108 protein-coding genes and 1 other RNA gene (2 of these 109 only partly in view) are annotated in these 112772 nt (G+C 61.0%); 66 read left to right on the top strand and 43 right to left on the bottom strand.

Features of this window, described 5'->3' with window-relative positions; translation table 11 throughout:
- A protein-coding gene (locus tag P3M64_RS08485) for a DNA recombination protein RmuC (RefSeq protein WP_165886215.1) crosses the window boundary here: on the top strand, positions 1-145 show its final stretch. Its footprint begins 1010 nt before the window's first position; the window shows 145 of its 1155 coding nt (coding positions 1011-1155); its start codon lies off the left edge, out of view; it ends in the stop codon at positions 143-145.
- 17 nt (positions 146-162) lie between these two features.
- Entirely contained in the window at positions 163-612 is a 450-nt protein-coding gene (locus tag P3M64_RS08480) for a cytochrome c (RefSeq protein WP_132937745.1), read from the top strand.
- Between the two features lie 103 nt (positions 613-715).
- Here the strand turns inward: P3M64_RS08480 and recR are convergent, their stop codons facing one another.
- Positions 716-1309 carry a recombination mediator RecR gene (gene recR / locus P3M64_RS08475; protein WP_132937746.1) on the bottom strand — a complete coding sequence of 198 codons (594 nt, stop codon included), beginning with the start codon at positions 1307-1309 and terminating at the stop codon, positions 716-718.
- Between the two features lie 55 nt (positions 1310-1364).
- Positions 1365-1688 carry a YbaB/EbfC family nucleoid-associated protein gene (locus P3M64_RS08470; protein ID WP_132937747.1) on the bottom strand — a complete coding sequence of 108 codons (324 nt, stop codon included), beginning with the start codon at positions 1686-1688 and terminating at the stop codon, positions 1365-1367.
- A 98-nt stretch (positions 1689-1786) separates the two neighbouring features.
- On the opposite strand from P3M64_RS08470, the gene P3M64_RS08465 reads away from it, so the two are divergent.
- A complete protein-coding gene (locus P3M64_RS08465) occupies positions 1787-2620 on the top strand; it encodes a 3'-5' exonuclease (RefSeq protein WP_132937748.1) in 834 nt (277 codons plus the stop codon).
- Positions 2621-2699: 79 nt separating this feature from the next.
- Here the strand turns inward: P3M64_RS08465 and P3M64_RS08460 are convergent, their stop codons facing one another.
- The 4 genes from P3M64_RS08460 to P3M64_RS08445 form a co-directional block, all read right to left on the bottom strand.
- Positions 2700-3350: a glutathione S-transferase family protein gene (locus P3M64_RS08460; protein ID WP_132937749.1), complete on the bottom strand. Its 651-nt coding sequence runs from the start codon at positions 3348-3350 to the stop codon at positions 2700-2702.
- Positions 3351-3384: 34 nt separating this feature from the next.
- A complete protein-coding gene (locus tag P3M64_RS08455; protein WP_132937750.1) occupies positions 3385-5307 on the bottom strand; it encodes a DNA polymerase III subunit gamma/tau in 1923 nt (640 codons plus the stop codon).
- Positions 5308-5423: 116 nt separating this feature from the next.
- Positions 5424-5514, bottom strand: an RNA gene (ffs, locus tag P3M64_RS08450) — signal recognition particle sRNA small type.
- Positions 5515-5598: 84 nt separating this feature from the next.
- Complete coding sequence (locus tag P3M64_RS08445; protein WP_132937751.1) at positions 5599-6108, bottom strand: cupredoxin domain-containing protein; 510 nt, start codon at positions 6106-6108, stop codon at positions 5599-5601.
- Between the two features lie 256 nt (positions 6109-6364).
- On the opposite strand from P3M64_RS08445, the gene nudC reads away from it, so the two are divergent.
- Positions 6365-7321 carry an NAD(+) diphosphatase gene (gene nudC / locus P3M64_RS08440; protein ID WP_132937752.1) on the top strand — a complete coding sequence of 319 codons (957 nt, stop codon included), beginning with the start codon at positions 6365-6367 and terminating at the stop codon, positions 7319-7321.
- A 21-nt stretch (positions 7322-7342) separates the two neighbouring features.
- On the opposite strand, the gene P3M64_RS08435 is transcribed toward nudC, so the two are convergent.
- Both P3M64_RS08435 and P3M64_RS08430 read right to left on the bottom strand, forming a co-directional pair.
- Positions 7343-8215 (bottom strand): prephenate dehydratase, encoded by an 873-nt coding sequence (locus tag P3M64_RS08435; RefSeq protein ID WP_132937753.1) that lies wholly within the window; start codon positions 8213-8215, stop codon positions 7343-7345.
- A gap of 11 nt (positions 8216-8226) precedes the next feature.
- Positions 8227-8931, bottom strand: coding sequence for a 3-deoxy-manno-octulosonate cytidylyltransferase (locus P3M64_RS08430; RefSeq protein ID WP_243644690.1), 705 nt, complete (start codon positions 8929-8931; stop codon positions 8227-8229).
- A 329-nt stretch (positions 8932-9260) separates the two neighbouring features.
- On the opposite strand from P3M64_RS08430, the gene P3M64_RS08425 reads away from it, so the two are divergent.
- The 9 genes from P3M64_RS08425 to P3M64_RS08385 all read left to right on the top strand — a co-directional run bounded on the left by P3M64_RS08425 (position 9261) and on the right by P3M64_RS08385 (position 19605).
- Positions 9261-9887, top strand: a complete 627-nt coding sequence (locus P3M64_RS08425) for a c-type cytochrome (RefSeq protein ID WP_132937755.1) — start codon at positions 9261-9263, stop codon at positions 9885-9887.
- A gap of 15 nt (positions 9888-9902) precedes the next feature.
- Positions 9903-10709, top strand: coding sequence for a histidinol-phosphatase (gene hisN, locus P3M64_RS08420; RefSeq protein ID WP_132937756.1), 807 nt, complete (start codon positions 9903-9905; stop codon positions 10707-10709).
- Positions 10706-12010: a diguanylate cyclase domain-containing protein gene (locus tag P3M64_RS08415; RefSeq protein WP_132937757.1), complete on the top strand. Its 1305-nt coding sequence runs from the start codon at positions 10706-10708 to the stop codon at positions 12008-12010. Before hisN ends, P3M64_RS08415 begins: the two co-directional genes overlap by 4 nt.
- Before the next feature lie 207 nt (positions 12011-12217).
- The gene (locus P3M64_RS08410) at positions 12218-14116 is read left to right on the top strand and encodes an extracellular solute-binding protein (protein WP_243644674.1); all 1899 of its coding nucleotides are present in this window, start codon (positions 12218-12220) and stop codon (positions 14114-14116) included.
- A gap of 5 nt (positions 14117-14121) precedes the next feature.
- Positions 14122-15243, top strand: a complete 1122-nt coding sequence (locus P3M64_RS08405) for a microcin C ABC transporter permease YejB (protein ID WP_132937758.1) — start codon at positions 14122-14124, stop codon at positions 15241-15243.
- A gap of 32 nt (positions 15244-15275) precedes the next feature.
- Positions 15276-16352, top strand: coding sequence for an ABC transporter permease (locus P3M64_RS08400; RefSeq protein WP_132937926.1), 1077 nt, complete (start codon positions 15276-15278; stop codon positions 16350-16352).
- 13 nt (positions 16353-16365) lie between these two features.
- Complete coding sequence (locus P3M64_RS08395; protein ID WP_132937759.1) at positions 16366-17982, top strand: ABC transporter ATP-binding protein; 1617 nt, start codon at positions 16366-16368, stop codon at positions 17980-17982.
- 36 nt (positions 17983-18018) lie between these two features.
- Positions 18019-18621, top strand: a complete 603-nt coding sequence (locus tag P3M64_RS08390) for a gamma carbonic anhydrase family protein (RefSeq protein WP_132937760.1) — start codon at positions 18019-18021, stop codon at positions 18619-18621.
- Positions 18622-18672: 51 nt separating this feature from the next.
- Positions 18673-19605: a 2-hydroxyacid dehydrogenase gene (locus tag P3M64_RS08385; protein WP_132937761.1), complete on the top strand. Its 933-nt coding sequence runs from the start codon at positions 18673-18675 to the stop codon at positions 19603-19605.
- A gap of 18 nt (positions 19606-19623) precedes the next feature.
- On the opposite strand, the gene ddpX is transcribed toward P3M64_RS08385, so the two are convergent.
- A complete protein-coding gene (gene ddpX / locus P3M64_RS08380) occupies positions 19624-20184 on the bottom strand; it encodes a D-alanyl-D-alanine dipeptidase (RefSeq protein ID WP_132937762.1) in 561 nt (186 codons plus the stop codon).
- A 148-nt stretch (positions 20185-20332) separates the two neighbouring features.
- On the opposite strand from ddpX, the gene P3M64_RS08375 reads away from it, so the two are divergent.
- Positions 20333-20902, top strand: coding sequence for a GNAT family N-acetyltransferase (locus P3M64_RS08375; RefSeq protein WP_207893082.1), 570 nt, complete (start codon positions 20333-20335; stop codon positions 20900-20902).
- On the opposite strand, the gene P3M64_RS08370 is transcribed toward P3M64_RS08375, so the two are convergent.
- Positions 20889-21155: a sulfurtransferase TusA family protein gene (locus P3M64_RS08370; RefSeq protein ID WP_132937763.1), complete on the bottom strand. Its 267-nt coding sequence runs from the start codon at positions 21153-21155 to the stop codon at positions 20889-20891. The genes P3M64_RS08375 and P3M64_RS08370 overlap by 14 nt on opposite strands.
- 131 nt (positions 21156-21286) lie before the next feature.
- Between P3M64_RS08370 and P3M64_RS08365 the strand changes: the two genes are divergently transcribed.
- From P3M64_RS08365 to P3M64_RS08255, 23 genes are all read left to right on the top strand, one after another.
- Positions 21287-21706 carry a MucR family transcriptional regulator gene (locus tag P3M64_RS08365; protein ID WP_132937764.1) on the top strand — a complete coding sequence of 140 codons (420 nt, stop codon included), beginning with the start codon at positions 21287-21289 and terminating at the stop codon, positions 21704-21706.
- 372 nt (positions 21707-22078) lie between these two features.
- Positions 22079-22465, top strand: a complete 387-nt coding sequence (locus tag P3M64_RS08360) for a Fur family transcriptional regulator (RefSeq protein WP_243644675.1) — start codon at positions 22079-22081, stop codon at positions 22463-22465.
- A gap of 454 nt (positions 22466-22919) precedes the next feature.
- The gene (gene miaB / locus P3M64_RS08355) at positions 22920-24308 is read left to right on the top strand and encodes a tRNA (N6-isopentenyl adenosine(37)-C2)-methylthiotransferase MiaB (RefSeq protein WP_132937765.1); all 1389 of its coding nucleotides are present in this window, start codon (positions 22920-22922) and stop codon (positions 24306-24308) included.
- Complete coding sequence (locus P3M64_RS08350; protein WP_407702151.1) at positions 24305-25372, top strand: PhoH family protein; 1068 nt, start codon at positions 24305-24307, stop codon at positions 25370-25372. The genes miaB and P3M64_RS08350 overlap by 4 nt, the downstream gene beginning before the upstream one ends.
- Positions 25296-25961, top strand: coding sequence for an rRNA maturation RNase YbeY (gene ybeY, locus P3M64_RS08345; RefSeq protein WP_276157012.1), 666 nt, complete (start codon positions 25296-25298; stop codon positions 25959-25961). Before P3M64_RS08350 ends, ybeY begins: the two co-directional genes overlap by 77 nt.
- Before the next feature lie 8 nt (positions 25962-25969).
- The gene (locus tag P3M64_RS08340) at positions 25970-27001 is read left to right on the top strand and encodes a hemolysin family protein (protein WP_132937766.1); all 1032 of its coding nucleotides are present in this window, start codon (positions 25970-25972) and stop codon (positions 26999-27001) included.
- Between the two features lie 28 nt (positions 27002-27029).
- Complete coding sequence (lnt, locus tag P3M64_RS08335) at positions 27030-28601, top strand: apolipoprotein N-acyltransferase (RefSeq protein ID WP_276157011.1); 1572 nt, start codon at positions 27030-27032, stop codon at positions 28599-28601.
- 202 nt (positions 28602-28803) lie between these two features.
- The gene (locus tag P3M64_RS08330; protein ID WP_132937931.1) at positions 28804-29274 is read left to right on the top strand and encodes a helix-turn-helix domain-containing protein; all 471 of its coding nucleotides are present in this window, start codon (positions 28804-28806) and stop codon (positions 29272-29274) included.
- Positions 29275-29635: 361 nt separating this feature from the next.
- Positions 29636-30826, top strand: a complete 1191-nt coding sequence (metK, locus tag P3M64_RS08325) for a methionine adenosyltransferase (protein ID WP_132937768.1) — start codon at positions 29636-29638, stop codon at positions 30824-30826.
- A 38-nt stretch (positions 30827-30864) separates the two neighbouring features.
- Complete coding sequence (gene trmB, locus P3M64_RS08320) at positions 30865-31605, top strand: tRNA (guanosine(46)-N7)-methyltransferase TrmB (RefSeq protein WP_132937769.1); 741 nt, start codon at positions 30865-30867, stop codon at positions 31603-31605.
- Between the two features lie 224 nt (positions 31606-31829).
- Complete coding sequence (rimP, locus tag P3M64_RS08315; protein WP_132937770.1) at positions 31830-32318, top strand: ribosome maturation factor RimP; 489 nt, start codon at positions 31830-31832, stop codon at positions 32316-32318.
- A 5-nt stretch (positions 32319-32323) separates the two neighbouring features.
- Positions 32324-33889, top strand: coding sequence for a transcription termination factor NusA (gene nusA / locus P3M64_RS08310; protein ID WP_132937771.1), 1566 nt, complete (start codon positions 32324-32326; stop codon positions 33887-33889).
- A gap of 18 nt (positions 33890-33907) precedes the next feature.
- Positions 33908-34528: an RNA-binding protein gene (locus P3M64_RS08305; RefSeq protein WP_132937772.1), complete on the top strand. Its 621-nt coding sequence runs from the start codon at positions 33908-33910 to the stop codon at positions 34526-34528.
- Positions 34529-34580: 52 nt separating this feature from the next.
- A complete protein-coding gene (gene infB, locus P3M64_RS08300; RefSeq protein ID WP_132937773.1) occupies positions 34581-37223 on the top strand; it encodes a translation initiation factor IF-2 in 2643 nt (880 codons plus the stop codon).
- 24 nt (positions 37224-37247) lie between these two features.
- Entirely contained in the window at positions 37248-37706 is a 459-nt protein-coding gene (gene rbfA, locus P3M64_RS08295; RefSeq protein WP_132937774.1) for a 30S ribosome-binding factor RbfA, read from the top strand.
- Entirely contained in the window at positions 37696-38619 is a 924-nt protein-coding gene (gene truB, locus P3M64_RS08290; protein WP_132937775.1) for a tRNA pseudouridine(55) synthase TruB, read from the top strand. The genes rbfA and truB overlap by 11 nt, the downstream gene beginning before the upstream one ends.
- Before the next feature lie 15 nt (positions 38620-38634).
- Complete coding sequence (gene rpsO, locus P3M64_RS08285; protein WP_132937776.1) at positions 38635-38904, top strand: 30S ribosomal protein S15; 270 nt, start codon at positions 38635-38637, stop codon at positions 38902-38904.
- Positions 38905-39095: 191 nt separating this feature from the next.
- The gene (pnp, locus tag P3M64_RS08280; protein ID WP_132937777.1) at positions 39096-41231 is read left to right on the top strand and encodes a polyribonucleotide nucleotidyltransferase; all 2136 of its coding nucleotides are present in this window, start codon (positions 39096-39098) and stop codon (positions 41229-41231) included.
- A gap of 111 nt (positions 41232-41342) precedes the next feature.
- Positions 41343-42740, top strand: coding sequence for an NAD(P)H-dependent flavin oxidoreductase (locus P3M64_RS08275; RefSeq protein WP_132937778.1), 1398 nt, complete (start codon positions 41343-41345; stop codon positions 42738-42740).
- A gap of 117 nt (positions 42741-42857) precedes the next feature.
- Positions 42858-43265 carry an iron response transcriptional regulator IrrA gene (irrA, locus tag P3M64_RS08270; protein WP_132937779.1) on the top strand — a complete coding sequence of 136 codons (408 nt, stop codon included), beginning with the start codon at positions 42858-42860 and terminating at the stop codon, positions 43263-43265.
- Positions 43266-43420: 155 nt separating this feature from the next.
- Positions 43421-43840: a rubrerythrin family protein gene (locus P3M64_RS08265; RefSeq protein ID WP_207893083.1), complete on the top strand. Its 420-nt coding sequence runs from the start codon at positions 43421-43423 to the stop codon at positions 43838-43840.
- Positions 43841-44062: 222 nt separating this feature from the next.
- Positions 44063-45403 carry a heterodisulfide reductase-related iron-sulfur binding cluster gene (locus tag P3M64_RS08260; protein ID WP_132937780.1) on the top strand — a complete coding sequence of 447 codons (1341 nt, stop codon included), beginning with the start codon at positions 44063-44065 and terminating at the stop codon, positions 45401-45403.
- Between the two features lie 11 nt (positions 45404-45414).
- On the top strand, positions 45415-46008 hold the full coding sequence (locus tag P3M64_RS08255; protein ID WP_132937781.1) for a DUF3501 family protein: 594 nt from the start codon (positions 45415-45417) through the stop codon (positions 46006-46008).
- Between the two features lie 245 nt (positions 46009-46253).
- On the opposite strand, the gene P3M64_RS08250 is transcribed toward P3M64_RS08255, so the two are convergent.
- From P3M64_RS08250 to P3M64_RS08210, 9 genes are all read right to left on the bottom strand, one after another.
- Positions 46254-47087 (bottom strand): class I SAM-dependent methyltransferase, encoded by an 834-nt coding sequence (locus tag P3M64_RS08250; protein WP_132937782.1) that lies wholly within the window; start codon positions 47085-47087, stop codon positions 46254-46256.
- A 500-nt stretch (positions 47088-47587) separates the two neighbouring features.
- Positions 47588-47923, bottom strand: coding sequence for a Grx4 family monothiol glutaredoxin (gene grxD, locus P3M64_RS08245; RefSeq protein ID WP_132937783.1), 336 nt, complete (start codon positions 47921-47923; stop codon positions 47588-47590).
- Between the two features lie 53 nt (positions 47924-47976).
- Positions 47977-48219, bottom strand: coding sequence for a BolA family protein (locus P3M64_RS08240; RefSeq protein WP_132937784.1), 243 nt, complete (start codon positions 48217-48219; stop codon positions 47977-47979).
- A gap of 29 nt (positions 48220-48248) precedes the next feature.
- On the bottom strand, positions 48249-50453 hold the full coding sequence (gene purL / locus P3M64_RS08235; RefSeq protein ID WP_243644678.1) for a phosphoribosylformylglycinamidine synthase subunit PurL: 2205 nt from the start codon (positions 50451-50453) through the stop codon (positions 48249-48251).
- On the bottom strand, positions 50450-51142 hold the full coding sequence (purQ, locus tag P3M64_RS08230) for a phosphoribosylformylglycinamidine synthase subunit PurQ (protein WP_132937785.1): 693 nt from the start codon (positions 51140-51142) through the stop codon (positions 50450-50452). Before purQ ends, purL begins: the two co-directional genes overlap by 4 nt.
- A 4-nt stretch (positions 51143-51146) precedes the next feature.
- Positions 51147-51389 carry a phosphoribosylformylglycinamidine synthase subunit PurS gene (purS, locus tag P3M64_RS08225; RefSeq protein ID WP_132937786.1) on the bottom strand — a complete coding sequence of 81 codons (243 nt, stop codon included), beginning with the start codon at positions 51387-51389 and terminating at the stop codon, positions 51147-51149.
- 28 nt (positions 51390-51417) lie between these two features.
- Entirely contained in the window at positions 51418-52182 is a 765-nt protein-coding gene (gene purC / locus P3M64_RS08220; protein WP_132937787.1) for a phosphoribosylaminoimidazolesuccinocarboxamide synthase, read from the bottom strand.
- Positions 52183-52369: 187 nt separating this feature from the next.
- Complete coding sequence (locus P3M64_RS08215) at positions 52370-54316, bottom strand: ATP-binding protein (RefSeq protein ID WP_132937788.1); 1947 nt, start codon at positions 54314-54316, stop codon at positions 52370-52372.
- A 174-nt stretch (positions 54317-54490) separates the two neighbouring features.
- Positions 54491-55249: an NRDE family protein gene (locus P3M64_RS08210; protein WP_132937789.1), complete on the bottom strand. Its 759-nt coding sequence runs from the start codon at positions 55247-55249 to the stop codon at positions 54491-54493.
- 217 nt (positions 55250-55466) lie between these two features.
- Between P3M64_RS08210 and P3M64_RS08205 the strand changes: the two genes are divergently transcribed.
- The gene (locus P3M64_RS08205; protein WP_132937790.1) at positions 55467-55790 is read left to right on the top strand and encodes a DUF1476 domain-containing protein; all 324 of its coding nucleotides are present in this window, start codon (positions 55467-55469) and stop codon (positions 55788-55790) included.
- Between the two features lie 81 nt (positions 55791-55871).
- On the opposite strand, the gene purB is transcribed toward P3M64_RS08205, so the two are convergent.
- Positions 55872-57263, bottom strand: coding sequence for an adenylosuccinate lyase (gene purB / locus P3M64_RS08200; RefSeq protein ID WP_132937791.1), 1392 nt, complete (start codon positions 57261-57263; stop codon positions 55872-55874).
- Between the two features lie 194 nt (positions 57264-57457).
- On the opposite strand from purB, the gene P3M64_RS08195 reads away from it, so the two are divergent.
- Entirely contained in the window at positions 57458-57907 is a 450-nt protein-coding gene (locus P3M64_RS08195) for a MerR family transcriptional regulator (protein WP_132937792.1), read from the top strand.
- Here P3M64_RS08195 and P3M64_RS08190 read toward each other — a convergent pair.
- From P3M64_RS08190 to P3M64_RS08155, 8 genes are all read right to left on the bottom strand, one after another.
- Positions 57875-59143 carry an MFS transporter gene (locus tag P3M64_RS08190; RefSeq protein ID WP_132937793.1) on the bottom strand — a complete coding sequence of 423 codons (1269 nt, stop codon included), beginning with the start codon at positions 59141-59143 and terminating at the stop codon, positions 57875-57877. The genes P3M64_RS08195 and P3M64_RS08190 overlap by 33 nt on opposite strands.
- A gap of 81 nt (positions 59144-59224) precedes the next feature.
- Complete coding sequence (locus P3M64_RS08185; RefSeq protein WP_132937794.1) at positions 59225-59755, bottom strand: 6-carboxytetrahydropterin synthase; 531 nt, start codon at positions 59753-59755, stop codon at positions 59225-59227.
- Between the two features lie 2 nt (positions 59756-59757).
- Positions 59758-60405, bottom strand: a complete 648-nt coding sequence (gene queE, locus P3M64_RS08180) for a 7-carboxy-7-deazaguanine synthase (protein WP_132937795.1) — start codon at positions 60403-60405, stop codon at positions 59758-59760.
- Between the two features lie 6 nt (positions 60406-60411).
- Entirely contained in the window at positions 60412-61119 is a 708-nt protein-coding gene (gene queC / locus P3M64_RS08175; protein WP_132937796.1) for a 7-cyano-7-deazaguanine synthase QueC, read from the bottom strand.
- A gap of 54 nt (positions 61120-61173) precedes the next feature.
- On the bottom strand, positions 61174-61854 hold the full coding sequence (gene radC, locus P3M64_RS08170; RefSeq protein WP_132937797.1) for a RadC family protein: 681 nt from the start codon (positions 61852-61854) through the stop codon (positions 61174-61176).
- 19 nt (positions 61855-61873) lie between these two features.
- Positions 61874-62692: a type I methionyl aminopeptidase gene (map, locus tag P3M64_RS08165; RefSeq protein WP_132937798.1), complete on the bottom strand. Its 819-nt coding sequence runs from the start codon at positions 62690-62692 to the stop codon at positions 61874-61876.
- Positions 62693-62745: 53 nt separating this feature from the next.
- Positions 62746-63456 (bottom strand): DNA/RNA nuclease SfsA, encoded by a 711-nt coding sequence (gene sfsA, locus P3M64_RS08160; protein WP_132937799.1) that lies wholly within the window; start codon positions 63454-63456, stop codon positions 62746-62748.
- On the bottom strand, positions 63453-64415 hold the full coding sequence (locus P3M64_RS08155) for a methyltransferase domain-containing protein (RefSeq protein WP_132937800.1): 963 nt from the start codon (positions 64413-64415) through the stop codon (positions 63453-63455). Before P3M64_RS08155 ends, sfsA begins: the two co-directional genes overlap by 4 nt.
- A gap of 27 nt (positions 64416-64442) precedes the next feature.
- Between P3M64_RS08155 and P3M64_RS08150 the strand changes: the two genes are divergently transcribed.
- The 3 genes from P3M64_RS08150 to P3M64_RS08140 all read left to right on the top strand — a co-directional run bounded on the left by P3M64_RS08150 (position 64443) and on the right by P3M64_RS08140 (position 66521).
- Positions 64443-65252 carry a ComF family protein gene (locus tag P3M64_RS08150; protein ID WP_322111127.1) on the top strand — a complete coding sequence of 270 codons (810 nt, stop codon included), beginning with the start codon at positions 64443-64445 and terminating at the stop codon, positions 65250-65252.
- 155 nt (positions 65253-65407) lie between these two features.
- Positions 65408-65668: a glutaredoxin 3 gene (gene grxC / locus P3M64_RS08145; RefSeq protein WP_132937801.1), complete on the top strand. Its 261-nt coding sequence runs from the start codon at positions 65408-65410 to the stop codon at positions 65666-65668.
- 40 nt (positions 65669-65708) lie between these two features.
- A complete protein-coding gene (locus P3M64_RS08140; protein ID WP_132937802.1) occupies positions 65709-66521 on the top strand; it encodes a carbon-nitrogen hydrolase family protein in 813 nt (270 codons plus the stop codon).
- A 20-nt stretch (positions 66522-66541) separates the two neighbouring features.
- Here the strand turns inward: P3M64_RS08140 and P3M64_RS08135 are convergent, their stop codons facing one another.
- The gene (locus P3M64_RS08135; protein WP_132937803.1) at positions 66542-67177 is read right to left on the bottom strand and encodes a class I SAM-dependent methyltransferase; all 636 of its coding nucleotides are present in this window, start codon (positions 67175-67177) and stop codon (positions 66542-66544) included.
- A 204-nt stretch (positions 67178-67381) separates the two neighbouring features.
- On the opposite strand from P3M64_RS08135, the gene P3M64_RS08130 reads away from it, so the two are divergent.
- Positions 67382-67813, top strand: a complete 432-nt coding sequence (locus tag P3M64_RS08130) for a DUF1178 family protein (RefSeq protein ID WP_132937804.1) — start codon at positions 67382-67384, stop codon at positions 67811-67813.
- Between the two features lie 121 nt (positions 67814-67934).
- On the opposite strand, the gene ubiG is transcribed toward P3M64_RS08130, so the two are convergent.
- The gene (gene ubiG, locus P3M64_RS08125) at positions 67935-68732 is read right to left on the bottom strand and encodes a bifunctional 2-polyprenyl-6-hydroxyphenol methylase/3-demethylubiquinol 3-O-methyltransferase UbiG (protein ID WP_132937805.1); all 798 of its coding nucleotides are present in this window, start codon (positions 68730-68732) and stop codon (positions 67935-67937) included.
- Between the two features lie 335 nt (positions 68733-69067).
- Between ubiG and P3M64_RS08120 the strand changes: the two genes are divergently transcribed.
- From P3M64_RS08120 to P3M64_RS08070, 11 genes are all read left to right on the top strand, one after another.
- Positions 69068-70294: an aspartate kinase gene (locus P3M64_RS08120; RefSeq protein WP_132937806.1), complete on the top strand. Its 1227-nt coding sequence runs from the start codon at positions 69068-69070 to the stop codon at positions 70292-70294.
- Positions 70294-71349: an NAD(P)H-dependent flavin oxidoreductase gene (locus P3M64_RS08115; RefSeq protein WP_132937807.1), complete on the top strand. Its 1056-nt coding sequence runs from the start codon at positions 70294-70296 to the stop codon at positions 71347-71349. The genes P3M64_RS08120 and P3M64_RS08115 overlap by 1 nt, the downstream gene beginning before the upstream one ends.
- Before the next feature lie 24 nt (positions 71350-71373).
- The gene (gene ptsP / locus P3M64_RS08110) at positions 71374-73656 is read left to right on the top strand and encodes a phosphoenolpyruvate--protein phosphotransferase (RefSeq protein ID WP_132937808.1); all 2283 of its coding nucleotides are present in this window, start codon (positions 71374-71376) and stop codon (positions 73654-73656) included.
- Between the two features lie 102 nt (positions 73657-73758).
- Positions 73759-74886 (top strand): helix-turn-helix domain-containing protein, encoded by a 1128-nt coding sequence (locus P3M64_RS08105; protein WP_276157010.1) that lies wholly within the window; start codon positions 73759-73761, stop codon positions 74884-74886.
- On the top strand, positions 74883-75167 hold the full coding sequence (locus tag P3M64_RS08100) for a DUF4115 domain-containing protein (protein ID WP_132937810.1): 285 nt from the start codon (positions 74883-74885) through the stop codon (positions 75165-75167). Before P3M64_RS08105 ends, P3M64_RS08100 begins: the two co-directional genes overlap by 4 nt.
- 192 nt (positions 75168-75359) lie before the next feature.
- Positions 75360-76628: a flavodoxin-dependent (E)-4-hydroxy-3-methylbut-2-enyl-diphosphate synthase gene (gene ispG, locus P3M64_RS08095; RefSeq protein WP_132937811.1), complete on the top strand. Its 1269-nt coding sequence runs from the start codon at positions 75360-75362 to the stop codon at positions 76626-76628.
- A gap of 36 nt (positions 76629-76664) precedes the next feature.
- Positions 76665-77909, top strand: coding sequence for a histidine--tRNA ligase (gene hisS, locus P3M64_RS08090; RefSeq protein WP_132937812.1), 1245 nt, complete (start codon positions 76665-76667; stop codon positions 77907-77909).
- Between the two features lie 7 nt (positions 77910-77916).
- Positions 77917-79236 (top strand): glutamyl-tRNA reductase, encoded by a 1320-nt coding sequence (gene hemA, locus P3M64_RS08085; protein WP_132937813.1) that lies wholly within the window; start codon positions 77917-77919, stop codon positions 79234-79236.
- A 26-nt stretch (positions 79237-79262) separates the two neighbouring features.
- A complete protein-coding gene (gene prfA / locus P3M64_RS08080; RefSeq protein ID WP_132937814.1) occupies positions 79263-80339 on the top strand; it encodes a peptide chain release factor 1 in 1077 nt (358 codons plus the stop codon).
- Entirely contained in the window at positions 80336-81241 is a 906-nt protein-coding gene (gene prmC, locus P3M64_RS08075; RefSeq protein ID WP_132937815.1) for a peptide chain release factor N(5)-glutamine methyltransferase, read from the top strand. Before prfA ends, prmC begins: the two co-directional genes overlap by 4 nt.
- A 246-nt stretch (positions 81242-81487) precedes the next feature.
- Complete coding sequence (locus P3M64_RS08070) at positions 81488-82165, top strand: DUF4167 domain-containing protein (RefSeq protein ID WP_132937816.1); 678 nt, start codon at positions 81488-81490, stop codon at positions 82163-82165.
- A 45-nt stretch (positions 82166-82210) separates the two neighbouring features.
- On the opposite strand, the gene P3M64_RS08065 is transcribed toward P3M64_RS08070, so the two are convergent.
- Positions 82211-82978, bottom strand: a complete 768-nt coding sequence (locus P3M64_RS08065) for an MOSC domain-containing protein (RefSeq protein WP_132937817.1) — start codon at positions 82976-82978, stop codon at positions 82211-82213.
- Positions 82979-83163: 185 nt separating this feature from the next.
- On the opposite strand from P3M64_RS08065, the gene clpB reads away from it, so the two are divergent.
- On the top strand, positions 83164-85755 hold the full coding sequence (gene clpB / locus P3M64_RS08060; protein ID WP_132937818.1) for an ATP-dependent chaperone ClpB: 2592 nt from the start codon (positions 83164-83166) through the stop codon (positions 85753-85755).
- A gap of 147 nt (positions 85756-85902) precedes the next feature.
- On the opposite strand, the gene P3M64_RS08055 is transcribed toward clpB, so the two are convergent.
- Complete coding sequence (locus P3M64_RS08055; protein ID WP_243644679.1) at positions 85903-87585, bottom strand: methyl-accepting chemotaxis protein; 1683 nt, start codon at positions 87583-87585, stop codon at positions 85903-85905.
- Positions 87586-87846: 261 nt separating this feature from the next.
- Between P3M64_RS08055 and P3M64_RS08050 the strand changes: the two genes are divergently transcribed.
- Positions 87847-90813, top strand: a complete 2967-nt coding sequence (locus P3M64_RS08050) for a bifunctional diguanylate cyclase/phosphodiesterase (RefSeq protein ID WP_132937819.1) — start codon at positions 87847-87849, stop codon at positions 90811-90813.
- An 11-nt stretch (positions 90814-90824) separates the two neighbouring features.
- On the opposite strand, the gene P3M64_RS08045 is transcribed toward P3M64_RS08050, so the two are convergent.
- On the bottom strand, positions 90825-91334 hold the full coding sequence (locus P3M64_RS08045) for an SH3 domain-containing protein (protein WP_132937820.1): 510 nt from the start codon (positions 91332-91334) through the stop codon (positions 90825-90827).
- 268 nt (positions 91335-91602) lie between these two features.
- Between P3M64_RS08045 and P3M64_RS08040 the strand changes: the two genes are divergently transcribed.
- Positions 91603-92589 (top strand): 2-hydroxyacid dehydrogenase, encoded by a 987-nt coding sequence (locus P3M64_RS08040; RefSeq protein WP_132937821.1) that lies wholly within the window; start codon positions 91603-91605, stop codon positions 92587-92589.
- A gap of 58 nt (positions 92590-92647) precedes the next feature.
- Here P3M64_RS08040 and P3M64_RS08035 read toward each other — a convergent pair whose 3' ends face one another.
- The 8 genes from P3M64_RS08035 to ubiE form a co-directional block, all read right to left on the bottom strand.
- Positions 92648-93088, bottom strand: coding sequence for a DsrE/DsrF/DrsH-like family protein (locus P3M64_RS08035; protein ID WP_132937822.1), 441 nt, complete (start codon positions 93086-93088; stop codon positions 92648-92650).
- Positions 93089-93167: 79 nt separating this feature from the next.
- Entirely contained in the window at positions 93168-93992 is an 825-nt protein-coding gene (locus P3M64_RS08030; protein WP_132937823.1) for a HesA/MoeB/ThiF family protein, read from the bottom strand.
- Between the two features lie 78 nt (positions 93993-94070).
- Positions 94071-95072 (bottom strand): cysteine synthase A, encoded by a 1002-nt coding sequence (gene cysK, locus P3M64_RS08025; protein ID WP_132937824.1) that lies wholly within the window; start codon positions 95070-95072, stop codon positions 94071-94073.
- Positions 95073-95341: 269 nt separating this feature from the next.
- Positions 95342-95797, bottom strand: coding sequence for an RrF2 family transcriptional regulator (locus tag P3M64_RS08020; RefSeq protein ID WP_132937825.1), 456 nt, complete (start codon positions 95795-95797; stop codon positions 95342-95344).
- Positions 95798-95831: 34 nt separating this feature from the next.
- Complete coding sequence (gene dut / locus P3M64_RS08015; RefSeq protein WP_132937826.1) at positions 95832-96299, bottom strand: dUTP diphosphatase; 468 nt, start codon at positions 96297-96299, stop codon at positions 95832-95834.
- 7 nt (positions 96300-96306) lie between these two features.
- Positions 96307-97554 carry a bifunctional phosphopantothenoylcysteine decarboxylase/phosphopantothenate--cysteine ligase CoaBC gene (gene coaBC, locus P3M64_RS08010; protein WP_243644680.1) on the bottom strand — a complete coding sequence of 416 codons (1248 nt, stop codon included), beginning with the start codon at positions 97552-97554 and terminating at the stop codon, positions 96307-96309.
- A gap of 101 nt (positions 97555-97655) precedes the next feature.
- Positions 97656-99200: a 2-polyprenylphenol 6-hydroxylase gene (ubiB, locus tag P3M64_RS08005; RefSeq protein WP_132937828.1), complete on the bottom strand. Its 1545-nt coding sequence runs from the start codon at positions 99198-99200 to the stop codon at positions 97656-97658.
- A 99-nt stretch (positions 99201-99299) separates the two neighbouring features.
- On the bottom strand, positions 99300-100091 hold the full coding sequence (ubiE, locus tag P3M64_RS08000) for a bifunctional demethylmenaquinone methyltransferase/2-methoxy-6-polyprenyl-1,4-benzoquinol methylase UbiE (protein ID WP_132937829.1): 792 nt from the start codon (positions 100089-100091) through the stop codon (positions 99300-99302).
- A 45-nt stretch (positions 100092-100136) separates the two neighbouring features.
- Here ubiE and mutM point away from each other — a divergent pair, with 45 nt between their 5' ends.
- The 8 genes from mutM to gyrB all read left to right on the top strand — a co-directional run bounded on the left by mutM (position 100137) and on the right by gyrB (position 110304).
- On the top strand, positions 100137-100985 hold the full coding sequence (gene mutM / locus P3M64_RS07995) for a bifunctional DNA-formamidopyrimidine glycosylase/DNA-(apurinic or apyrimidinic site) lyase (RefSeq protein WP_132937830.1): 849 nt from the start codon (positions 100137-100139) through the stop codon (positions 100983-100985).
- Positions 100986-101091: 106 nt separating this feature from the next.
- Complete coding sequence (locus P3M64_RS07990; RefSeq protein WP_132937831.1) at positions 101092-101505, top strand: hypothetical protein; 414 nt, start codon at positions 101092-101094, stop codon at positions 101503-101505.
- Between the two features lie 43 nt (positions 101506-101548).
- Positions 101549-102325 (top strand): enoyl-CoA hydratase, encoded by a 777-nt coding sequence (locus P3M64_RS07985; RefSeq protein ID WP_132937832.1) that lies wholly within the window; start codon positions 101549-101551, stop codon positions 102323-102325.
- Between the two features lie 143 nt (positions 102326-102468).
- A complete protein-coding gene (rpsT, locus tag P3M64_RS07980) occupies positions 102469-102735 on the top strand; it encodes a 30S ribosomal protein S20 (protein WP_132937833.1) in 267 nt (88 codons plus the stop codon).
- 772 nt (positions 102736-103507) lie between these two features.
- Positions 103508-105019, top strand: a complete 1512-nt coding sequence (dnaA, locus tag P3M64_RS07975; RefSeq protein WP_132937834.1) for a chromosomal replication initiator protein DnaA — start codon at positions 103508-103510, stop codon at positions 105017-105019.
- A gap of 238 nt (positions 105020-105257) precedes the next feature.
- Entirely contained in the window at positions 105258-106376 is a 1119-nt protein-coding gene (gene dnaN / locus P3M64_RS07970) for a DNA polymerase III subunit beta (RefSeq protein ID WP_132937835.1), read from the top strand.
- A gap of 83 nt (positions 106377-106459) precedes the next feature.
- Entirely contained in the window at positions 106460-107809 is a 1350-nt protein-coding gene (gene recF / locus P3M64_RS07965; RefSeq protein ID WP_243644681.1) for a DNA replication/repair protein RecF, read from the top strand.
- Between the two features lie 17 nt (positions 107810-107826).
- Positions 107827-110304 (top strand): DNA topoisomerase (ATP-hydrolyzing) subunit B, encoded by a 2478-nt coding sequence (gyrB, locus tag P3M64_RS07960; RefSeq protein ID WP_132937836.1) that lies wholly within the window; start codon positions 107827-107829, stop codon positions 110302-110304.
- 349 nt (positions 110305-110653) lie between these two features.
- Here gyrB and P3M64_RS07955 read toward each other — a convergent pair whose 3' ends face one another.
- Positions 110654-111787, bottom strand: coding sequence for a GGDEF domain-containing protein (locus P3M64_RS07955; RefSeq protein WP_132937837.1), 1134 nt, complete (start codon positions 111785-111787; stop codon positions 110654-110656).
- Entirely contained in the window at positions 111784-112191 is a 408-nt protein-coding gene (locus tag P3M64_RS07950; RefSeq protein ID WP_165886209.1) for an oxidoreductase, read from the bottom strand. Before P3M64_RS07950 ends, P3M64_RS07955 begins: the two co-directional genes overlap by 4 nt.
- Before the next feature lie 442 nt (positions 112192-112633).
- On the opposite strand from P3M64_RS07950, the gene P3M64_RS07945 reads away from it, so the two are divergent.
- Positions 112634-112772, top strand: partial view of a transglycosylase domain-containing protein gene (locus P3M64_RS07945; protein WP_165886210.1) — the beginning only. Its footprint extends 1736 nt past the window's final position; only the first 139 of its 1875 coding nucleotides appear in the window; its start codon is at positions 112634-112636; the stop codon falls past the right edge of the window.

Genomic DNA, 112772 nt, shown 5'->3' with positions numbered 1-112772 from the left:
CACCGAGGACATCCGCGAGATCCGGATTTCCACCGACAAGGTGACCCGGCGTTCGGAGAATATCGAGGCGATCGAGCTTGGCGAGGATGGCGCGCCGCCGGCTCTGGCGCCGCTTGGCGTTCGCGAGGTTTCTTCTTCGGATTAAAAATAGTCGGGGTGAAGATGAATAAGCCGGAGAAAAACGACCGAATACCGTTGGCCCCGCCCCGCCAACGCTCGCCGGTGCGCATTTTCATCGCCATGGGGGTGCTTTCTTTCGCCGCGGTCTGGGGATTGTATTACGCCCACCGCGCCACCCCGCTAACGACCCGGGCGGCGGTCCCGCATTTGACCCCCGAGGGGCGGCGCGGGCAGCGGCTCTTCAATGAAAAATGCGCCTCTTGCCATGGTCCGAACGGCACCGGAAGTCGCGCCGGGCCGCCCCTGATCCATCCCATGTACCGTCTCGGCCATCCCGGCGGGGACGGTATTCGCCGGGCGATCGTTCAAGGCGTCGCCCCCCATCATTGGAATTTTGGCGCAATGCCGGCGCAACCGGACCTCGGCGCTCAAAATATCGGCGCGATCATCGCCTTCATTCAGGAAATGCAACGCGCCAATCATCTGTATTAGGCTCGGCCCTGGCGGTTGCGCGCGACCGTTTCCACCCTCTATCGTTCGCGCCATCCATCGTCGTCGATGGCGTGGGGGGAGGCACTTGGTCGTAGTGGGTGGGTCATAGTGGGTGGCGCGCCTTGAGCGCCGCCGACAACGTGCCCTCGTCGAGATAATCCAGTTCGCCGCCGACGGGCACGCCGTGGGCCAGCCCGGAAATACGCACGGCGCACGGGCTCAGGGTTTGGGCGATATAATGCGCCGTGGTCTGGCCATCGACGGTGGCGTTGGTGGCTAGGATGACCTCCTTGGTTTCGGGGTCCCGCGCCCGGCGCACCAATCCGGCGATGTCGAGGTCCTCGGGGCCGACGCCGTCGAGGGCGGAAAGCGTGCCGCCGAGGACGTGATAGGTGCCGGAAAAGCCGGAAATACGCTCCATCGCCCACAGGTCGGCGACATCCTCGACGACGCAAATCACCGAACGGTCGCGCTTGGGGCCGCTGCAGATGATACAGGGGTCATGGGTGTCCAGGTTGTGGCAAATCGAACAGGTCCGAATATTTTGCGCCACCGCGCCCAACGCGCGCGCCAGCGGGGTCATTACCGATTCGCGGCGCTTGATCAGATAAAACGCCGCCCTGCGCGCCGAGCGCGGGCCCAGGCCGGGAATTTTCGCCAGCAACGCCACCAGGGCGTCGATCTCGCTCACACTCATGGTCCGATGTCGCTTGCAGTTAAAGTCAGCGGTTTTTTCTTTATAATGAAAAAGCTTAGAACGGCATCTTAAAGCCCGGCGGCAGCGGTAATCCGCCGGTCACGTCGGCCATCATTTCCTGTTTGTAGGCGTCGATCTTGGTTTTGGCGTCGGTGTAGGCGGCGCGGATCAGGTCTTCCAGGATTTCGCCCTCATCGGGGTTCAGCAGGCTGGGGTCGATCTTCAGCGCTCTCATATCGCCGCGCCCGTTCAGCGTGATGCGCACCATCGCGCCGCCGGAGAGCCCCTCGGTCTGGTGCTCGTCGAGTTTTTCCTGCATTTCGGTCATGCGGGTTTGCAGTTGTTGGGCCTGTTTCATCATCTGGCCAAGGTTTTTCATGGGGGGTCCTTAATTTTTGGTGTCTGTGTCGCGGTGGCGGTGTCCTCGGTGGCGCATCGCGCTTGTGAAATCATGTCCAGTGTATACCATGGACCATCATGCACCATCAAAGCCTGTTCGTCTTCGACATCGAAACCGTCCCCGACACCGACGCCGTGCCCAACCTGACCGGGTTCGCCGAAGCCGACGTCGTCGCGCGCCGCGCCGAGTTGGAGCGCTATCACCTGGAGATCACTCAGGGAAAAAACGCCTTCGCGCGCCAGCCTTTTCACAAGGTGGTGGCGATCAGCTTTCTTCACGCCGAGATCGAACGGGCGGGCGAGCGCGAGGTCTATTACCTCAAGGAGCTGCGTTCCGGCGGCGCCGAGGCGTCGTCGGAAAAGGACCTGATCAAAGGCTTCTTCGGCTTCATCGACCGTCATCGTCCCCGTTTGGTCAGTTTTAACGGCCGCGGGTTCGATATTCCGGTGCTTAAATATCGCGCTATGAAGCACGGCGTGTCGGCCCATACCTTCGCTACTTTGGGCGACAAATGGGCCAGTTACGGCGCGCGCTACGCCACCGATTGGCATTGCGACCTGCTTGAGGTGATGTCCGATTTCGGCGCTTCGGCGCGCATCAGGCTGAACGAGGCCGCCGCCGTGATGGGCTTTCCCGGCAAGATCGGCGTTGACGGGGCGATGGTCGCGCCGATGTACGACGAGGGACGGCTCGGCGAAATTCGCGATTACTGCGAAAGCGACGTTCTCAACACCTATTTGGTCTATCTGCGCCAGCGCCTGTTCACCGGCGCCATCGACGCCGACGGCTACAACCGGGCGGTCGCCGACATTATCGCCCTGATCGAGGCCGAGGGCGAAGCGCGCCCACACCTGGGCGAATTCATGGCCGCCTGGGGCGTGGCGTCCGGCGACCGCTTCTTGCTCGACTAGGGTCGGGACCTCTTCATCTGATGCGTCTGGCAGAGATGAAGAGGGCCCGACCCTAAGCACGCATATCGGAGGAATAACCTCAATAAAACGGTGCGGGAACGCCTTCCGTGGCGATCGCGCGCTCCACGGCGGGTCGCGCCAAGGTGCGCGCCACGCTGGCTCCGAGGTAGGGCAAATCGCGCGGCGGCGCGGCGAGGTTGCGTCCCCAGCGGGTCAACATCAGTAGGTAATAATCGGCCAGAGAAAATTGCGCGCCAAGCAGGTAATCGCGTCTCTCCAGATGGCTATCGACGATGGCGAACATGTCGGTTAGACGTTTTTCCGCCGCCATCTTGACCGCGGGCACGCCGTCGGGGTCGGTGGTGTAGCGGTCGGGATAGGCGTAGGTGAGCACGCCTTCCTGAATGGTGTTGGTGAGGAAGATCAGCCATTGGTACAGGTGGGCGCGCTCGGGCGTGCCCAACGCCGGGGCGAGGTTGGCTTCGGGATGGGCGTCGGCGAGGTGTAGACAGATCGCCGCCGCCTCGAAAATCACCAGATCGCCTCCAGGGGCGTCGTGGTCGATCAGAGTCGGGATCCGCCCGCACGGATTGAGTTTTAGATACGCCGCGCCCTTGTGCTCGTTGGTTTCGCGCGCGAGGCGGCGCAATTGAAATTCGGCGCCGATGTCCTCAAGCATGAAATGCGGGGCCATACTGGCGTTTCCGGGGTAAAAATAAAGCGTATACATCGCGTTATACTCTGTTTTTAAGGCATTGAATGGTCTAAATAATATTTTCGTCGGGATCGGACATGTCCCCGGACACATCCCCGGAGGGAGGGGCGTCAACGGGGATGATTTTGCGCACCGCGCCGACGCTGGCCCCGGGAAAAGCCTCGATCACCGCGCGCACCAGAGGGTGGTTGGCGGCCGCGGCTTTTTCGTGGGCCTGTTTGGCGTCTTGCTGCTGTTTTAGCGTGGGTTGACCGGCTTCGCGCGACACCGTCACCACCCAGCGTCTGCGGGTGGCGTCGTTGAGGAACTTATTCAATTTGTGGGGCAGGTCTTCGTCGGCGTACTCACCGGGATGGAACTCGATCCGGCCCGGTTCGAAGCGTACCAAGTGAACGTTCGAGACAAGGTTGGCGTGCAGGATCATTTCGCTCTTGGTTTCGGTCAATTCGACCACCGCCTGGTAGGTTAGTGGATCGGGGAGGTCCAGTTCGGACATCGACTGAGGGTCGGTGTGCGACCGAGGCGCGCGCGCCACCCCACCGCCGACGGCGTGGCGCGCCCCCGGAGTGCGCGGCGTCGAACCGATGGAGGCGTCCACGGCGCCGGGCGCCGAATCGGAATCGGTGCGCGCGACGGGTGTGGCGGGTGTATCGGGTTTCGAGTCGGAGGCCGGGGCTGCGGGCTGCGGGGCACTGTCGAGACGGCGCAGGACATCGGCGGGGCTGGGCAGATTGGCGCTGTGGGCGAGGCGGACCAGGACCATTTCCAACGCCTGCATCGGCGATGGGGCTTGGCGGCTTTCGCCCAGGCCCTTCAGCAACATTTGCCATGCCCGTGCGAGGGAGGCCATGCTCAGACCCGCGGCTAACGCCTTGCCGCGCGTGCGTTCGGCCTCGGGGACGGAGACGCCCTCGGCGGCTTGCGGCGTGACCTTGATGCGCGTCAACCAGTGGGTAAGATCGAGCATGTCTTCGAGAATCTGAAGCGGGTCGGCGCCCGAGACATACTGCCCGGCGACATCGTTTAGCGCGCCTGCGATATCGCCTTTCATCACCGCCTCGAAAAGATCGAAGGTCGCCGTGCGGTCGGCCAGACCGAGCATGTCGCGAACCTGATCCTCGCCAACCTCGCCGCCGGTGTGCGCGATCGCCTGATCGAGCAGGGACAAGCCGTCGCGCACCGATCCATCGGCGGCGCGGGCGATCAGGTGCAGCGCCTCGGGACTGACGGAGGCGCCCTCGCTGGTGACGATCTTCTGAAAATGCGTGCTTAGGGTTTCGATGTCGATGCGGCGCAGGTCGAAGCGCTGACAGCGCGACAACACGGTGACCGGAACCTTGCGAATTTCGGTGGTGGCGAAAATAAATTTAACGTGTTCGGGGGGCTCTTCCAGGGTTTTCAGAAGGGCGTTGAAGGCGCTTTTCGACAGCATGTGCACTTCATCGATGATGTAGACCTTGTAGCGCGCGACGACCGGGCGGTAGCGCACGCCTTCGATCAATTCGCGGATGTCATCGACACCGGTGCGCGACGCCGCGTCCATCTCCATCACATCGACATGGCGGTCCTCGGCGATGGCGCGGCAATTTTCGCAGACCCCGCATGGCGCGATGGTGGCCCCACCCGCGCCGTCGGGTCCGACGCAGTTCAGGGCGCGGGCGATGATCCGCGCCGTCGTCGTTTTACCGACGCCGCGCACCCCGGTGAGAACGAAGGCATGGGCGAGGCGTCCCGCCGCAATGGCGTTGGACAAGGTGCGCACCATCGCCTGCTGTCCGATCAGGCCGTCAAAATCCGTCGGTCGGTATTTGCGGGCGAGGACGCGATATGCCTCGTTGGTCTTGGGGGCATCCTTGGGGGGGACGTCCGGGGGGGTGTCCTTGAGGGCGTCCGCCTGCGTGTCGGGAGGGTGCGCATCGGCGTCTAGATGTGGGGTGGTGGCGGAATGATCGGTGTTTTGTGGATCGCTCATGACCTGCCCGGAAAGAAAAAACGGTAAGGCGACGACGCCCGGCACCCCGACCCCGACGTATCCGCCCGACCGCTCGCGACCGTTTCGGCGCGGCGAAACCGGCGACGTCGGTAACGGAAGGCTGGCGAGCGACCCGAACGGAAACTCGTTGCGGCTGCTTCCTTCCGGACCTGACCGGATTGGCGAGGCGTTCGTCCGCCGCCAACCTTCCTGGGCGGCACTATACCAATCCCGGGATCGAACCGAAAGCCTTTAAAAGGAGGAAAAACGGACACGAACAATACGCCGCGATCATGGCTCCAAAAGATAGGCCGGCGGCTCGTCGATGACGACGGTCCCGCTTGGGATTAGGCCGCCCAAGAGGGCGAAGGCGTTGTCGTAATACGTGTATCGCCCGTCATGGGCGGCGATGAAGCGCCAGGTGACGGTTTGCCCCGCCTTCAAGGTGACGGTATTGACGCAGTCCCGACCCGTCTTCCCGCCGCCGGGACGCAAGGTGTCGGTGAGCACGGCGCGGGCGAAGCCCGGCGCGGAAAAATAATGCGTTTGCGTATCGCCGTTGACCAGACTGAGGACGTAGGGGCGGCCTTGCACGAAATGCTGAACCATTGGCGTATATTCACCTTGGCGGACCCGGATGCGGATATGTTCGGCCTGTTTCCAGTTGACCTTGCCAAGCGCCCCGGAGCTGTCGGTCGGGCACGCCGCGCTCAACGCCCGTACGGAATCGGGCACTGCGGAACAGGCCGCGAGCAACGCGCCCGCCGCGATCATAACCGCTATGGAACAACGCGAGAACATGAAGGTGGGGTCTTTCCTACCAAAAAATATCGGCGCTTGGGCCGGAAAAAACGATCGTGGCGAATCACGACGAATGACGAATAACGCGGGTCAACCAAAGCGGGTTGTCGGCGACAAAATTAGCAGGTGACGGACGGGCGACCAAGGCAAAACTTTGACAGCGTTCGGCGATCGTGGTTGGCTGCTTGAGAATCTGCGTTTAAGGCGCATTTTCATTTTTCCTTGAGGGATACTCCTCCAGAATGCGGGGTTGCCGATGTCGATGTCATCGAGGCGGGCTTCATTTTCTACCCACGGCGTCGCCTATGGTGGTGGGACGTTGGATCGCGCCGTGTTGCAAAGGCGTGACGCGGCGTGGCTTGACGAACGTTTGCATCGACGCGACACGCGCGTCATCGCGGTGTGGCGCGGGCTGCACCTGATCCGCGACGTCAACGGCGTTTCGCCCAGTGCGGTCATGTTGACGGGGGCGCACGCTCGTGGCCTGCTGCGTATCGCCGATACCCTCGCCCTGCTGGGGGTCAAGGACGACACCGCATATTTTTGCGTGGACGTATCCTCCAAGGAGGCTCTGGAGTTGACCCCGTTGATGGGACAGGCGCGCTTTCAAGAGTTGCGCGAGGTGGGTGTGGCGCTGGACCCTTTCGAGGCGAATCTGCTCGCCCATGGGCGGGCGTTGATGCATTGGCACCGGATGCAGTCCTATTGTTCGCTGTGCGCCCAGCGCACCGAAAGCATCCACGGCGGGGCCGCACGGCGCTGCGTCAATCTCGACTGCGGCCATGAATTTTATCCCCGTCTCGATCCGGCGGTAATTGTTTTGGTGACTCGCTCGGGTCCGGAAGGCGGGGCGTGTCTGCTGGCGCGCCAGTCGCCTTGGCCCAAGGGCATGTACGCCGTTCTCGCCGGCTTCGTCGAGCCGGGGGAAACCCTGGAAGACGCGGTTCGCCGCGAGGTCGCGGAAGAAACGTCGGTGCGCGTCGGCGCCGTCGCCTATCACAGCTCGCAGCCGTGGCCGTTTCCGGGTTCGGTGATGATCGGCTTTCGCGCCGAGGCGCAAAGCGTGGGCATCACCCTCAACGACGGCGAGTTGGAGGACGCACGCTGGTGTACCCGGGCGCAAATTCGCCGGTTCCCCGAGCGCGGCCTTTTCCTGCCCCGCCCCGACAGCTTGGCCCACCTGTTGATCGACCAATGGATGGCCGAGGGCTGACGGCGAGGTTGCACGGGGGCGTCAGTTTGAGTTGTTTTGGGTCTCCCGGAAAGGCGCGGCGGGATAAACGCCGAGGATCGCCATCTCGTGGGTGAAGAAATCCAATTCCTCGAACGCCAGACGCATGGATTTTTCCTCGGGGTGGCCCTCGACCTCGGCATAAAATTGCGCCGCTTGGAAGCTGCCGCCGACCAGATAGCTTTCCAGTTTGGTCATGTTGACCCCGTTGGTGGCGAAGCCGCCCAGCGCCTTGTATAGGGCGGCGGGCACGCTTTTAACGCGAAACACGAAACTGGTTACCGCCGGGCCGCCCGCGGCATCGGGAATTTGCGCCTCACGAGCCATGATCAAGAATCGCGTGGTGTTGTGCTTGGCGTCCTCGATATTGGCGCGCAACACGTCGAGGCCGTAAATCTCCCCGGCGAGTTTGGCCGAGATCGCGCCCTGGCTCTTGTCGCCGCGCTGGGCGATCATCTCCGCCGCGCCCGCGGTGTCGGCATGGACCACGGGGCTGACGCCCAAGGCGCGAATCGTACGGCGACATTGGTTGAGGGCGTGAACATGGCTATGGACGTGAGTCAGCTCGTCGATCGTCGCACCGGGAACGCCGAGCAGATAATGGTCGATGCGCTGAAAATGCTCGGCGATGATATGCAGGCCGGAATTGGGCAGCAAGTGGTGAATATCGGCGACGCGCCCGGCGACGGTGTTTTCGATCGGGATCATCGCCAGGCGCGCCCGATGGGCGTGGACCGCGGCGATGGTGTCCTCGAAGGTGGCGCACGGCAGGGTGTTCATATCGGGATGGACGCTTCGGCAGGCAAGGTCGGAATTGGCCCCCGGCGCGCCTTGAAAAGCGATGGTGTTGGCGGCGGTGGTTTGGGCGTCGGCCATTGGGCGGCTTCCTATTTTGTGTCGAGCATACGTCGGGCGCGTTCTAGGTCGGCGGGAGTATCGACACCGAGGGGAACCGTGTCAACGCGTACCGCCTCGATCCGCATGCCGGCCTCAAGCGCCCTGAGCTGTTCGAGTTTCTCGCGGGCTTCCAGAATTCCCGGTGGCAGGGCGACGAACCGCTCAAGGGCTTCGGTGCGGAAACCGTACAATCCGATGTGATGGTAAAGTGGGCCGGGGCCCGTCGGAATGCGGGCGCGGGAAAAATACAGCGCCCGCCCGCCGCGCCCGCCCGCCGGGATGGCGACGACGGCCTTGACCACGTTGGGGTTGTCCGCTTCATCGGGGTCACGGATTTCGGCGATCAGGGTGGCGATATCGACGCCGTCCTCGCCCAATGGGTCGAACACGGCGCGTACCGTCGCCCGTTCGACCGTCGGCAGGTCGCCCTGAACGTTGATCACCGCGTCATGGCGGCGCTCCGGATCGATCGCGCGCAACGCTTCGTAAATTCGATCCGATCCCGAGGCGTGGTCGGCGCGGGTCATCACCGCCGTCGCGCCGCAGGCGCGCGCCGCCCGGTAGACGGCGTCCTCGCAACAGGCGACCACGACGGGCCCGACATCGGCTTCGCGGGCGCGCTCGACCACGTGGGCGACCATGGGGCGACCGTGAATATCGGCCAAGGGTTTTCCCGGCAATCGGGTCGAGGCCATTCGAGCGGGAATGATGACGATGGGATTTTTTGGACGGCGCAAGGTGATGCCCCTTTGAAAACGAGGAACCAAGACATCATATCCCACCCTAGGAGGCAAGCGTTGATATGGAGCTCCAGCACAAATTATTGCGAAAATCTGCGGTTCTCTATAGAGTTCGCATAGGGGCGGTGGCGGATTTTTTTATAGGCGTGCGGGGGCGACGAAATACAACTTTTACCGTCACAAGGCGCTCGGGGGTTCAAGAATGACGGGATGTTGCCGCCGCGCCCGGACGGTTAAGTCGTTAGGGCTTATCCCCCAATGATGTATAGGGCGGGGTTACGATCATGAAAATTATGACGAATGTTGTCGCGGCGCTGGCGTTGACGGCTCTTGTTTTCGTTCTTGCCAATTTTTTCGGCGATATCGCGATACCACCCCAAGGGCCGGTTGTGGGCGTATCGACGGTCGAAAAAACGAGCACGCCGCCGACCGATAAACCGGCGGTCGATAAGCCGGCGGCCGAGAAGACGCCGACGGTCGATACCGCTTCCGAGGCGGCCTCTCAACCCTCCACGCCTCCCGCCTCCACGCCTCCCGCCTCCGCGACGCCGCCAACCCAGGCGGGTTCCACGCCGGCGCTTGGCGCGACGGCGCTGGTCGCGGGCGATCCGGTGCGGGGAAAGAAGATTTTTCGCAAATGTATCGGGTGTCATTCTTTCGCCAAGGGAGACAGGGTGCGTACCGGCCCCAATTTGTGGGGAATCGTCGGACGCAAGAAGGCCTCGGCGGAGGGCTTCAAGTATTCCCTAGCCTTTAAGGCCCTTACCGGCGTATGGACACCCGAAGATATCGACGCCCTGATCACCAACCCGCGCGTCTTCGCCAGCGGCACGAAAATGACCTTCGCCGGCCTGAAAAATTCGCAAGACCGGGCCGATGTAATCGCTTTCTTATCGACACTCAAGGACTAAGGATAAGGTTTTTCGATGCTCGAACTTGCCCCCTACGTCGCCCTGGCCGAGCGTCTGGCCGAAGTTTCCCAGCCGATCGCCCTCAGCTATTTTAGGGGGGCGTTCGCCATCGACACCAAGGACGACGCCTCGCCGGTAACCGTCGCCGACCGACAGTGCGAGCAGGCGATGCGCGCGTTGATTAACGAAACCTTTCCCGATCATGGCATTCTCGGCGAGGAATTCGGAAACGAGAACGTGGACGCCGAGTTCGTCTGGGTGCTCGACCCGATCGACGGCACGCATTCCTTCGTCACCGGAAAACCTTTGTTCGGCACCCTGATCGCGTTGACCCGGCATGGCGTTCCGGTGCTCGGGGTGATCAATATGCCGGCCTTGAACGAGCGCTGGGTCGGCGTGTCGGGACGCAAGACCACTTTCAACGGGCGGGATGTGACGAGCCGAGCCCTCACCAACCTTGCCGACGCTTGGCTTTATGCGACGACGCCCGATATGTTCGCCGGTCCCGACGCCGCCGCCTTCCGCGCGCTTAGCGCGGGCTGTCGGCGCACCGGCTACGGCGCCGATTGTTACGCCTACGGCCTGCTTGCCAACGGCACCGTGGACGTCGTTTGCGAGGCGATGTTGCAGCCTTACGATTATTGCGCTCTGGTCCCGGTTATCGATGGGGCGGGCGGGCGCGTCACCGATTGGTCGGGAAGCCCGCTGACGATCGCCTCCGATGGGCGGGTTCTGGCCGCGGGAGACGCCCGTATCCACGAAATTGGACTGTCGGTCCTTGCCGCCCATGCGGCGCATAAAAAAAACAAGGTGGCGTTTTGAAAGAAGACACCCCCTATCAGGGGAAACTGCTGGACATTATCAGCAACATGGTTTGCGTGTGCTCTGGCGAGACGATCGCGTGGATCAATCCCGCGGGCGTTAAGATGCTCGGGGCGGGTAGCCCGGATGCGGTTGTCGGCATGTCGTTCAGCGCTTTGGTGAGTTCCGACTTCGCGGATTTGATCGCCCTTGGTCTGGACGCTTTCGCCGAGGAGGACGCCGGGGTGCCGTTGAAATTAATTCCGCTGAGCGGACCGCATATCGACGTGCAGATGCGGGTGACCCGCATTGAGGGAATCGCCGACGGCACCTTTGTCGTCGAATGCCGGGACATTACGGAATTTATTCGTTCCGCTGAACAGGCGCGACAGCGCCAACAACGGCTGTCGGGCATTTTGGACGCGATGGCCGAAACCGTGATCGTGATCGATCAGGACGGAACGATTACTTCGTTCAATCCGGCGGCGGAAAATATGTTCGGCTATAGCGCCCTTGAGGCGGTGGGCAAAAACGTTGGGCTTTTGATGCCCGCGCAGCACGCCGCGCAGCACGACGGCTATCTTGCGCGCTATATCGAGACCGGAGAAAAAAAAGCCATCGGGAAGGTTCGGGAACTGGAAGGGCAGCGCAAGGACGGGAGCATTTTTCCGATCGAAATCGCGATTTCGGTGTTGCATGAAGGGGGGCGGCGCGTCTTTACCGGCATTATCCGCGATATCACCGAACGCAAGCGTGCCGAGGCTCAAATTCGCCACCTTGCCCATCACGACCCCTTGACCGGCTTGCCCAACCGAAATCTTTTTCAAGAACGCCTGGAGCGTGCGATAAGTCGGGCCGAACGGGCGGGAAATTTTGCCGTTTTGATGTTTGTCGATCTCGACAAGTTCAAGCCGATCAACGATTCCTTGGGACACGAGGCGGGGGACATCGTGCTCAAGGGGGTTGGCGAGCGGCTCGGCAATTGCGTGCGTTCGTCCGATACCGTGGCCAGGATCGGCGGCGATGAATTCGTGCTGATTCTTGAGGCGATGGACGACTGGAGCAACGCCGCCCCGATCGCGCAAAAAATTATTGATTGTCTGGTCGAACCGTTCCAGGTGCCGGGAACGCAGTGCGCCGTCGGGGCGAGCATCGGCGTCAGCGTTTATCCGGTTGACGCCGACACCCCCGAGGGCCTGATCAAGGCGGCCGACGAGGTGATGTACCGGGTCAAGGCGGAGGGTCGCAATAATTTCAAGTTTTACACCGACCCCAGCTCGGCGGTAGCCGTGGGTAAGGCTTCGTCCAGGGCGAAGACCTGACGCGGAGATACGGAGAAACGATGCCGGCGCGAGAGCGGGACAGGACGCCGTGGATTTTGTCGCCATATTTTTTCCATCATCAATGCATAGCGTTGGCGAGGCTTTGTCCCAAAGTTCGCCCGTGAGGGCATCTGAACCTTGATCTAAGGGCGGACTGGCCCCACTATTGCCGGGCGCAACCAAGCGCCCCCCAGGAGATTTTGTCCCATGCCCTTGCGATCGCGCCTATCGTTTCCGACACGCGTCGCCGTCATGACGGCGGTTCTGATGTGCGCCGCCTGGGCGTTTTCTCGCGTCGGGTTCGCAGGTGGGACGCAATCGCCGTCCGCCGCGAAGGTCTCCGCGACCGTCGCCCCGCGCCATGCCCTGGCGATGTTCGGCGCCCCCAAGTATCCCGCCGGATTCGCCCATTTCGATTACGCCGACCCCAAGGCGGTCAAGGGCGGGAGCGTTCGCCTCGCCGCGATCGGCACCTTCGACAACCTCAATCCTTTCATCCTCAACGGCGTCGCCGCCGCCGGGGCGGGGCTGCCGTTCGAAACCTTGACCGTGAGTTCCGAGGACGAGCCGTTCTCCGTCTATGGCCTGCTCGCCGAAAGCATGCAGGTCCCGAAGGACCGCTCCTGGGTGGCGTTCACCCTGCGCAAGGAGGCGCGCTGGCAAGACGGCGCGCCGGTCACGACGGACGACGTTATCTTCAGCCTCAATATCCTGCGCACCAAGGGCCATCCCTTTTACCGCTCGTATTTCGCGCGCATCGACAAGGCGGTAAAGATCGGCCCGCGTACGGTGAAGTTTATTTTCAAGCCGGGATCGAACCGCGAATTGCCCCTGATCGCGGGCCAGTTGCCGATTTTGCCCAAGCATTATTGGCAGGGTCGTGATTTTTCCAAGACCACGCTGGAGGCGCCGTTGGGGTCGGGTCCGTACCGGGTCGCATCGGTCGATCCGGGGCGCTCGGTCACCTATGCGCGGGTGAAGAATTATTGGGGCGCGAAGCTGGGCGTCAACGTGGGGCAGAACAATTTCGGCGCCATGCGTTACGATTATTACCGCGACGCCACGGTGGCGTTGGAAGCCTTCAAGGCGGGCGATTACGATTTTCGCCAGGAAAACATCTCGAAAAACTGGGCCACCGCCTATACCGGCCCCGCCGTCGCCAAGGGTCTGATCCGGCGTGCTTCGATCGCCAATGAGCAGCCGACCGGAATGCAGGGGTACGTTTTCAACATTCGCCGTCCCTTGTTCAAGGATCGGCGGGTGCGTGAGGCGTTGACTTACGCCTTCGATTTCGAATGGACCAACAAAAATCTTTTCTATGGTCAATATACGCGTACGGAAAGTTATTTTTCCAATTCCGAACTGGCCTCCAGCGGGCTGCCCAAGGGGCGTGAATTGGCGATTTTGGAGCGCTACCGCGGCAAGATCCCGGACGCGGTCTTCACCCGTCCATTTCATGCTCCGCGTAGCGACGGCACCGGATTTAACCGCAAGAACCTGCGCATCGCCGCCAAACTTTTGCAACAGGCGGGCTGGTCGGTCAAAAACGGCGTGCTGACGAACGAGAAAACCAACCAGCCGTTTCGTTTCGAAATCCTGATCTCGCAACCGGCGTGGGAACGCATCACGCTGCCGTTCATCAAAAACCTCAAGGTCCTGGGCATCGACGCTCGGCTGCGCGTCGTCGATAGCGCCCAGTACATCAAGCGCAGCGAAAGTTTCGATTATGACATGATCGTCGATGTCTTCGGCGAAAGCCTGTCGCCGGGCAACGAACAGCGCGACTTTTGGGGCTCGCAATCGGCCGATCGACGCGGCGGGCGCAACACCATCGGCATCAAAAATCCGGTGATCGATGATTTGGTCAATCTCGTCGTTTCGGCGAAAACCCGCCGGCAGCTGCTTGATCGCACGCACGCCCTGGACCGGGTCTTGCTTTGGGAATATTACGTCATTCCTCACTGGCATTCGCAGGCTTTTCACGTGGCGTACTGGAATAAATTTTCCCGGCCCAAGGTTTCACCTAAGTATGGGTTGTGTTTTTCGTGCTGGTGGGTCGATCCGCAAAAGGCCGCTCACCTAAAAGCCCTGAAGAAGGCGTTGTAACGTTCATGCTCGCCTATATTATCCGCCGCCTCGCTTTGATGGTGCCGACCCTACTCGGCATCATGGTGATTAATTTCGCCGTGGCGCAGGTCGCCCCCGGCGGTCCGGTCGAGCAAATGATCGCCAAGATAAAAGGCGAGACGGTCTCGGCGACGGCCCGTTTCGCTTCCGGCTCCGGCGGCGAAACGCAAGGCGGCGCGTCCGCCGGCAAGGTGAAAGGCGGCGCGTCCGCTCAAGACACGGTTAAATACCGCGGCGCGCAAGGACTGGACCCCGGGGTGCTCAGGGAAATCGAGGTCCGCCTGGGCTTCGACAAGCCGCCTCTCGAACGCTTTTGGCTAATGATGAAAAGTTATCTGACCTTCGATTTCGGCAAGAGCTTCTATTCCGATCGCACGGTGTCGTCGCTGTTGCTGTCCAAAATGCCGGTTTCGATCTCGCTCGGGCTATGGACGACGTTGCTGGTCTATATGATCTCGATCCCGTTGGGTATCGCCAAGGCGGTGCGCGACGGGAACCGTTTTGACGTCTGGACTTCGGTGGTGATTATCGTCGGCTACGCGATTCCGGGGTTTTTATTCGCCATTTTGCTTGTCGTTTTATTTGCCGGAGGAAGCTTCCTCGACTGGTTCCCACTGCGTGGATTGACCTCGCCGAATTGGGCGCAACTCGATTGGCCGGCGCGTATCGCCGATTATTTCTGGCATATCACGCTGCCGATCCTGTCGATGGTGATCGGCGGTTTCGCGGGCCTGACCATGCTGACGAAAAATTCGTTCATGGCCGAGATCGACAAGCAATACGTGGTTACCGCCCGCGCCAAGGGCTTGACCGAGAGGCGCGTCCTTTACGGCCATGTTTTCCGTAACGCCATGCTGTTGGTGATCGCCGGGTTTCCCGGGGCGTTCATCGGCATTTTGTTCACCGGGGCGATGTTGACGGAAATTATCTTTTCCCTCGACGGCCTGGGATTGTTGGGCTTTGAGGCCATCGTCAACCGTGATTACCCGGTGATGTTCGCCAGCTTGTATCTGTTCACCCTGCTTGGGCTTTTGCTCAATTTGGTCAGCGATTTGACCTATCATATGATCGACCCGCGCATCGATTTTGAAAGCCGGGGAAGCTGATGGCGGCGTCGGGCGACAATATGACGCCGGAAATGGGGCTGCAAACGGCGCCGGAAACGGTGCGCCCGCCACGCCTTTTCGGGATCAAGGTGTCGCCCCTGACGGCGCGCAAATGGGCGAATTTTCGCGCCAACAAACGGGGCTATTGGTCGCTGTGGATTTTCCTTATCCTATTTTTCGTTTCGCTGTTCGCCGACGTCCTCGCCAATGACAAGCCATTATTGGTGCGCTACGACGGGGCGTTCTATTTTCCCATCGTCACCGCCTATCCGGAAACCGCCTTTGGCGGCTTCTTTCAGACCGAGGCCGATTACCGCGACCCGGAAGTGCAATCGCTGATCGACGCCAAGGGATGGATGATTTGGCCGCCGATCCGTTATAGCTACGACACCATCAACTACGCCCTGACCCAGCCCGCCCCGGCCCCGCCGAGCGCGGCCAACTGGCTGGGCACCGACGATCAGGGCCGCGACGTGCTGGCGCGCCTGATTTACGGTTTTCGCATTTCGATTTTGTTTGGCTTGACGTTGACCGCCCTCAGTTCCGTGATCGGGATCGCCGCCGGGGCGGTGCAGGGATTTTACGGCGGCCTGGTCGACCTTTTGTTTCAGCGCTTCATCGAAATTTGGTCGGGTCTGCCGATGATGATGTTGCTGATTATCCTGGCCAGCGTCGTCGAACCCAATTTCTGGTGGCTGCTGGGAATCATGCTGCTGTCGTCGTGGATGGGGCTGGTCGGCGTGGTGCGCGCCGAATTCTTGCGCGCGCGCAATTTCGATTATGTGCGCGCCGCGCGCGCCCTTGGGGTGTCCGGTCCGCGGATTATGTTCCGCCACATCCTGCCCAACGCCATGGTGGCGACGATCACCTTCCTGCCGTTTATCCTCAGCGGCGCGATCACCACCCTGACCGCGCTCGATTTTCTCGGCTTCGGTCTGCCGCCGGGCTCGCCGTCGCTTGGCGAACTGCTCAACCAGGGCAAGGCCAATCTACAGGCCCCCTGGCTGGGGATATCCGCCTTTATCGTGATCGCCCTGCAATTGACGCTGCTGGTGTTTATCGGCGAGGCCGTCCGCGACGCCTTCGATCCCAGAAAGGACGCGTCATGAGAAAGGACCCCGCATGACGGCCCTGCTTGAGGTGGAGAACCTGCATGTCTCGTTCGGCCGCGGCGCGCAGGAAGTGCGCGCGGTCAAGGGCGTCTCGTTTCAAATTGAACGCGGCGAAACGTTGGCCCTGGTCGGCGAATCGGGGTCGGGAAAATCGGTCAGCGCGCTGTCCTTAATGCAATTGTTGCCTTATCCCCCGGCGCACCACCCTGACGGTTCGGTCCGCTTCAAGGATGAGGAGCTGATCGGCGCGCCGCCCGCCCGCCTGCGCGCGCTCAGGGGCAATCAGGTGGCGATGATCTTCCAGGAACCGCTCAACAGCCTCAATCCCCTGCACAATATCGAAAAGCAGATCAGCGAGGTCCTGCTGGTGCACAAGATGATGAGCGTCCGCGACGCCCGCAAGCGGGTGATCGAACTGTTGCACATGGTCGGCCTGCCCGAGGCCGAGGGACGGCTCAAATCGTTGCCTCATGAATTTTCCGGCGGCCAGCAGCAACGGATCATGATCGCCATGGCGCTGGCCAACGAGCCCGATCTTCTGATCGCCGACGAACCGACGACGGCGCTCGATGTCACCGTGCAGGCCCAGATATTGGCGTTATTAGAGGAGTTGCGCGATAAACTGTCGATGGCGCTGTTGCTCATTACCCACGATCTGGGGATCGTGCGCCATGTCGCCGATCGGGTCTGCGTGATGACCGACGGGCGCATTGTCGAACAGGGGGACACGGCGCAAATTTTCACCGCGCCGCAACACGATTATACGAGGCATCTCTTGGCCTCCGAACCTAAGGGCCGTCCCGGGTCTGCCGATCCCGCGGCCCCCGAAATCGTCAGCGGGCGCGCCGTCAAGGTCTGGTTTCCGATCAAAAGCGGCGTTTTTCGCCGCACCACCGATCATGTTAAGGCGGTGGACGGTATCGATCTGACCCTGCGTGAGGGGCAAACCCTGGGCGTGGTTGGCGAATCGGGGTCGGGGAAATCGACTCTGGCGCGCGCGCTTATCCGACTCGAACACGCGCAGGGCGCGGTGACGTTTGCCGGTGTCGATGTCTTGGGCGCGGATAAAAAAACGCTACGTACCCTGCGCAAGGATATTCAGATGGTGTTCCAGGACCCTTACGGGGCGCTCAACCCGCGCCTGCCGATCGAGCGCATCGTCGGTGAGGGACTACAGGTCCACGCCCCCGAGCTGTCCGCCGCCGCGCGCCGCCGCCGAGTCGTTCAGGCGATGGAGGAGGTCGGCCTCGATCCGGCGTGGCTGGTGCGCTACCCCCACGAATTTTCCGGCGGTCAGCGCCAGCGTATCGCGATCGCCCGCGCCCTTGTGCTCAAGCCGCGCTGCCTTATTTTAGACGAACCGACCAGCGCCTTGGACATGTCGGTCCAGGCGCAGATCGTCGATCTTCTGCGTGACCTGCAAGAACGCCATCGCCTGTCATACCTTTTCATCAGCCACGACCTTAAAGTGGTGCGCGCCCTGGCCCATGATATCCTCGTCATGCGCCGGGGCCGGGTGGTCGAGGCGGGCAGCGCCGACGCCGTCTTCGCCGCCCCCAAGGAGGCCTATACTCAAACCCTGATGACCGCCGCGTTCGAGATGGGCGGTGAACCGGGGGGCCAGTGAACCGGGGGGTTCGCCCCAACCCACGAGGAGATTGCGATGCTGATCGAACACCTAGGCTACAGCCCAAACATAGACCCCACGGCGCGCATCGCCCCCACGGCGGTGATCTGCGGCGACGTCACCGTCGGGCCGCGCTGCTCGATCGGTTTCGGTGCGGTGCTGACGGCGGAAAGCGGGCCGGTCGTCATCGGCGCCGATGGCGTGATCATGGAAAACGCCGTGATCCGGGGGGTGCGGAACTTTCCCGTGCGCATTGGCGATAACGTGCTGATCGGGCCGCACGCGCACGTCAGCGGCGCGCAAATCGCCGCCCGCGTTTTCATCGCCACCGGGGCCAGTGTCTTCAATGGCGCGCGCATCGGCGCGGACGCCGAAATTCGCATCAATGCCGTCGTTCACGTCAACACCCGGATCGCGCCGGGGGATCACGTTCCGATCGGCTGGGTCGCGTTGGGCGATCCGGCGCAAATCTTGCCCCCCGGCGACGCCGAGGCGATCTGGGCGGCGCAGGAACCGCTTGATTTTCCGCGCACGGTGTTCGACATTTCCCGCCCGCCGCCGGGGCAAAGCGCGATGGAGGCGATGACCGCCCGCTACGCCCGGGCCCTGGGCAAGCACAAAGACGACACCGTTTTATGAAGGCGGCGCTTTCCGGGGCAACGGGGGGCGGAGACCGCAAAGGGAAACACCATGAACCTGCTTTATATCAGCCCCGAAAAGCCCGACATTTGGCGCGACGAAATCGCCCGTCAGATGCCGGACGCCGATTTTCGCGTCTGGCCGGACGAAATCGGCGATCCCGCCGAAATCGATGTAATTTTGTGTTGGCGACCGCCCGCGGACGCGCTGCGCGGCTACCCCAACGCCAAGTTGATTTATAACCTGGGCGCGGGAATCGACGCCCTGATGAGCGATCCCACGGCGCCCCGGGATATTCCGGTGGTGCGTCTGATCGACCCCCTGCTGACGGCGGGGATGACCGAATACATGGTTTATTGGACGCTGCATTTTCACCGCAACTTCCAGCGCTACGCCGCGCAGCAAAAGGACCATGTCTGGCGTTCCCTGCCCGCCGCCAGTACGGCGGGTCGCCGGGTCGGCGTCCTGGGCCTCGGAGAGCTGGGGGCCGCCGCCGCGCGCGCCCTGGTGCGCCTGGGCTTTGGCGCGGTCGCCGGGTGGAGTCGCACGCCCAAGACCATCGATGGCGTCGAGAGTTTTTCCGGGGCGGGCGACCTGAAGAATTTTCTCGGGCGTACGGAAATTTTATTATGCCTGCTCCCGTTGACGGACGAGACCCGGGGGATCGTCAACCGCGACACGCTCGCGGCGTTGCCCCGGGGGGCGTGCCTGATCAATGCCGCGCGCGGCGCGCATGTCGTTGACGAAGACCTGTTGGCGGCCTTGGACGGCGGGCATATCGCGGGGGCCGCCCTGGACGTGTTCAATGCCGAGCCGTTGCCCGCGGACCATCCCTATTGGCGTCACCCCCGGGTTTACGTCACGCCGCACAACGCCAGCCTGTCGATCCCCGAGGCGGCGGTCGGCGAAATCAAGTCCAATCTCGCGCGGCTGAGCGCCGGGGAGCCGTTGCTGGGGCGGGTCGATTTCGATCGTGGGTATTGACGGCGCCGGGTGTCGCCGTCACGGGCGCATCATCGACAGCGGCAGGATATCGTCGCTGAGCACCGGGTAACTCCGGCTGTCGAAGAGTTGGTAGTGCCACCATTCATTGCGATAAAAATCCCAGCCGGCGGTGGTCATCAGACCCATTAGAAGGAGCCGGTTTTTCTGCGCCTCGGGGGAAATGTCCATGTTACCGTGGTGCGAACGGGGGCTGAAGGCGTCGAAATCGGTGCCCATGTCGAGGGGGCGCCCGTCGTCGAGCAACGTCAGGTCGATGGCGACGCCCCGCGAATGGGGCGAACCGCGCCGGGGGTCGGCGATAAAGTCGGGATCGGGGGTGTGCTCCCAAAGCTTCCATTGCGCCTCGCTGGGGCGGAAGGCGTCGAAGATGCGTAGCCGCAGACCCTGCGCGGCGGCCAATTCGACGGTCTGACGCAGGCGGGCCTCGGCGTCTTTGTGCAGCCAACATGCGGCGCGGGCGTAAACCGGTGCGTGGGTAAAATTGGCTGTCGTCGCATAGGCGATGGCGATGTCAACGTCATGGTGTTGGGTGGAAATTTCGATCAGGGGAAGGGTCATGGTGCGAGCGTATCCAAGTTGGCGCTTTATTGGAGGGACAAAGGGCAGTATAACCACGCCGCCCGCGGGAGGAAGTCCCTTTCCGTCGTCGCGCCGACGGGGGCAAGCGTGACCGCCGCAGGCCGGCGATGGTGGAGTCTGGACATTCGTGAGAGATCTATTGTGTTCGATACCCAAGGAACGGAACGCCATTGTCGTGATTCCGGCCGGATTCGCGCATGGCGAAGTGATGGCCGCGGTGCACGGCGCCGCATTCGATCGACCGTGGGATGCGCCATGGTCAAGCGCCGCGATCACGGACCTGCTGGTCAGTCCCGGCGTATACGGTTTTGTCGCCCAAATTCAGGTTTCGAGCAAGCCCGCCGAGGTCCTCCAAGCGCCCGAGGCCACCCCGGTGGGCATGATCTTGTCCCGGATGGTGGCCCAGGAGGCGGAGATTTTGACCATTGCCGTGACGCCTTCGGCGCGTTGGCGCGGTGTTGGCGCGGCTTTGCTGGAGGCAAGTATAAAACAAGCAAAAAAACACGGTATAATTGAAATATTTTTAGAAGTTTCTGAAGTTAATGTGGTCGCGCAGAGGCTGTACCATGGCGCGGGTTTTTTAGATTGTGGAAAACGTCCAGGATATTATCGGCATTCCGAGGGCGCTCATGATGCTGTCGTGATGCGCCGCAGTCTTGATGGAAGCGATAAAAAAACACCTATTACGTGCGTTTAATGCGTAAAAGATACGCCCCGAGAGCGTCGTGGCCCGGCTTTTCCGGCTCTAGGGAAAGGACAGTGTGACCGTGGTCGGTTACCGAGCGGGGAACATTTTTTAGAGGCTCTTCGCCACGTAGGCGAATCAGAGCAATTTCCCCGGGAGACATTTTTTCCAAGAGAAGTTTTGTCCGAACAAAAGTCATCGGACACATTTCATTTGTAATATCCAGGAAAACGTCTTCGTTTTTTTCTTTTTCTCTGGTCTTCATGGTCTGATCTTCTTGCAAATTTCACTTGTCCGTGTAATAAACTATACAGTATAAATTTCTTATGGGGCTTGCCTGGTCTTTAATAAAGGTCGCCCCTAATAACCGATAGAATGCATGGGAACGTGCGCGCAATGAACGATAATCATAACGCCAATGAATTGCTTGAGTTGACAACCGAAATCGTCGCCGCTCATGTCAGTAATAATTCTGTTGATGTTAGCGACCTTCCACAACTGATTCAGGAAATATTTGGGACTTTGTCGTCCCTTGGGGGGCAAATACAACCATTGGAAAAGCCCCGTCCTGCAGTTTCCGTGAAGAAATCCGTATACCCTGATTACATCGTTTGTCTTGAAGATGGCAAGAAGTTAAAGATGCTCAAGCGCCATTTAAAGACGGCCTACGACATGACGCCGGAAGATTATCGCGAGCGTTGGAATCTGCCCGTCGACTATCCCATGGTTGCGCCTAACTATGCCAAACATCGCAGCGCCCTGGCGAAAAAAATTGGCCTTGGCACCAAGCCTCGCGGCAAGGCGCGCGCCAAATAACGCGGTTTTCCGCTCCATCATTTGAGTGTGTGTCCTCGTGGATCGCTCCACCTTGTGCGGGGCGTCTGCGTGTGGCGTTCCGCGTGGAATTAGGGGCGTTCCGACCGCGCCGCGCCGCGATGGGGCGGGGCCGTTTTTTGCCGTAGGGGCGTTGAGGGTATTTTCGTATTCTCCTCGGGGGTGTAAGGTGGCCGCGACGGCTTGCACGGGAGACCCCCGGGATACCCCCCGGAAAACCCCATCGCGTACGGGAGACCCCATTGCGTTCGGTCGGTCCGTCTTTATGCGCACGGCTCTCTTTATGGAAAAATCATGATGCCTTCAACGGAAAAAAATATATCGCGAATCGAAGCGCTTTGCATCGAAAGAAATATGAAAATGACCGACCAGCGCAGGGTTATCGCGCGGGTTTTGTCCGACGCCAAGGATCATCCCGACGTGGAAGAGGTATACAATCGCTCTACGCTGATCGACCCCAACATCTCAATTGCGACGGTGTACCGCACGGTGCGTATGTTCGAAGAAGCGGGGATATTGGATAAGCACGACTTTGGCGACGGTCGTTCTCGTTACGAAGAGGCCACCGAGGAACACCACGATCACCTGATCGATATTCAATCGGGACGCGTGATCGAGTTCTTGAACGATGAATTGGAGGCCCTAAAGGACAAGATCGCTCACGAGCATGGGTTCACCCTGGTGGGGCATCGTCTTGAACTGTACGGCGTCCCGGCCCAAGACGCCCAAGATAAAGACTAGCGGTTTGAGTTTAACATTTGAGTCCGATGCAATTGGACACAAATGTGTGAAGAAATCAAACTGCAACAAAAAGATAGATAGTGGTCGGCCCGATGGTTCGCGGGAGCGAAACGTCGGAGTCGGTCCACTAGGTCCTAGCCCTAAGCTTTCCCTCCCGCCGCCTCGCCGGGTACAGGAGTGGCGGCGCGAAGATGCGCTCCGCTTCGGGCGGAGGGGTGGCGCCGAAACCGATCTTTATGCGTCCTCGCGCGGCGACTTTTCTTGACTTGCAAGGCCGCAGTGCTAGGTTTCAGCTGGAATCCGGGATTTTCGCCGCAATAGTGAGCTCGCCATGACCTTGAGACAAGCGCAAGATCGACATGAGACGCGCGTAAGATAAGGCTCCGCGCGTTGGCGGATTTGGTTTTCCAGGATCGGTTTTTCAAATTTTTAAATGAACGGGAACGAACGCCCCTTGGCGAAAAAACTGTATATTCGCACCTTCGGGTGCCAGATGAACGTATACGATTCGGCGCGCATGGCGGATGTGCTGGCTCCCTTGGGGTATGTCCCCGTTGATCAGCCCGACGACGCCGACATGGTGATTTTGAATACTTGCCATATCCGCGAAAAGGCGGCGGAGAAAGTATTTTCCGATCTGGGGCGCCTGCGCGCGTTCAAACAGCGCAAGGCGAGCGAGGGTGGAACGATGGTGCTCGCCGTCGCCGGGTGCGTAGCCCAGGCCGAAGGCGCCGAGATCGTGCGCCGCGCGCCCTATGTGGACATGGTGTTCGGGCCGCAGGCTTATCACCGTCTGCCGGAAATGGTCGCCCGCGCCGCCCGTGCAGGCGGCGCGGTGCTTGATACCGATTTCCCCGAGGAGAGTAAATTCGACCACATGGTCGCACCCGAACGCCCGGCGACGCCCGGCGCGGACGCCAGCAGCGCCTTTTTGACCATTCAGGAAGGCTGCGACAAATTCTGCACTTACTGTGTCGTGCCTTATACCCGAGGCGCGGAATATTCCCGCCCCGTCGCCGACGTTTTGGCCGAGGCGCGACGCCTGTGCGCCCGAGGGGCGCGGGAAATCACCTTATTGGGGCAAAACGTCAACTGTTATCACGGTCGCGCCGTCGATGGTCGGGAATGGGGATTGGGGCGGTTGGTCCGCGAACTGGCCGAGATCGAGGGGCTGTCGCGCATTCGCTACACCACGTCATATCCCGCCGACGTCGATGATGACCTGATCGCGGCCCATCGCGACGTTCCCCAATTGATGCCCTATCTGCATCTGCCGGTACAGTCCGGGTCGGATCGGATATTAAAGGCGATGAACCGCCGCCACGGCGCCGACGCCTATCGTGCGCTGGTCGAAAAATTGCGTGCGGCACGCCCCGATCTGGCGTTGTCGAGCGATTTTATCGTTGGCTTTCCCGGAGAAAGTGATCGTGATTTCGAAGATACGTATCGTTTGGTCGAAGAGATCGGCTTCGTGCAGGCCTATTCGTTCAAGTACAGCCCCCGTCCAGGCACCCCCGCCGCCGATATGGCGATGCAAGTCGAAGAGCCAGTCAAAGGCGCCCGCCTGACCCGGTTGCAGGATCTGCTTAACGCGCAACAGCGCCGTTTCAACGCCGATTGCGTGGGCCGTCGGATGGATATTTTGTTCGACCGTTTGGGCAAACGCGCGGGACAGCTCGCCGGGCGCAGCCCCTATATGCAACCGGTCATCGTCGATGCTTCGAAGAGCCTGCTGGGCGGGGTCGCCGCGGTGCGCATTACCGACGGTCACGCCAACTCCCTGGGCGGCCTTTTGGTCGAGGACGAAGACCGGGACGGGGTCCGGAAAAAGGTGTGCGCGTGAGCCGTTCCGTGAAAACATCCACCACCCCGCGCAGCCCGGCGTCGGCGCAGGCGGTTTATCGCCGGACGTTCGAGGACAACACCCTCGCGGTGCAGCTTTTCGGGGCGCACAACGCCCATCTGGCTCGGGTCGAAGAGGCGTTGGGCGTGCATGTCGAAAACCGCGGCAATACGCTTTCGGTCAGAGGTTCGGAGGACGCCATCGCCCGGGCGGCGAAGGTTTTCGAAGGGTTGTACCGGCGTCTGGAGCGGGGTAAGTCCATCGATTCCGACGATGTCGATGCCGCCGTGCGTCTTTCCGTTCCCGGCGGTGGCGTCGGCGATTTGAATATCGAGGTGCGCACCAAAAAACGCCACATCACGCCGCGTTCGCCGACCCAGGCCGATTACCTGCGCGCGATCGACGCCAACGAACTGGTTTTCGGATTGGGTCCGGCGGGAACCGGGAAGACCTATCTGGCGGTCGCCAAGGCGGTGGAGCGGCTGGTCGGCGGCGAGGTCGATCGCATCATCCTGTCGCGCCCGGCGGTCGAAGCCGGCGAGCAGCTCGGCTTCTTGCCCGGAGACATGCGCGAGAAGGTCGATCCTTACCTGCGTCCGTTATACGACGCCCTGTACGATATGCTGCCCGCCGAGCAGGTCGTCAAACGCCTGGAGAACGGCGAGATCGAGGTCGCCCCCCTGGCCTTCATGCGCGGGCGAACGCTGGCCAACGCCTTCGTTATCCTGGATGAGGCGCAAAATACCTCGGCCGTGCAAATGAAGATGTTCTTGACCCGTTTGGGGGAAAACGCGCGCATGGTGATTACCGGCGATTTGTCTCAGGTCGATTTGCCGCGCGGGGTGCGTTCCGGGTTGCGTGACGCCTGCGACACCCTGGATGGGGTGGCGGGCGTCGGCTTCGCCCATTTCACCGCCGCCGACGTCGTGCGTCATCCTTTGGTGACGCGCATCGTCAACGCTTATGACGCCGCCGAGGAGAAACGTCATGCCGGCGCGCGCTATGCCCATGAAGAGCCTGAAAAGGAGCGGCCTCGGGGCCGACGTAACGGTGCCGACGGATAACGTGTATTTAACCTCGCCGCCCGCAAGCCACGTCGAAGACGGCGCCGCCGAACTTGAGGTGGATGTCGTCGTGCGCGCCGGGGACTGGGAGCGCGAACCGGCGGATTGGTCCGCTCTCGCCGATGCGGCCTTGTCGGCGGCGTTTTCGATCGCTCTCAAGGACAAAGCCGCCGTGGCGATCGAGGGTGATGGGGCGGGATGGGGCGACGCCCCGCCGAGGCAGGGCGAAGTCTGCGTAGTGTTGAACGACGACGACGGCGTTCGCGCCTTGAACCGGCAGTGGCGCGCAAAGGACCGCCCCACCAACGTGTTGTCTTTCCCCGCCATGGGCGACGCCGTTCCCTCGGATGCAATGCCGTGGTTGTTGGGCGATATCGTTCTCGCCCTGGAGACGGTGGTCCGCGAGGCGCGCGAACAGGGCAAAACGGTTGAGGCGCATTTTAGTCATCTCTTGGTTCATGGTATGCTGCATCTGTTGGGTTTCGATCATGAAACGCCACGTCAAGCGGCCCGGATGGAGCCGCTTGAAGTCGCTATTTTAGCGACTTTGGGCATTGCCGACCCTTATCCGCAATGCGATGAAGGATAGATGAGGAGATGACCGACACGCCCCCCGACACTCCGACACCCCCCGACACTTCGGCGTCCCCCGACACTCCGACGCCCCCCAACACTTTGGCGTCCCCCGACACTTTGGCGTCCACGACCTCGAATGCCCAGGCCTCGCCGACCGATGGCCCGTCTTCTGCGTCTGGAGGACGTTCGGGGTTATGGCGGCGCTTGATTTCCCTGTTCGCGCCGGCGCGCGGCGATGGCGAACACGGCGTGCGTGAAACCCTGGAAGAATTGATCGATCGCCACGAAGACAGCGCTCAGCCGATGGGGGATGACGAACGGGCCTTGTTCTCCAACATCCTGCAAGCCCGGGGTCTCGATGTCGAGGACGTGATGATTCCCCGCGCCGATATCGTCGCCATCGAGTCGGAGGCCCGCGTGCATGATGTTATTGCGGCGGTCGCCCGGCATGGTCATTCGCGTTATCCGGTCTATCGGGCGAATTTGGACGATGTTATCGGGATGGTCCACATTAAGGACGTGTTGACTCGTGGCGGCGACGGGTGCGCCGACGAGGATGCGGCCATCGGCGATCTGTTGCGCAAGGTTTTGTTCGTTGCGCCGTCGATGCAGGTGTTGGAACTGTTGCTGGAAATGCGGGTCAAACGCTGCCATTTGGCGTTGGTGGTGGATGAATATGGCGGCATCGACGGTTTGGTGACGATCGAGGATCTTGTCGAGGTGATCGTCGGAGAAATAGAAGACGAGCACGATCGCGAGGAGGCGCCGCCCCTGCTCAAGCGCGCCGACGGCGCCATCGACGCCAGCGCGCGGGTGGATATCGAAGCCCTTGAGGAAGCCATCGGCCCGTTTGTCGATGAGGATGAGCGCGAGGATTTCGACACCCTCGGCGGTTTGGTCTTTTCTTTGGCGGGTCGCGTGCCGATTCGGGGCGAAATTTTGCGTCATCGCGCCGGGGTGGAATTCGAAATTCTCGATGCCGATCCGCGGCGGATTAAACGGGTTAAGGTCTCGCTGGCGCAGGGCGTCGATCGGGACCGCGAGGCGTCGTGATCGGGGCGAAGCGGATATGTCGCGCGGGATGGGCGCAATGAGCCTGGTCGGGGTGCGTGCGTGGTTCGTCGGTCTGCCGCCCTGGCGGCGGCGGTTGGCTCTGGTCGTTTGCGGAGCGGCGGGGGCGCTGGCGATGCCGCCGCTTTATCTTTTCCCCCTGCTGATCGTGGCGTTCGTCGGGTTGTTCTGGGCGCTTGACGCCGCGCCCGGGGTCCGCCGGGCGTTCGCCGTTGGGTGGTGGTGGGGGGTCGGACATTATGCCGTCGGCCTGTATTGGATTTCGGCCGCGCTGTTGGTCGATCCGCAAAAATTCGCCTGGTTAATACCGTTTGCGGTTGTTGGATTTTCCGTCGGCATGGCTTTGTTTCCGGCGATGGTGGGGCTTTGCGCCCGGCTCTGGCGTCCGACCGGCCCGGCCGCCCAGTTGATCTGGATGGCGGCGCTTTGGGGCGCTTTCGAGTGGGTGCGCAGTTGGGCGTTCACCGGCTTTCCGTGGAATCTGATCGGGACTATATGGGCCTTTTCCGACGCCATGATTCAGCCTGCGGCATGGATCGGTACTTATGGCCTGGGCATGATCACTGTCCTGGCGGCGACGGCGCCCGCCATTTATGGTTTTTCCCGCCGGCGGCGAGCCGACCGGACGGTGGCGTTCGTCGCTTGGCTGGGGTTGGCGGCGTTGGGCCTGGCCGGATGGCTGCGGCTGGATTTGGCGCATATCCGCTTTTTCGATGGCGTGCACTTACGTCTGGTGCAGCCCAATATCCCCCAACGCTTGAAATGGGTGAGGGGACTGCGCAACGGTCACGTCCTCGAACAGGTGGCCATGAGCCGACGCCCCCCGCCGCCGGGGACGCCGCCGCCGACGGCGGTGATCTGGGCGGAAACGGCGGTGCCTTATTTTCTGGACGGCGATCCCGTGGTGCGGGCGGAGGTCGCGCGCGCCGCCCCGCCCGGCGGGGTCCTGATTACCGGCGCCGTGCGCACCGCGATCGGCAAGGACGGCAAGCGCCGGGTCTGGAACAGCCTTGAGGCGATCGATCGGGCCGGACGCATCGTGGCGACCTACGATAAGACGCATTTGGTGCCCTTCGGAGAATATGTGCCCTTTCGTGGGATATTGCCGATTGAAAAAATTACCGCGGGTCAGGAAGATTTTTCTGCGGGGACTGGGCTGCGCACCCTGCGCATGTCCGGTATTCCCCCTGTAGGACCCTTGATCTGTTACGAGGTGATTTTCCCCGACCGTGTGACCGACCCCACAGACAGGCCGGCATGGCTGTTGAATATTACCAACGATTCGTGGTACGGGCGCACCAGCGGTCCCTATCAGCACTTGGTCAGCGCGCGTATGCGCGCGGTCGAGGAAGGGCTGGCGATGGTGCGTGTCGCCAATACGGGAATCTCCGCGATTATCGACCCTTACGGCAGAGTGCGCCATCATTTGGCGTTGGGGCGCGCAGGCGTCATCGACGGTCGACTGCCGCGAGGGGTCGGTGCGGTCCCGCTATACGCGCGCTACGGTAACGCCGTGGTGTTGGCGATTTTCCTTGCCATGGTGGGGGTTAGCGGCGTGTTATCGAGGCGCGTGAAAGTTTAACGTGTACTTCCGAAATGATGGGTTCCGCGCGCACTCGCATATCATTGTATGATTTTTCTCGCTTGACCTGAGGGATATGACTGGTTATTCAGCCCCCACAACCCCACATGTCTAGCAAGTCAGCGTTAAGACAAAGTTGTAAATATGTTGCATCCCCCCCTGCAACTAAGAAATGAAAGAAAAGCAAAAGATGAATGCACCCATGTTGGCGTCCAGCGCCTCAGCACAAGACAATACGGGCCCCCAGGCTCGCCCCGTCGGCGTCCCCCGCCCCGTTGACGTTCACGTCGGCGCGCGATTGCGCCAGCGCCGCACCTTGATCGGCATGAGCCAGGAGAAGCTGGGCGAAGCGGTTGGCCTGACCTTTCAGCAAATTCAGAAATATGAACGCGGCGCCAATCGCATCGGCGCTTCGCGTCTGTTCGAACTGTCGCAGATTCTCGACGTTCCGGTGTCGTACTTCTTCGAGGATATGTCGAACGAGGTGAAAAAAGCCGCCGTCAATGGTCAGCGCACGTTGCCCGAAACCTCCGAGGCGAGCGAGAGCGATCCTTTGATGCGCCGCGAAACCCTGGAATTGGTGCGCGCCTACTACCGTATCGAAGACCCTAAGGTGCGCAAGCGCCTGTTTGAATTGGCGAAGGCCATCGCCAACGGCGAACAGATGGACTGAACCGTTCGAACGTCGGCGCGCGTCCATGGGCGATGCGCACGATCAAAGTTCCAAGGAGGCGGCTTTTAAGGTCGCCTCTTTTTTTGCGATAATTTTAGTGACGACGCGCACCAATTTTAGTGACGGCGCGCGCCGTGGAATTGACCGTCACGGCGGGCGAAATGCAAAGGTAGGCGATGCAAAAAATTCTTGACCTTCGCGTTAAACCTTGCAACAACAGCCTGCGCCGTCATTTTGGTCGGCGTCGTGGATGGATTTGGACCGCTTGCCACCACGTTAAACATGGCGCTAAGTGGGCGAGACGTCGATCCCGACGATAAAGCCCTGGTCCGTTTGTTTTTCAATCTGATCGGAGGGCCTTATGGCGAGAGCCGACTATCTGTTTACCAGCGAATCCGTTTCCGAGGGACACCCGGATAAAGTTTGCGATAAAATTTCCGACGCCATCCTCGACGCCTTTTTAGCGGGCGATCCGGTGTCTCGCGTGGCGTGCGAGACTTTGGTGACCACCAACAAGATTGTCCTCGCCGGCGAGGTGCGTGGGCCTGAACCCTTGGTGAGCGCATCCGGCGTCGTCAACGTTGCCGAGATCGCGCAGATCGCACGCGGGGTGGTTAAGGAAATCGGCTATGAACAGGACGGTTTCCATTGGCGCGATTGCGATGTGGAAGTCCTCCTTCACGGCCAGTCGCCGGATATCGCCATGGGCGTGGACGCCAGCGGCAACAAGGACGAAGGCGCGGGCGATCAGGGGATCATGTTCGGTTACGCCTGCACCGAAACCGACGTGCTGATGCCGGCGCCGATCCATTATTCCCACGCCATATTGCGCACCATGGCCGAAGCGCGCCGCGGCGGAACCGAGCCTGGTTTGCGCCCCGACAGCAAGAGCCAAGTGACGTTGCGTTACCACAACGGCAAGCCGGTTGGCGCCGCCTCGGTGGTGGTTTCGACACAGCACGCCGAAGGGTTGAGCCAGAACGACGTGCGCGAAATCGTTCGTCCTTACGTGACGGCGGCGCTGCCCGAAGGCTGGATGTGTCCAGAAGATGAATTTTACGTCAATCCGACGGGCCAGTTCATTGTCGGCGGCCCCGACGGCGACGCCGGGCTGACCGGACGCAAGATTATCGTCGATACCTATGGCGGCGCGGCGCCACACGGTGGCGGCGCTTTTTCAGGCAAGGATCCGACCAAGGTCGATCGTTCGGCGGCCTATGCGGCGCGCTATCTGGCGAAAAATGTCGTCGCGGCGGGCCTGGCGGAGCGCTGCACCATTCAGTTGGCCTACGCGATCGGCGTCTCCAAGCCGTTGTCGGTTTACGTCAACACCCATGAAACGGGCCAAGTTGACGAGGATAAATTGTCGGATGCGCTGCGTCAGTTGATGGATCTGTCGCCACGCGGCATTCGCGAACATCTGCGCCTCAACCGGCCGATCTACGCCCGCTCCGCGGCTTATGGCCATTTTGGCCGCAAGGTCGCCGCCGACGGCGGGTTCTCCTGGGAAGACACGGACCTCGTCGGCGATTTGCGCGCAGCCTTTTCCTAGGCCGTCGCGCAAGGGCCCGGCGCGCGAAAGGCCGATCCATGACAGCCGATAGCGATGCGCCGGACAAAGAGAAAGGCGCCTCCTCCCAGGCGGCGGCGCGACTACCTTTCTACGGTCGCCGACAAGGGCACAAGCTGCGTCCCGCCCGACAGGATCTGATCGACACGTACTTGCCGACCATACGGGTCGATCCCCGGGGATCTCTCGTTGATTTATTCCCCGATCGGTTGAAGGAATTGTGGTTCGAGGTCGGGTTCGGCGGCGGCGAGCACTTGGCCCAACAGGCGCGCGCCCACCCGGATATCGGGTTTATTGGGTGCGAGCCGTTTAAAAACGGCGTCGCCAGCTTGCTTAGCGCGCTGAAAAGTCATGATGTTCGTAACGTGCGCGTTTACGACGATGACGCCCGTCATCTGTTTGCGATGTTACCGGAGGCGTCGCTCGATCGTTTTTTCGTCCTGTTTCCCGATCCCTGGCCGAAGACGCGCCACCATAAACGGCGCTTTATCAACCCCGAAAATCTTAATCATATCGCCCGCTTGCTCAAGGATGGCGGCGCGTTGCGCGTCGCCAGCGATCATATGGATTATGTGCGCTGGGCCTTGTTTCACGTCCTGTCTCACCCCGATTTCGAATGGACCGCCCGCCGTCCCGGCGATTGGCGTACGCCCCCCGCGGACTGGATCGCTACCCGCTACGAGGAAAAGGCCTTAGCCGGCGATCGTCCGGCCTACTTGTGCTTTCGCCGACGCCGCCGATCTTTGGGCGATGGGGCGTAATGAAAAGACTTGATATTCGCCTTCTAACGGGTGTATTGAAAGGCCAGTTAGATATGAGACTCTCATATGCCCCCTGTTGTGATGGGCGATGAGGTGGGCCGCGGCCCACCTTTTTTATTTTCCTGGACGGCACGGGTTTTATTTTCCTGGACGGTTTGGGGTGGGCCGATGAAGGTCCCCGACACTAAGCGAAGAACGATACAAAACGAAGAAAACGAAAAAATATGGACGTTACCGACCGGATCGAAAAAATCATTGGCCCGACCATCGAGGACATGGGCTTCGACATCGTGCGTATTCAGATTTCGGGCGCGCAGCGGGTGCGCCTGCAAATCATGGTGGAACGCAAGGATGGCGCGCCGATCGTGGTTGACGATTGCGCCGACGTTTCGCGCGCGACGTCCGCCCTGCTGGACGTCGATGATCCGATCTCGGCGGCCTATACCCTTGAGGTCAGTTCGCCCGGCCTCGACCGCCCCCTAGTCAAGCTGAAGGATTTCGAACGGTTTTGCGGCTACGAAGTCAGAATTGAAACGCACGATCTGGTGGCGGGCCGCAAACGCTTTTCGGGGCGTCTGCTGGGTGTCGAGGGATCGACGGTGCGTATCTCCTGTGAAGGGGAAGATTACGAACTGGCGTTTGAGGACATCCATCGCGCCAAATTATTGATGACGGACGAACTGCTTGCCGAAGCGCAACAGATAGGGAATTGAAGAAGATGGCTGACTTGGAAAGTGGCGTTGGGTTGCATGTCCGCCCCGAACTTTTGACCGTGGCGGATGCCGTGGCGCGGGACAAATCGATTGATCGTGACGAGGTCCTGGAGGCGATGGAGCAAGCGATCCAGCGCGCCGGTCGCTCGAAGTATGGTCACGAGCACGACATTCGCGCCCACATCGACCGGACCACGGGTGAGATCACGCTGGCGCGCTATATCGAGGTTGTCGCCGACGACGCCGAGATCGACCCCGAAAGTGAAGCGGCTCAGCTCGTCTTGAGCGAAGCCCTCAAGCGCAAGCCCGACGCCGAGGTCGGCGCCTTTATCGTCGATCCCCTGCCGCCGATCGATTTCGGACGCATCGCGGCGCAGACCGCCAAGCAGGTGATCGTGCAAAAAGTGCGCGAAGCGGAACGCAAGCGTCAGTATGCGGAATACAAAGACCGCATCGGCGAGGTTGTCAACGGCATCGTCAAGCGCGTCGAATTCGGCAACGTCGTGGTCGATATGGGGCGTGGCGAGGGCTTGATGCGCCGCGACGACACCATCCCGCGCGAACACTTCAACAACGGCGATCGGGTGCGCGCCTATATCAAGGATGTTCGCGAGGAACAGCGCGGGCCGCAAATTTTCTTGTCGCGCACGGCGCCCGAGTTCATGGCCAAGCTGTTCGCTCAGGAAGTGCCGGAAATTTATGATGGCATTATCGAAATCAAAGCGGTTGCCCGCGATCCCGGTTCGCGCGCTAAACTGGCGGTGATCAGCAACGATTCGTCGATCGACCCCGTGGGGCCGTGCATCGGCATGCGCGGCTCGCGCGTGCAGGCGGTGGTTAGCGAGCTGCAAGGCGAAAAAATCGACATCATCCAGTGGTCCGCCGATCCGGCGATGTTTCTGGTCAACGCCCTGGCCCCGGCGGAAGTGGCCAAGGTGGTCTTGGACGAGGACAACAACAAGATCGAGGTCGTTGTGCCTGAGGATCAGCTTTCCTTGGCGATTGGTCGGCGCGGGCAAAACGTGCGCTTGGCGTCGCAGTTGACCGGTTGGGATATCGATATTCTAACCGAGGATGAGGAATCCGAGCGCCGCCAGGAAGAAAACCGCAAACGCTCGCAGTTGTTTGTTGACGCCCTGGATATCGACGAGGTGATTGCCCAGTTGCTCTTGACCGAAGGGTTTACCTCGGTTGACGAAGTTGCCTTCGTGCCGGTGGACGACTTGGCCGAAATTGAAGGTTTCGACATGTCGGTGGCCGAGGAACTGCGTGAACGGGCTCGCGCTTACCTGGCGCAGCGCGAAGAGGATATCGCGCGGCGTCTGGAGGAGTTGGGCATCTCCGACGAGGTGAAGGCGCTTGAGGGATTTACCCCTGCGATGCTGGTGAAACTCGGCGACAGCGGGGTGAAAACGTTGGACGATCTTGGCGATCTTGCCGGGGATGAACTGGTCGAAATTCTCGCCGAGGACGGCATCGGTGAAACCCAGGCCAACGAGATCATCATGGCCGCCCGCGCGCATTGGTTTGCCGAAGATGGGCAAAGCGAAGGCGACGCGACATCGGCTTAATACGGCGAGGGAAAACGGATGGCCGATGGCGGCGGCAATGCGCACCCCACGGCGGTGGACGGCGCGACGCGACGATGCATCGTCAGTGGGGCGCACCATCCACGGGCGACGATGCTGCGCTTTGTCGTCGGCCCGGACGATCGGATCGTTCCCGATGTCGCGGGAAAATTACCCGGGCGCGGATTGTGGTTGTGTGCGTCGCGCGATATGGTACATACAGCCATCGGGCGCAAACTTTTCGCCAAGGCGGCGCGTCGGCGTGTGGTGGTGGACGCGGACTTGGCCGATCGTATCGAGGCGCTTTTGGAGCGCCGCTGCCTTGAAATCATCGCCCTGGCGCGCCGCGCCGGGCAGGTTGTTGCGGGCTTTGGTAAAGTTCGCGAATCGCTACGCGCGAAAGGCCCCGCCGGAGTCGTCCTGGCGGCGCGCGACGGCGCCCCGGACGGTCGCGCCAAGGTGCGCGCCTTGGCGGGGGATACCCCGGTGCTCGACTTGTTCGACGCCGCCGATCTGGGCCACACCTTGGGGCGCGAGCGTACGGTTCACGCCGCCGTCGCTCCGGGGCGGCTGGCCGAGGTTTTGCTAATTGAGGCGGAGCGCCTGAAAGGGATGCGCCGCACGGAACACGCGTCGCGTTGAGCGGCGGCTAGGGACTGCAACTGTACGGCTCTGGCTTTGGAAACGGATAAACATGAGCGATACCAAAGACACTGATAAAAAACCTCTGAGCCTCAATCGCCCCGGGAAACTCGAATTGAAAAAACGGGTCGAGACAGGTCAGGTGCGCCAGAGTTTCTCCCATGGCCGTTCCAAGATGGTGACGGTCGAGGTGAAGAAAAAACGCACCTACACGCGCAATTCCGACGGAAAGATGTCGCAACAGTCGCAGCTGGTCGAGCCGCCCGAGGTGACGCCGACGCCAACGCCGGAAGCGAGCCGGGCGACCGCCGCCGCGGAAAAGGTCTTCGAGGAGAATCTCAGTAAGCTGACCGAGGGCGAAAAGGCCGCGCGCGCCAAGGCGCTCGAAGAAGCGCGCCTCCGCGCCGAGGATGAGGCCGCGCGTCTGGAGATCGAGGCCAAGGAAAAAGCGGCCCAGGAAAAACTGGCGCAAGAGCAAGAGGCCCTCAACGCCGCCGCCGAGGAAAAAGCCGCGCGCGCACCGGAAGCCCTGAACGACGGCGAGGGCGCCGCGCCCGCGAAAGAGGCGGCCCAGGAAACCAAGGTTGGGCAGAAGCGTGGGCAAGGTGAGAACGCTCCGGAAACGGCGCGTTCCCCGCGTTCGGTTAAGTCCGCTAAACCTACCGGCGACGACGATGACGGCAAGGCCAAGGGCGCTCACCGCGGTGACGGTCACGCCAAAAAACCGGATGCCGACAAGAAGCCGGTTAAGCGCCGCGAAGAAGAACGCCGCCCCGCACCGCGCAAGAGTGACGAAAAGCGTCGCCGTTCGGGCAAGTTGACGATTGCCGACGCCCTGTCCGATGGCGAGGAGCGCGGACGTTCGCTGGCCGCCGTACGCCGTGCGCGCGAAAAGGAAAAACAGAAACAAAAGCAGGCCCGCGCCACCGCCGGGAAAATCATGCGCGATGTCGTCATTCCCGAGACCATTACGGTTCAAGAACTCGCCAACCGGATGGCCGAGCGGGCCGTCGATGTTATCCGCGAACTGATGAAGATGGGCGTCATGAGCACCATCAACCAGGTGATCGACGCCGACACCGCCGAACTGGTTGTGGCGGAGTTCGGCCACACCGCGCGCCGTGTCAGCGAGGCGGATGTGGAAATCGGCCTGGCCGGCATTGATGACGCCCAGGGTGACTTGGCGCCCCGCGCCCCGGTGGTGACGGTGATGGGCCATGTCGATCACGGCAAGACGTCGCTGCTCGACGCATTGCGTTCGACCGACGTCGTCAGTGGCGAGGCCGGGGGCATCACGCAACACATCGGGGCCTATCAGGTGACCACGGAATCGGGGGCGAAAATCACCTTTGTCGATACCCCGGGCCATGCCGCCTTTACCGACATGCGCGCCCGCGGCGCCAAGGTCACCGACCTGGTGATCCTGGTGGTCGCCGCCGATGACGGCATCATGCCGCAGACCGTCGAGGCGATTCATCACGCCAAGGCCGCCGATGTGCCGATTATCGTCGCCATCAACAAGTGCGACAAGCCCGAAGCCGACCCGGCCCGCGTGCGCACCGAATTGCTGCAACACGAACTGGTGCCCGAGGAACTGGGCGGCGACGTGATGTGTGTCGAGGTTTCGGCGAAGGCGCGCACCAACCTCGGTCAGCTTGAGGAAACGATTTTGCTGCAGGCCGAAATGCTCGACCTCAAGGCCAACCCCGACCGTCCCGCCGAGGGCGTCGTGATCGAGGCTAAAATGGAGCAGGGCCGAGGCTCGGTCGCCACCGTTTTGGTGCAGCGCGGCACCCTGCGCAAGGGCGATATCTTCGTCGCCGGTTCCGAATGGGGCCGGGTGCGGGCCTTGATCGACGACCATGGGGGAACGGTGGATGCCGCCGGTCCCGCCGTTCCGGTCGAGGTTCTGGGACTGAACGGTACCCCCGAGGCGGGCGACGAGATGGTCGTCGTCGATAGCGACACCCGGGCCCGCGAAGTCAGCGAATACCGCCAGCGGAAAAAGCGCGACGTGCGCGCCGCCGCCGGCGCCCGCGGCACGCTGGAACAGATGTTCGAGCGTATCCAGGAAGGCGAGGCCGAAGAACTTCCGGTGGTCATCAAGGCCGATGTCCACGGCTCGCTGGAAGCGATCCTGACCGCTCTTGAAAAATTGTCCACCGACGAGGTCAAGGCCCGCGTTCTGCACGCGGCGGTGGGCGGCATCAATGAGTCCGATGTCGTCCTGGCGCGCGCCAGCGGCGGGTTCATCATCGGCTTCAACGTCCGCGCCAACGCCCAGGCTCGCGATTTGTCACGGCGCGACGGCGTGGATATCCGGTACTATTCGATCATTTACGATGTCACCGACGACATGCGCAAGGCGCTATCGGGCATGCTCGCCCCGACGATCCGGGAAAATTTCCTAGGTTACGCCGAAGTGCGTGAGGTCTTCAACGTCTCCAAGGTCGGCAAGGTCGCCGGGTGTATCGTTACCGACGGCATGGTGCGCCGGGGATCGAAGGTGCGTCTGTTGCGTGACGACGTGGTGGTCCACGAAGGCGATCTCAGCCAACTCAAGCGCTTCAAGGACGACGTCAAGGAAGTCAAGGAAGGCACCGAGTGCGGCATGGCGTTCGCCAATTACGACAACATCAAGGTGGGCGATCAAATCGAATGCTTTGAAGTGGAAGAGGTGGCGCGCGAACTGTAGCGGCGCGCCCCTATTGAGGGTCTCATGACAAAACGGGAAGGACGGCCTCCCAGCCAGCGCCAGCTTCGTGTTGGCGAGGAATTGCGCCATGCCTTGGCGTGGATTGTCGAGCGCGGCGAATTGCGCGATCCGGCGTTGAGCGGCGTCAGCCTCACGATTACCGAGGTTCGGGTCAGCCCCGATCTGAAAAACGCGACGGCGTTCGTCACCCCGCTGGGCGGCGGCGACGCGACGGCAGTGCACGATGTGCTTGACGCTTTGCGCCGGGCGGGTCCGTTTTTGCGCCACGAGGCGGCGAAACGGATGCAATTGAGATACATGCCGAAATTCAATTTCGAGCCGGACACCTCGTTCGACGAGGCGGGGCGGATCGGGGCGTTGCTGTCGTCGCCCGAGGTTCGCCGCGACGTTCAGGCGCACACCGGCGACGAGGACGCAATCGGTACGGCTGACGACGGCGAGGCGGGGGACGATGGCGCGTAGGCGCAAGGGGATACCTATCCACGGCTGGCTTATCGTCGATAAACCCGCAGGGATCAGCTCGAACGCCGTCGTTGGACGGGTTCGACGTTGCACCGGGGCGGCCAAGGTCGGTCATGGCGGCACCTTGGACCCCTTGGCGACGGGTATTTTGCCCCTGGCGTTGGGCGAGGCGACGAAAACCGTCTCTTATGTCATGGACGGCGCCAAGGGATACCGTTTCACGGTGCGCTGGGGGGAACGGCGCGACACCGATGATGGCGAAGGGGCCGTGATCGCGACCAGTTCGGCGCGCCCGACGCGCCTTGAAGTCGAAAATATCCTGGGCGATTTTATCGGCGATATCGAGCAAACGCCGCCAATTTTTTCCGCCATTAAGGTGGACGGTAAGCGCGCATACGCCTTGGCGCGCGGCGGCGAGGATGTGGCGCTGAAACCACGCCGCGTGCGTATCGAACGCTTCGATCTGGTCGATATGCCCGACGCCGATCACGCCACCTTCACCGTCACCGTCGGCAAGGGAACGTATATTCGCGCCCTCGCCCGCGATTTGGCGTTGAAATTGGGCACGGTCGGATACGTCGCGATGCTCAGGCGGACATGCGTCGGCCCGTTCGATGAAAAATCCGCAATTTCGCTGGATAATCTAGAGACCCTGGGGCATAGTGCGGCCCTTGAAAACCATCTGCTCGCCGTTGCGACCGCGCTGGACGACATCCCGGCACTGGCCTTGACGACGACGGAGGCCACGAGACTGGCGCATGGGCGGGCGTTATCGGCCTTTCATGTTCTTTCTCGAAACCCAATTTCGGCGCACCCCGATGAGGTGGTGCGCGCGATGGATGGGGATCGGGTGGTTGCGTTGGCCAAAATTGTGGGCGGCGAAATTCGCCCCCTGCGCGTTCTTAACCTCTAATTGTAGGAGACCTCGATGTCGATTACCGCCGAACGTAAACAAGAATTGATCAAGGAATACGCCGTCAAGGACGGCGATACCGGATCGCCCGAAGTGCAAATCGCCGTTTTGACCGAACGGATCGTCAATTTGACCGAGCACATGAAGGTTCACAAAAAAGACCACCATTCCCGTCGCGGGTTGCTGATCATGGTCGGTCAACGCCGTCGTCTGCTGGATTACCTGAAGCGCAAAAAAGGCGCGCGCTACGAAGAGGTTCTCGGCCGTCTCGGCCTGCGCAGGTAAAGTTCCGGCCGACCTCGCCGCGATGGTGGGCCGGCCGGTCTTTTTCGATGAACGACCCCGCCGCGGACGGCCGCGGCGGGAAAAAGCGAAGGCAGCGTGCCGCCGGTATTGGTAGGGGTCGGGCTAGGAACAAAAGGCCCCCGGCGATGAAGGACGCACCACCTTCGAAGTGAAGGAAGTACGTAAAAAAGATGTTTACCGAGTTTAAAAAAGAGATCGAATGGGGTGGGCGTACGCTGACCCTGGAGGCGGGCAAGATCGCCCGGCAGGCCGACGGCGCCGTGATGGTGACCTATGGCGAAACCAAGGTGTTGTGCACCGCCGTCGGCGCGAAAAGTGCGCGCCCCGGATTGGATTTTTTCCCACTTAGCGTTCACTACCAAGAAAAGACCTATGCCGCGGGCAAGATCCCGGGCGGGTTTTTCAAGCGTGAAGCGCGTCCCAGCGAAAAAGAGACTCTGACCTCGCGTCTGATCGATCGCCCGATCCGCCCGCTGTTCGCCAAGGGTTTCAAGAACGAAACCCAGATTATCTGCACCACCGTCGCCCACGACATGGAAAACGATCCCGATATCGCCGCCATGATCGGAACCTCCGCCGCGTTGACGATTTCCGGCCTGCCCTTTTTCGGGCCGATCGGCGGCTGCCGGGTCGGTTATATCGACGGCGAATATGTGCTCAACCCGCGTCTCGACCAGATGGCCGACACCGAGCTCGACCTGATCGTCGCGGGTACCGCCGAAGGCGTGCTGATGGTCGAATCCGAGGCCAACGAGCTATCCGAAGACGTTCTCCTCAACGGCGTGATGTTCGGCCACAAGGCGTTCCAGCCGGTGATCGACGCGATCATCGCGCTTGCCGAGCTATGCGCCAAGGAACCTTGGGACTTGCCCGAGGCGCCGGACGAAGTCGAAGGCCTGAAGGCGAAGATCGTCGCCGCCGCCGAAGCGCCGCTGCGCGAGGCTTATGCGATCAAGGACAAGATCGAGCGCGTAAGCAAGGTCGCCGCCGCCAAGGACGCCGTCGCCGCACAGATGAAAGCCGATGACGGTATTGACCAGGGATTGCTCGACGAAGTCCTCGCCGACGCCTTGAAGTCCCTGGAAAAAACGATCGTGCGCCGCGACATCTTGAAAACCGGGATGCGTATCGACGGGCGCGACACCAAAACCGTGCGCCCGATCGTTTCGGAAGTCGGTATTCTGCCGCGCGCGCACGGTTCGGCCCTGTTCACCCGCGGCGAAACTCAGGCCCTGGTGGTCGCCACCTTAGGCACCGGCCAGGACGAACAGTTGATCGATGCTCTCGAAGGCTCGTACCGCGAACACTTCATGCTGCATTATAACTTTCCGCCGTATTCGGTTGGCGAAGCAGGTCGTTTTGGGTTTACCGGACGGCGTGAAATCGGCCACGGTAAACTTGCCTGGCGGGCGATCCACCCGATGCTGCCGTCGAAGGAAGACTTCCCCTACACCATGCGGGTGGTTTCCGAGATTACCGAATCCAACGGCTCCAGCTCGATGGCGTCGGTGTGCGGCGCATCCCTGTCGCTGATGGACGCCGGCGTGCCGTTGAAGCGGCCGGTGGCGGGTATCGCCATGGGCCTGATCAAGGAAGATGACGGCGTCGCCGTGCTCTCCGACATCATCGGCGATGAAGATCATCTCGGCGACATGGATTTCAAGGTCGCCGGGACGGAAAACGGCATCACCTCGTTGCAGATGGACATCAAGATCACCTCGATCACCGAGGAGATCATGAAGACGGCGCTGGCCCAGGCCAAGGACGGTCGTATTCACATCCTCGGCGAGATGGGCCGGGCGATTTCCAACGCCCGCGAGGACGTCAGCTCGAAAGCGCCGCGTATTACCGTTTTCCAGATCAATAAAGACAAAATCCGCGACGTTATCGGGGCCGGCGGCAAGGTGATCCGAGAGATCACCGAGACCACCGGAGCCAAGATCGATCTCGAGGATGACGGCACGGTCAAGGTTGCCGCCGTCGATGACGCTTCGGCGCAGCAGGCGATCGATTGGATCAAGTCATTGACCAGCGAACCGGAGGTCGGCGCGATTTACACCGGCAAGGTCGTCAAGACGGTGGACTTCGGCGCTTTCGTCAACTTCATGGGGGCCAAGGATGGCCTCGTGCACATCAGCGAGTTGGCCGACCATCGCGTCGGGCAGACCACGGATGTGGTTAACGTCGGTGACGCGGTGAAGGTCAAGCTGATCGGAATCGACGACCGCGGTAAAATCAAGTTGTCGATGCGGGTCGTCGATCAGGAGACCGGCGAAGACATCAGCGACAAGCCGAAAGCTGAGTGATCGTGTGAAAATGTGGGGCGGGACGGCGTCAAGCCGACCTGCCCCGGTCACAAGGAACAGACGAAAACCGGGGTGTTGACGTGGCCATCCCGGCAAGGTGGGAGTAGTCGAGTGAAAGCACTCAACCCTCTGGTTATTTCCGGCGCCGAAGTTTTGCCGCTGGTCGAGGGTGGCAAAGGCGTTGCGGTTTCCAACGGATTGACGGCGGGCGCCTGGGCGCGCGCCGGCGGGGTGGGAACGCTTTCGGCGGTCAATCCCGATTCTTATGACGAGAACGGCAAGATCATCCGCCAAGTCTACCACAGCACGGTGCGCCGCGAACGGTTCAACGAATTGGTCGCCTACGCCATATCCGGGGGTATCGCACAGGCGCGCATCGCCCACGAGACCGCCGCTGGAAACGGACGCATTCACATCAATGTGCTGTGGGAGGCCGGCGGCACCGAGCAGGTGCTTAACGGTATACTCGAAGGCGCGAAAGGCCTCGTGCACGGGGTCACCTGTGGCGCGGGAATGCCCTATAAAGTGGCCGAGATCGCGGCCGGTTACGGCGTTCAGTATTATCCCATCGTCTCCAGTGGGCGCGCCTTCAACGCGCTGTGGCGGCGGGCCTATAAGAATTATCCTGAATTTCTGGGCGGCGTCGTTTATGAAGACCCTTGGCTTGCCGGCGGGCATAACGGCCTGTCCAATTCCGAGGATCCGCAAACGCCCGAGGCGCCGTTCGCGCGTGTCGTCGAGCTGCGCCGGGTGATGCGCCAATATGGCTTGGACCACGTCCCCATCGTCATGGCGGGAGGGGTATGGTTTCTGCGCGACTGGGCCGATTGGATCGATAATCCCGAACTTGGCCCGATCGCCTTTCAGTACGGCACCCGGCCCCTGTTGACCCGGGAAAGCCCGATCTCGGAGGCTTGGAAAAAGCGCCTGTTGACCCTCAAGGAGGGCGACGTCTATTTAAACAAGTTCAGCCCGACCGGATTTTACTCGTCGGCGGTGCGCAACCACTTGCTCGATGAGTTGGACCGACGTTCTTCCCGTCAGGCGCCCTATGCCGCCAAGCCGAACGATAGCCAAAGCGAGGCCCTGCCCGTGGGCGCGCGCGGCCGCCCGATTTATCTGACCGCGGCCGACAAAGCCCGCGCCGAAAATTGGATCGCCGAGGGCCACAGCGAGGCCATGAAAACGCCGGACGGAACGGTCATCTTCGTCAGTCTTGACGCGGCCCGAGAGATTCTCAAGGACCAGGCCGATTGCATGGGGTGTCTTTCCCAATGCCGTTTCAGTAATTGGGCGGACAACGCGGAAGGCACCACCGGAAAGCGTGCCGACCCTCGTTCGTTTTGCATTCAAAAAACCCTACAAGATATTGCTCATGGCGGCGATATTGAGAATAATTTGATGTTTGCGGGGCATAATGCTTATATGTTCGGCAAGGATCCATTTTACGAGAATGGCTTCATTCCCACCGTTAAACAGCTGGTTGAGCGGATTACGAGCGGGGATTGATGCCCCGTTGGGCGTTGCCAACGTTCATTATTTAAGTTATACGTTTATATTACGTATTGCGCATGTAAGGCGGGAGGGCACTGCGTGCAGGCAAACACACAGAGGAAAAATATCTAAATGAGACCTTATAGCCACGCCTTGGAACAATTGAGAACAGTCGGGTTGCGTCCGACACGGCAACGTTTGGCCTTGGCCAAACTTTTATTCGAAGGCGGCGATCGCCATGTGACCGCGGAAATGCTTCATGCCGAGGCGTTGGGTTCGGCTATTCGCGTATCCTTGGCGACGGTGTACAATACTCTGCACCAATTCACCGGTGCGGGATTGTTGCGGGAAATCGTCGTCGATTCCAGCCGCTCGTATTTTGATACCAATAACGGCATGCACCACCATTACTATTTTGAAAAATCCGGGAAACTGGAGGATATTCCAGACGATATGATTGACGTCGTCGGTCTTCCCGGAATTCCGCAAGGAACCAGGTTGCAGCGCATCGATGTTGTCGTTCGCCTTGAGGAAGCCTGAGTATAGATAATAGTTTCAGACTATTATTTGTACTTTTAGATTTATTCTAAAAATATATTGACGCGTTGCTTCCAGATTGAGATAGTGCATTGCGAAGCGCCCATGCCGATCGTGGTTTTGGGTGCGACGTAATTCGTTAAAATACACTGGAGGATATGATGAGCTTGAAGGGTTCGAAGACCGAAACCAATCTTAAGGACGCCTTCGCGGGCGAATCTCAGGCCAACCGTCGCTATCTGTATTTCGCTCAGAAGGCCGATGTCGAGGGTTACAACGATGTCGCCACGGTCTTCCGCTCCACCGCGGAAGGCGAGACCGGACACGCTCACGGCCATTTGGAATTTCTCGAAGCCACCGGCGACCCGGCGACGGGCCTGCCCATCGGCCCCACCACCGATAACCTGAAGGCGGCCATCGCCGGGGAAACCCACGAATATACCGATATGTATCCCGGTATGGCGAAAACCGCGCGCGAGGAAGGTTTCGATGAAATCGCCGATTGGTTCGAGACCTTGGCGAAAGCGGAAAAATCCCACGCCGGGCGTTTCCAAAAAGCGCTCGATACAATGGACTGACGCTACCGAATGCTCGCTTCTTGAAGAAAATTCGGGGAGGTGCTTAGGCGCGCTTCCCCGAATTTTTTGCTTTTGTCGTTTTTCGCTCTAAAGTGGTCGTTCTCGTTGTGTGAGAATTGGCCGTCGCCGGAGCGTGGATCACACGCATGAAGTGTGTAGTAGCCATGCGCATGGCATGCGTGTATTTTATTGCCACCGTATAAAGAATTTGAGGTGATCAGTATGAGAGAAGGCAGTCTCGATGCGCCGACGCGCCATCCGATCGCGTGGCGGGAAGCAGATTTCTATGATCCCGAGAAATTGGATGTGGAACTGCGCCGTGTCTTCGATATTTGTCATGGGTGCCGGCGCTGTTTTAATTTGTGCGATAGTTTTCCGCGCCTGTTCGATCTCGTCGATGAATCCGAAAGCGGCGAACTGGACAGTGTTAATTCGAAAGATTTCGCCCCGATCGTCGAAGCGTGCACCCTGTGCGACATGTGTTTTCTGACAAAGTGTCCCTATGTGCCGCCCCACGATTTTAATCTCGACTTTCCCCATTTGATGGTGCGCGCGCGCGCCCAGGCGTTTCGCCAAGGAAAAATTGCGCGCAGCGAGGTTCTGCTGACCCAGACCGACAAGAACGGAAAGCTAGGCTGCACCTTTTCCTCGCTCGCCAACTGGGCGTCGCAGCGCGGCAACGCCTTCACCCGCCCGCTCATGCAGGCCCTCCTCGGCGTTCACAAGGACGCCGAATTGCCGCCGTTCTCGCCCAAGACCAGTAGCGCCCAGGCGGCGGCCCAGTCGATCGTAGTCAACAAACAGGCCCCGGCTTTCGGCCGCAAGGCCGTGATTTACGCGACCTGTTTCGGTGAATACAACAGCGCCGATATCGTCCTCGATACGCGTAAGGTCCTGGCTCGGAACGGCGTCGAGACCGAAGTCATTCATCCCGGTTGTTGCGGTATGCCGCAGTTGGAGCATGGCGATATTGAAGCGGTCGCTAAAAGCGCCAAGCGGGTCGCCGAGGCCTTCGCGCCGTGGATCGCCAAAGGCTATGACATCGTCGCCCCGGTGTCCTCGTGCGCCCTGATGGTCAAATTCGAATGGCCCCTGATCGAACCCGACGATGCCGCGATCGCCGACCTTTCCAAGGCGACCTTCGACGCCGCCGAATACATGGTCGCCATGGCCAAAAAAGAAGGAATGAGCGAAGGTCTGAAACCCCTTCAGGGGGATGTCGCCATCCATATCCCCTGTCATGCCCGGGCGCAAAACATGGGGCAAAAGGGCGCGGAACTTCTGCGTCTTATTCCCGACACCAAGATCACGGTGATCGAGCGGTGTTCCGGTCACGGTGGGGCGTGGGGTACGCGCACCGAAAATTTCGAGGTGGGAATGAAAATCGGCAAGCCGGTATTTCGCCAAGCGACGCAGGCGAAACCGACCTTTCTGGTCTCCGAATGTCCCCTGGCCCGTGGCCATATCCTGCAGGGCATGGAAGGGCTGGACGAGGGGGGAAAAGCAGTACAGACCGTGGAAAAGCACCCGATTCAGTTGATCGCAAAGTCTTACGGATTATGAGAGACATCCTTATGCATAAACACGAGATTACGCCCGCGGATATCATGAACATGGCGGCCTACGCCCAGCAACGCGACCGGCGGCGCAAGGAAATGAGCGCGCTGAAAAAAAATCGGCGCGTTCACGTCGGCCCCGACGCCACCTTCTACTTTGAAAGCTACGACACCATGTTTCATCAAATTCATGAGATGTTGTACATTGAGCAGGGGGGCGAAAATCAAATTGAAGACGAGCTTCGCGCCTATAATCCATTAATCCCAAAAGGACACGATCTTGTCGCGACTTTGATGTTTGAGATCGACGACCCCGAGCGCCGAGGCCGTTTTTTGGCCGATTTGGGCGGCGTCGAGGAAACCGTTTATCTGCGTATCGGCGCGGACAGCGTGCACGCCATCGCCGAGACAGATGTCGATCGGACCACGGCGGAAGGCAAGGCGTCCGCCATCCAATTTTTGCATTTTCCTCTGACGGATCAACAAATCTCCGCCTTTCGCGATCCGAAGAACGATGTGGTTCTATCGATCGAACATCCCCAGTACGGCCATATGAGCCGGGTGAGTGGCGACGTCCGGGAGGCCTTGGCGTCGGATTTTGATGACGCCTAGTGGTTTGAGTTTAACATTTGAGTCCGATGCAATTGGACACAAATGTGTGAAGAAATCAAACTGCAACAAAAAGATAGATAGTGGTCGGCCCGATGGTTCGCGGGAGCGAAACGTCGGCCCGATCCACTAGGCGTCGTAAAATAAGAAAATATTCCTCATTCGAGCGGAACTCCGCCCGCCGCCGTCGATCGCCTTCACCACTGACGGCGCCTCCCTGGGATCGTTCCGTCTTTCGGGGGCTTACGTTATGACACTTCGGACGTTGATTTCGAGGCTGTTTTTTGTAATTTCCGAAAGACGTACTCGTTACAGCCATGGCGGCGACCGCAAAGCTGTTCGCCGATCAGTTCGAAATCACGAGCCGTATAGAAATCGACGATCTGTTCTCGCGTGGCGACCTCGAATGGATAGCCGCCTAGCCAGTCGATCATATCGTACCAAAGCGTCATTCCACGCTCGATCTTGAGCCGATTTGTCAACAGACGAACGAGCCAGCGCGCCCCAAAGAGATAAGGCATGTGTACGGCAGTCACCGCGACCTTCGAGACGCCGTTCGCGTTATACGTTTTCTTTACCCAAGACCAATAACGACTTATCCAGCCTTGATCGTTATAAATAGCGATGAACAAAATCCCACCGTCACGCACGCTCATGGCCGCATTTTCCAGCCCCGACCACATTTTTCCCGTGTGATGAAGCACGCCCCATGAATATACGACGTCATAGGTTCCCAACGCTCGAATGTATTCACCGTCAAGCGCGGATCCTTGCTCTACACGCCAATCGGGATCGTTGGGAAAATATCGACGCCTCACCTCTTGCGTGCAGGCCACGGATAGGGGGTCGTAATCGAAAGAGTGGACCTTCGCGCCTAAGCGCCGAGCCGCCAAGGAAAACAAACCACTGCCGGAGCCGATATCGAGAAAACTCTTTCCCGATAAATCGCTGACCTCAAGCATGCCGGAAAGCGATTTTTGCGCCTCGGAAATGCGTTCGTTATTCAGATGATTAAGGAAACGTCGCCAATTGCGGCCAAACTCAAATCGGGTTTCTTCTTTTTCGGTCTTAGGCAAGGGCATGCGTCTTCGGCTCCTAATCGCTTAAACCCAAGGTGGGAAGTCGTCCTGGAAACTTGAACGGAGATGCTTCGGATTCTCTAAACGCCTCGCGGCGTCATTTTCCCGCCATTTGAGCTCAATGGGCGATGACAGCCCACTTTTTTGTGGTTGCGCCGCGGATTGTAGAACATCTGGACGGGAGAATAACCTCTACAAATTTTTTATTTTTCAATCGCCCAACGAGGGGTTATGCAACGTCTCGGTTCAGGCGATCCCTGGCGCCGAAGGCGCATCAGATTAATAGATCCTGCCCCTAGTGGATCGGGCCGACCACTATCTATCTTTTTGTTGCAGTTTGATTTCTTCACACATTTGTGTCCAATTGCATCGGACTCAAATGTTAAACTCAAACCACTAGGGAACACGGGCGGATGTTTTTGACGATCGCGCATGGCGTTAACAAATTGAAGGCCCGCCTCATTCAAGGCGGGCCTTTTATTGGGATACTCTCACGCGGGGCGTCAGGCGGCGTGGGCGATGCCTTTGCTGTCGAGAAGTTTTTGCAACTCGCCGCTTTCGTACATTTCCTTGATGATGTCGCAACCGCCGACGAATTCGCCTTTGACGTAAAACTGCGGAATGGTCGGCCAATTGCTGAACGCCTTGATGCCTTCGCGGATCTCTTGATCCTCAAGCACATTGACGCCCTTGAATTTAACCTGCATTTGGGTCAGCGCGCCGACCACGGCGGCGGAAAAACCACACTGTGGGAACATCGGCGTGCCCTTCATGAACAGAACCACGGGGTTGTCGTCGAGTTCTTGCTGGATACGATCGAAAACGGGATTGTCGCTCATCGGTGAGATCCTCCGTCTGGAATAAGTGTCAGGGTGTGTTTGTTTGGGGCGTCTCAGGCGTTATCCTCGGGCACGCCGGTTTGCAAGCCGAGGGCGTGCAGTTCGCCGCCCATGCGCCCTTGTAAGGCGGCATAAACCATCTGGTGTTGCTGAACGCGGGTTTTTCCGGCGAACTGCTTGGATAACACGCGCGCCGCGTAATGGTCGCCGTCGCCGCGAAGATCTTCGATCAAGACGTCGGCGTCGGGGAAGGCTTCTTTGATTAGGCGTTCTATTTCCGCCGCTTCCATGGCCATGGGTGTTCGGACTCCCTAAAGTTTTTTGTTTAACGCCGAGTCATGAAGTCGGGCATCCAATTTTCATGCGCCCGGCGCAGCTCCGCAACGGATATGGCGTGCCGATCGCCAAACGTCAACTGCGTCCCCCCGGTATTTCCGATTGGGCGAATCGGAATATCGCGGTCGGCGGCGCGCGCCATGACGATGCCGGGCGCGCGCGTACACAGAATATAACGCGCCTGATCTTCGCCGAACATCCAGGCGTGCAGGGCCGGGGCGCCGGCGGGTGGCGTGATCTGCGCGCCGATGTCGCCGGCGATCGCCATTTCCGCCAGGGCGATGGCGAGGCCGCCGTCGGAAACGTCGTGACACGCGGTAAGGCAGCCGTCATGGATCAAGTCGCGCACAAAATCGCCATTGGCCCGTTCCTGGGCGAGATCGACCGGCGGCGGCGTTCCGTCTCGCCGTCCCAGGCAGATGTCCAGATAGCGGCCGCAGCCCAGGTGTCCCGTGGTGATCCCGACCAGCAACAGGGTTTGGCCCTCTTCGGGAAACGCGATCGACATGCGTTTGGCGATGTCGTCGAGCACACCTAGCCCGCCGATCGTCGGGGTCGGCAGAATACCCGCGCCATTGGTCTCGTTGTATAACGAGACATTGCCCGACACCACCGGGTAATCCAGGGCGCGGCAGGCCTCCGCGATGCCGTCGATGCAGCCGACGAACTGGCCCATGATTTCCGGGCGTTGCGGGTTGCCGAAGTTCATGTTGTCGGTGATCGCCAGGGGACGTGCGCCGGTGGCGGTGATGTTGCGCCACGATTCGGCGACCGCCTGTTTGCCGCCCTCGACGGGATCGGCGACGCAATAGCGTGGCGTGCAATCGCTGGACATCGCCAACCCCTTGGTCGTACCGTGCACGCGCACCACCGCCGCGTCGCCGCCGGGCCGGGCGATGGTGTCGGCCATCACCATGTGATCGTATTGTTCCCAGATCCAGCGCCGCGATCCGAGGTTCGCCGAGCCGATCATCGTTTTCAGCGCCGCCACCGGATCGGCCGGAGCCGGGACGTCGGCGGGGCTTAAGCGCGCGCGGGCCGGGGTCGGCGTCCACGGTCGGTCGTATTCCGGCGAGGCTTCGGCCAGCGGGTCGATCGGCAGGTCGGCGACCCGCGCGCCCTTGTGGGAGAGAACCATGCGTCCCGTGTCGGTCAGGACGCCGATAACGGCGAAATCCAGCTCCCACTTTTCGAACACGGCGCGGGCCATTTCCTCGCGACCGGGTTTGAGCACCATCAGCATTCTTTCCTGGCTTTCCGAAAGCATCATTTCGTAGGCGCTCATGCCCTCTTCGCGTTGGGGCACGCTATCCAGATCAAGCTCGACGCCGACGCCGCCCTTGGAGGCCATCTCGAAGCTCGACGAGGTCAGGCCCGCCGCGCCCATGTCTTGAATGGCGACGATGGCGTCGGTCTTCATCAGCTCCAGGCAGGCTTCAAGCAGCAACTTTTCGGTAAACGGGTCGCCGACCTGAACGGTGGGGCGCTTTTCCTCGGTGTCCTCGCTGAATTCGGTCGAGGCCATGGTCGCGCCGTGGATGCCGTCACGTCCGGTTTTCGAGCCGACATAAACCACCGGGTTGCCGATTCCCGCCGCCGCGGAATAGAAAATCTTGTCGCTGTCGGCGAGACCCACGGTCATCGCGTTGACCAGGATATTGCCGTCGTAGCTGGGGTCGAATTCGCATTCTCCGCCCACCGTGGGCACCCCCATGCAGTTGCCGTAACCACCAATGCCGGCGACGACGCCGGACAGCAGATGGCGCGTCTTCGGGTGCTCGGGCGCGCCGAAGCGCAGGGCGTTGAGGTTGGCGACGGGGCGCGCGCCCATGGTGAAAACGTCGCGCATGATACCGCCGACGCCGGTCGCCGCGCCCTGGTAGGGCTCGATATAGGACGGGTGATTATGGCTTTCCATCTTGAAGATCGCCGCCTGACCGTCGCCGATATCGACGACGCCGGCGTTCTCGCCCGGCCCGCAGATCACCCAAGGCGCCTCGGTGGGCAGGGTTTTCAGCCATTTTTTCGATGACTTGTAGGAACAATGTTCGGACCACATGACCGAAAAAATGCCCAGTTCCGTGATGTTGGGCGTGCGGCCCAAAATCTCCAGAACCTTGTCGTATTCTTCGGGACTTAGGCCGTGTTCGGCAACAATTTCGGGGGTAATTTCGTCCATGGTTTGCGTATTCATGCGCCAAAAGCCTTGCACAGTCCGTCGAATAGGGGACGACCGTCGATGCCGCCCAACTCGGGCTCGGCCAACCGCTCGGGGTGGGGCATCATGCCCAGAACGTTGCCGGCCTTATTGAAGATACCGGCGATGTTGTTGACCGATCCGTTGGGGTTGTTCTCGGTCCCCAACGCACCCGCGTCGTCGCAGTAGCGAAAGGCGACCTGATCGCCGTCTTCCAGGCTTTTCAGGGTATCCGGGTCGGTTTCATAATTGCCGTCGTGATGGGCGATGGGGACGGTGATCACCTGCCCGGCGCGATAATCTTGGGTGAACGGGGCGCCGGCTTTCTCGACGCGTAAAAAAACATCGCGGCAGATGAACTTCAGGTCGGCGTTGCGCATCAAAGCGCCGGGCAACAAGCCGGTCTCCGTGAGAATTTGAAAACCGTTGCAGATCCCCAGCACGGCGACGCCTCTTTCGGCTTGCCGGATAACCTCGGCCATGACCGGAGAGCGGGCGGCCAGGGCGCCGGCGCGCAGGTAATCGCCATAGGAAAAGCCCCCCGGAATGACGATCAGATCCAGCGCGGGAAGGCTTGTTTCCCGGTGCCAGATCATCGAAACGGGGGCTCCGACGCTGCGTTCCAGAGCGACTTGAACATCCCGGTCGCAGTTCGATCCGGGGAAAACGATGACGGCTGCTTTCATAACCCTAGTCCGTGATTTCGATCGAATAGTTTTCGATCACGGTGTTGGCCAAAAGTTGCCGACACATGGCGTCAACCTGCGCGCGCGCCTTGTCGGCGTCGGTTTCGAGCAGGTCAAGCTCGATGTATTTGCCCTGGCGGACGTTATCGACGCCATCGAACCCGAGGGATGCCAGGGTGTGCTGAACGGCCTTGCCCTGGGGGTCGAGGACGCCGTTTTTTAGGGTCACATGGACTTTCGCTTTCACGGAAGACTCCTTTTGGCAAAAAGCACCCTTATTGGATGGTTTCCGGGCCTTGATAATCGTTGGGGCCGCTTTCCGGCAGGATGCCGAGACGCCGGGCGACTTCCTGGTAGGCTTCCTCGATCCCGCCGAGGTCGCGGCGGAAGCGGTCCTTATCCAGTTTTTCGTTGGTCTTGAGGTCCCACAGGCGGCAGTTGTCGGGGCTGATTTCATCGGCCAGGACGATGCGCATCTGGTCGTCTTCCCACAGGCGGCCGAATTCCAGCTTGAAATCGATCAGGCGGATGCCGATGCCGAGGAACAGGCCGGTCAGGAAATCGTTGATGCGCAGGCTCATCGCCATGATTTCGTCCAGTTCCGGAGGCGTCGCCCAGCCGAAGGCGGTGATGTGTTCCTCGGAGATCATGGGATCGTCCAGTTCGTCTTTCTTGTAGTAATACTCGACGATGGAACGGGGCAGCGCGGTGCCTTCCTCGATGGCGAAGCGTTTGGCCAGAGATCCCGCGACGATGTTGCGGATGACGACTTCGACGGGGACGATTTCGACCTCGCGTATGAGCTGTTCGCGCATGTTCAGGCGGCGCACGAAATGGGTCGGGATGCCGATCTCGCCGAGGCGGGTCATCAGGTACTCGGAAATGCGGTTGTTGAGTACGCCCTTGCCGGTAATGGTGCCTTTTTTCTGATTGTTGAAGGCGGTGGCGTCGTCCTTGAAGTACTGCACGAGGGTCCCCGGTTCGGGCCCTTCGAAAAGCACCTTGGCTTTGCCTTCGAAAAGTTGTCTGCGTTTGGCCATGGCTGTGTGTCCGTTTTCGATCTGTGCGAGGGGCGGCGGCGGCGGTGAGGCGCGTCGCCTCTCAAAGTCTGCTCTATAGCAGGTCCCCCCGGGCAAAACAATGTTACAGGGCGGGATGGGGCGGCGAGAATAGCCCCGGGTGGAGCCGTTGCGTCGGTTTTACGCGCCACCCGGAGGGCGTCACGCCTCAGGCCGCCTGGAATATTCTCTCACCGGGAAAAACGACCGAAATCCGGGTGCCTTTGCCGAGATTGCTTTCAATACTCAACGTTCCGCCATGTTTTTCGGTAAACACGCGCGCCAGATAAAGGCCCAGCCCGACGCCTTCGTGGGGGTGGGACGCGGTGTCCGTAAGTTGTCCGAACGGTTCGAGGGCGTGGGGAATGTCTTCGGGACTCATCCCAATGCCGTTGTCCGATACCGTCACCTTGAGCGCGCCGTTCGCAAGAAGCGCGCTTCTTGTCACGATTCGCCCATTTTGCGGCGTAAACTTAATGGCGTTGCCCAGTAAGTTGATGAAAATTTGCTTAACTCTCAGGCGATCGGCCAGCAACAGCAAGGGCGTTTCGGCCAACTCCAGCGCGAGGTGAATGTTTTTGTCCTCGGCCTGCCCAAGGGCCAGATGTTCACACGTTTGCAAAATGGCGTTCAGGTCGATGGTTTCTTCGTGTAGCTCCAGCGTCTCGCTTTCGATTTTCGACATATCGAGAATATCGGTAATGATTTCGAGCAAATGCTGGCCGGCGGCGTTGATGTCGGAGACATAACCGCGATATTTCTTGTTTCCCAAAGTTTCGATGTCTTGGTGCATGAGAAGGTCGGAAAAGCCGATGATGGCGTTGAGCGGGGTGCGTAATTCGTGGCTCATGCTGGCGAGAAATTGGGTTTTCGCATGATCGGCGTATTCCGCCTGTTCTTTGGCGCGCAATAGGTCGTCCTCGGCGGCCTTGCGATCCGTAATGTCCTCTTTGACGGCCAGATAGCTGACAATTTTTCCATCCGGGTCGCGAATCGGGGAAATACTGGCGTACTCCCAGAAACGTGACCCATCTTTGCGGATATTGTGCATTTCTCCGCGCCACTCTCCGCCCGAGGAAATGGTTCGCCACAGTTCTCTGTATTGGTCCTTCGACATGGTCCCGGATTTCAGGAAACGGGGATTGCGGCCGATAACTTCCGCGGTGGTGTACCCCGTGGCCTGAAGGAATTTTGGATTAACGTACTCAAGGTGGCCGTCAAGGTCGGTAATCATGACCGACACCGGACTTTGTTCGACGGCGCGTGATAGTTTGCGAATGCGGATCTCGGCTTTTTTGCGTTCTGCGATTTCTATCCTGAGGCGCCCGATCGTTTCGACGTGCCGGGAAATAATGGCGCCGATTAGGGCCGTGATCATGATTAAGAACGTCACCGCGGTCACGGCGAAGCCGATAGCCTCGCGCTCGAAGCCCAGTCCGGCGGTTTGTTCGGGGCGCATGGAAAAATAATAGGTCCCCTGGTCGGCGACATAGTGTGTCGCGACAATCGCCGAACCCAAGATCAGAGCGCCGACGGACCGGCGCACAAGGACCCGTAGGGTGACGGGGTTCTCGCTCGGCGCGCCCTTGACGAAGAGCGCCAGGACCGACAGTCCGATCGCCGCCGCAATCGAGGCGGTGAACGGGATGGGGTCGTACATGACCGGAAAGGGGGTGCGCATGGCGGCCATGGCGGTGTAGTGGATGACGGCGATGGCGAGCCCTATCATGACGCCCGACAGGACGGTGCGCGCCGGGACTATGGGGCGTGCGCCGATCAGATAGAACGCCCCGCTCGCCGCCAGGGTTCCCGACATGACGGACACGCCCCTCATCCATGTATCGTGGGTTGTGACGTCGGGCAGGGACAGCCCAACCATGGCGATGAAGTGGGTCGCCCAAACACCGCCGCCAAAAATCAGACTTCCGGGAACGAGCCACAACAATCTTGACCGGGTCGTGCGGGCGCCGGCCATCCTCTCGATCAATTCAAAGACGACGATTGCGCAGACAAACGCGGTGGCGACCGACGCCGCCACCAGAGCGGGGTCGTGCCGAACGGCGTAAACCGACGCAGGAATATCGCCCGGCCCCAAGAAATGTATCAACGCATGCATCGTTTAAAGCGTCCTGTGTGGGGAACCATACTGCGAAGTGTGGCGCCACGAAATAGGATCTGCGAAGAACCCGTCACACGGCTGATTTTCGCCGCCAAAATTTTCTGAACTATAATCGCGAATATCCCCCCTACCCAAGTAGAATAGATATAAATTAAGAATAAAATAAAGCGATTATAATTGAGTATAAATACCATCATAGGAGGCGGCGTCGCCGGGCGTCGAGGTGAAAAGCCATACGGGCGGGCGGTCTTTGTTGCGTTGTTCGGGCAAGGCGATCAGGGATGAGCTGACGGTGGCGAAGCCGTCTTCGCCGTGGATGTTCATGGCCCCGGCGGGGCCGTCGTCGGCGTCGAAAAGAGGGCAGGCGAGTAGACGTTTCCAGTCTTCCCATGCGCCGCGTTCCGGGTCGGGCGGGGCGGCCTTGGCGAAACGGGGCAGGTAGGTGCGCACCCTGGCCGACGGCGGGTGGGCGTTCAGGCCATGGGCGGTAATCATCGACAATCCCGCACTCAGGGTTTGTACGAGGACATCGCCCCGGCCGTCGGAACTGAGGACGTAGGCGTTGCGATTGTCGGCGATGAATAAGTGGAACGGGCGATACGCGCGCGGGTCGATATGACATAGGGCCCCCGCCGCCGTGTAGGCGTCGGCGTGATCGAGGGCCTCCAACGGAAGTTCGCCTCGCGTGCGTTTGGCGCTATCCGGCCCGAGGGTCCGCGGCTGATTGAGGACCGCGGCGACGACCCCGTAATCGTTGAGGCCGAGCCAACTCCCACCGCCGCCAAGATCCAGTCCGGCGGTGGTTTGCGGGCGGTCGGGCCAATGGCGCGCGGGCGCGCGCCATGACCGACCGATCATTTCGTCCCGGTTCGCGCCCAAGATCAGGGGCCAGGGGTGGTTCAAGGTACGCTGAACGACGAGGGTGCACATAAGTGCGATTACACGCGCCCGGGCAGCGAAGATCAACCGTCTCGACGCGTCTTTCGGCGATTCATTTTTAAATGATCCGAAAATGGCGCGTGTGTGAAAATGGCGTGTACGTATTGTACATTCCGGCAGTTAGGCATAAATCTAAATAAGGCGTCTCATGCGAGGGTGTTCTTAATTTTCGAGAGGCGCGGCGCCAATGATCAAGAGGTAACATCTTATGTCTAACTCGTTTTCGTCTCGGGGTAAGGGCTTTGAGGCAAAGCTGCAACAAGACAGCGAACTGCGGTTTAAGGCCGAGTCGCGACGCAACAAGCTGCTCGGCCTGTGGTTGGCCGAAAAGATGGGGCTTTCGGGCGCACAGGCCGAGGCCTACGCCAAGGAAGTCGTCCTTTCCGATCTGGACGTTCCGGGAATCGACGACATGGTCGCCAAAATTATGGGTGATGTGCGCGCCCGGGGGTTGGCCCTCGACGAGGCCGATGTCCGCCGCGAGGCCGAGCGCCTAATGGCGCGGGCCGTGGACGAGGTCGCGGCCCGCTGATTTATGCGCTCGCCGATAGGGTGCGGGGCGTCTTTTGGAGAGAAGCGTCCGCCCCCTCTTGGCGGGGGCGGACGCTTCGGCCTATGCGCCGAAGACGCGCTTGAAGATCGTATCGACGCGCTTGGTGTGGTAGCTGATCGAATCTTCCTCAAGTAAGGCCTTCAGGTCCTCGACCCTCAAGGCTTTGGCCAGGTCTTGATCCTTGGACAAGAAGAAAAACAGCCGGTTTTCATGCCCGGCGGCCTCTTTTTCCGTTTCATCCAGTGGGGCGGGGGCGTCGGTGTTGTCGGGATCGATGCCGAAGCTCTTCCACACCCGCATGGCGTTGCGCTGCACGATTTTATAGGCGTCCTCGCGCGAGACGCCGTTCTGGGTCAGGTACAACAAGACCCGTTGGGCGTCGTGAATCCCGCCGAAATTATTCAACTGATCGCGCATGTTCTGGGGATACAGCACCAATTTGTCGATCAGGCCGGTCAGGCGACCCAGGGCGAAATCCAGGGTGACCGTGGCGTCGGGGCCGATCATCCGTTCCACCGACGAATGAGAAATATCCCGTTCGTGCCACAGGGCGACGTTTTCCAGCGCCGGAACCACCGCCATACGCACGGTGCGCGCCAGGCCGGTCAGGTTTTCGCTCAAGATCGGGTTGCGTTTGTGGGGCATCGCGCTGGAGCCTTTTTGTCCCGGCGCGAAATATTCCTGGGCCTCGCGCACTTCGGTACGCTGGGCGTGACGAATCTCAATGGCGACGTTTTCGATCGAACTGGCGATCACACCTAGGGTGGCGAAAAAGGCGGCGTGACGGTCGCGTGGAATAACCTGGGTCGAAACCGGCTCGGGGGTGAGGCCCAGTTTGTCGGCGACGTATTCCTCGACCGCGGGGTCGATGTTGGCGAAGGTGCCGACCGCGCCGGAGATGGCGCAGGTGGCGATGTCCATCCGGGCGCGCAGCAGGCGGTCGCGGTGGCGTGCGAACTCGGCGTAAAAACGGGCGAATTTCAGGCCATAGGTCACCGGTTCGGCATGAATGCCGTGGCTGCGCCCGATGCACGGCATGTCCTTGGCCTCGAACGCCCGGCGCTTGAGGGCGGCCAGCAATTTATCGAGGTCGGCGAGCAGAAGATCGGCGGCCTGACTGAGTTGCACGGACAGGCAGGTGTCGAGGACGTCCGAAGAGGTCATGCCCTGGTGGACGAAGCGCGAAGGCTCGCCGATGTGTTCGGCCAGTTCGGTTAGAAACGCGATGACGTCGTGCTTGGTTTCCAACTCGATCTCGTCGATGCGGGCGATCCGCTCGGGGGTGTAGGGTTTGTCGCCTTTCTCCCAGACGGTCTTGGCGGCGGCGGCGGGGATGACGCCGAGCCGGCTTTGCGCGTCGCAGGCGTGGGCTTCGATTTCGAACCAGATGCGGAATTTGTTGGCGGGCTCCCAAATGGCGACCATTTCGGGGCGGCTGTAGCGGGGAATCATGGGCAAAGGCCTCTCGGCTAGACGGGCGAAAAAATAGGGTTCACGCGGGGTATAGCAGGTTCGAAGCGCGAACGAAATATATGGATCGGCAAATGATGGACCGCTTCTTTTTACCGATCGGCGAGAAAACGCTATGATCCGCGTGTGCGCGCGTCGCCCAAACGGAGGGCCGGCGGTGTTGAAAGGAGGCGTTCATGCGCAAGGCCACAAACGAAAGCGGACCGCCGCCGGCGAAACATGCGATTGGCGTTTTGTCGCGCCTGAGCGGCTGTCCGGTGGAAACGATCCGCTACTACGAACGCATAGGGCTTCTGGCGCCGCCGCCCAGGACCGAAGGCGGCCATCGGGCCTATGACGATGCGGCCGTGTCCCGGCTGTCGTTTATACGCCGCTCGCGGGCATTGGGCTTTACCCTGCAGGACATTGGCGCGCTTTTAAGGCGGGTGGACGGCGGCGCGTACACGTGCGCCGAAGTGCGGGATATCGCCTTGGATCATCTGGCTGATGTCCGCGCCAAGATCGCCGATCTGAAAGCCATGGAACGCTCCTTGAAAACGCTGGCGGACACGTGCGCGGGCGGCGATGTCACGCAATGCCGGATCATTGACGCCCTATCGGAAATTCCGCGCTCGGGAACCCCGTAGCCGCATCGCCAAGTATAACGTGGCGGTAAGAGCCTGCAGCGCGAACATGGTTATAAATGCCGCCCGGTAGCCTGCGGGATCGTAGCCGCCGTCCGCCAGGCGGGGCCATAGGTTGATGATCGCTCCAATGCCCCACTGGGCGGCGAAGGCCAAGATGAAAACGAACACATTTAACGATGCGTTGACCCTTCCGGCGAGGTGGGCGGGGAAATTCTGCGACAGCGCGGCGTAGGCCAGCGTGCCCGTGGTGCCGAGGAAGGCGAACGCCGCCCACAGCGGGGCGGCCCACGTCGTGACCCCCGCGATAATGCCGATTTGAACCACCATGAATAGAGCCATGCCGCCCAAGGCCACGCTCATCGGGCGCACGCCGAAACGCCCCAACCGCTCGGCGATGACCCCGCTGAGCAAAAATCCAGCGGTCATCGCCGCCGCCGATAAAAACAGGACATTGGCGCTTTGGGCGCGATCAAGCCCGGCGACGTCGCGCAACCACGGCCCCGCCCAAAGGCTTTGCACGGCGAGGAAGGTCGCCTGGGCGACGATACACGCCGGCGCGATCGCCCAAAAGGCGCGGTCGGTTAAAATATGACCGACTCCCCGGATTTGCTCGATCAGGCGCGCCCCATGGTGGGCGTGTTTGCGTTCGGGAACCACGGCGATGATCAGTCCGGCGACGCCGAGCGTCAGTGCGGCCAAGACAAGGAAAACGCCTCGCCAGTCGAAAAAATTGAGGGCGAATTCGACCGGCCTGGTCGCGCTGAGGGCGCCCAGGCCGCCGAACATCAACAAGGCTCCGTTGACCAACGCTAGGCGTTCCTTGGCGAACCACATCACCGACGCCGTGAACGCCGCCATCAGGCAGGCCGAAACCCCGAGGCCGATCAGGGCGCGCCCGGCAACCAGGAACGCCGTGTCCGGGGCGAGGGCGAAGATTACCGCGCCCAGGGCGGCGAAACACAAGAGCGCCGCTTCGGTGCGCCGGGGACCGTAACGGTCGAGGAAAACGCCGACCGGAATCTGGATCATCGCGAAGGCCAAAAAATAGGCGCTGGTCATCAATCCGAGGGCGTTGGCGTCCAATCCCATGTCGGTAATCAGCTCGGGCGCAATGACGGCGTTGACGACCCGGTACAGATAGGACAGGTAAAAGCCCATGGCGAAGGGCAGGAATACGCGCAGAACGACGAGAACGCCCGGGGAGGACTGCTGGGGCGAAACATTCGGGGCGGTCATGGCGCTTCCATTGCGTTGTTGGGTTGTGGGCCGGCTTGATTGGAATGCTTGCGATTAAATTCCATTTTAGGCGCCATATTTTCAGGCGCCATATTCGGCCCAGCAGTTTGGGGTTTCCCAGACCCGCACGCGGTCGATCACGGCGGCGTCGCCGCTTCGCGCACGCACGGCTTCATCCAGGCGCATGAACCAGTGTTTGGCCAGACATTCCGCGGTGGGGTGAAAATCGACGATATATAATTTCGTCTGCAAGCGGCAATCAACAGTGGTGCAATATCCGATTTTTTCGATTTCCGCGCGTATGTCTTGATGCCATATTTCAAAATCACAATCAAGGGGCGCGAACATCGCCAACACCTCGACATCACCCAGGGCGGCGATAAAGCCGTGATCGCAGGGGGCGTCGATATGGCGCTCCATCTCCTCTTTTAAAAAACCGAAGTCAATCACCATGTCGGTCTGTTCGCCGTTGCTCTGCAAGGCGTCGCCGCGCGCCTTGCAGGTCGCTTCGATGGTATAGCGATGGCCGTGCAGGTGGCGGCATTTCGAGCCGTGAGTCATAATCCGGTGTCCGGCGTCGATCCCGATCGTGCGGGTGACCAGATAGGTCATCGTTATGGAATTCCTATGATTTTGTGGGTTTGCAGGGACAGTTTCCAGCATGGGTGATCGAGACAGTAGCGCACCGTCAGGGCGGTGTTGCGCGCCCGCTCGGGGCCATCCATGGGCTGCAGGAAAAAATGCGTGAAGTCAAGGTCGGCGAACGCGGCGGGATCGACGCCGGGCTGGGGGTAAACCAATTTCAACTCGTCGCCCGCCCCGACGGCAAGTGGCGCGTCGCCCTTGGGGCTGGCGCAAATCCAGTCGATCCCGGGTGGCGGGACGCGGGTGGCGTTGGTTTCCAGGGCAATTTCGAAATGGCGCGCGTGGAGGGCGTCGATCAGGGCGGCGTCGATCTGTAGCGTCGGCTCGCCGCCGGTCAGCACGACATAACGCCCGCCCGCCTTCTCCGTCTCCGCCGGCGTCGGCCACAGGCGTTCGATGGCGTGGGCAAGATCGTCGGCGTCCTCGAAGCGCCCGCCGCCCGCGCCATCGACGCCGACGAAATCGGTATCGCAGAAGGTGCAGCGCGCCTGGGCGCGATCCTCCTCGCGCCCCGACCACAGGTTGCAGCCCGCAAAGCGGCAGAACACGGCGGGGCGGCCCGCCCGTGCGCCTTCCCCTTGCAGGGTATAAAACATCTCCTTGATGGCGTAGCTCATCGCGCCCTAGTTTCCCTTGACGTAGGCGTCCCAACCGGCCCGGCGCAGGTCGCAGGCCGGGCAGGCGGCGCAGCCGTAGCCCCAGGGGTGGCGCGCCGTGCGATCGCCGCGGTAACAGGTGTGGGTGTCCTCGACGATCAATTCGACCAGGGCGTCGCCGCCCAGGCGGTGGGCCATGCGCCAGGTTTCGCCCTTGTCGATCCACATTAACGGGGTATGGATGACGCATCGGGTGTCCATGCCCAGGCCGAGGGCGACCTGGAGCGCCTTCAAGGTATCGTCGCGGCAATCGGGATAGCCCGAATAATCGGTTTCGCACATGCCCCCGACCAGATGGCGGGCGCCGCGCCGAAAGCCCAACGCACCGGCCAGGGTGAAAAACAACAAATTGCGCCCGGGCACGAAGGTATTGGGTAGGCCGCTTGCATCCAGGGCGATTTCCCCCTCGCGGGTCAGGGTGCTGTCGGCGACATCGCCGAGAACGGGAAGGTCGAGGACCCGATCCGCGCCCAGTTTTTCTGCCCAGGCGGGGAAGCGCGCGCGCAGGTGTTGGATCACGGTTGTGCGGCAGCTCAGTTCGATATCATGGCGCTGGCCATAATCGAAGCCGACGGTCTCGACATGGGCGAAGGCGTCCAGGGCCCAGGCGAGACAGGTCGTGCTGTCCTGGCCGCCGGAAAATAGGACGAGGGCGCGGGCGTCTTTTTCGAACACGGTCAATAACCTCTATGGAAAATCCACGACAACGGGCCTCTTATAGCAAACCCGTCACAACAACCCCATGGCTTTAAATGAACTGTGGGCGGCTTTGGTGACGATAATATGATCGTGCAGGACGATGCCCAGTTTCTCGCCGGCGTCGCGGACGTTTTTGGTCATCGCGATGTCGTCTTTCGACGGTCGCGCCTCGTCGCTGGGGTGGTTGTGCACCATGATGATCGCGCTGGCGCCCAACTCCAAGGCCCGCTTGATGACCTCGCGGGGGTACACCGGGGTGTGATCGACGGTGCCTGTTTGCTGCATTTCATCGGCGATCAGGGCGTTTTTGCGGTTGAGAAACAGGATGCGAAATTGTTCGGTTTTCTCGAACCCCATGGCGGCGCGGCAATAGTCGATCAGGCTTTGCCAGTTGGCGAGGACGGGCCGCCCGAGCAGGCTTTCGCGGCCGAGCAAAAGGGCGCTTTCGCGCACCACTTTCAAAGTGGTGACGACGCTATCGCCAACGCCGTCCAGCGCCATCAGTTCGGCGCGGTCCGCCGATATGGCCCCGGCGTAGGAGCCGAACCGCTTGATCAGGGCCTTCGCCAAGGGCTTTACGTCCTGGCGCGGCAGGGCCATGAACAGCACCAGTTCAAGCATTTCATAATCGGCCAGGGCCCCGGACCCGCCTTTGAGAAATCGCGCGCGCAGACGCTGGCGGTGGCCGTTGTGAGGGGAAGGAGGGCGCATCGGCGAGCCGTTCGCCGGGCTAGGCGTAGGGCGGCTTGTCGAGGCCGGCCGGGGACAGGGTGAAGACCTCGAAGCCGTCGGCGGTGACGCCCAGGGAGTGTTCGAACTGCGCCGACAGCGAGCGGTCCTTGGTCACCGCGGTCCAGCCGTCGGATAGAATCTTGACGTCGAAGCGGCCCAGATTGATCATCGGTTCGATGGTGAAGAACATACCCTCGCGCAGCACCACGCCCTCGCCGGGATGGCCATAGTGCATGACGTTGGGGGCGTCGTGGAAAATCCGCCCCAGGCCGTGCCCGCAAAAATCGCGCACCACCGAACACCGTTCGCCCTCGGCGTAACTTTGGATGGCGTGACCGACGTCGCCCAGGGTCGCGCCCGGCTTGACCGCGCGGATGCCGCGCCACATCGCCTCGAAGGTGATGTCGATCAGGCGCGCCGCCTTGACCGTGGGCTTTCCGACCGTATACATCCGCGAACTGTCGCCGTACCAGCCGTCCACGATGGGGGTGACGTCGATGTTCACGATGTCGCCGTCGGCGAGACGCTTGTCACCGGGGATACCGTGGCAGACGACATGGTTGACCGAAGTGCAGATCGACTTGGGGAAGCCGCGGTAATCCAACGGTGCGGGCGTCGCGCCGTGATCCAGCGTGAAGGCGTGGCACAGCGCGTCCAGCTCGTCGGTGGTGACGCCGGGTTTGACGTGCGGGGCGATCATGTCGAGGGTCAGGGCGGCGAGACGACCGGCCTTGCGCATGCCCTCGAAATCATCGGCGCTGTGGATTTTTATGCGTCGCCCCTCGTCGTGGGCGTATGTCGTTTCGATATCGTTCATGCGGGGGATTATGGCATTTTATACGCAGAATGAAATAGGCAGTTTCCCAGGCGTCACAAAACAATCGGCACGGCGTCGCCAAGGGTAATTTCCTCGGGACAAACCCGGCACCGATAGCATAACGCCTCAACACCGGATTTTTTTGCAAAATCAAAAGCTTGTCGATATGCAGGGTCGATGTCGGTCGCCAAGGAGAAGTGCCCGCCGTCGTCGCGCTGCACCAGATACAACATGACCGCGCGGTGGCCCTGGCGGACCATGTCCGACAGTTCCGCCAGGTGTTTCGCCCCCCGGCTGGTGACGGCGTCGGGAAATTCGAGCGCGCCGTGAGGGTCGGGGGCGCGTTTCAAGGTGACGTTCTTGACCTCGACATAACAGTCGGGCAGGCCGGCCCCATCGAGCAACAGGTCGATGCGCGAGTTCTTGCCGTATTTGACCTCCCGGCGGATGCCGCGATAGGCCGCCAGTTCGTCGATGCGCCCCGCCGCGACGGCCTCCGCGACGATGGCGTTGGGGCGCGCCGTGTTGATGCCGACCAGGACGCCCTGGGCGCGCACCAATTCCCAGGTGTACCGGAGTTTGCGTTTCGGGTTGTCGGCGGGCGATACCCAAACCTCGGCGCCGGTTTCGAGCAGCGACAGCATGGACCCCGAGTTGGCGCAATGGGCGGTAATTTCCACGCCGTCCTCAAGGATAATGTCGGCCATGAAACGTTTGTAGCGCTTGACCAAGGTTCCACGAAGGAGGGGGGTGTCGAATTTCATCGCTGAGGGCCTTTCGGGGCGCTGTGGTCTTTATCCGGCGTATCGCCCAAGGCGTCACTACTCAAAGCGTCGGCCAGCGCGTGGGTGGCGCTGCCTCGGGCGAGGGGCTGGGGTTGGTCGGGAGATGGCGACCAGGCGGTCAGATAAATAATTTGAAAAGTCGCCGGCACGCGCCCGTCCGGGGCGGCGAAACGGTCCTGGTATAGCGCCATCGCGCGCAACAGGGTTTGGCGGCGCAGCGGGGTCTTGCGCCGCTCGATCACGGCGTTGCTTTCGCCCATCGCGCGCAGGTCGCCCAATAATTTGAGGGGATCGCGATAGGAGACGGTGATCGTTTCGATGTCGGCGACGGGCAACGTGAAGCCGGCGCGGGTGAGCAAATTGCCGGCGTCGCGGACGTCGGCGAACGGCGAAACGCGGGGGCTTAGGCCGTCCTCGCATTCGATTTCCGCCGCGCTTAAGGCCTCGCGCAGCTCCCATAAGGTCTGTCCGCCCAGCAACGCCCCCAGAAACAATCCGTCGGGCTTCAGGGCGCGGCGAATTTGCACCAGCGCACCCGGCAAATCGTTGACCCAGTGCAGACTTAGGTTGGAGAGCACGAGATCGAAAGCATGGTCGCGAAACGGCAGGGCTTCTTCGTCCGCGGCGAGGGTATGGTGGGTGCGTCCGGCGGGGCCGTCCGTCATGTCCTTGGCGCGCGCCGTCATGGCGGGCGACAGGTCGCTTTGCACCAAGGTGGCGATGTCGCCGCGCGCGCCCAGCAGCCGCGCGACGGTGCCGTCATGACAGCCGAGGTCGAGGGCGTGGGGAAAGCTTCGGCGCACGTCGTCGAGCCGTTCGGTCAACCGTTCGGCGACCTCGCGGAATAGGAAATCGGCGTCGACGAAGGCGGCGGTGGCGGCCCGTGTGCGGTGCTGGCGTACGGCGGCGCGGTTGAAGATGGTTATGGAATCGGACATTGTGGATGTATGGCACATCGTGGAGACTTGATAAACGATCTAAATCGCCCCGCGTCGCCACGACCGCGGCGCGGCGGGGCCTTGATCGTCGCCGGCAGAAACATCCTCGATCGGGTGTTGCCGCCCCGCTGCTTGGGGTGCGGCGAGGTTATCGCCGGGGACGCGGCGCTGTGCGCGTCATGTTGGGGGAAGATTACGTTTCTCGGCGCGCCGTGCTGCGATGCTTGCGGCCAGCCGTTCACCTATGCCGTCGGAGACGGCGCGTTGTGCGCGTCGTGCCTCGGGCGTCGCCCGGTTTATGCGCGGGCGCGCGCCGTATTTTCTTACGACCATGCGTCGCGAGGTCTTGTTCTCGCTCTCAAACACGGCGACCGCAGCGAAGGTGTCGCCGCCTATGCCCATTGGTTGGCGCGCGCCGGGCGGGAGCTTCTGGAGGATGCCGATCTGATCGTGCCGGTGCCCTTGCATTGGACCCGATTGCTGTTCCGCCGCTACAACCAGTCGGCGTTGTTGGCCCGCGCCCTGGCGGCGGTGTGGTGCGCGGCCCATCCTCACCAAGATCCGCCGGTGACGTATCTTCCCGAAGTTCTGGTGCGCACCCGACGCACGCCGCCGCAGGGTAAATTCGACCGAACGCGCCGGGCGAACAACGTGCGTGGGGCGTTCGTCGCGCCGCCCGCCCGACTGCGGCGCATCGCGGCCAAGCGTATCGTCTTGATCGACGATGTGCTGACGACCGGAGCGACGGCGAGCGCCTGCGCTCGGGTGTTGCTGGCGGCGGGGGCGGCCAGGGTTGACGTGCTGACCTTGGCGCGGGTTTTGACGCCTGGAATCTGAGGGGGCGTCCCACACCACGGTGAAGATGTACGGTTTTCCGTGGACGTGGAATTTCGACGGCGATATACGGGAAGGACGGGAGCGGACGATGCCGCAACCGTTCGCGTTTATTTGAGGGGCGACCGTTTAGGCTCGCCCTAATGGAGCCTTTGGAAATGTCTGTTGAAGTTGAAATTTACACCACGCCGATTTGTCCTTACTGCGCGCGCGCGAAGGCGTTGTTGGACAAAAAAGGCGTCTCCTATACCGAGATCGACGTTATGAGGGATCGCGCCCGGCGTCGTGAAATGGAGGAACGCTCCAACGGCCACACGGTGCCGCAGATTTTCATCGCCGGTAAGGCGATCGGTGGCTGCGACGATATGTTCGATTTGGATTTCGACGGCGAACTGGACAAGATGCTGGGTCTGAAATAATTCGCGCCGAGGCAAGGGTCGGAACCGAAGGGAAGAAAAAATGGCCGAAGTTTTCACGGCGGCCTGCGTTCAGGTCAACGCCGGCGAGGACATGGACGACAACATCGCCCACGCCTGCGCGTTGGCGCGGCGCGCCCGCGATGCCGGGGCCGATTTCATCGCCATGCCCGAAAACGTGGCGATGATGACCTGGGGCGCGGACAACGTTCGCGCCCGCGCCTTCGACGAAGACAGCCATCCGGCGCTGGCGGCGTTTCGCGCCCTGGCCCAGGAGACCGAGGCCTGGATCCTGGCGGGCACCCTGGCGGTCGCCGTCGGGGACAAGGTGGCCAACCGGAGCATTCTGATCTCGCCGCAAGGAACGGTGACGGCGCGCTATGACAAGATCCACATGTTCGACGTCGATTTGGGCGGCGGTGAAAGCTATCGGGAAAGCGCCACCTTCGCCCCGGGCGCGGCGGCGGTCCTCGCCGAACTGCCGTGGGGCAAGTTGGGGATGAGCGTGTGCTACGATCTCAGGTTCCCCCACCTTTATCGGACATTGGCGCGGCGTGGGGCCGATTTTTTCGCCGTTCCCGCCGCCTTCACGCAGGTCACGGGGCAGGCGCACTGGCACGTGCTGCAACGCGCCCGGGCGATCGAAAACGGCTGTTATGTGATCGCGCCCGCCCAATGCGGCGTCCACGTCAACGACCGGCGTACCTATGGCCATTCCTTGATTGTCTCGCCGTGGGGCGAGGTGCTGGGCGACGGCGGCGTGGACCCCGGGTTCATCGTCGTTCCGATCGATCCGGGTCAAATCACCGAGGCGCGGCGAAAAATTCCCTCGTTGCGCCATGATCGGCCCTTTTAAAATGACCCCGTGATTTATCGTTACCCGGCATCGTTCCCTTTGGGCGTCGGCGAATACAGTGCGTGCGGCGCGGGTTCGCCGTCGTCGCGTTCGCTCTGGGCGAGATCGTTGACGGCGCAAATTTTTTGCACGACCCCCGGGGTTGGCGACAGTTCGTCGATGCCGTGTTCGTAGGCGATGACTTGAAACCGCCCAAAGACTTTTTCCAGCAATTCGCCGTTTTTGAGCAGGTGGTCGGGGTTGCGTGGCCGGGTGAACGCCTCGTTGCCGCGGGCGAAGGTTTCATAAAGGAACAGTCCCCCCGGGGCGAGCGCCCCCAAGAGGGCGTCGAAGTGGGGCCGGTATAAATAATTGGTGACGATAATGGTGTCGAATTGGCGACCGCCAAGGGGCCACGGCGCACCGGTTTCCAGATCGATTTCGATGACCTCGGCATTTGGCGCGAAGCGTAAATCGGCGATCGAATCGGTGTTGCGGTCGATCAACGTTACCTCGCACCCCCGTTCGATGAACAAGCGTCCGTGCCGCCCGTTGCCGCAGGCCAAGTCGAGTACCGCGCCCAGGGGGCGCGCCAGCGGCGCGAAACGGACGACCCAAGGCGATGGCGTGCCGATGCGGATGTGGCGGGGCGGCGTTACGGGGGAGTTCTTGGTCATTTATTAAGTTTTCCAGATATAATTTAAAGTCGAACTACGCGATGATACTTCGTCGAACGCTACGATGGCGCTAAGGAATGATGTTGGGACGGTTTTGCGCCGGGGCTTGTTCGTGGGCCGGCGGAGTGGGTAAAAGGGTTCGATGCGAGAATATAGCGGTTTGGTTTTACAGCATAAAATACGGACGGTCTTTTTGGGTCAACCATGATTCTTTATCAGCTTATATGCAAGGACGAACACAGTTTTGAATCGTGGTTTCGCGACAGCGCGGCCTTTGATGAATTGGCGGCGGCGCGAGACATCGAGTGCCCGTATTGCGCCGGAACGGAAATTTCCAAGGCGCCGATGGCGCCTCGGGTTTGCAAGGGACGTCAAGACGTGGACAAGGCTGCGAGAATGGATGCGGTGGACGTCGCCGAGCGTCTTCTCGATGCGGTCGAGGTTGTGCGTCGCCATGCCGAGGAAAACTTCGAGGACGTCGGCGAAAGTTTTGCCGAAGAGGCGCGCAAGATCCATTATGGCGAGGCCGACGAACGCGGCATTTACGGCCGGGCGAGCGAAGACGACGCCCATGAACTGGAGGAAGAGGGGATCGATTTCATTCGCCTCCCCCCCCGCGCCCGGCGCGGTAATTGATTTATGGGCCCGGCGCGGTAATTGATTTATGGGCCCGGCGCGGTAATTGATTTATGCGCCCGGCGCGGTAATTGACTTATGCGCTCGGCGCGGTAATTGATTTATGCGCTCGGCGCGGGCGTCAGGGTTTGTGGGCGAAGGCCAAATAGTTGACGGCGAGATCGTTGGGGCTCAAAAACCATTCGTCCTTCATCGCGCCGTAGGCCATGCCCGACAGATCGTCGAGGATTAGTCCATGGACGCGCAATAGGTGCGCCAGTTCCGACGGCTTGACGAATTTACGCCAGTCATGGGTGCCGGGGGGAAGCCAGCGCAGCAGATATTCCGCGCCGATCTTGGCCAGCGCCAGGGATTTCAGGGTCCGGTTCAAAGTGGTCACCACCATCGCCCCGCCCGGCTTCACCAACGCGGCGCTCGATTCAATGAAAAGGTCGAGATCGCTGACATGCTCGACCACCTCCATATTGAGGACGACGTCAAAGGTTTCGCCGCTTTGCGCCAGAATTTCGGGTGGAATGTGTCGATAGTCGATGTCGAGGCCGCTTTGCTCGGCGTGGATTTTAGCCACCGCGACATTGCGTTCGCCGGCGTCGATGCCGGTGACCCGCGCGCCCAAGCGTCGCATCGGCTCGCAAAGCAGGCCGCCGCCGCTGCCGATATCGAGAAGGGTCAAGCCCTCCAAGGGGTGCGGCGCCAAGGGGTCGCGGCCCAACCGGGCGCAGACGTGATCGCGGATATAGGCGATGCGCACCGGATTGATCTGATGCAGGGGGCGAAATTTTCCTTTTGCGTCCCACCAGCTCTCGGCGATCGCGGTGAAGCGGGCGACTTCATCTTCCGATACGGTGTTCGCCGCATGTGTGCCGGGGGGGGCGTCGTGTCGTGTCGTGGCCGTTTGGGCGTCGGCGTCGGATGTCATGGCGATCGGCCTTCTTTCGCGTCTCGATGAAGGGGCGGCTTGCTCCAAAGTCACAATCCGCGTATGTATACGCGCCTCGATTGGCGAGGAGCCGGGAGGCGGTGTATTGGGCGCAAGCGGCGCTACAATGGCCGCCGCGTCGGCGCCGGGGCGATTGTAGCGGGTATCACCCGTATCATATATAGCGGTTCGTTTTCAAAGCCCATCTTTTTGGAGGGCTTTTTTTTGGGAGGACGCATCCGTGATGCGGGGGCTTGGGCAAACCGGGACAAACCGGGGAAAACCGGGCGAATTCGGATGAGGATGAGGCGCAAAATGGGCGGAGAAATGAAACGATGGCCCTGATTGTTCAAAAATTCGGCGGCACGTCGGTCGCCGATATCGACAGAATCAAAAATGCCGCCGCGCGCGTCAAGCGCGAGGTTGACGCCGGCCACCGGGTGGCGGTCGTGGTCTCGGCGATGTCGGGGGTCACCAATCAACTGGTCGATTATGTCACGTCGATAAACACCCTGTACGACACCCGCGAATACGACGTCGTGGTGTCGTCCGGCGAACAGGTCACGTCGGGACTTTTGGCCCTGGCGCTGCAGGCGCTTGGGGTTAGCGCGCGGTCGTGGTTGAGTTGGCAGTTGCCTATTCATACCTCCAACGCCTATGGCAAGGCGCGCATCGAGGGCATCGACACCGAAGAAATCTTGAATCGGTTGAACGGCGGCGAGGTTGCCGTGGTGCCCGGTTTCCAGGGGGTGAGCGGCGAAAATCGCGTCACCACGTTGGGGCGCGGCGGATCGGATACCAGCGCCGTCGCGCTTGCCGCCGCCCTGGGGGCCGAGCGGTGCGACATCTATACCGATGTTGACGGCGTATACACCACCGATCCGCGCATCGTCGCCAAGGCGCGTAAACTCGAAAAGATCACTTATGAGGAAATGCTCGAAATGGCCTCGGTGGGGGCCAAGGTGCTGCAAACCCGCTCGGTCGAAGTCGCCATGAACCACGGCGTGCGCCTTCAGGTGCGTTCGAGTTTTTCCGACGAGACGGGCACCCTAGTTGTGGATGAGGACGAAATCGTGGAACAGGAAATGATTAGCGGCATCGCCTACAGCCGCGACGAAGCGAAGATCACCCTGATGGGGGTCCCCGACCGGCCCGGCATCGCCGCCGGCATCTTCGGCCCGCTGGCCGAGGCGTCGATCAATGTGGACATGATTGTGCAAAACGTCTCCGCCGATCCCGATCAACGCGCCACCGACATGACTTTCACCGTCACCAAGCCGGATTTGGAACGCGCGGTGGCGACGGTCGAAAAAATGGGGGACATCCTCAATTTTCGAAAACTTGAGTTTGACAAGGACGTGGTCAAGATCTCGGTCATTGGCGTCGGCATGCGCTCGCATGCGGGCATCGCGCAACGGATGTTTCAGGCCTTGGCCGAAAAAGGGATCAACATTCAGGTCATCTCGACGTCGGAAATCAAGGTCAGCGTCCTGATTTCCGAAGAGTACGCCGAACTGGCGCTACGCGCGCTGCACACCGCTTATGGTTTGGATAAAGAATAATGAAATACGAAAACGCCACGGACTCCCACGAAGATTTTGCGCGCTTGGACATGTTGTGGCGGCGCGGGCGCGAATTTCTGGGGACTGAAACCGCGATCATGGGCGGCGCGATGTCGTGGGTGTCGGAACGCCATTTGGTCTCGGCGCTGTCCAACGCCGGCGGCTTTGGGGTCCTCGCCTGCGGTTCGATGGGGCCGGACTTGCTGGCCGCCGAAATCGCCGCCACGCGGGCGCTGACCTCGGCGCCGTTCGGCGTCAACCTGATCACCATGCATCCCGAACTGGACGCCCTGATCGACGTCTGCTTGGAAAACCGGATCTCTCATGTGGTGCTCGCCGGCGGGTTGCCCGGCGCGGCCTCGATCAAAAGGGTCAAGGACGGCGGGGCCAAGGTTTTATGTTTCGCGCCTGCCCTGGCTTTGGCCAAGCGTCTGGCGCGCGGCGGCGCCGATGCGCTGATCGTCGAGGGCGCGGAAGCGGGCGGTCATATCGGTCCCGTCGCGACCAGTGTCCTGGTTCAGGAAATTTTGCCTCATTTCGACGACTTGCCGGTGTTTGTCGCGGGGGGGATCGGCCGCGGCGAGGCGATTGTCTCGTACTTGGAAATGGGCGCGGCGGGCGTGCAACTGGGCACGCGTTTCGTGTGCGCCAACGAATCGATCGCCCATCCCAACTTCAAGAAAGCCTTCATTCGCGCCGCCGCGCGCGACGCCATGCCGACGGTTCAGATCGATCCTCAGTTCCCGGTAATTCCAGTGCGCGCCTTGGGTAATGAAGGAACCAAGCAATTCATGCAGACCCAACGCGATGTCGTCGCCCGGTTTCACGCCGGCGCTTTGTCGCAATCCGAGGCGCAGCTCGAAATCGAGCATTACTGGGCGGGGGCGTTGCGCCGCGCGGCGATTGACGGCGATGTTGAGTACGGCTCGTTGATGGCGGGACAGAGCGTCGGTATGGTCAAGGCGGAGCAGCCTATGGTAGACATATTCTCCGAACTTATCGGTCAGGCCGTTCGGGCGTTGACCGAACGGCGCACCGCCGCCGAGACTTCCTGACCGCGACAAGGAGCGGTGTAGATCATGACTTCCGCTCAGGTTCCCTTCCTAAGCCCACGGCGTCTGCTGGCGCGGGTGCGCGACGTGATGGCGAGCGCCGGTCTGGCGCAAGATCGCCTGAACAATATCGTCACGATCATCGCCACGGACATGGTCGCCGAGGTTTGCTCGATTTACGTGCGGCGCGCCGGGGATGTGTTGGAGCTGTTCGCAACTCAGGGGCTGCATCCCGAAGCGGTGCATAACACTCGGTTGCGCGTCGGCGAGGGCCTGGTTGGCGAAATCGCCGCGCACGCCCGCCCACTGGCGTTGTCCGACGCCCAAAAGCACGCCCAATTCGTGTTCCGCCCGGAGACCGGCGAGGAATCCTACCAGTCTTTGATGGGGGTGCCGATTTTGCGCGCGGGCCGGGTGATCGGGGTGTTGTCGGTGCAAAACCGTTCACGCCGCCAGTACACGGAAGAAGAAACCGAAACCCTGCAAACCGTCGCCATGGTGCTGGCCGAGATGGTCGCCGGCGGCGAGTTGATCAACGCCGTCGAACTCACCCCGGCCGACGGCATCGCGATCAAGCCGTTGCGCCTCGAAGGGGTGCGTTTCAATAGTGGATTGGGATTGGGCACGGTGGTTTTGCATCAGCCTCATTTCCATATCGAGCGGATGGTCGGCGAAGATCCCGAGGTCGAACGCGAACGGCTCGCGCACGCCTTTTCCGAGATGCATGGCGCGCTGGATTCCCTGCTCAACGCCGGTGCGCTGCAAAATGGCGGCGAGCATACCGACGTGCTGCAAGCTTATCGCCTGATCGCCGAGGACGCGGGATGGTTGGGGCGCATCGAAGAAGCGATAGAATCGGGGCTGACCGCCGAAGCCGGCGTGCAAAAGGTACAGAACGACATCCGGGCGCGTTTGGGTTCGGTGAACGATCCGTACCTGCGCGAACGCCTGCACGATTTCGACGATCTCGCCAACCGCCTTATTCAGTTTCTGATTAAAGGGAGCGGCGTCGTCGGTCATGGCGACGACGCGCCGTTGCCCGAACACGTCATTTTGGTGGCGCGCAATATGGGCCCGGCCCAGTTGCTCGATTATGACCAAGCGCGCCTGCGCGCCCTGGTGCTCGAAGAAGGTTCGGCGACGTCGCACGTCGTGATCATCGCCAAGGCTCTGGACATCCCCGTGGTCGGCAACGTGCGCGATATCATGGACAAAATCGCCGACGGGGAAACCGCGATCGTCGATGGCGCCAACGGTCAGGTCTTCGTGCGTCCCGGCGAGGACGTTCAGCAGGCTTTCCTCGACAGCATCAAGGCGCTCGCCGAGCAAAAAGCCGAATACGCCGCGCTTAAGGACGTACCCGCGCGCACCCGCGATAGGATCGATATCAGCCTCAACATCAATGCCGGATTGCTGGTTGATTTCGCTCGCCTCCACGAGATTGGGGCGGATGGGGTGGGGCTGTATCGCACCGAAGTTCCGTTCATGGTGCGCGCGGATTTTCCCGACGTTGCGATCCAGCGCGCCTTGTACGCCAAGGTGATCGCTCAAGCCGGGGGCAAGCCGGTTGTTTTTCGCACCTTGGACATCGGCGGCGACAAGGTGCTGCCCTACTGGGGAGAATCGCACGAGGAAAATCCGGCGATGGGTTGGCGCGCGATCCGCATGTCGTTGGATCGTCCGGCGTTGCTGCGTCAGCAACTGCGCGCCTTGTTACAGGCGTGTGCGGGCGTAGAATTGAACGTCATGTTTCCGATGGTCGCCGATGTTTTGGAGTTCGACCGGGCGCGAACCCTGCTGGATTTGGAGCGGCGTTATTTGCGGGCGCGCGACATCCCCTTGCCGCGGCGCGTAAATGTTGGCGTCATGTTCGAGGTGCCTTCTCTTTTCTTGCAAATGGAGGAACTGTTGGCGCGGGTTGATTTCGTATCCATCGGCAGTAATGACCTGTTCCAGTTTCTGTATGCCTGCGACAGGGGCAATCCGGCGCTGTCGGCGCGCTATGATGTCTTATCGGCGCCTTTTCTGAGTTTCCTGCGCACAATTTGTAGGCGGTGCGACGCCGCCGGCGTATCGGTAAGCCTGTGCGGTGAAATGGCGGGGCGGCCGTTGGAGGCCTTGGCGTTGATCGGCATTGGCTTTCGTCGCTTGTCGATCCCCCCGCCTGCGGTGGGGCCGGTCAAGGAAATGGTGCGCGCCATGCATGTCGGGGAAGTTACCGGGTATCTCGACGCCCTGTTGCGCACCCCACACCATAGTATTCGCAACCGTTTGAAAGCCTTCGCGCGCGACCATGGCGTCGCGATTTGAGACGGCCCCTTTCCTCCTTGAAATTTCAAGATAATCGGTCAGAATGTTGGCGAACATATTAGGCGACTTCCCGGAGGGAAGTGAGCGAGGGCACCCCATATCGTGAGCGAAAGCGAAACGCCGATATTCGAAAAGAAGAGGGATAATGTTCCGGGCGACGCTCAGAACGACGCCCGAAATGACGCCCAGGACGACGCCCTCCCGGATCGCGCGGTTAGCGCCGTGGGCGCGTTGTTGCAAGCCTCGCGCCGTCGTGCGGGTGAGGATTTGGACGACGTTGCGAACCTGCTGCGGATCAGCAGACGCTATCTTCAGGCGATCGAGGCGGGGGATATGAAGGCGCTTCCCGGCGCCGCCTATGCGTTGGGATTCGTGCGTGCTTACGCCGATCATCTCGGGCTGGACAGCGCCGAGGTCGTGCGCCGGTTCAAGTTGGAGGTGAGCGCGACGCAAACGCCTTCTGAATTGGTTTTTCCCTCGCCGATCCCCGAAAGCGGTATTCCCGGCGGCGCGATCCTATTCTTCGGCGCGCTGATCGCGGTGCTGGCCTATGGCGGGTGGTACTATACGACAAATAAACAAAAAGACGTGAACGCGATGGTCGAACCTGTACCCAGCCGCTTGGCCAACGACGCGGGGGTTACCCTGAACACGTCGCCGCATCCTGCGCCGACGGGGATCACCGTTGCGCCCGACCGGGTGGCCGTGGACAGTTCTCCCGCGGCCCCGGCGGCAACGGATACGTCGCCGACGACGGCCATTCAAGCGCCGCGCGCGCCGTCCGGGTCCACGTCGCCCCCGTCGCCCCCGTCGTCCACGTCGTCCACGTCGTCCGCGTCTCTGCGTGCGGAGGCGTCTCCCCAAGACGCCCAAACCCCGCAAACCCAACCTATGAAAACGCAGACAAGTCGGTCCGAAGCGGGCAATGGCGCGTCCGCCGGTATTGGGTCGAAACCGCAGGCTTCGCCGTCCTCTCCAGCCACCCCCCCAACCACCCTTCCGGTTCCTGGCGCTTCGGCGCATCCCGAACCTTCCGTGGCGCAAAACGTCGCCCCAACGCCGCCTGCGAAAATCGTCCAAGCGCCCGCCGCCCCGCCTTCGCCCGCCCGCCTTCGCCCGCGCTCGCCGAACCCACGCCCGTTCCGGCTTCCCCTGCGCCCGCCCCGACTCCGGACGCGGCGCAGCGCGTTTCGGGGGCGCCGGCCAACGCGGAAAAGCCGGCGACTGTGACGGAAGCATCGCGGATTACCGTGCACGCCAAGGCCAACAGCTGGATCCAAATTCGTGATGAAAAGGCCAACCAAACCCTGTTTACGCGCCTGCTGCGCGCCGGGGCGGAGTTTCGGGTCCCCGATCGCGCCGGGTTGCGTCTGGTCACCGGCAACGCGGGCGCCCTGGAAATCACGGTCGATGGCAAGCCGGTGCCCCCGATCGGTGGGGAAGGGGCGGTGCGCCAGGACGTGGTGCTCGACCCCGCACGCCTGAAAGCGGGCACCGCCGTGATCAATTAAGCGTCCCCCTCTGTCGTCGCCGGCGTTGTGCGCGCGCCGAACGCGATGCGCACGGGGGGCTTCATATCGACGGTGGACTGGATTATAACCCCTGTATGGTCTCGACATGGGTCCGGTCCGGTATGGTTCGTTGACGCCGGGTGCGCGTCGTGGCGGGATGAAAAAGATTTTTTAAGTAAGGAAACGGGTCAGATGAGCGAACGCGAAACGCCGTATCAACAACGCCGCAGGGTTTCGTCCGTGCGCATCGGCGATGTGTTGATCGGCGGCGGCCATCCGGTGGTGGTGCAGTCGATGACCAATACGGACACCGCCGATGTGACGGCGAGCGTGAACCAAGTGGCGGCGCTGGCCCGCGCCGGCTCCCAATTGGTGCGCTTGACGGTGGACCGCGACGCGGCGGCCAAGGCGGTGCCGTTGGTGCGCGAACGGCTCGACGCGATGGGTGTCGAGGTGCCGCTGATTGGGGATTTTCATTACATCGGTCATAAATTGCTGGCCGACAACCCGGCCTGTGCCGAGGCCTTGGCGAAGTACCGCATCAACCCCGGCAATGTCGGCTTCGGCGAAAAAAAAGACGTCCAATTCTCGGCGATGATCGAAACCGCCGTGCGCCACGGAAAGCCGGTGCGCATCGGCGTCAACTGGGGCAGCCTGGATCAAGATTTGGCCCAGCGGATGATGGACGATAACGCCCGGCGCGCGGTTCCGTTGGACCCGCGCGCCGTTACGCGCGAGGCGCTTGTCGCCTCGGCGCTGCAAAGCGCTAGGCGCGCCGAAGAATTAGGACTCGCCCGCGAGCGCATCGTGTTGTCGTGCAAGGTCAGCGATGTCCAGGATTTGATTTTCGTTTATCGCACGCTCGCCGAGCGGGGCGATTACGCGCTCCACCTGGGGCTGACCGAGGCGGGCATGGGCGTCAAAGGCATGGTCGGATCCAGCGCCGCCTTGGCGATTTTGTTAAGCGAGGGGATCGGCGATACGATCCGCGTTTCCCTGACCCCCGAACCGGGAGGCCCACGCACCCAGGAAGTCCGCGTCGCCCAGGAATTATTGCAAAGCATGGGGCTGCGCGCCTTCACGCCCCAGGTCACGGCGTGTCCGGGGTGTGGACGGACCACGTCGAGCGTCTTTCAGGACCTCGCCCAGCGCATCGAAGCGCGGGTTCATGCACGAATGACCCAGTGGCGCGAAACCTATGATGGGGTTGAAAATTTAAAGTTGGCGGTGATGGGCTGCATCGTCAATGGCCCCGGCGAAAGCAAGCACGCCAATATCGGGATCAGTCTGCCCGGCACGGGCGAGCAGCCGTCGGCGCCGGTCTTCATCGACGGGCGCAAGGTGACGACCCTGCGTGGCGCGGGGATCGGCGAGGCGTTCGAAGAAATTGTCGAAGATTACGTGCGCACCCATTATCCCAAGAAATCGACCAAGGGCGATGCCCCCGCCGCGGCCGAATAACCGCCTGTATTATAAATATTTCCACGGATTGTATTGATGTCTGCCTTAAAGCCCGTACGCGGAACCCACGACCTTCTTCCCGATGAAAAGCGCCGTCACGGTTTTGTCGCCGCGCGCGCGCGCGCGGTGGCGAGCCTGTACGGTTACGAAGAAATTTCGACCCCCATTTTCGAATCCACCGACGTTTTCTCGCGCACCCTGGGCGACACCTCGGACATCGTGACCAAGGAAATGTATACCTTCGAGGATCGCGGCGGCGATCTGTTGACGCTGCGCCCGGAAGGCACCGCCGGAATCGCGCGGGCCTATATTTCGGGGGGGTGGCAGCAGATATCTCCGCTCAAGGTGTTTTATCAAGGGCCGATGTTCCGTTATGAACGTCCCCAAAAAGGCCGTCTGCGCCAATTTCATCAGGTCGGCGTCGAACTTCTGGGGATCGCCCAGCCCCAGGGCGATGTCGAGGCGATCGCCATGGGCGCGCACGTTCTTGAGGCATTGGGCGTGAAGGACAAGGTCACGCTCGAACTGAACAGCTTGGGCGACGAGAAAAGCCGCCGGGATTATCGGACCCGACTGGTGGCCTTTTTGAACGATCACCGCGATGCCCTGTCCGAGGACAGTAAGGCGCGTCTGGAACGCAATCCGCTGCGTATCCTCGATTCCAAGGACGCGGGCGATCGCGCCATCATCGCCGACGCGCCGTTGATGAGGGACAGTTTCACCGACGAGGCGAAGATCTTTTTCGATACCGTCATGGGCGGCTTGGACGCCCTGGAGATTGCCTATCGGGTTAATCAGCGCCTGGTGCGTGGGTTGGATTATTATTGTCATACCGCGTTCGAATTCATGACCACCGCCCTGGGTGCGCAGGGAACGGTATTGGCGGGCGGGCGCTATGACGGCCTGATCCGGCAAATGGGCGGCCCGGTGACCCCAGGCATTGGTTGGGCGGCGGGCGTCGAAAGGCTGGCCATGCTGATCGACGAGCCGCCGGCGCCCCAACCGATGATCGCCCTGGTGCCGACCGGCGAAGACATGCAAAATTCAGCCCTGGTCCTGGCCGATCGCTTGCGCAAGGGGGGGGTTCGCGTTGACCTCGGCTACGCGGGCAATGTGGGAAAAAGAATGAAGCGCGCCAACAAGATCGGGGCGGCGGCGGCGATCGTAATGGGCGCCGACGAATATGCCCGCGAGGCCGTCACGGTGCGCGACATGCGCAGCGGCGAACAGAACGAAGTCGCGATTTGCGCCCTGGCGGAGCATCTTGCGCGGTTTAGTTAGGAGGCCCATGGCCGACACCGCAGTTCAACCGGGGCAGACCCTCGTCGTCGGCGCCAACCACCGTTCGAGCGCCTTGGTGGTGCGCGACCGGTTGTTTGTCGAAGACGCCGTCGCGCCGTTTATTCTCGGCCAGTTGCGCGCCCAAGGGATCGACTGCGCGATGGTCCTGTCAACCTGCGACCGGGTCGAGGTGGCGGCCATGCACGCCGACGCGCGTGGAGGGGAACGTAAGATTCGCGAGATTTTGGCGGCCTATGCGATGATGCCGATCGAAGACCTTGAGGGTCAAGTCTACACCCTGACGGGTGAGGCCGCGGTGCGTCACATTTTTACCGTCGCCGCGTCGCTGGACAGCGCCATGGTCGGCGAGCCCCAGGTGTTGGGCCAGGTCAAGGCCGCCCATCGTCTGGCGTCCGGCGAAGGTATGGTGGCGCCCGCTTTTGAACGGCTCTTGCAGGCCGCTTACGGGGCCGCGAAAAGGGTGCGCAGCGAGACGGCGATCGGCGCGCGCCCGGTCTCGATGGCTTCCTCGGCGGTCGAACTGGTGCGCGATCTGCACGGCGATCCCGCGCGCCTGAGTGGCGTGATGATCGGGGTCGGCGATATGGGCGAATTGATCGCGCGCGATATGTTGGCGGCGGGATTGAACCGGATGAGCGTGGTCCACACCCGGATCGCGCGGGCGGAATTCCTGGCCAAGGAACTGGGCTGCCACGTCGATAGCATCGACGACCTGGAGGCGTTGCTGGCGAGCGCCGATGTCGTCATCAGCGCCCTCGGCGAACGCCATCACGTCATTGGAACCGAATTGGTGCGCGCGGCCATCGCCAAACGGCGCAATAAACCGATTTTCATTATCGACGCCGGTGTGCCCGGTGACGTTGACCCGGCGGTCAACGCCATCGACGAGGCTTTTTTGTATGATCTGGCCGACCTTGAGCGGGTGGCGCTGCGCGGACGCGCCAGCCGGGAACACGAGGCGGCGGGTGCGCAGGTGATTGTCGATGAGGAACTTGCCGCCTTTCTGCACGATCGCGCCGAACGGGCGGCGGTTCCCATCTTGGCGCGCTTGCGCGCCCATGTCGAGGAAATGCGCTTGAAGGCGCTCGCCGACGCCCAGGGCGATGGCGAAAAGGCCACCCGTCTGTTGGTCAACCGTCTGATGCATCATCCCAGCGAGATGATGCGTGCGTTGGCGGCGCACGACCCCGAGCATTGGCGGCGCATGGCCGATACCATCTGCGCCGTATTCGATTTACCCGCCGGGGCCGAAGACGGCGGCGTGGACGCAGACCCCGCCGGTGACGACGACGGCGATCGGCAGTGACATGAAAAGCCTTTGAGGAACATATCTTGGTAAGCCTTGACGAAAATTTGGTTCGCGTGGTTTCGCGGTATCGCGAATTGGAGGCGTTGTTGGGCGCGCCCGACGCGGCCCAGGACAAAGCGTTTGTGAGCATGTCGAAGGAGTACGCCGATCTGGGTCCGGTGGTCGCGGCCATCGAGGCGCTGGATGATGCCCGGCGCGAACTCGAAGACCTGGAAAGTTTGGCTGAAGATGGTGATGGCGAACGGGAAGTGCGCGACCTCGCCGAGGCCGAGGCGGCGCAGATCAAGGCCCGGCTTCCGGTTTTGGAACGCGAACTTCAGGTGATGTTGCTGCCCAAGGACGCGGCGGACGACAAAAACGCGATCTTGGAAGTGCGCGCGGGAACCGGCGGTGACGAGGCGGCTTTGTTCGCCGCCGATTTGTTTCGCATGTATCAGCGTTACAGCGAGGCGCGGGGTTGGAAATTCGAGGTGCTGGAGCTTAACGAGACCGGTATCGGCGGCTACAAGGAAGCGATCGCCAATATTTCCGGGCCGGGGGCGTTCGCCCGTCTGAAATATGAATCGGGCGTGCACCGGGTGCAGCGCGTTCCGGAAACCGAATCGGGCGGGCGCATTCATACCTCGGCGGCGACCGTCGCGGTCTTGCCCGAGGCCGAAGACGTCGATATCCAGATCGACGAAAAAGACCTCAGGATCGACACCTATCGCTCCCAGGGCGCGGGCGGGCAGCATGTCAACACCACCGACAGCGCGATCCGCATCACGCATCTCCCCTCCGGCGTGGTGGTGACCTGTCAGGACGAAAAATCGCAGCACAAGAACAAGGCCAAGGCGATGAAGGTGTTGCGTTCGCGCCTGTACGACCACCAGCGCCAGACGCTGGACGCCGAGCGCGCCGCCTCGCGCAAGGGACAGGTCGGCTCGGGCGACCGCTCGCAGCGTATTCGCACCTATAACTTTCCCCAGGGACGGATCAGCGATCACCGCATCAATCTGACCTTGCACAAACTGGATCGGGTGATGGCCGGCGAGTTGGACGAACTGATCGACGCGCTAACCACCGAGGACCAAGCCGCGCGCTTGGCGGAATTATCGTGACTAGAATCGGCGAGGCGTTCAAGGATGCGACGGACAAGTTGCGCGCCGCCGGGATCGATAGCGCTCGCCTGGACGCGCGTCTGCTGGTGGCTCAGGCCGTCGGTGGTGCGCCGACCATGGTGTTGAGCGCCCGGGAGAGGGAGATGACGGCGGCGCAAAGCGCCGTCCTGGCGGCATCGTTGCGCCGCCGTCGGGCGCGCGAGCCGATGGCGCATATTTTGGGTGAGCGGGAATTCTGGAGCCTACCGTTCAAGATTACGGCGCACACGCTGATTCCCAGGGCGGACAGCGAAACCCTGATCGCGGCGGCCTTGCGCGACGCCCCTGGCGATGGTGCGGGGATACGTATTTTGGATATTGGCGTGGGGTCTGGGTGTCTGCTGTTGACCTTGCTCAACGCCTGGCCCAAGGCCGCCGGGGTTGGCGTCGATATCTCGGCGGAGGCGCTCGACGTCGCGGCGGAAAATACGCACCGTCTCGGTCTTGATGCACGCGCCCAATTTATCCTCAAGGACGCCTTCATCCCCGGTGCGTTGGCTGCGTTGGGTGCGACGGCGCTGAAATTTACGCATATCGTCAGCAATCCGCCGTATATTCCCGATGGCGACATTGCGGGACTTGAGCCCGATGTGCGCGATTACGAGCCGCTCCTGGCCTTGAAAGGGGGGCGAGATGGACTTGACGCCTATCGCGCCATCTTGGACGGGGTCGGCGACATTCTGGCGCCAACGGGAAAAGTGTACCTGGAAGTCGGCAAGGGGCAGCACCGCGATGTTATCGCGTTGGCCGATCAACGGGGGCTGGATGTTGTTGGCGTGGACAAAGACATTTCGTCGGTTGAACGCTGTGTTATTTTGCACCCGAGAGTAAGGTCAAGGACCGCGCCCATCGAGGGCTCTTGAAAAAAAACGAAAAAATATCTTGGAATACGCCGCCGTACCGACTAGCTTTAAGGCATTAAGCAACCCGGAAGGGGTGCTGGGGGGCTCGGCTTTAGCCCGTATTTTTCACTTTTCCCTTCAAGCTTTTGCAACGTCTTGGGCAGGTTGCGCCCGTTACGCTTTCAAAAGAACGAAGTCAGGCTTCGGTGACTGCACGTGCCTGAGGAAAGTGGTTTCGATGGCAGTCCACAATATTCAAAAGGCATCATGAAGCAAGGATCTAACCCCAGGCGTTCGCGTTCCCGTGGTAATGGCCGTCGTAACGGCAGTGCGCCGCGTAACTCCGTCTATGACAGCAATGGACCGGATTGTAGAGTGCGCGGTTCCGCGCAGCAGGTTCTGGATAAGTATCTCCAGTTGGGCCGCGACGCCCATTCAGCAGGCGACCGGGTCGCCGCGGAAGCCTATTTTCAGTTTGCCGAGCATTATTATCGGATTTTGAATGCGAACGCGGCCTCCGACGATCGCTCGTCGCGTCCGGAACGGGCCCAACAAAACGTTCCCGGAAACGGCGGCGATGGGGGGACTTTCGACGGTGACGATGAGGACGGCGGTGTTTCGTCCGGCCGGGATTCCCGCTCGGCGACGACGTCCGATGGCGACGCGGCGAACGGCGGCGCGACGAGCGCCCCGATAGAGGAAGAAGGCGATCGCACCCCGGCGGCAAAACCGAGGGGACGTCCGCGGACCCGGGAAAAAAGTCCGCGTCCGCCGGCCGTTCAAAAGGGCGCGCAGGACCAACAGGACGCGGCGAGCGGCGCCGCGGATGCCGTTCAGGTCAAGGAAATTCCGATTAAACCGACGCGCCGCGGGCGACGCAAGAAAGTCTCCGAGCAGGACGCCGAGGTTCCGGCGGGCGATGCGAAAGAACAAATCTCGGCCTAAGCCAAAAAGCCGGACGCGTCGGCCCGGACGTGTCGGCGTTGTTTTTTACGCGCCGGAAGTCGTCTCGACGGTGAGGGTCTCCCCAGGCGCGATCTCGCCGCCTTCGACGACCTCGGCGTAGACGCCCATTTGGGTGTGGTTAAAGCCGCGTTTTAGGGATTTTAGGATATTCAAATCGGCCTCCCCACTTTCGGGGTCGATCGATGTCGCCGCGCAGCGCCCGATCTGTTCGGTGATTTTAAGGCGCGCCCCTGCGATGTGGATGGTTTTTCCGATCCACGTCCTTTCACACCATGGTTCTGTGCTCTCGAAAACAAGGTTGGCGCGGAAACGCCGCGGATCGACCGCGGCGCCGACGACCCGTTCGAGATCGCGGACGCTGGCGCGGTTGAGCAGGGAAATCGGGGCCTTGGCGTTATCGAAAAACGAGATGTCGCGGGCCTCGACCAGTTTCGGCTTTCCGGTGATGTCTTGCTTGAGGAAGGCGGCGAAAAAGTCCTCGATCACGGCGCGTCCCAAGGCGGTGGTGATGTCGCCGCAAGCGACCTTGTGCGCGGCGCGACTGATGGTGAGCACGCCGCTTTGGGCGTCGAACTGGGCGTGCAGCGCAGCGAGCCGGGCGATCCGCACCAAGACCAGGAAATTTTTCTTCGACAGCCAGTCGATTTTCGACCCCTTGACCCGGGACGAGGAATAGGCGAGGGCGAAGCGGCGATCCTCGGGAATGCCTCGTCCGACCGTCAGCGCGGTGCGCTCCAGGCGCTCGGACGTTAGGCTCTTGACCGGATGACGAAAAATATCTGTAAGGTGCATCGTTCCCCCAATGCGTGAAAATGGCCCAAGGATACGCGGCTCAGGACATTATTATCATGACGGCAGGTTGCGAACCATAATGTTCGCGACATATCTATGATCAGAGAATACCCTCAACGTATGAAGGGACTTGCGCGGTCGCCTGGCGGAGCGTCGGTCCTTGTCGCAGAACGAAGGTTGAGACCATGGATTTTGAAAAATACACCGAACGCTCGCGGGGTTTTATCCAATCGGCGCAGACGATGGCGCAGCGCGCGGGCCATCAGCAATTGACGCCCGTGCACCTGCTGAAGGTGCTTCTCGATGATGACGAGGGGTTATGCGCCAAGTTGATCGACGCCGCCGGCGGGCAGTCGAAAAAGGCCCTGAAGGCGGTCGAGGCGGCATTGGCCAAGATGCCCACCGTCGAAGGCGGTGGGGCGGGGCAGGTGTACCTCGCCCAGGAAACGGCGCGCCTGTTCGAGCAGGCCGAAAAAGTCGCGCAAAAAGCCGGTGACAGCTACGTCACCGTGGAGCGCCTTTTGCTGGCGATGGTCCTCGCCCAGGGGACGCAAGTCGGCAACATCCTGAAGGACGCCGGTCTCGACCCGCAAGGCCTGAACCGGGCGATCGAAGACATCCGCAAGGGGCGCAAGGCCGACAGCGCCTCGGCCGAGGACCAGTACGACGCCCTCAAGAAATACGCCCGCGACCTGACGGCGGCGGCGGCGGAAGGCAAAATCGATCCGGTGATCGGTCGTGACGAGGAGATTCGCCGCACCATCCAGGTGTTGTCGCGGCGCACCAAGAACAACCCGGTCCTGATCGGCGAGCCCGGCGTTGGCAAGACCGCCATCGTCGAAGGGCTGGCGATGCGCATCGTCCAAGGCGACGTGCCGGAAAACCTGAAAAACAAAACCCTGATGGTGCTCGACCTGGGCGCCCTGGTCGCCGGGGCCAAATACCGCGGCGAGTTCGAGGAGCGCCTGAAGGCCGTCCTCGGCGAAGTCACCGCGGCGGCGGGCGAGATCGTCCTGTTTATCGACGAGATGCACACCCTGGTCGGCGCCGGGGCGAGCGAGGGGTCGATGGACGCCTCCAACCTGATCAAGCCCGCCCTGGCGCGCGGCGAACTGCATTGCGTCGGCGCCACGACATTGAACGAATATCGCAAATATGTCGAGAAAGACGCCGCCCTGGCGCGCCGCTTCCAGCCGGTGTTCGTCAGCGAGCCCAGCGTCGAGGACACCATTTCCATTTTGCGTGGGATCAAGGAAAAATACGAACTGCATCACGGCGTCAGGATCTCCGACGGCGCCCTGGTGTCGGCGGCGACCCTGTCCAACCGCTATATCCAGGACCGCTTTCTGCCCGACAAGGCGATCGACCTGATGGACGAGGCTTCCTCGCGCCTGCGCATGGAGGTGGACTCCAAGCCCGAGGCGTTGGACGAACTGGACCGGCGCATCATCCAGCTGAAAATCGAACGCGAGGCGATCAAAAAGGAAAAAGACGACGCCTCGCGCGCGCGCTTGAAAACCCTGAACGAGGAACTTGAGGGGTTGGAGGGCCGTTCGGCGGCCATGACCGAGGAATGGACCAGCGAAAAATCGGCCCTGGCCGACGCCACCAAGATTAAGGAGGAATTGGATCGTACGCGCATCGAACTGGACAAGGCGATGCGCGAGGGACGCTACGAAAAAGTCGGTGAGTTGCAATACGACGCCATTCCCATGCTTGAGAAAAAACTCGCCGAAAGCGAACAGCGCGGCGAAGGGCATATCTTGGAAGAGGCGGTAATGCCCGAACACATCGCCTCGGTGGTGTCGCGTTGGACCGGGATTCCCGTCGATAAAATGCTTCAGGGCGAGCGCGAAAAGCTGCTCGGCATGGAAGACAACCTGCGCCGTCGCGTGGTCGGGCAGAACGAGGCTCTCGTCGCCGTCTCCAACGCGGTGCGCCGCGCCCGCGCCGGCCTGCAAGACGCCAATCGTCCGATCGGATCGTTCTTGTTCCTGGGTCCGACCGGCGTCGGCAAGACCGAATTGACCAAGGCGTTGGCCGAATTCTTGTTCGACGATGAAACCGCGATGGTGCGCATCGACATGTCGGAATACATGGAAAAGCACGCCGTCGCGCGGCTGATCGGCGCGCCGCCGGGCTACGTCGGTTATGAAGAAGGCGGCGGCCTGACCGAAGCGGTGCGCCGCCGGCCCTATCAGGTGATCTTGTTCGATGAAATCGAAAAGGCCCACCCCGACGTCTTCAACGTGCTGTTGCAGGTGCTGGACGACGGCCGCCTGACCGACGGACAGGGCCGCACCGTCGATTTTCGCAACACCATGATCGTGATGACCTCCAATCTGGGCGGCGAGATTCTCGCCAATCAGGAAGAAGGGCGCGATTCGGGTGAAGTGCGCAGTCAGGTCATGGACATCGTGCGCCGCGCCTTCCGTCCCGAATTTCTCAATCGCCTGGACGAGGTTATTTTGTTCCATCGCCTGTTCCGCGAGAACATGAACGCGATCGTCGATATCCAGCTTGGCCATTTGCGCGACCTGCTGGCTGAACGCAAAATGACGCTGGAGCTTAGCCCCGACGCGGTAAATTGGTTGGCCGACAAGGGCTACGATCCGATGTATGGCGCGCGCCCGCTCAAGAGGGTGATTCAAAGCGCATTGCAGAACGCTCTCGCCGGCATGATCCTGGAGGGCAAGATCGCCGACGGCGATGCGATCCGCGTTGATGTCGATGGCGGGGGGTTGTCGGTGAACGGAGAACATCTCCGGGCCGCCTGATGTAAAGGTCCCTTTTCAGGGCGCTTTCGGTTACACGCGAAAACAAAAACACCGCAGGAAAGCGTTCCCGGCGGTGTTTTTGTTTTTTCGTCCTCGCGGGGCGTTCGGTGAACGCCCCGCGAGGTGGACCGCCCGGGCGTTTGCGCCTCAGGCGGTTTGGATGTTCCGTAAGAAGCCGTCAACCTGAACGCGCAGCTGTTCGGATTGTTGGGCCAGTTTGTCGGAGGCGTCGAGCACCTGATTGGAAGATGCGCCCGCCTCGCCGGCGGCTTGGGTGACGCCCGCGATGTTGGAGGACACCTCGCCGGTGCCGTTGGCGGCCTGTTCGACGTTGCGTGCGATTTCCTGGGTCGCCGCGCCTTGTTCTTCGACCGCCGCCGCGATCGCCGAGGCGATCTCATTGATCTCGCCAATAATACCGCCGATCGATTGGATCGCACCGACCGCGTCTTGCGTGGCGGTTTGAATGCCGCCGATCTGGGCGCCGATTTCCTCGGTCGCCTTGGCGGTCTGATTGGCCAGGTTCTTGACCTCGGACGCCACCACGGCGAAGCCTTTGCCCGCTTCGCCGGCGCGCGCCGCCTCGATGGTGGCGTTGAGCGCCAGCAGGTTGGTCTGATCGGCGATGTCGGTGATCAAAGCCACGACCTCGCCGATTTTATTGGCGGCCTCGGCCAATCCCTGAACCTTCTTGTTCGCGCCCTCCACCTCGGCCACTGCGGTGCTTGAAATTTGGGTCGATTGGGAAACCTGACGCGAGATTTCGCTGATCGAGCTGGACAATTCCTCCGCCGCGCTGGCCACCGTTTGCACGTTGGTCGAGGCTTCCTCGGCGGCGGCGGCGACGGTGGTCGAACGGTTGTTGGTTTCTTCCGCGGTATGGCTCATGGATTTCGCCGTGGACTGCAATTCGCCAACGGCGGAGGACACCAGCCCCAGCATGCCCGAAACGTCTTTGTCGAAACCTTGGGTCAGCGCCTCGATCGCCTTCGCGCGTTTTGCACGCGTCGCTTGTTCTTGCGCCTGTTCTTCGGAAAGGCGCTGCGCCTTGGCCATGTTATCCTTGAACACCTGAACGGCGTCGGCCATTTTGCCGATCTCGTCCTTCTTCCCGACGCCTGGGATATCGGTTTTGTTGTTCCCGGAGGCGAGGCGGTGCATCGCGTCGGTCATTTTCGCCAACGGGAACGTGATGCTGCGCCCGATCAGGAAAAGCAAGCCCCCCAGAACGACGACCGAGATCAGGGCGACGATCAAAATCAAGCGTTCGGCGGTGTTCAGTGAGGCGCGCAAGGCCTGGGAGGATTCTTGAACTTCCATTTTCACCGAGGTGGCGAAAACCGCAAGATCTTCGGACATCGCGATACCGTTGTTATCGAGGACGTCGTCGATTTTAGCGAACGCCGCATCGCTGGCCTTGGTCTGAATGAGGTTTTGCAGGTCGCCCAGGATGCCTTTTTCGAGACCATCGATTTTAGCGCCGATGCCCTTGGCGATCCGCCTTTCCTTGTCGGTGTCGGCATCGCGAACCAGGGGGCCGACCTTTGCACGCAACAAAGCGATGTTGCTTTCGATAATGGTTCGCCGCTCGGGCGTGATGGTTCCTTGGTCTTTGTCGATGATCGAATCCATCGCCGCCAGCATAATTTCCAGCGCCGCGACGCGCATGTCGCCGACGTTGGCGATTTGCGTATGGCGAATTTCATTTTGGATTTCGGCTTGTTTAACCTGGAAAAATGAAAAGAAGGCGATTCCCGCCAGAAGAACGAGAGACAGGATGGATCCCGCCCCGATACCGATAAGCTTCTGTTTTATGGAGAACGTCATCATACCTTGGCCCTTTATGCGGTCGGCTCTTAATTTTCGTCATCGAGCGCCCGTTTTTGGCGCGCGTTTGGGCATATGGCGATGCTGAAGGGTTTTACGAAGCTTTTTTTGCGGCGGTTCGATCTTGCGCGGGGGAGCCGGAAATCGGCGCCATGAAGCGGGGTTACTTCCGTCTTGCAATTGGAGGCGTCGGCCCACACGTACAGGAAGGTGAGGCGCTCGCCACGGGGATATGGAGGGATTGCCGCCGGGAAGGATTTGGCTATGGTCTCGTTTAGCGATGTGGCTGCGGATAGCGCCATTTTAGCGCAAGCCCACGACGGGGCGCTGGTCGCCTTGTCGTATGGTGTGGCGGTGGTGGCCTCCTATACCGCGCTTAGTGTGTCCAATGCGGTGTGGCCGACGGCGGGTGCGTTTGCCCGCGCGGTGTGGCTTATGGCGGGCGGTTTCGCCATGGGCAGCGGCATTTGGGCGATGCATTTTGTCGCCATGCTATCGCTAAATTTGGGGGATGATGTCGGCTACGACGCCGGACTTACACTGGTCTCCCTGCTTCCCGGCGTTATTGCGGGCACCGTCGCGCTGTGGTTTATCGGCCATGGAAAAAGAAAATACGCCCGCCCCTTTCAAAGCGGCGTGGTGATGGGGCTGGGAATTTCCGCCATGCATTTCGTCGGGCTTGTGGCGATCGATATGCAGGGCAACGTCCATCTCTCTTCCCTACGGCTGGCTCTTTCAGTGGTATTTTCGATCGGCCTGTCGATCGTCGCGATGGGGATTTACCAAAATACTTGCGTCCTGATTCCAAAACTCAACGCGCTGGGTAACGAAGCGCGAAAAGGCATGGCGGCGCTGATCATGGGGGCCGCCATGTTCGCCATGCACTTCGTCAGCATGAGCGGGGTGACTTTCGTCAACGCCATCGGCGCGCCGCTCCCGCCGGAATCGTCCAGCTCCATGCTTTTGGCGATTTCGGCGGCGGTCGTAACCCTGATTATCATGGGGTTGGCCATCGTGGCCGCCATGGTCGATCGCATGGTGCGCGACATCCGTGAAAACCGATCGCGGTTTCAGTCCTTGGTCGATTTATCCCCCAATATGATTTGCATGGTTAAAAACGGTAAAATCGCGTTCACCAACTCAAGCGGCGTGCGCATGCTCGGCGCGGCGGCCGGTGAGGATCTCGTCGGCCGTCCGATATCGGCGTTCGTCAGTGTGGAGTACGCGGCGATTTTCGATGCCGGCGACGAAGGGTTGGACGAACTGTCGAGGATCGATGAAACCACGCCGTTGGTGATCTACGCCCCCGGCGGTCGGCGAATCGAAGCGGAGCTGAGCGTTAGTGTTCTCAATGAGAACAAGGGGCGCAGCTTTGTTCTTGAGTTTCAGGACATCACCGCGCTTAAACGTTCGGCGCGGGAGGTTTTCGAACGGGCGACCCATCTGTACGCGATCATGGAAAACGCGGCCGAAGGGATCGTGACGTTGAGCGGCGACGGCACGATCGAGAGCGCAAACAAAGCCGCCGGCGATATTTTCGGTTATTACGGCGACGCCCTCGAAGGAATGGTTTTCGCACAGCTTTTGGAGCGCCCAGACCAAATACTGGAAGTTGGGTCTTATGAGGTGACGGCGCGCCGCAGAAGTGGGGGAGCATTTCCCCTGGAGATAACGTTGAGCGAAATGCGCGCGTCATCGGCGCGTAGAAAGATCATTCTGATGCGTGACATCACCCGCCGCAAAATGGAGCAATTGGAGGTGGAGTTCCGCGCCAATCACGACATGGTGACGGAGCTCCTCAATCGTCCCGCGCTTATCCGCACGCTCGGTCTGATGATTAGTGAAGCCGCCGCGGCGTGGCGTATCGAAAACCCCGGGGCGCCCACGGCGGGAAGCACGCAAGATCGCGCGCACGATGGGATGGCGTCGGGTGGGTGCGTGCTTTTCATTTCCCTGTCGGGTCATGCGCGTATTCACGATACCCAGGGGCACGCCTTGGGCGAGGCCGTCCTTAGGGAAGTCGGCGTGCGTCTTAAGAATAACCTGAATACGTCGGATATTTTTGGCAGTTGGAGCGAAGGTCAGTTCGTCGTCCTGTCGCCTGGTCGTGTCAAGGTCGAGGATGTCCGGGCCTTGGCGGCGCGTGTTCATGAAACACTGACGCCGGGGTTCGTACTTTCGGGGCACGAGGTGAATGTCGGGTGTCACATCGGTGCGGCGATTTTTCCCAAACACGGCACGGACGTTCAAGGTTTGGTGCAGCGCGCCTCGATGGCGATGTTTCGCGGACGGCATAAGCGCGAGCCGGTGTGCACCATCTTCACCAAGACCATGGATATCGAAGAAGCCCGCCGCCAGCGGTTGGAAAACGAACTGCGCCATGCCCTGCGCCGGGATCAACTAAGCGTTCATTATCAACCGAAAGTGGACATGCATACGGGCCGATTGAAAGGCATGGAGGCCCTGGTGCGTTGGAACCATCCCGAGATGGGCATGATTTCACCGGTGGACTTTATTCCGCTCGCCGAGGAAACCGGCATGATCGTGGAAATTGGGGCGTGGGTCCTGGAAACGGCGTGCGCCCAGACCGCCCGGTGGGCGGCGCAGGGGTTTCGCGATCTGAAGGTGGCGGTGAACCTTTCGGGACGCCAGTTCGAGGATCCCGGGTTGCTGGGCGATATCACGCGTGTGCTCGAACGGTGTGCGTTGAATCCGCGGCGCCTGGAAGTCGAAGTTACGGAAAGTTCCTTGATGCAAGACATGGACGCGTGCATCGCAACGTTGTCGGCGTTGCAGAAAAAGGGCGTATCCGTGGCGATTGACGATTTTGGGACCGGTTACTCGTCCTTGGCCTACTTGAAAAATCTCCCCCTGAACACCCTGAAGATCGATCAATCCTTCGTGCGTCACATCGACGACGACGCCGGCGACGCCGCAATCGCGACCTCGGTGATCAGCATCGCGCGAAGCCTCAATCTCGCTGTCGTCGCCGAGGGCATCGAAACCGATGTTCATGCTGAAATTTTACGCCGGATGTCCTGCGATATGGGGCAGGGGTATTTGTATTCCAAACCCCTCGCCGCTCATGATTTTGAAGCCTTTTTGCACCGTGAAAACAATGCCGCCACCCGGACGATCCGCATCCGGGAGGTCGGCGAAACCGAGCCGAGCGCGTCGTCGGACGGCGGTGAGAGGCGGGGCGACGGGAAGGGGAAATATAGCGTACACTGACGCGCGCCGGTTTATGGGATGGCCTCGTCGCGACGCAGGCCCCAGAATTGAGCGCGCTTCAGCCACCCCGTGTAATCGCCAACCTCGACCTTGCAAAAGGTATCCGTCGCGCCGCAGGCGCGGATGACGCCGATGACCCCCGGGTCGAGTCGGGCGACGGCGGAACTTTTTTCGTCGGCCCTGGCGTGCAATATCCGTGTGCCGCCGATCACGATGAAGTCGCGTTTGGCGCCCAACATGCTTTGATGAACCCAGCCCTGGACGCCCATCCAGTCGCGAACTTTGCGCCAGGTGCGGTATTCGGCGATGATCTCGACGGGCATCCCCAGGCGTTGAAAAACCCACTCCACGGGATATTGGACCCCCGGCCCCGTGCGCAGGTTGACCTCGCCCGAGCGCAGGCTGGCGAAGCGGGGCAAGGGGAGGCCGGTGCCCGGATTCGACGCTTCTTGAGCCAGCAGCGGGGACGCTGCGAACACGGTGAGGATCAAACCGACGATCAGGACATTAATCCGGCGCATGGCGAAGTCTCCGTACGACCTTGGTGAGCGGGCGTTCCGCCATGAGGGGCGGGCCATTTCATATTGGACAGGCGCGCAGTATAAGGCGGCATGGGCCGGGGGGAAAGGCGCGGCTGAGAAAAAGCCCAAGCGGGCGGCGCTTCGTCGGTGCGAGGCGATTTTGCGGTGCGCGTCAAGACGCCTCCGCGCTGGACAAGAAGGCTTAGGGCTGGTACCCCTTGCGGGGCAATGCGACACGTTGTCACGACACGTCAAAGGGAGGGCGCGCATGGTGAAGGGTAAGGTAAAGGTCGTCGTCACACGTAAACTTCCAGATTCCATTGAAACTCGGATGATGGAATTGTTCGACGTCACGCTCAACCTTGACGACACGCCGATGAGTAAGGCTCAATTGATCGAGGCGGTCAAGCATGCGGACGTCCTGGTGCCCACCGTGACGGATGATATCGATTCCGCCGTCCTCGCCCAAGCCGGCGAAAATCTGCGTCTGATCGCCAACTACGGGACCGGGGTCGATCATATCGACCTGTCCAGCGCACGCCAGCGCGCGATTACGCTGACCAACACTCCGGACGTGCTGACCGAAGATACCGCCGATATGACCATGGCGTTGATCCTGGCGGTGCCCCGCCGCGTGGTCGAGGGTGAACGGGTCCTGCGCGAAGGCAAGTGGAAAGGCTGGTCGCCGACCTGGATGCTCGGCAACCGTATTCACGGCAAGCGCTTGGGGATCGTCGGCATGGGGCGGATCGGGCGCGCCGTGGCTCGGCGCGCCAAGGGGTTTGGCCTATCGGTGCACTATCACAATCGACGCCGAGTTCACGGCGACATCGAAACCGAGTTGGAAGCGACCTACTGGGAAAGCCTGGATCAGATGTTGGCGCGCATGGACATTATTTCGGTCAATTGTCCCCATACGCCCGCGACGTACCACCTGTTGTCGGCGCGACGGCTGAAACTGCTGCGTCCCAGCGCCTATTTGGTGAACACCGCGCGCGGCGAGGTCATCGATGAAAACGCCCTGATCCGCCTGTTGAAAGCAGGCGATATCGCCGGGGCCGGGCTTGACGTGTTCGAGAACGAACCGGCGATCAACCCCAAATTTTTGTCGTTGGACAACGTCACGCTACTGCCTCATATGGGCTCGGCGACGGTCGAGGGGCGCATCGACATGGGCGAAAAGGTGCTGATCAACATCAAGACCTTCATCGACGGCCACACTCCGCCCGACCGCGTCATTGGGGATGTCTTTTAGGGGGGATGTCTTTTGGGGCGTGATCGGGACTCGGTGATTGGGCGCTTGTCCGGGCGCATCAGATAAAAAGAATCGACCCGTTTTTCGAGGCGTCGTTGAGGAAGGTGACCACCCCGCCATCGACGAACGGGATGTCGGCGCGCAGCTCTTCGCGTGGGATACCCAACGCCGCGAGACCCATTTCGCAGACCATGAAAACGACCCCCATATCGATACAGGCGCGAAGCAGGGTCTCGAAATCGCCGACGCCGCGGGCCTTGAAGGCGTCGTCCATCGCCCCGCCATTGGTAAATTGCGAGGTCGTAAGGGGCAGCGCCCGCCAAGCCGGCGGATTTTGTTCGTCGTTCCGGCACAGCGCTCGCGCGCCTTCCATGGTGAAAAACAGCGTCGTTGCGATTCCCGCCGCCTGCGATCCGCTGGCCAAGACAAGCGCATAGTGCACCCTATCGAAATCGCCGGAGAAAACGACGATGGACAGCTTGTCGGGACGTGTGTTCATGGCGGTTAAACCTGTTCAAAGCGGGTTTGGGCCGACTTTGGGCGCTAAAATTAACAACCTGCGCGACGTGAACGTAACATTAATGTCCCGCGGCATGACCGCTGAGATCGGTAATGCTCGGGTGCGCGCCGCATAGCGGGCAATCGGGGTCGCGCTTTAATTTGATTTTACGAAAAGTCGTCGCCAGACCGTCGAAAATCAGCAACGAACCGGACAGGCTCTCGCCGATACCCATCAGTTCCTTGAGGACCTCATTTGCTTGCAGGGATCCGATCGCGCCGCACAGCGCCCCCATCACGCCGGCCTCGGCGCAGCTTGGTATTTGTCCGGGCGGCGGCGGTTCGCGGTACAGGCAACGGTAGCACGGCCCGTTTTCATCGCCGCCGGGATAGCCTTTGCCGGGAGGATACCCCTTGAAGGTGGAAAGTTGGCCGTCGAAGCGCAGAATGGCCCCCGACACCAGCGGTTTTTGGGCCAGATAGCAGGCGTCGTTAACGAGGAAGCGGGTGGCGAAATTGTCGCTGCCGTCGGCGACGAGATCGTACTGGGAAATCAGCTCCAGGGCGTTGTCGGCGGTGATACGCCCCTTTATGGGCGTCACGGTGACGTCGGGATTGATGTCGCCCAGGGCGCGTACGGCGCTGTCCACCTTGGCCATGCCGATCCGCGCCGTGGTATGGACGATTTGGCGCTGTAGGTTGGACAACTCGACGGTGTCGTCGTCGATCACGGCGATGGCGCCGACCCCCGCGGCGGCCAAATACAGTAAAAGCGGCGCACCCAATCCCCCGGCGCCAATAATCAGGACGCGCGCGCCCAGCAGTTTGGCCTGACCCTCGCCGCCGACCTCGCGCAGTAAAATATGCCGGGCGTAGCGTTTGATCTGTTCTTCCGTAAAATCCATGATCGGGTCCGTTTCACCCGCGGAGAGGCCGCGCGGGGCTGCGTTGCGTCCGTGAGGGGGTGGCGGGAATGCCGCCGGTCAGTCCTGCACCAAGCCGTCGAACAATTGGGTCGAGAGATAGCGCTCGGCGAACGATGGCAGGATGACGACGATCATCTTTCCGGCCATATCCGGGCGGCGGCCGACCTCGAGTGCGGCGGCCAGCGCCGCACCCGACGAGATACCGACGGCGAGGCCCTCCAGGGCCGCCACCTTGCGCGCGGTGGCGAACGAGGTTTCGTTGCCGATTTGGACGATCTCGTCGATGATCTCCCGGTTGAGAATTTTGGGAATGAAATTTGCGCCGATGCCCTGAATTTTGTGAGGTCCGGGCACGCCGCCCGACAGAATCGGGCTGTCTTCGGGTTCGACGGCGATTATTTTTACCTCGGGCTTAAGCGCCTTGAGCGCCTCACCGACGCCGGTGATCGTGCCGCCGGTGCCGACGCCGGCGACGACCGCATCGACCTTGCCCGCGCTGTCGGCCCAGATTTCAGGGCCGGTGGTGGCGCGATGGATTTGGGGGTTGGCCGGGTTCTCGAATTGTTGCAGCATGACCGCGCCGGGGATTTCTCGGGACAGCGCCTCGGCCTTGTCAACCGCACCCTGCATCCCCTGGGGGGCCGGGGTGAGGATGATTTCGGCGCCGAGAAGGGCGACCATTTTACGACGTTCGAACGACATGCTTTCGGGCATGGTCAAAACGAGCCGATAACCCTTGGCGGCGCAGACGAAGGCCAGGGCGATGCCTGTGTTGCCCGAGGTCGGTTCGACCAGGACCGCGCCGGGTTTTAGCCGTCCGTCGGCCTCGGCGGCTTCGACCATGGCCAGCCCGATGCGGTCCTTGACCGAGGACAGGGGATTGAAAAATTCGCATTTTCCAACGAGTTGAGCCGCACATCCGCCGTCCTCGGCCAAGCGGTCCAGGCGTACTAGGGGGGTCGCCCCGATGGTATCGACGATGGAATCGTAAACTTTCCCCCGAAATTCGCCGGAGGGGGTGGTCTCAGAAGAGCCGGTCGTTGTCTTTTCGCGCGCCATGACGTCCCTTTGTCCTTATCCGTTCCAACATCACCCCGCCCATTGCGCGGCGGCAAAATCCTGGCCGAATCGCGTCCGGGTCGAGTCGTTATATTGCGGTTATCGCGGCGGGATTTCTAGCGGAGTCGCAAAGATTATCCCCAGTTTTAAAAATTGTACAAGTTTAAAATTGTACAATTGTATATTTATACAAACAATCTTGACATTAGCCCCTTTATGGAAAGATTGCGCGGGCGTTGTCGGAAGAAAGCTCGAAGATAACGGGGCCGTTAGATGGTAAAATCGAGATTTTTTCGGCCCTCGCTAACGATCCCGGCCTCGTCGGATTTGGCGCACAACTGGTCGATCGTGATGTTGTCGAGCCGGTTCATGACCTCGTCTTGAAGTTCCAGCCACAACGGGCGCACCACTTTCACGCCTAATTCCGAGCCTTCGGTGTCGAGTAAGGGATCCTCCGTGGTTTCCATTTTACGTACCGCGCGGACGATATCGCCGATTGAAATGCGGCGGCGCTCGCGGGCCAGCCGGTAGCCGCCGCGCGGACCGCGCACGCCAATCAGGATGTCTTCGCGGACCAGTTGTTGCAGGGCTTGCTCCAGATAGCGTCTGGGAATGCTCTGACGGCGGGTGATTTCGCGGCTCTGCACCGGCTCCGCGCCGGAATGATAGGCGATATCGAGAACCGATTCGATGGCGAACAACATTTTCTTTGATAGCCGCAGCATGACTATCGTTCTCCCTTATAATCTTGGGTCGGGGTCACCCGACCGTTCCTGTCGATCCGAATCCAGCGCTTCCGCGTTGGCTGTCGGATAAGTCTTCCACATTCTCGAAGGCGATGGCGCGCACGGGCGCGACGACCATTTGCGCCACCCGCATCCCCCGTTCGACGGTAAACGGCGCGTCGCCGAAATTGACGAGTATGACCGAGATTTCGCCGCGGTAGTCGGCATCGATGGTGCCCGGGCTGTTGAGCACGCTGACGCCATGCTTGGCGGCGAGGCCGGAGCGGGGGCGAACCTGAGCTTCGAAACCGTTCGGCAAGGCGATGGCGATCCCGGTGGGGATAAGGGCGCGGGCCATCGGGGCCAGGGCCAATGGGGCCTTTACCGCCGCCAGAAGATCGACGCCGGCGGCGTTGGCGCTGGCGTGCGCGGGCAGGGGGAGGTCCGCGCCATGGGGCAATCGCTTCAGCGCAACGCGCAGGGGCGGGTCAATTGCGTTCATGCACTTTTCATCCTTCGTGCTTTGGAGTGTGGTTTAAAGCGTCGGCGATACGTTCGGCCAAGCGCTCGGCGATGCGCCGTTTACGCATCGTCGCCCAGGTCTCGACGCCGTCGGCGCGGATCAGATGCACGGTGTTGTCGTCACCGCCGAACACCCCGGTGGCCTCGGAGACGTCGTTGGCGACAATCCAATCGCATCCCTTGCGCGCCCGTTTGGCCCGGGCGTTTTCGATAACGTTTCGGGTCTCGGCGGCGAACCCGACGACCAAGGTCGGACGCCCCGTCGTTTTTTGCGCCAGCGCCGCTAAAATGTCGGGGTTTTCCTCCAACACCAGTTCCGGAGGGGCGTGGCCGGCGTCTTTCTTGATTTTTTCAACCGCCGGGCGGACGCGCCAGTCGGCGACGGCGGCGGCCAGAACGGCGACGTCGGCGGGCAGGGCGGCTTCGACGGCGGCGGCCATTTGGGCGGCGGTCTGCACGTGAACGACCTCGACTCCGAGGGGATCGGCCAAGCGGGTCGGGCCGCTGATTAGGGTCGTTTGCGCGCCCGATGCGCTCAGTGCGGCGGCGATGGCGTGACCTTGCTTGCCCGACGATCGGTTGGCGAGATAACGTACCGGGTCGATCGGTTCGTGCGTGGGCCCACTGGTGACGATGGCGCGCCGACCTTTTAGGCGCCCCGCTTCGCCGAAGAACGCGTGAAGTCGGGCGGCGATGTCTTCGGGGTCGCTCATGCGTCCAAAACCCCATTCTCCGCAAGCCATATCACCCTCGTCGGGGCCGATAAAGCGTACCCCGCGGGCGGTCAGGGTCTCCACATTATGGCGGGTCGCGGGGTGTTCCCACATCCGCACGTTCATCGCCGGGGCGATCACGATGGGTTTGTCCGAGGCGAGCAGGACGGCGCTTGGCAGATCGTCGGCCAGGCCGTGGGCGAGTTTGGCTATGATATTGGCGGTCGCGGGGGCGATGAGCACCACGTCGGCCTCACGCGACAACCGGATGTGCCCGATCTCGTTTTCGTCATCCAGGGAAAATAAGTCGTCATGGACCTTCTCGCCGCTGACGGCGGCGAGGCTCATCGCGGTGACGAACTGGGCGCCGCCACGGCTCAATACGCAACGCACGCGCGCTCCGGCTTTAACCAGGCGGCGCACCAGATCGGGAGTCTTGTAGGCCGCGATTCCGCCGGTGACGACGAGAAGAATACGCTTGCCCGCAAGTGGCGCGAAGCCGGTTTTGGCGGAGAGTGGCACGGCGGAGGCCCTTCGTTTTACCATAATTTGGTGTGGTTAATGTACCGGACGGCCGTCGCCATCGCAACGGTAAATAACACAAAAATTAGGGGGGAACGCAATCAAACAAGCAACACGACGCCGATAATGGCGGCGGCGCAGACGGCGCCGGTGGCGAAAGCGAGTATGGCGGAGCGATGCCTTCGATTGCCGCCGCGCATCGCCAGCACCGTGTCGGGGTGCAGCTTGAGGCCGCGTTCGGAAAAGGCGTCGAGGCTTTTTTCTAGGTTGTTCAACACCCGTGGCAGGCGCCGCGCCGCGCCGACCAATTCTTGGACGCCGTCACGCAGACGGGCTTGCGGGCTGAGGTTGTCGTGCGCCCATTGCTCGACCAAGGGGCGGGCGAGCATCCACATATTGGCTTCGGGGGCGATATGCCGTCCGGTGCCTTCGGCGACGAGCATGGTCTTTTGTAGCATCAGCAATTGAGGCTGAGCCTCCATGGCGAAGGTTTCGGTGATCTGGAACAATTGACCGAGCAGGCGACCGATGGAAATCTCGTTTTGCGCCTTATCCATGATCGGCTCGGCGATCGAACGGCAGGCCTGGGTGAAGGCCGTGACGGATTGGTCGGCGGGAATCCAGCCGGCTTCGAAGTGGACTTCGGCGGCGCGGCGGTAATCGCGGGTGAGAAACGCCAGCATCATTTCGGCCAACGTCTTGCGGTTGGCGTCGTCGAGGCGGCCCATGATGCCGAAATCGACCGCGACCACGGCGCCGTCGGGGGCGACGAACAGATTGCCCGGATGCATGTCGGCATGGAAAAATCCGTCGCGAAAGACCTGATGGAAAAAAGCCCCGGCGGCCTTGCGCAAGACCTCCAACGGTTCGTGTCCGGCCTTGACGAGGGCGGGAATATCGTCGATCACGATCCCTTCGACCCGTTCGGTGCACAGTACGCGCCGACCGGTGCGCAACCAATCGACGCCCGGCACGCGGAAGGTTGGATCGTCGCGAAAATTTTCTGCAAGTTCGGCGCAGGCGGCCGCCTCGAAGCGCAGGTCCATTTCCATCTGGACTGATTTTTCCAGCGTCTTGACGGCCTCGACGGGCTTCAGGCGGCGCAATTCCGGGCGGGCCATCTCGATCAACTGCGCGGCCCAATAAAACAGATCGAGATCGCGCGCGAAGGCGGCTTCGATGTCGGGGCGCAGGACCTTGACCGCGACTTCGCGTCCGTCGCTGGTTACCGCGAAATGGACCTGGGCGATCGAGGCGGCGGCGACGGGGGTCTCGTCGAAAGAGCGAAAAAGGCTTTCGAGTGGGCAACCGAACTCGTCGGCGATGGCTTGGCGCGCCAAAGTTCCGGAGAACGGGGGCAGCGCGTCTTGCAATTCCGACAGGTCGGCGGCGATTTCCTCGCCCAGGAGGTCCGAACGGGTGGAGAGCGCCTGGCCCAGCTTGATGAAACTCGGCCCCGCTTGGGACAGCGCGCGGGCGAGGCGTTGCCCCGGGCGCCCCTGAGCGCCCCTGCGGCGGCCCAAGCGCGCGATGAAAACGATAAATGGTGCGACGCCTAGGTTATCGAGAAGAAACAGCGCGTCGTGGCGGGCCAGGATATGGGCGACGCGAAGGAATCTGAGGATATTTCGGAACGATCGAATCATGGATGCGGGGCCTGCTTTGAAGGGCCTGGATAAAAGGGCTTAAATGGAAAAAGTGTTGCCTCGTATAGTGTCGTTTCCGAACGGTGCGTCCGCGTGGGGTTACGTCCGCCACGCCGAATGAATGGCGGCGATTCCACCGGTCAGGTTGCGGTAACTGACATGATCGAAGCCGGCGGCGGCGATCATGTCGGTGAAGGCCTCTTGCGGCGGAAAGCGGCGGATGCTTTCGGCGAGGTACTGGTACGACGCTCGGTCGCCGGCGACGGCTTGACCCAAATTAGGCAAGACGCCGAAGGAATAGGCGTCGTAAATCTTGTCCAGGACGGGAACCACGACGTGGGAAAACTCCAAGCACAAGAAACGCCCACCCGGTTTCAGCACGCGCCGCGCCTCGTTCAGGGCGCGATCGATGTGGGTGACGTTGCGGATGCAAAAGGCGATGGTGTAGGCGTCGAACGAGGCGTCGGGGAAGGGCAGGTTCTCGGCGTCGCCGGTGATCCAATCGACGCCGGTGACGATACCCTTGTCGATCGCACGGTCACGCCCAACCTTCAGCATTTCGGCGTTGATGTCGCACACCGTGACGTCGCCGCCGCCTTTTTCGCGAAAGCGAAAGGCGATGTCCCCGGTGCCGCCGCCGACATCGAGCAGGCGCATCGACGGTTTCGGGCGCAGCCAGGAAACGAATTCGTGTTTCCACAGGCGGTGAACGCCGAGGCTCATCAGGTCGTTCATCAGATCGTATTTCGTGGCGACGTTGTCGAACACGCCGCGCACAAGGCTCGCTTTTTCTTCTTCGGCCACGGTCTTGAAACCGAAGTGCGTGGTCCCTGCGTCGCCGGTGTCGGCGCTGGGCTCGGGATTTTGAGGGTGGTTTTTTTCGTGTCTCATGGCCAGACCATAGCCTAACCGGACGCGACAGGCTACTTTGTTTATATGCCCGAATTACCCGAAGTCGAAACCGTTCGTTGTGGCCTTGTTTCGTCCCTTGAAGGACGGGTTTTGCGCCGCGTTACCGTGCGCCGCGCCGGATTGCGCAAGCCTTTTCCCAACGATTTCGCCGCTCGCCTCACGGACGCGCGGGTGATCGCGGTTCGCCGCCGTGCGAAATACTTGCTGGTCGATCTTTCGAGCGACGAAACGCTGATCTGGCATCTCGGTATGTCGGGTCAGGTGCGTATCGAAGGTGAAGCCGATGTCAAGACCCCCTTGGGCGCGCACGACCATGTCGTTTTCGAGACCGACCGGGGCGTTCGCGTGGTGTTTCGCGATCCGCGCCGATTCGGCCTGATGGCGCTGTGCGCCACCGCCGATGTGGATCGCCATCCTCTGCTGGAGAAGTTGGGTCCCGAACCTACCGATCGGGCGTTCGATGGCGCGTTTCTAGCGGCGCGCCTGAGGGGGCGGAAAACTTCGATCAAGGCGGCGCTGATGGATCAGTCGATCATCGCCGGTTTGGGGAACATTTATGTGTGCGAGAGCCTTTATCGCGCAGGGCTGTCGCCGCGCCGTTCGGCCCATACGGTACAGGGCGGGCGGGCGACGCGTCTGGCCGACGCGGTGCGCGCGGTGATCGCCGAGGCGATCGCCGCCGGCGGCTCGTCGTTGCGCGATCACCGCCAGACCAACGGGGAACTGGGCTATTTCCAGCACCGTTTCGCCGTTTACGGGCGGGTGGGCGAACGCTGTCCCGATTGTACATGCACCCCCTCGCATACGGGCGGCATTCGGCGTATTGTTCAAAACGGTCGTTCGACATTTTACTGTGCCACCCGGCAACGCTAGTGGTTTGCATGGTCGGCCCGATGGTTCGCGGGAGCGAAACGTCGCAGTCGGTCCACGCGTCGTTCGTCCCGGTAAGGTTCGCCTCGATAAACTTAGGATGCCCACGATGACCCCGTCCCGTTTTAGTCCCTCCCTCGCCACGACGTTCGCCGGATGGATTTTACTTCTTGTTTTTACGGCGTCCGCGTTTGCCGAGTCGGGGACCGTTTTTGTCTCGGGGTTCGACGATTTACCTCTAATGAACGGCCTGCACGAGCAAGCCGATGGGGCGGTGACGTTCGATTCGCCCCAGGGCCGCATTGTCGAGACCACGCTTGGCGGTCGGGTGACGCGACGGGCGGTTTTGACGTTCTACGATGAAACCCTGGCGCAATTGGGCTGGCGTCGGGTCAAGGCGGGGCGCTATGTACGCGAAGGTGAAGAGTTGTCCCTGTTTTTCTCATCCGCCGCCCCGGAGGGGGAGACGGCGGGATCCACGGATACGCTGTTTGTGCGTTTTTCGCTCGCCCCGGCGCCCTGACGATGATTGACCAATTCAATGCCTCATGACGAGAGAGATTTCCATGACGTTTGAAAATATTCTTTATGACAAGGACGGCGCGGTGGTGGTGATCACCTTGAACCGACCCGAGGCGCTCAACGCGCTCAACGGGGCGCTGATGACGGAACTCGCCCAGGCCCTCGACGGGGCCGAGGGCGATCCGGATGTCGGGGCGGTCGTTTTAACCGGGTCGCCCAAGGCTTTCGCCGCCGGCGCCGACATCAAGGAGATGGCCGACAAAACCTTCATGGACTGCTATCTTGAGGACTTTATCACCGGAACCTGGGAACGGGTCGCCCGTTGCCGCCTCCCGGTGATCGCGGCGGTCGCGGGGTACGCCTTGGGCGGGGGGTGCGAACTGGCGATGATGTGCGATATCATTATTGCCGCCGACAACGCCAAGTTCGGTCAGCCCGAAATCACCTTGGGCATTATTCCCGGTATCGGCGGCACCCAGCGCCTGGTGCGTGCGGTGGGCAAGGCCAAGGCCGGCGAAATGATCCTCAGCGGTCGAATTATCGATGCCGTCGAGGCCGAGCGGGCGGGCCTGGTCAGCCGGGTTGTGGCGGCCGATGCGCTGAACGACGAGGCGCTGCAAACGGCGCGGAAAATCGCCGAACTGTCCCGTCCGGCGGTGATGATGGCCAAGGAGTCCATGGCCGCGGCTTTCGAAGCCCCGCTCTCTCACGGACTGCGCCATGAACGGCGGCTGTTTCATGCCTTGTTCGCCGGAGAGGATCAAAAGGAGGGCATGGCCGCATTCATCGAAAAACGGCGGCCTGTCTTTAAAAATAGGTGAGCTTGTACCCGAAAACGGCCAAGGCGAGGGCCGAAAAAAAGACCGTCGTCCGCCCCGAACGTGAATCCGGGGCTTGACGTCGGGCGCAAGCCCCGATATAAGCCAGCCTTCCGTTTTTTGACGAGTTTTAAGGTTTAACCAAGATGGCCAATCATAAGTCTGCGAGTAAACGCATCCGACAGACCGAGCGTCGCACCGCGGTGAACCGCGACCGCGTCAGCCGCATCCGTACCTTCGTGAAGAAGGTCGAATTGGCGATCGCCAGTGGCGATAAAGCTCAGGCCGAGGCGGCATTCAAGGTTGCGCAGCCGGAAATGATGCGTGGCGTTAACCACGGCGTTCTCGCCCGCAACACCGTCTCGCGTAAATTGTCTCGCCTGTCGCATCGCATCAAGGCGATCGGCGCCTGAGTTTGCGTCGTCGCCCGGCGATCCGAGAGTAATTTTTCGGCGTCTAATCCGATGTCGAAGAATATGAAGATTAAGGCCGCCCGCCGTGATGGTGGGCGGTCTTTTTATGCCTGGGTTGCGTACATGGAGGGTTTTTCCTGCGCCGCGAAGACCCGGGGAGAGTCAAGAAATTTATTTTCGGCGTTTCCCCTTTGTGCCGCCTGAATCCCGTTGAAAGAATCGAAGCGGACAACTAAAATCCATATTCCGTCGGGCGTTTGGCGACGAAAGCCCGCCGTATCGGCTAGAAATAAGTTCCAGGTAAAATCCTGATTGGATCGTCATTGTATGTCCCGTTATGGGAAAGCATATAGTGTGCGGTGGGGTTTTTTATTGGTGATCGCCGACTTTTTACTTAAAAATTGGTGGTTTTTTCTAACGAGATAATTTTTAAGACCTCTTGGCGATCGTCGTCCTTGCCGTGAGGTGCGCGCCGGGATCGTTTCCCAGGCCGCCGCTCCCGTGTCTTGCGGTGGTCGGCGCCATAGAGGGGCGCGCGCCGGAGAAAAACGGGTGCGGGATGCGGGATAGGTGCGGGATAATGTTTATTTCAGGAGTTTTTTCATCCTGGCGGACCATCGTGTTCTTCGTCACAGACGGAGTGGCGCGGTCGTGGTGATGTCTTTCGTTTCGCGCAGTGTCGGATCATCGCCGCCGCGTCGAGCGTAGTCAGCAGTCAGTCGAGCGTAGTCAAGTTAGAGACCGAATTCATGATAAGGGGGCATTTGGAAGCATGAGCGAAATCGTGGCGGAGGGATTGCCGGGCGAGGCCAGGGACCAATGGGCGCAGGTGCTCGATGACATGCGCCGTGAAATTGGCGAGGCGGCGTTCCAAAGCTGGTTGAAGCCGATGATGGTTCGCGATGTTTCCGACAGCTCGGTGGTGCTTTCCGTGCCGACGCGATTTATGCGCGATTGGGTCGTCGCCCATTACAGCGATCGTCTGTGCGAAATGTGGCGCGTCGTGCGGCCCTCTCTCGCCGAGGTCGATGTTGTGGTTCAGCCCGAGCGCAAGGGCGTGGATCAGGCCGCGCGCGCCGCTTCGGCGTCGGCCGTTCAAGGCGATGGCGCGGCGGCGAACGGCGCCCGCTGCGCGACGGTGCGTCCACCGTCCGCCGGGCGCCGTGGCGAGGCCTCTCGCGCCACCCCGGTTTCGGGAGCGGCGCCGGTTCGTGGCGCGGCGGGGGGCGCGGCGGGGGGCGCGGTCAATGTTCCCGGTGATCTCGCCGGTCCGTTGGACCCACGCTACACTTTTGAACATTTTGTCGTCGGTAAACCCAATGAGTTTGCCTATGCCGCGGCGAGGCGCGTCGCCGAGGAGGCGACCGCGCAGTTCAATCCGCTGTTTCTCTACGGTGGCGTCGGCCTGGGGAAGACCCATCTGATGCACGCCATCGCCATGCACATTCGCGAGAAGACGCCGGGTCGTTCGGTGATCTATCTGTCCGCCGAGAAATTCATGTACCGGTTCATCCGCGCCTTGCGCGAACAAAAGACCGTCGATTTTAAGGAGCAGTTTCGTTCCGTCGATGTTTTGATGATCGACGATGTGCAGTTCATCAGCGGCAAGGAATCGACCCAGGAGGAGTTTTTCCATACCTTCAACGCGCTGGTCGATCAGGGGCGGCAGATCGTTATTTCGGCGGATAAATCGCCGTCGGACCTTGAAGGTATGGAGGAGCGTCTGAAATCGCGTCTCAACTGTGGGCTGGTCGCCGATATTCACGCCACCACCTACGAGCTGCGTCTTGGGATTTTGCAGGCCAAATCGGAACGCTTGGGGGTCGAAATTCCGGCCAAGGTTATGGAGTTCCTGGCGCACAAAATCACCGCTAACGTCCGCGAATTGGAAGGTGCGCTCAACCGCGTCGCCGCCCATGCCCAATTGGTGGGGCGCTCGATATCGCTGGAGAGCGCGCAGGATGTTCTGCACGATCTGATTCGCGCCAACGATCGCCGTGTGACGATCGAGGAAATTCAAAAACGCGTTTCCGCCCATTTCAATATCCGTACTTCGGACATGCATTCCGCCCGGCGCGCCCGGTCGGTGGCGCGCCCCCGTCAAGTGGCGATGTATCTGGCCAAACAGCTGACCTCGCGTTCCTTGCCCGAGATCGGGCGCAAGTTCGGCGGGCGCGACCATACCACGGTCATGCACGCGGTAAAAAAGGTCGAGGAACTGCGCGAATGCGATGCCGCGTTCGCCGAGGATGTGGCGTTGCTACGGCGCATGCTGGAAGGCTAACGGCGCGCGCATACGAATTCTTTGCGGCATCCTAATCGCTTGTGCGGAAACTCATTTTCCCGTGTCGCCCGGGCCTGTGCGACTCTGTGGAAAAGGCTTCGGATTCGTCGCCCTTCTGCTATACTGCCCAGGGGGTTCGCCCGGGTGACCGGATCGGCGAAGGCGTCAGTTGCGGCGCGTGGGTCGTGAAGGGGCTTTTGGGACTCTATCGCGACAGCAAACAACAGATTGATCAACGATGAAATTAACGATTGAACGGACGGCTTTGCTCAAATCCCTAGGACATGTGCAAAGTGTCGTCGAGCGGCGCAATACCATTCCCATTCTTTCCAATGTCAAGCTGGAGGCCCGTGACGGGCAACTGAAGCTGGACGCGACCGATATGGATCTGTTGATCGTCGATAGCGCGCCGGCCCAGGTCGTCGAGGCGGGGGCGACGACCGCGCCTGCGCACACGCTGTACGACATCGTGCGCAAGTTGCCCGACGGCGCCCAGCTGGAATTGGACGCCAGTGCCGATAACGGTCAACTGGTGCTTCGTTCGGGACGATCGCGCTTTACCTTATCGTGCTTGCCCATCGATGAATTCCCGGTGATGTCGGGCGGCGAAATGGCGCACCGTTTTCAACTTAACCCCGGCGATCTCAGGGGCTTGATCGACCGCACCCGGTTTGCGATCTCGACCGAGGAAACGCGTTATTATTTGAACGGAATTTACCTCCATGCCCTCAGCGACCAAAGTGCGCCGGTGCTGCGCGCCGTCGCCACCGATGGTCATCGCCTCGCCAGCGTCGAGGTGCCCCTGCCGACCGGTGCGGACACCATGCCTGGGGTGATCGTGCCGCGTAAGACGGTCGGCGAGCTGCGTAAGTTGATTGACGAGACCGGGGATATGATCGACGTTTCGCTGTCGGATTCGAAAATTCAATTCGCCTTCGACGGCGCGGTCCTGACGTCGAAATTGATCGACGGCCAGTTTCCCGATTACGAACGGGTGATCCCGGCGGGCAACGACAAAGAACTCGAGGTCGATTGCAAGCTGTTCGCCGACGCGGTGGATCGCGTTTCGGCGATTTCGACCGAAAAGTCGCGCGCCGTGAAGTTGTCCTTGACGCCGGGAACGCTGATTTTGGAAGCATCCAGTCCCGACTGCGGCAGTGCGCGCGAGGAGCTGGAAACCGCCTACCAGGGCGAGATTATCGAAATTGGGTTTAATTCCGCGTATTTGCTCGATATCGCTCGCCAGATCGAATCGTCCGGTTTGCGCATGTCGATGGCCGACGCGGCGTCACCGACCATTCTGCGCGAGGCCGACAACGATAGCGCGCTATACGTCCTTATGCCGATGCGTGTCTAAGGTGGGTGTGCGGGTTTCCGACGTCACAACCCAAAAAGGAGAGTGCCGCCAGGCCGGTCCATACGCCGCGCGGTTCGCGTCTCATGATGATCGAGGATAAATCCCTGCGTGTAGGTGCCGCCCATTCGCCGTCCGGCGGGGTGACTTTCGCCGCGCCCGCACATCCCGTGGGTGCGGCGACTTTCGACGGACGCACGGAACGGGGCGCCGGGGCCTCGGACGGCGGGAATACGGAAGATTTTCTTGTCGGAGCGCATCGCTTGCGTGTGACGCGCCTGACGCTGACCCGCTTTCGTGGCTACCGTCAAACGCGAATAGAGACCGATGCGCGCAGCGTCGTGCTCAGTGGGCCGAACGGGGCGGGAAAGACCAACCTGTTGGAGGCGGTATCGTTTTTGGTTCCCGGACGGGGATTGCGCCAAGCGCGTCTGAGTGATGTTGTCTTGGCCGCCCCCGGTGCGAACGGACGCGATGAGGCCACGCAAAACGGAACCTCGACCTGGGCGGTGGCGGCGCGGCTCGATACCCCTACCGGTCGTGTCGATCTGGGCACCGGTTTCGATGGCGACGGCCAGGGCGTGGAACGGCGCGTGGTGCGTATCGATGGCGAGGGCGTAAGATCGCAGGCGGCGCTATCCGAACATTTCAGCGCCCTGTGGCTGACGCCGCAAATGGATCGCTTGTTCATCGATGGCGCCGATGCGCGGCGACGGTTTCTCGATCGTTTGGTGTTCGGTTTCGATCCCGCCCATGTCGGACGGACCAACGCCTATCGCCATGCCGTGCGTGAGCGCGCGAAATTGTTGAAAGATGGCGTCGGCGACGCCCACTGGCTGAACGCCTTGGAAGAAACCATCGCCCGCCGGGCCGTCGCCATCGCGGCGGCGCGCCAGGAGATGGCGCACCGTTTGGACCAACAGTGCCGACGCGGTCGCCCGCCGTTCCCGGTTGCTCGGGTCGATCTGAACGGGTCGGTGGAACGTTGGCTCGAAGACAAGCCCGCCTTGACGGTCGAGGATCATTTGCGCCGAATTTTGCGTGACAGTCGGCCTTTCGACGCCCGCCATGGCGGCGCCGGCGGCGGACGCAAGGATATCGTGTTGCCGCATCGCGCCGATCTTGTCGTGCATCACGCGGTGAAGGGCCATCGGGCCGATATGTGTTCGACCGGCGAGCAAAAGATGTTGTTGACCGGTCTGATTCTGGCCGGGGCGCGGATGCTCGCCGCGGAACGGGGCGTGGCCCCGGTGTTGTTGTTGGACGAGGTCGCCGCCCATTTGGACGAAAACCACCGCGTGGCCTTATTCGCCGCGGTGGCCGAGGCGGGAGGCCAAGCCTGGTTTACCGGGACAGATCCTACCTTGTTCGCGCCGTTGGGCGAGGATGCGCATTTCTATCGGGTGGAAAACGCCCAATTGACGAAGATGAACTGAAGGACCGAACGAAAATCATGACCGACCAAAATCCCGAACTGGAAAATGGTGGAGCCGACGCGACCGATGCCGGCGAAAAATACGACGCCGGATCGATCAAGGTCTTGCGCGGACTGGACGCCGTGCGCAAACGTCCGGGCATGTATATCGGCGATACCGATGACGGCTCGGGGCTGCATCATATGGTTTATGAGGTTGTTGACAACGCCATCGACGAGGCGCTGGCCGGGTACTGCGATCTCGTCCGGGTGACGTTGAACGCCGACGGTTCGGTCACGGTGTCGGATAATGGCCGGGGTATTCCGGTCGGCATTCACCATGAAGAAGGCGTCTCGGCGGCCGAGGTGATCATGACCCACCTGCATGCCGGAGGGAAATTCAACCAAAATTCCTATAAGGTTTCGGGTGGGTTGCACGGGGTCGGCGTCTCGGTGGTCAACGCCCTGTCCGATTGGATGGACGTGCGCATTTTCCGCGACGGCAAGGAGCACTACGTGCGTTTCGAGCGCGGCGACACGGCCCGTTCGCTCGAAGTCGTAGGCTCCGCCCCGCTTAAGGAAAACGGCGCGCCGTACACCGGCACCGAGATTACATTCATGGCGTCGAGCGAGACCTTCACCATGACCGAGTACGACTTCGCCACACTTGAGCACCGCTTGCGCGAACTGGCGTTCCTCAATTCGGGCGTCGCCCTGCGCCTGACGGACGCGCGTCATGTCGATGAGAAAGTGGTCGATTTGCATTACGACGGCGGCTTGCAGGCCTTCGTGACGTATCTGGATCGCTCTAAGACCCCGCTGCACCAGCCGTGTATTTCGGTGAACGGCGAAAAAGACGGCATCGTCGTCGAAGTGGCGATGCAGTGGAACGACAGCTATCACGAAAGCACGTTGTGTTTCACCAACAACATTCCCCAGCGCGATGGCGGGACCCACCTTGCCGGGTTTCGCGCCGCATTGACGCGCACGATTAACGCCTACGCGACGAAAACGGGATTAACCAAGAAGGAAAAAGTCGCGATTACCGGCGACGATTCCCGCGAAGGGCTGACCTGCGTGATTTCGGTGAAGGCGCCCGATCCGAAGTTTTCCTCGCAAACCAAGGATAAGCTGGTTTCGTCCGAGGTCCGCGCGGTGGTCGAAAATGTCTTCGGCGAACAGCTGGACCGGTGGTTCGAGGAAAATCCCGGCGAGGCGAAAAAAGTCATCGGCAAGATTGTCGAGGCCGCCGCCGCGCGCGAGGCCGCACGCAAGGCGCGCGAGTTGACCCGGCGTAAGGGGGCGTTGGACATGGCCTCGCTGCCGGGCAAGCTGGCCGATTGTCAGCAGCGCGACCCGGCGCTCAGCGAACTGTTCATCGTCGAGGGCGATTCGGCCGGCGGTTCCGCCAAGCAGGGCCGCGATCGCTCCAATCAGGCGATTTTGCCGCTCAAGGGTAAAATCCTCAACGTCGAACGGGCGCGTTTCGACAAGATGCTCTCATCGGCGGAAATCGGCACCCTGATCGCCGCCATGGGCACCGGGATCGGGCGCGAGGACTTTAATCCCGATAAGTGCCGCTATCATAAAATCATCATCATGACCGACGCCGATGTCGATGGCAGTCACATTCGCACCTTGCTGTTGACGTTCTTTTACCGCCAGATGCCCGAATTGATCGAGCGGGGCTACTTGTATATCGCCCAGCCGCCGCTGTACCGCATCAAGCGCGGCAATTCCGAGGTTTATCTGAAAGACGACGACGCGCTGGAAGAATATTTGTTTAACGCCGCCCTCGGCGAAGGCACCGTTCTGACCACCGACGAAGGGGTGCAAATCGCATCGGACGATCTGCGCGCCCTGGTGTTCACCGCGCGCCGGGTCAAGAAGCTTCTGCACAACGCCGCGCGCCACGTGCCGATGGCGATGCTCGAACAGGCCGCCATTTTGGGCGCCCTCAATGTGGACATCCTCGCCGACGAAAACCGCGCGGCGGAGGTGGCCGGCGTCATGGCGAAACGCCTGGACGCCTTGGAAGATCCCTTGGAGCGAGGCTGGCGCGGCATGATCGACGATGACGGTGGAATGGTCTTTGTGCGGACCCTGCGCGGCGTGCGCCAGAGCCACGCCATTGATTCCGCGCTGGTGCGCTCCGCCGAGGCGCGCCAACTCGATCGCATGGCGTCCGAACTCCAGCGCACTTTCGCCAAGCATGGCGTTTTACAGGTCAAGGATAAGGAATATCCCGTCACCGGCCCGGTCGATCTTGTCGATACCGTGATGACCCTGGGGCGCAAGGGGATCGCCATCCAACGCTACAAAGGATTGGGCGAGATGAACCCCGAACAGTTGTGGGAAACCACCTTGGACCCCAATGCGCGGACATTGCTCCAGGTTAAGATCGAACATGTCGATAGCGCCGGGGAAATTTTTTCAACCCTCATGGGCGATCTGGTCGAGCCGCGGCGCGACTTTATCCAGGAAAACGCCCTTAAGGTCGCTAATTTGGATGTTTAGCGGACCGGATGCTTAACGGTGGGGGTGTTTGGCGGCTTTTTTGGGATCCGGCGGAAAGGTCGTTCTCGGGAGGTTCGTTCTCTAGGGTCAGGACCTCTTAAACTGATACGTCTGGCGGAGATGAATTTAAGTGTGGGTTAGGCGGAGAACACGCCGCAATGGCCCCTCATAGCAAGGGTTTTCCAACGACATCCGCGCTCAAATTCATCCCGTCCCGCAGGGATTTGAGAAAAATGCCCCAAGAGCGTCGTCGAAGACTTTTGAAAGTGAACGGCGTTTCCGGCAAGTCTTCTCCTAGGCTTGTGACATTTTTCACAAACCAGACGCACCAGATTAAGAGGTCCTGACCCTAAAGGGCCGACACGCAATTGCGTCCGGCGCGTTTGGCGTCGTAAAGGGCTTGGTCCGCCCGGTATAGGACATCTTCAAAGTTGCTGTCGGTAATCGGATTGGCTTGGGTCAGGCCGATGCTGACGGTGATCCGTATGATGCCGCCCGGACCGGAAATTTCCATTTTTTCGATCCCCTCGCGGAGCCGTTCGGCGATGGTCTCGGCTTTTTCCAGTCCTTCTTCGGGAAGGGTGACGGCGAATTCTTCCCCACCCATGCGTCCGAGGATATCTCCCGCGCGCAACAGGCGAAGACAGGTTCGTACACACTGTTTCAAGACCTCGTCTCCGACGGCGTGACCGTGGACGTCGTTGATGTTCTTAAAATGGTCAATGTCCAACATTAGCGTAGCCAGGGGACGACCGTAACGTCTGACGCGTAAATACTCCCGTTCGGACAAGTTTAGAAAAAAGCGTCGGTTGTTGGCGTTGGTCAAGGGGTCGGTATTGGCCTGATGGCGCAATTCTTCCTCAAGGGCTTTGCGATTGTGAACTTCGCGAAAAAGCAATGCAATCAGCACCGCGCCGAGCAACAGGACGCCCAGCAGCGATAGCGCCTCCTGGGTAAGCACGGTGCGACGCATGGTTTCGCCGTAGCTGCCCACCTGACTGTCCCATAGGTACGCATTCAAAAGCAGTTTGTGCACCGGCTGGTAGAGCGGGTCCACCTCGGCGCGAATGTTCTTGTATGTCGCCAAGTCGCCGGGCTTGAGCGCCATGACCAAAGGTTCGATACGCTCGATCGTGGTCATCACGTGGCGCACGGTCCCGGCTAGGCTTTTCAGACCGCGGATCGGCTTTGTGCTGTCGCCGTAGAGCAAAATGGGCAAGCGGCTCCAGAGAATTTCCATGCGCAGCACGACCTTCTCGTGGGTCGTCTCCGGGCGTTGGTAGGCATAGGCCTCCAAGGTGTAAAGGAAACGCAGATATTCGTTCTCGGCCTGGGAAATCGTCAGCAAGCTGGCGCGTATATTGTTGTTGATTTCGTTATCGACGCGCCGCGCCTTGATGTAGTTGATGACGAGCCCAACGATAAAGATAGCGATGAGGAGGAGAATGAAGCCGTATACATGCTTCTTTACGAAGGCCATCATCGCACATTGATACGCCTGAGTTGCCAAACCCAACGGTAGTCGTACTTACGCTCCTTTAGAACGGGGAAGTCGTCGCGGGGATATACGATCCACAGCGGCCCCTTGTCACGCACGGGCATGTAGGCCCCATTGTGTTTCAACGCGACGAGGGGATGAAACGCCTTGATTTCGGCCATGGGAATCTCGAAGGTATAGTCGTTGAGCGCGCTCACGCTCAACGCTTTTCCATGCGCGCCCACGGTATCGAGAAGGGTATCGAAAGAGATGCCCAAAAAATGTTGCTCGCCGGTCGTCCATGCGGTTGTCGTGGTCAGCTTTTTCAGCCCCAAGGCTTCCAGCATGGCGCGATCGAAATCCGCCCGCCCGGGCGCATTCGTTCGCGTTATGGCGCCGCTGACGCTCAAAATAATGGGTCCCGACGGACGCGGCAAGGTTGGTTGCGCCCAGGCCGAAGAACTTCCATCAGACCAAAGTAGCAACGTAGCAAATAAAATCCAGTAATACCGCTTCAGCTTCATAAGAACACGCACCCATATTTTCACAGATATTTTTTAAACCGTAAATTGACGACTTTAGAGTTCAATACACCAAGCATTCCACCACTGAATGGAGAGCCCTTTTACTCCTTTGGCGCAATAAGGTCTAGCCCTTCACTCGAACGATAAGTTCGAAAATTGAGAACATCGCCGCGTGCCCGATCGCCGCCGCGTTAACGCGATGCTAACCCACCGCGGTTCATAAGCGCAGGGTATGACAAAAAAGCCCCAACCTTCGACGCGCCAAAAGTCTGCTCCCGGACAACCGAAAGGGGGACGCGGCGCCGCGCCCCGCGCGGCGCTCGCGCGCGTGCTTTATTGGGGAGCGGTCGCCGGCGTTTGGTCGGCGATCGCCTTGTTGGCGTTGGTGGCTTACTACGCCTACGATTTGCCGGATGTCGAAACGGCGATCCAGGCGACACGCAAACCGGTGGTGCGCATTTTCGCCG

Origin of the sequence: Varunaivibrio sulfuroxidans (assembly GCF_029318635.1) — a bacterium.
Classification (GTDB): Bacteria; Pseudomonadota; Alphaproteobacteria; order Rhodospirillales; family Magnetovibrionaceae; genus Varunaivibrio; species Varunaivibrio sulfuroxidans.
This window is presented reverse-complemented; position numbering and strand designations above follow the sequence as displayed.

What these genes read in the sequence shown, in the direction of transcription:
- nusA (WP_132937771.1), top strand. Translation starts at nt 32,324, where the DNA reads ATGGCTGACTTGGAAAGTGGCGTTGGGTTGCATGTCCGCCCCGAACTT.
- dnaA (WP_132937834.1), top strand. Translation starts at nt 103,508, where the DNA reads ATGAGCGAAATCGTGGCGGAGGGATTGCCGGGCGAGGCCAGGGACCAA.
- P3M64_RS08370 (WP_132937763.1), bottom strand. Translation starts at nt 21,155, where the DNA reads ATGAAGACCAGAGAAAAAGAAAAAAACGAAGACGTTTTCCTGGATATT.
- P3M64_RS07985 (WP_132937832.1), top strand. Translation starts at nt 101,549, where the DNA reads ATGACGTTTGAAAATATTCTTTATGACAAGGACGGCGCGGTGGTGGTG.
- cysK (WP_132937824.1), bottom strand. Translation starts at nt 95,072, where the DNA reads ATGGCGCGCGAAAAGACAACGACCGGCTCTTCTGAGACCACCCCCTCC.
- P3M64_RS08055 (WP_243644679.1), bottom strand. Translation starts at nt 87,585, where the DNA reads ATGATGACGTTCTCCATAAAACAGAAGCTTATCGGTATCGGGGCGGGA.
- ptsP (WP_132937808.1), top strand. Translation starts at nt 71,374, where the DNA reads ATGACTTCCGCTCAGGTTCCCTTCCTAAGCCCACGGCGTCTGCTGGCG.
- P3M64_RS08040 (WP_132937821.1), top strand. Translation starts at nt 91,603, where the DNA reads ATGGTGAAGGGTAAGGTAAAGGTCGTCGTCACACGTAAACTTCCAGAT.
- P3M64_RS08240 (WP_132937784.1), bottom strand. Translation starts at nt 48,219, where the DNA reads ATGGCCATGGAAGCGGCGGAAATAGAACGCCTAATCAAAGAAGCCTTC.
- recF (WP_243644681.1), top strand. Translation starts at nt 106,460, where the DNA reads ATGATGATCGAGGATAAATCCCTGCGTGTAGGTGCCGCCCATTCGCCG.
- P3M64_RS08340 (WP_132937766.1), top strand. Translation starts at nt 25,970, where the DNA reads ATGACCGACACGCCCCCCGACACTCCGACACCCCCCGACACTTCGGCG.
- P3M64_RS08400 (WP_132937926.1), top strand. Translation starts at nt 15,276, where the DNA reads ATGGGGCTGCAAACGGCGCCGGAAACGGTGCGCCCGCCACGCCTTTTC.
- irrA (WP_132937779.1), top strand. Translation starts at nt 42,858, where the DNA reads ATGAGACCTTATAGCCACGCCTTGGAACAATTGAGAACAGTCGGGTTG.
- dut (WP_132937826.1), bottom strand. Translation starts at nt 96,299, where the DNA reads ATGAACGCAATTGACCCGCCCCTGCGCGTTGCGCTGAAGCGATTGCCC.
- ubiG (WP_132937805.1), bottom strand. Translation starts at nt 68,732, where the DNA reads ATGACATCCGACGCCGACGCCCAAACGGCCACGACACGACACGACGCC.
- P3M64_RS08480 (WP_132937745.1), top strand. Translation starts at nt 163, where the DNA reads ATGAATAAGCCGGAGAAAAACGACCGAATACCGTTGGCCCCGCCCCGC.
- P3M64_RS08210 (WP_132937789.1), bottom strand. Translation starts at nt 55,249, where the DNA reads ATGTGCACCCTCGTCGTTCAGCGTACCTTGAACCACCCCTGGCCCCTG.
- P3M64_RS08435 (WP_132937753.1), bottom strand. Translation starts at nt 8,215, where the DNA reads ATGGCCGACGCCCAAACCACCGCCGCCAACACCATCGCTTTTCAAGGC.
- nudC (WP_132937752.1), top strand. Translation starts at nt 6,365, where the DNA reads ATGTCGATGTCATCGAGGCGGGCTTCATTTTCTACCCACGGCGTCGCC.
- dnaN (WP_132937835.1), top strand. Translation starts at nt 105,258, where the DNA reads ATGAAATTAACGATTGAACGGACGGCTTTGCTCAAATCCCTAGGACAT.
- radC (WP_132937797.1), bottom strand. Translation starts at nt 61,854, where the DNA reads ATGCGCCCTCCTTCCCCTCACAACGGCCACCGCCAGCGTCTGCGCGCG.
- P3M64_RS08405 (WP_132937758.1), top strand. Translation starts at nt 14,122, where the DNA reads ATGCTCGCCTATATTATCCGCCGCCTCGCTTTGATGGTGCCGACCCTA.
- P3M64_RS07990 (WP_132937831.1), top strand. Translation starts at nt 101,092, where the DNA reads ATGACCCCGTCCCGTTTTAGTCCCTCCCTCGCCACGACGTTCGCCGGA.
- P3M64_RS08465 (WP_132937748.1), top strand. Translation starts at nt 1,787, where the DNA reads ATGCACCATCAAAGCCTGTTCGTCTTCGACATCGAAACCGTCCCCGAC.
- P3M64_RS08215 (WP_132937788.1), bottom strand. Translation starts at nt 54,316, where the DNA reads ATGCATGCGTTGATACATTTCTTGGGGCCGGGCGATATTCCTGCGTCG.
- P3M64_RS08305 (WP_132937772.1), top strand. Translation starts at nt 33,908, where the DNA reads ATGGCCGATGGCGGCGGCAATGCGCACCCCACGGCGGTGGACGGCGCG.
- P3M64_RS08430 (WP_243644690.1), bottom strand. Translation starts at nt 8,931, where the DNA reads ATGGCCTCGACCCGATTGCCGGGAAAACCCTTGGCCGATATTCACGGT.
- P3M64_RS08365 (WP_132937764.1), top strand. Translation starts at nt 21,287, where the DNA reads ATGAACGATAATCATAACGCCAATGAATTGCTTGAGTTGACAACCGAA.
- recR (WP_132937746.1), bottom strand. Translation starts at nt 1,309, where the DNA reads ATGAGTGTGAGCGAGATCGACGCCCTGGTGGCGTTGCTGGCGAAAATT.
- metK (WP_132937768.1), top strand. Translation starts at nt 29,636, where the DNA reads ATGGCGAGAGCCGACTATCTGTTTACCAGCGAATCCGTTTCCGAGGGA.
- P3M64_RS08265 (WP_207893083.1), top strand. Translation starts at nt 43,421, where the DNA reads ATGATGAGCTTGAAGGGTTCGAAGACCGAAACCAATCTTAAGGACGCC.
- P3M64_RS08035 (WP_132937822.1), bottom strand. Translation starts at nt 93,088, where the DNA reads ATGAACACACGTCCCGACAAGCTGTCCATCGTCGTTTTCTCCGGCGAT.
- hisN (WP_132937756.1), top strand. Translation starts at nt 9,903, where the DNA reads ATGCTCGAACTTGCCCCCTACGTCGCCCTGGCCGAGCGTCTGGCCGAA.
- P3M64_RS08255 (WP_132937781.1), top strand. Translation starts at nt 45,415, where the DNA reads ATGCATAAACACGAGATTACGCCCGCGGATATCATGAACATGGCGGCC.
- P3M64_RS08250 (WP_132937782.1), bottom strand. Translation starts at nt 47,087, where the DNA reads ATGCCCTTGCCTAAGACCGAAAAAGAAGAAACCCGATTTGAGTTTGGC.
- P3M64_RS07955 (WP_132937837.1), bottom strand. Translation starts at nt 111,787, where the DNA reads ATGATGGCCTTCGTAAAGAAGCATGTATACGGCTTCATTCTCCTCCTC.
- map (WP_132937798.1), bottom strand. Translation starts at nt 62,692, where the DNA reads ATGAACGATATCGAAACGACATACGCCCACGACGAGGGGCGACGCATA.
- P3M64_RS08410 (WP_243644674.1), top strand. Translation starts at nt 12,218, where the DNA reads ATGCCCTTGCGATCGCGCCTATCGTTTCCGACACGCGTCGCCGTCATG.
- infB (WP_132937773.1), top strand. Translation starts at nt 34,581, where the DNA reads ATGAGCGATACCAAAGACACTGATAAAAAACCTCTGAGCCTCAATCGC.
- clpB (WP_132937818.1), top strand. Translation starts at nt 83,164, where the DNA reads ATGGATTTTGAAAAATACACCGAACGCTCGCGGGGTTTTATCCAATCG.
- P3M64_RS08050 (WP_132937819.1), top strand. Translation starts at nt 87,847, where the DNA reads ATGGTCTCGTTTAGCGATGTGGCTGCGGATAGCGCCATTTTAGCGCAA.
- P3M64_RS08260 (WP_132937780.1), top strand. Translation starts at nt 44,063, where the DNA reads ATGAGAGAAGGCAGTCTCGATGCGCCGACGCGCCATCCGATCGCGTGG.
- ddpX (WP_132937762.1), bottom strand. Translation starts at nt 20,184, where the DNA reads ATGACCCTTCCCCTGATCGAAATTTCCACCCAACACCATGACGTTGAC.
- mutM (WP_132937830.1), top strand. Translation starts at nt 100,137, where the DNA reads ATGCCCGAATTACCCGAAGTCGAAACCGTTCGTTGTGGCCTTGTTTCG.
- grxC (WP_132937801.1), top strand. Translation starts at nt 65,408, where the DNA reads ATGTCTGTTGAAGTTGAAATTTACACCACGCCGATTTGTCCTTACTGC.
- P3M64_RS08135 (WP_132937803.1), bottom strand. Translation starts at nt 67,177, where the DNA reads ATGACCAAGAACTCCCCCGTAACGCCGCCCCGCCACATCCGCATCGGC.
- P3M64_RS08065 (WP_132937817.1), bottom strand. Translation starts at nt 82,978, where the DNA reads ATGCACCTTACAGATATTTTTCGTCATCCGGTCAAGAGCCTAACGTCC.
- P3M64_RS08140 (WP_132937802.1), top strand. Translation starts at nt 65,709, where the DNA reads ATGGCCGAAGTTTTCACGGCGGCCTGCGTTCAGGTCAACGCCGGCGAG.
- lnt (WP_276157011.1), top strand. Translation starts at nt 27,030, where the DNA reads ATGGGCGCAATGAGCCTGGTCGGGGTGCGTGCGTGGTTCGTCGGTCTG.
- P3M64_RS08195 (WP_132937792.1), top strand. Translation starts at nt 57,458, where the DNA reads ATGCGCAAGGCCACAAACGAAAGCGGACCGCCGCCGGCGAAACATGCG.
- grxD (WP_132937783.1), bottom strand. Translation starts at nt 47,923, where the DNA reads ATGAGCGACAATCCCGTTTTCGATCGTATCCAGCAAGAACTCGACGAC.
- P3M64_RS08205 (WP_132937790.1), top strand. Translation starts at nt 55,467, where the DNA reads ATGTCTAACTCGTTTTCGTCTCGGGGTAAGGGCTTTGAGGCAAAGCTG.
- truB (WP_132937775.1), top strand. Translation starts at nt 37,696, where the DNA reads ATGGCGCGTAGGCGCAAGGGGATACCTATCCACGGCTGGCTTATCGTC.
- rimP (WP_132937770.1), top strand. Translation starts at nt 31,830, where the DNA reads ATGGACGTTACCGACCGGATCGAAAAAATCATTGGCCCGACCATCGAG.
- P3M64_RS08470 (WP_132937747.1), bottom strand. Translation starts at nt 1,688, where the DNA reads ATGAAAAACCTTGGCCAGATGATGAAACAGGCCCAACAACTGCAAACC.
- P3M64_RS08330 (WP_132937931.1), top strand. Translation starts at nt 28,804, where the DNA reads ATGTTGGCGTCCAGCGCCTCAGCACAAGACAATACGGGCCCCCAGGCT.
- P3M64_RS08070 (WP_132937816.1), top strand. Translation starts at nt 81,488, where the DNA reads ATGAAGCAAGGATCTAACCCCAGGCGTTCGCGTTCCCGTGGTAATGGC.
- queE (WP_132937795.1), bottom strand. Translation starts at nt 60,405, where the DNA reads ATGAGCTACGCCATCAAGGAGATGTTTTATACCCTGCAAGGGGAAGGC.
- P3M64_RS08130 (WP_132937804.1), top strand. Translation starts at nt 67,382, where the DNA reads ATGATTCTTTATCAGCTTATATGCAAGGACGAACACAGTTTTGAATCG.
- P3M64_RS08390 (WP_132937760.1), top strand. Translation starts at nt 18,019, where the DNA reads ATGCTGATCGAACACCTAGGCTACAGCCCAAACATAGACCCCACGGCG.
- P3M64_RS08190 (WP_132937793.1), bottom strand. Translation starts at nt 59,143, where the DNA reads ATGACCGCCCCGAATGTTTCGCCCCAGCAGTCCTCCCCGGGCGTTCTC.
- sfsA (WP_132937799.1), bottom strand. Translation starts at nt 63,456, where the DNA reads ATGAAATTCGACACCCCCCTCCTTCGTGGAACCTTGGTCAAGCGCTAC.
- P3M64_RS08460 (WP_132937749.1), bottom strand. Translation starts at nt 3,350, where the DNA reads ATGTATACGCTTTATTTTTACCCCGGAAACGCCAGTATGGCCCCGCAT.
- rpsT (WP_132937833.1), top strand. Translation starts at nt 102,469, where the DNA reads ATGGCCAATCATAAGTCTGCGAGTAAACGCATCCGACAGACCGAGCGT.
- hisS (WP_132937812.1), top strand. Translation starts at nt 76,665, where the DNA reads ATGTCTGCCTTAAAGCCCGTACGCGGAACCCACGACCTTCTTCCCGAT.
- rpsO (WP_132937776.1), top strand. Translation starts at nt 38,635, where the DNA reads ATGTCGATTACCGCCGAACGTAAACAAGAATTGATCAAGGAATACGCC.
- purQ (WP_132937785.1), bottom strand. Translation starts at nt 51,142, where the DNA reads ATGAAAGCAGCCGTCATCGTTTTCCCCGGATCGAACTGCGACCGGGAT.
- P3M64_RS08445 (WP_132937751.1), bottom strand. Translation starts at nt 6,108, where the DNA reads ATGTTCTCGCGTTGTTCCATAGCGGTTATGATCGCGGCGGGCGCGTTG.
- ybeY (WP_276157012.1), top strand. Translation starts at nt 25,296, where the DNA reads ATGCCGGCGCGCGCTATGCCCATGAAGAGCCTGAAAAGGAGCGGCCTC.
- rbfA (WP_132937774.1), top strand. Translation starts at nt 37,248, where the DNA reads ATGACAAAACGGGAAGGACGGCCTCCCAGCCAGCGCCAGCTTCGTGTT.
- P3M64_RS08120 (WP_132937806.1), top strand. Translation starts at nt 69,068, where the DNA reads ATGGCCCTGATTGTTCAAAAATTCGGCGGCACGTCGGTCGCCGATATC.
- P3M64_RS08385 (WP_132937761.1), top strand. Translation starts at nt 18,673, where the DNA reads ATGAACCTGCTTTATATCAGCCCCGAAAAGCCCGACATTTGGCGCGAC.
- trmB (WP_132937769.1), top strand. Translation starts at nt 30,865, where the DNA reads ATGACAGCCGATAGCGATGCGCCGGACAAAGAGAAAGGCGCCTCCTCC.
- ispG (WP_132937811.1), top strand. Translation starts at nt 75,360, where the DNA reads ATGAGCGAACGCGAAACGCCGTATCAACAACGCCGCAGGGTTTCGTCC.
- P3M64_RS08155 (WP_132937800.1), bottom strand. Translation starts at nt 64,415, where the DNA reads ATGTCCGATTCCATAACCATCTTCAACCGCGCCGCCGTACGCCAGCAC.
- P3M64_RS08030 (WP_132937823.1), bottom strand. Translation starts at nt 93,992, where the DNA reads ATGGATTTTACGGAAGAACAGATCAAACGCTACGCCCGGCATATTTTA.
- gyrB (WP_132937836.1), top strand. Translation starts at nt 107,827, where the DNA reads ATGACCGACCAAAATCCCGAACTGGAAAATGGTGGAGCCGACGCGACC.
- P3M64_RS08185 (WP_132937794.1), bottom strand. Translation starts at nt 59,755, where the DNA reads ATGACCTATCTGGTCACCCGCACGATCGGGATCGACGCCGGACACCGG.
- P3M64_RS08020 (WP_132937825.1), bottom strand. Translation starts at nt 95,797, where the DNA reads ATGCTGCGGCTATCAAAGAAAATGTTGTTCGCCATCGAATCGGTTCTC.
- hemA (WP_132937813.1), top strand. Translation starts at nt 77,917, where the DNA reads ATGGCCGACACCGCAGTTCAACCGGGGCAGACCCTCGTCGTCGGCGCC.
- P3M64_RS08115 (WP_132937807.1), top strand. Translation starts at nt 70,294, where the DNA reads ATGAAATACGAAAACGCCACGGACTCCCACGAAGATTTTGCGCGCTTG.
- purB (WP_132937791.1), bottom strand. Translation starts at nt 57,263, where the DNA reads ATGATTCCCCGCTACAGCCGCCCCGAAATGGTCGCCATTTGGGAGCCC.
- purL (WP_243644678.1), bottom strand. Translation starts at nt 50,453, where the DNA reads ATGAATACGCAAACCATGGACGAAATTACCCCCGAAATTGTTGCCGAA.
- P3M64_RS08455 (WP_132937750.1), bottom strand. Translation starts at nt 5,307, where the DNA reads ATGAGCGATCCACAAAACACCGATCATTCCGCCACCACCCCACATCTA.
- P3M64_RS08425 (WP_132937755.1), top strand. Translation starts at nt 9,261, where the DNA reads ATGAAAATTATGACGAATGTTGTCGCGGCGCTGGCGTTGACGGCTCTT.
- P3M64_RS08395 (WP_132937759.1), top strand. Translation starts at nt 16,366, where the DNA reads ATGACGGCCCTGCTTGAGGTGGAGAACCTGCATGTCTCGTTCGGCCGC.
- purC (WP_132937787.1), bottom strand. Translation starts at nt 52,182, where the DNA reads ATGGCCAAACGCAGACAACTTTTCGAAGGCAAAGCCAAGGTGCTTTTC.
- P3M64_RS08360 (WP_243644675.1), top strand. Translation starts at nt 22,079, where the DNA reads ATGAAAATGACCGACCAGCGCAGGGTTATCGCGCGGGTTTTGTCCGAC.
- ubiE (WP_132937829.1), bottom strand. Translation starts at nt 100,091, where the DNA reads ATGAGACACGAAAAAAACCACCCTCAAAATCCCGAGCCCAGCGCCGAC.
- ubiB (WP_132937828.1), bottom strand. Translation starts at nt 99,200, where the DNA reads ATGATTCGATCGTTCCGAAATATCCTCAGATTCCTTCGCGTCGCCCAT.
- pnp (WP_132937777.1), top strand. Translation starts at nt 39,096, where the DNA reads ATGTTTACCGAGTTTAAAAAAGAGATCGAATGGGGTGGGCGTACGCTG.
- P3M64_RS08045 (WP_132937820.1), bottom strand. Translation starts at nt 91,334, where the DNA reads ATGCGCCGGATTAATGTCCTGATCGTCGGTTTGATCCTCACCGTGTTC.